115 protein-coding genes and 1 tRNA gene (1 of these 116 running past the window's edge) are annotated in these 113,450 nt (G+C 57.3%); 91 read left to right on the top strand and 25 right to left on the bottom strand.

Annotation, left to right across the window (positions count from 1 at the left end; genetic code table 11):
- The 11 genes from JUF21_RS01455 to JUF21_RS01405 all read left to right on the top strand — a co-directional run.
- On the top strand, positions 1-225 hold the 3' end of the coding sequence (locus JUF21_RS01455) for a glycosyltransferase family 2 protein (protein ID WP_203662652.1). Its footprint begins 747 nt before the window's first position; the window shows 225 of its 972 coding nt (coding positions 748-972); the start codon falls outside the window, past its left edge; the stop codon is at positions 223-225.
- Positions 226-248: 23 nt separating this feature from the next.
- Positions 249-1,364, top strand: a complete 1,116-nt coding sequence (locus JUF21_RS01450) for an EpsG family protein (protein WP_203662650.1) — start codon at positions 249-251, stop codon at positions 1,362-1,364.
- A gap of 18 nt (positions 1,365-1,382) precedes the next feature.
- Positions 1,383-2,276 carry a hypothetical protein gene (locus tag JUF21_RS01445; RefSeq protein ID WP_203662648.1) on the top strand — a complete coding sequence of 298 codons (894 nt, stop codon included), beginning with the start codon at positions 1,383-1,385 and terminating at the stop codon, positions 2,274-2,276.
- Positions 2,277-2,297: 21 nt separating this feature from the next.
- A complete protein-coding gene (locus JUF21_RS01440; RefSeq protein WP_203662646.1) occupies positions 2,298-3,833 on the top strand; it encodes a lipopolysaccharide biosynthesis protein in 1,536 nt (511 codons plus the stop codon).
- 131 nt (positions 3,834-3,964) lie between these two features.
- Entirely contained in the window at positions 3,965-4,843 is an 879-nt protein-coding gene (gene rfbA, locus JUF21_RS01435) for a glucose-1-phosphate thymidylyltransferase RfbA (RefSeq protein ID WP_203662644.1), read from the top strand.
- Positions 4,840-5,412, top strand: a complete 573-nt coding sequence (rfbC, locus tag JUF21_RS01430) for a dTDP-4-dehydrorhamnose 3,5-epimerase (RefSeq protein WP_203662642.1) — start codon at positions 4,840-4,842, stop codon at positions 5,410-5,412. The genes rfbA and rfbC overlap by 4 nt, the downstream gene beginning before the upstream one ends.
- A gap of 2 nt (positions 5,413-5,414) precedes the next feature.
- Positions 5,415-6,440, top strand: coding sequence for a dTDP-glucose 4,6-dehydratase (gene rfbB, locus JUF21_RS01425; RefSeq protein ID WP_203662641.1), 1,026 nt, complete (start codon positions 5,415-5,417; stop codon positions 6,438-6,440).
- Positions 6,441-6,505: 65 nt separating this feature from the next.
- Complete coding sequence (gene rfbD, locus JUF21_RS01420; RefSeq protein ID WP_203662639.1) at positions 6,506-7,354, top strand: dTDP-4-dehydrorhamnose reductase; 849 nt, start codon at positions 6,506-6,508, stop codon at positions 7,352-7,354.
- Between the two features lie 144 nt (positions 7,355-7,498).
- A complete protein-coding gene (locus tag JUF21_RS01415) occupies positions 7,499-8,479 on the top strand; it encodes a glycosyltransferase family 2 protein (RefSeq protein WP_203662637.1) in 981 nt (326 codons plus the stop codon).
- 3 nt (positions 8,480-8,482) lie between these two features.
- On the top strand, positions 8,483-9,742 hold the full coding sequence (locus JUF21_RS01410) for a hypothetical protein (protein ID WP_203662635.1): 1,260 nt from the start codon (positions 8,483-8,485) through the stop codon (positions 9,740-9,742).
- Between the two features lie 65 nt (positions 9,743-9,807).
- Positions 9,808-11,568, top strand: a complete 1,761-nt coding sequence (locus JUF21_RS01405; protein ID WP_203662634.1) for a hypothetical protein — start codon at positions 9,808-9,810, stop codon at positions 11,566-11,568.
- Between the two features lie 139 nt (positions 11,569-11,707).
- On the opposite strand, the gene JUF21_RS01400 is transcribed toward JUF21_RS01405, so the two are convergent.
- From JUF21_RS01400 to JUF21_RS01385, 4 genes are all read right to left on the bottom strand, one after another.
- Complete coding sequence (locus tag JUF21_RS01400) at positions 11,708-12,760, bottom strand: NAD-dependent epimerase/dehydratase family protein (RefSeq protein WP_203662632.1); 1,053 nt, start codon at positions 12,758-12,760, stop codon at positions 11,708-11,710.
- 9 nt (positions 12,761-12,769) lie between these two features.
- Positions 12,770-13,492, bottom strand: coding sequence for a 2-C-methyl-D-erythritol 4-phosphate cytidylyltransferase (locus JUF21_RS01395; protein ID WP_203662630.1), 723 nt, complete (start codon positions 13,490-13,492; stop codon positions 12,770-12,772).
- Between the two features lie 201 nt (positions 13,493-13,693).
- Positions 13,694-14,605 (bottom strand): hypothetical protein, encoded by a 912-nt coding sequence (locus tag JUF21_RS01390; RefSeq protein WP_203662629.1) that lies wholly within the window; start codon positions 14,603-14,605, stop codon positions 13,694-13,696.
- A gap of 782 nt (positions 14,606-15,387) precedes the next feature.
- Positions 15,388-16,206 carry an aldose epimerase gene (locus tag JUF21_RS01385; RefSeq protein ID WP_203624009.1) on the bottom strand — a complete coding sequence of 273 codons (819 nt, stop codon included), beginning with the start codon at positions 16,204-16,206 and terminating at the stop codon, positions 15,388-15,390.
- 129 nt (positions 16,207-16,335) lie between these two features.
- Between JUF21_RS01385 and JUF21_RS01380 the strand changes: the two genes are divergently transcribed.
- Positions 16,336-16,917, top strand: coding sequence for a restriction endonuclease (locus JUF21_RS01380; RefSeq protein ID WP_374706423.1), 582 nt, complete (start codon positions 16,336-16,338; stop codon positions 16,915-16,917).
- 3 nt (positions 16,918-16,920) lie between these two features.
- On the opposite strand, the gene JUF21_RS01375 is transcribed toward JUF21_RS01380, so the two are convergent.
- Positions 16,921-17,217, bottom strand: a complete 297-nt coding sequence (locus JUF21_RS01375) for a hypothetical protein (protein ID WP_203624010.1) — start codon at positions 17,215-17,217, stop codon at positions 16,921-16,923.
- Between the two features lie 128 nt (positions 17,218-17,345).
- Here JUF21_RS01375 and JUF21_RS01370 point away from each other — a divergent pair, with 128 nt between their 5' ends.
- From JUF21_RS01370 to glf, 5 genes are all read left to right on the top strand, one after another.
- On the top strand, positions 17,346-18,524 hold the full coding sequence (locus tag JUF21_RS01370; RefSeq protein ID WP_203662627.1) for an acetyl-CoA C-acetyltransferase: 1,179 nt from the start codon (positions 17,346-17,348) through the stop codon (positions 18,522-18,524).
- Positions 18,521-19,753, top strand: coding sequence for a hydroxymethylglutaryl-CoA reductase, degradative (locus JUF21_RS01365; RefSeq protein ID WP_203624012.1), 1,233 nt, complete (start codon positions 18,521-18,523; stop codon positions 19,751-19,753). The genes JUF21_RS01370 and JUF21_RS01365 overlap by 4 nt, the downstream gene beginning before the upstream one ends.
- Complete coding sequence (locus JUF21_RS01360) at positions 19,754-20,920, top strand: hydroxymethylglutaryl-CoA synthase (RefSeq protein ID WP_203624013.1); 1,167 nt, start codon at positions 19,754-19,756, stop codon at positions 20,918-20,920.
- A 217-nt stretch (positions 20,921-21,137) separates the two neighbouring features.
- On the top strand, positions 21,138-22,874 hold the full coding sequence (spxB, locus tag JUF21_RS01355) for a pyruvate oxidase (protein WP_203662626.1): 1,737 nt from the start codon (positions 21,138-21,140) through the stop codon (positions 22,872-22,874).
- A gap of 128 nt (positions 22,875-23,002) precedes the next feature.
- Positions 23,003-24,112 carry a UDP-galactopyranose mutase gene (gene glf, locus JUF21_RS01350; protein ID WP_203624015.1) on the top strand — a complete coding sequence of 370 codons (1,110 nt, stop codon included), beginning with the start codon at positions 23,003-23,005 and terminating at the stop codon, positions 24,110-24,112.
- A gap of 64 nt (positions 24,113-24,176) precedes the next feature.
- Here the strand turns inward: glf and JUF21_RS01345 are convergent, their stop codons facing one another.
- Positions 24,177-24,653 carry a nucleoside 2-deoxyribosyltransferase gene (locus JUF21_RS01345; RefSeq protein WP_203624016.1) on the bottom strand — a complete coding sequence of 159 codons (477 nt, stop codon included), beginning with the start codon at positions 24,651-24,653 and terminating at the stop codon, positions 24,177-24,179.
- 12 nt (positions 24,654-24,665) lie between these two features.
- Complete coding sequence (rlmD, locus tag JUF21_RS01340) at positions 24,666-26,033, bottom strand: 23S rRNA (uracil(1939)-C(5))-methyltransferase RlmD (RefSeq protein ID WP_203662624.1); 1,368 nt, start codon at positions 26,031-26,033, stop codon at positions 24,666-24,668.
- A gap of 82 nt (positions 26,034-26,115) precedes the next feature.
- On the opposite strand from rlmD, the gene JUF21_RS01335 reads away from it, so the two are divergent.
- Both JUF21_RS01335 and JUF21_RS01330 read left to right on the top strand, forming a co-directional pair.
- Positions 26,116-26,493, top strand: coding sequence for a hypothetical protein (locus tag JUF21_RS01335; protein WP_203624018.1), 378 nt, complete (start codon positions 26,116-26,118; stop codon positions 26,491-26,493).
- Positions 26,494-26,502: 9 nt separating this feature from the next.
- On the top strand, positions 26,503-26,676 hold the full coding sequence (locus JUF21_RS01330) for a hypothetical protein (protein ID WP_164506270.1): 174 nt from the start codon (positions 26,503-26,505) through the stop codon (positions 26,674-26,676).
- Between the two features lie 6 nt (positions 26,677-26,682).
- Here JUF21_RS01330 and JUF21_RS01325 read toward each other — a convergent pair whose 3' ends face one another.
- Positions 26,683-28,203: a helix-turn-helix domain-containing protein gene (locus JUF21_RS01325; protein ID WP_203624019.1), complete on the bottom strand. Its 1,521-nt coding sequence runs from the start codon at positions 28,201-28,203 to the stop codon at positions 26,683-26,685.
- 87 nt (positions 28,204-28,290) lie between these two features.
- On the opposite strand from JUF21_RS01325, the gene recX reads away from it, so the two are divergent.
- The 5 genes from recX (at position 28,291) to JUF21_RS01300 (ending at position 31,789) form a co-directional block, all read left to right on the top strand.
- Entirely contained in the window at positions 28,291-29,088 is a 798-nt protein-coding gene (gene recX / locus JUF21_RS01320; RefSeq protein ID WP_203662622.1) for a recombination regulator RecX, read from the top strand.
- A gap of 74 nt (positions 29,089-29,162) precedes the next feature.
- A complete protein-coding gene (locus tag JUF21_RS01315; protein ID WP_125755279.1) occupies positions 29,163-29,699 on the top strand; it encodes a DUF402 domain-containing protein in 537 nt (178 codons plus the stop codon).
- A 315-nt stretch (positions 29,700-30,014) separates the two neighbouring features.
- Positions 30,015-30,530, top strand: coding sequence for a hypothetical protein (locus JUF21_RS01310; protein ID WP_203624021.1), 516 nt, complete (start codon positions 30,015-30,017; stop codon positions 30,528-30,530).
- A complete protein-coding gene (locus tag JUF21_RS01305) occupies positions 30,517-31,152 on the top strand; it encodes a sugar O-acetyltransferase (RefSeq protein ID WP_203624022.1) in 636 nt (211 codons plus the stop codon). Before JUF21_RS01310 ends, JUF21_RS01305 begins: the two co-directional genes overlap by 14 nt.
- Positions 31,153-31,174: 22 nt before the next feature.
- Complete coding sequence (locus JUF21_RS01300) at positions 31,175-31,789, top strand: TMEM175 family protein (RefSeq protein ID WP_203624023.1); 615 nt, start codon at positions 31,175-31,177, stop codon at positions 31,787-31,789.
- Positions 31,790-31,813: 24 nt separating this feature from the next.
- On the opposite strand, the gene JUF21_RS01295 is transcribed toward JUF21_RS01300, so the two are convergent.
- The gene (locus JUF21_RS01295) at positions 31,814-32,248 is read right to left on the bottom strand and encodes a GNAT family N-acetyltransferase (protein ID WP_203624024.1); all 435 of its coding nucleotides are present in this window, start codon (positions 32,246-32,248) and stop codon (positions 31,814-31,816) included.
- Between the two features lie 76 nt (positions 32,249-32,324).
- Between JUF21_RS01295 and JUF21_RS01290 the strand changes: the two genes are divergently transcribed.
- From JUF21_RS01290 to JUF21_RS01275, 4 genes are all read left to right on the top strand, one after another.
- Entirely contained in the window at positions 32,325-33,464 is a 1,140-nt protein-coding gene (locus JUF21_RS01290) for an AI-2E family transporter (RefSeq protein ID WP_203624025.1), read from the top strand.
- Positions 33,465-33,536: 72 nt separating this feature from the next.
- Positions 33,537-34,874 carry a hemolysin family protein gene (locus tag JUF21_RS01285; protein WP_203624026.1) on the top strand — a complete coding sequence of 446 codons (1,338 nt, stop codon included), beginning with the start codon at positions 33,537-33,539 and terminating at the stop codon, positions 34,872-34,874.
- 144 nt (positions 34,875-35,018) lie between these two features.
- Positions 35,019-36,596, top strand: a complete 1,578-nt coding sequence (locus JUF21_RS01280; protein ID WP_203624027.1) for a peptide chain release factor 3 — start codon at positions 35,019-35,021, stop codon at positions 36,594-36,596.
- A 19-nt stretch (positions 36,597-36,615) separates the two neighbouring features.
- Positions 36,616-37,440 (top strand): SseB family protein, encoded by an 825-nt coding sequence (locus tag JUF21_RS01275; protein WP_203624028.1) that lies wholly within the window; start codon positions 36,616-36,618, stop codon positions 37,438-37,440.
- 61 nt (positions 37,441-37,501) lie between these two features.
- Here the strand turns inward: JUF21_RS01275 and JUF21_RS01270 are convergent, their stop codons facing one another.
- Positions 37,502-38,554, bottom strand: coding sequence for a MucBP domain-containing protein (locus JUF21_RS01270; protein WP_203624029.1), 1,053 nt, complete (start codon positions 38,552-38,554; stop codon positions 37,502-37,504).
- A 42-nt stretch (positions 38,555-38,596) separates the two neighbouring features.
- Entirely contained in the window at positions 38,597-38,881 is a 285-nt protein-coding gene (locus JUF21_RS01265; protein WP_125755299.1) for a DUF1827 family protein, read from the bottom strand.
- 136 nt (positions 38,882-39,017) lie between these two features.
- On the opposite strand from JUF21_RS01265, the gene JUF21_RS01260 reads away from it, so the two are divergent.
- Complete coding sequence (locus JUF21_RS01260) at positions 39,018-39,566, top strand: GNAT family N-acetyltransferase (protein WP_203624030.1); 549 nt, start codon at positions 39,018-39,020, stop codon at positions 39,564-39,566.
- A 51-nt stretch (positions 39,567-39,617) separates the two neighbouring features.
- Here JUF21_RS01260 and JUF21_RS01255 read toward each other — a convergent pair whose 3' ends face one another.
- Positions 39,618-41,843, bottom strand: coding sequence for an ATP-dependent Clp protease ATP-binding subunit (locus tag JUF21_RS01255; RefSeq protein WP_203624031.1), 2,226 nt, complete (start codon positions 41,841-41,843; stop codon positions 39,618-39,620).
- A gap of 232 nt (positions 41,844-42,075) precedes the next feature.
- On the opposite strand from JUF21_RS01255, the gene JUF21_RS01250 reads away from it, so the two are divergent.
- The 16 genes from JUF21_RS01250 (at position 42,076) to nrdG (ending at position 57,447) form a co-directional block, all read left to right on the top strand.
- Complete coding sequence (locus tag JUF21_RS01250; protein ID WP_203624032.1) at positions 42,076-42,267, top strand: hypothetical protein; 192 nt, start codon at positions 42,076-42,078, stop codon at positions 42,265-42,267.
- Positions 42,268-42,374: 107 nt separating this feature from the next.
- Positions 42,375-42,641 (top strand): phosphocarrier protein HPr, encoded by a 267-nt coding sequence (locus JUF21_RS01245; protein WP_054665507.1) that lies wholly within the window; start codon positions 42,375-42,377, stop codon positions 42,639-42,641.
- On the top strand, positions 42,641-44,368 hold the full coding sequence (gene ptsP, locus JUF21_RS01240; RefSeq protein WP_203662620.1) for a phosphoenolpyruvate--protein phosphotransferase: 1,728 nt from the start codon (positions 42,641-42,643) through the stop codon (positions 44,366-44,368). The genes JUF21_RS01245 and ptsP overlap by 1 nt, the downstream gene beginning before the upstream one ends.
- A 133-nt stretch (positions 44,369-44,501) precedes the next feature.
- The gene (locus JUF21_RS01235) at positions 44,502-45,368 is read left to right on the top strand and encodes an ROK family protein (protein ID WP_203662618.1); all 867 of its coding nucleotides are present in this window, start codon (positions 44,502-44,504) and stop codon (positions 45,366-45,368) included.
- 183 nt (positions 45,369-45,551) lie between these two features.
- Positions 45,552-46,019, top strand: coding sequence for a 5-(carboxyamino)imidazole ribonucleotide mutase (purE, locus tag JUF21_RS01230; protein ID WP_203662760.1), 468 nt, complete (start codon positions 45,552-45,554; stop codon positions 46,017-46,019).
- Complete coding sequence (gene purK, locus JUF21_RS01225) at positions 46,012-47,139, top strand: 5-(carboxyamino)imidazole ribonucleotide synthase (protein ID WP_203624036.1); 1,128 nt, start codon at positions 46,012-46,014, stop codon at positions 47,137-47,139. Before purE ends, purK begins: the two co-directional genes overlap by 8 nt.
- The gene (purC, locus tag JUF21_RS01220) at positions 47,126-47,845 is read left to right on the top strand and encodes a phosphoribosylaminoimidazolesuccinocarboxamide synthase (protein ID WP_203624037.1); all 720 of its coding nucleotides are present in this window, start codon (positions 47,126-47,128) and stop codon (positions 47,843-47,845) included. Before purK ends, purC begins: the two co-directional genes overlap by 14 nt.
- On the top strand, positions 47,838-48,098 hold the full coding sequence (gene purS / locus JUF21_RS01215) for a phosphoribosylformylglycinamidine synthase subunit PurS (protein WP_203662616.1): 261 nt from the start codon (positions 47,838-47,840) through the stop codon (positions 48,096-48,098). Before purC ends, purS begins: the two co-directional genes overlap by 8 nt.
- Positions 48,095-48,778, top strand: a complete 684-nt coding sequence (gene purQ / locus JUF21_RS01210) for a phosphoribosylformylglycinamidine synthase subunit PurQ (protein ID WP_203624039.1) — start codon at positions 48,095-48,097, stop codon at positions 48,776-48,778. The genes purS and purQ overlap by 4 nt, the downstream gene beginning before the upstream one ends.
- Positions 48,765-50,972 (top strand): phosphoribosylformylglycinamidine synthase subunit PurL, encoded by a 2,208-nt coding sequence (gene purL, locus JUF21_RS01205; RefSeq protein WP_203662614.1) that lies wholly within the window; start codon positions 48,765-48,767, stop codon positions 50,970-50,972. The genes purQ and purL overlap by 14 nt, the downstream gene beginning before the upstream one ends.
- Complete coding sequence (gene purF / locus JUF21_RS01200; protein ID WP_203662612.1) at positions 50,957-52,414, top strand: amidophosphoribosyltransferase; 1,458 nt, start codon at positions 50,957-50,959, stop codon at positions 52,412-52,414. Before purL ends, purF begins: the two co-directional genes overlap by 16 nt.
- Positions 52,411-53,418 (top strand): phosphoribosylformylglycinamidine cyclo-ligase, encoded by a 1,008-nt coding sequence (gene purM, locus JUF21_RS01195; RefSeq protein WP_203662610.1) that lies wholly within the window; start codon positions 52,411-52,413, stop codon positions 53,416-53,418. The genes purF and purM overlap by 4 nt, the downstream gene beginning before the upstream one ends.
- Positions 53,415-53,984: a phosphoribosylglycinamide formyltransferase gene (gene purN / locus JUF21_RS01190; protein ID WP_203624043.1), complete on the top strand. Its 570-nt coding sequence runs from the start codon at positions 53,415-53,417 to the stop codon at positions 53,982-53,984. Before purM ends, purN begins: the two co-directional genes overlap by 4 nt.
- Positions 53,984-55,507 carry a bifunctional phosphoribosylaminoimidazolecarboxamide formyltransferase/IMP cyclohydrolase gene (purH, locus tag JUF21_RS01185; RefSeq protein WP_203662608.1) on the top strand — a complete coding sequence of 508 codons (1,524 nt, stop codon included), beginning with the start codon at positions 53,984-53,986 and terminating at the stop codon, positions 55,505-55,507. Before purN ends, purH begins: the two co-directional genes overlap by 1 nt.
- Positions 55,508-55,517: 10 nt before the next feature.
- Positions 55,518-56,753, top strand: coding sequence for a phosphoribosylamine--glycine ligase (purD, locus tag JUF21_RS01180; RefSeq protein WP_203662606.1), 1,236 nt, complete (start codon positions 55,518-55,520; stop codon positions 56,751-56,753).
- Between the two features lie 115 nt (positions 56,754-56,868).
- Positions 56,869-57,447 carry an anaerobic ribonucleoside-triphosphate reductase activating protein gene (gene nrdG / locus JUF21_RS01175; protein WP_203624046.1) on the top strand — a complete coding sequence of 193 codons (579 nt, stop codon included), beginning with the start codon at positions 56,869-56,871 and terminating at the stop codon, positions 57,445-57,447.
- A gap of 41 nt (positions 57,448-57,488) precedes the next feature.
- On the opposite strand, the gene JUF21_RS01170 is transcribed toward nrdG, so the two are convergent.
- Positions 57,489-58,547 (bottom strand): HAMP domain-containing sensor histidine kinase, encoded by a 1,059-nt coding sequence (locus JUF21_RS01170; RefSeq protein WP_203662598.1) that lies wholly within the window; start codon positions 58,545-58,547, stop codon positions 57,489-57,491.
- Positions 58,548-59,222, bottom strand: a complete 675-nt coding sequence (locus tag JUF21_RS01165; protein WP_203624048.1) for a response regulator transcription factor — start codon at positions 59,220-59,222, stop codon at positions 58,548-58,550. It abuts the gene before it with no gap.
- Positions 59,223-59,357: 135 nt separating this feature from the next.
- Here JUF21_RS01165 and JUF21_RS01160 point away from each other — a divergent pair, with 135 nt between their 5' ends.
- Together JUF21_RS01160 and JUF21_RS01155 are read left to right on the top strand one after the other, a co-directional pair.
- Positions 59,358-60,131 (top strand): ABC transporter ATP-binding protein, encoded by a 774-nt coding sequence (locus tag JUF21_RS01160; RefSeq protein ID WP_203624049.1) that lies wholly within the window; start codon positions 59,358-59,360, stop codon positions 60,129-60,131.
- Positions 60,109-62,109: an FtsX-like permease family protein gene (locus JUF21_RS01155; RefSeq protein ID WP_203662596.1), complete on the top strand. Its 2,001-nt coding sequence runs from the start codon at positions 60,109-60,111 to the stop codon at positions 62,107-62,109. The genes JUF21_RS01160 and JUF21_RS01155 overlap by 23 nt, the downstream gene beginning before the upstream one ends.
- Here JUF21_RS01155 and JUF21_RS01150 read toward each other — a convergent pair.
- Positions 62,106-62,645: an antibiotic biosynthesis monooxygenase gene (locus JUF21_RS01150; RefSeq protein ID WP_203624051.1), complete on the bottom strand. Its 540-nt coding sequence runs from the start codon at positions 62,643-62,645 to the stop codon at positions 62,106-62,108. The genes JUF21_RS01155 and JUF21_RS01150 overlap by 4 nt on opposite strands.
- 56 nt (positions 62,646-62,701) lie before the next feature.
- On the opposite strand from JUF21_RS01150, the gene JUF21_RS01145 reads away from it, so the two are divergent.
- The 5 genes from JUF21_RS01145 (at position 62,702) to sdaAA (ending at position 66,727) form a co-directional block, all read left to right on the top strand.
- Positions 62,702-63,460 carry an MBL fold metallo-hydrolase gene (locus JUF21_RS01145; protein WP_203624052.1) on the top strand — a complete coding sequence of 253 codons (759 nt, stop codon included), beginning with the start codon at positions 62,702-62,704 and terminating at the stop codon, positions 63,458-63,460.
- A 237-nt stretch (positions 63,461-63,697) separates the two neighbouring features.
- On the top strand, positions 63,698-64,096 hold the full coding sequence (spx, locus tag JUF21_RS01140) for a transcriptional regulator Spx (RefSeq protein WP_203662594.1): 399 nt from the start codon (positions 63,698-63,700) through the stop codon (positions 64,094-64,096).
- Between the two features lie 151 nt (positions 64,097-64,247).
- Positions 64,248-64,919, top strand: coding sequence for an adaptor protein MecA (locus JUF21_RS01135; protein WP_203662592.1), 672 nt, complete (start codon positions 64,248-64,250; stop codon positions 64,917-64,919).
- A 263-nt stretch (positions 64,920-65,182) separates the two neighbouring features.
- On the top strand, positions 65,183-65,851 hold the full coding sequence (gene sdaAB / locus JUF21_RS01130; protein ID WP_304599159.1) for an L-serine ammonia-lyase, iron-sulfur-dependent subunit beta: 669 nt from the start codon (positions 65,183-65,185) through the stop codon (positions 65,849-65,851).
- Between the two features lie 9 nt (positions 65,852-65,860).
- Positions 65,861-66,727 (top strand): L-serine ammonia-lyase, iron-sulfur-dependent, subunit alpha, encoded by an 867-nt coding sequence (sdaAA, locus tag JUF21_RS01125; RefSeq protein ID WP_203662590.1) that lies wholly within the window; start codon positions 65,861-65,863, stop codon positions 66,725-66,727.
- Between the two features lie 56 nt (positions 66,728-66,783).
- On the opposite strand, the gene JUF21_RS01120 is transcribed toward sdaAA, so the two are convergent.
- From JUF21_RS01120 to JUF21_RS01110, 3 genes are all read right to left on the bottom strand, one after another.
- On the bottom strand, positions 66,784-67,722 hold the full coding sequence (locus tag JUF21_RS01120; protein WP_203624055.1) for a dihydroorotate oxidase: 939 nt from the start codon (positions 67,720-67,722) through the stop codon (positions 66,784-66,786).
- A gap of 200 nt (positions 67,723-67,922) precedes the next feature.
- Positions 67,923-68,123 (bottom strand): hypothetical protein, encoded by a 201-nt coding sequence (locus JUF21_RS01115; protein WP_203624056.1) that lies wholly within the window; start codon positions 68,121-68,123, stop codon positions 67,923-67,925.
- Positions 68,120-68,512, bottom strand: coding sequence for a hypothetical protein (locus JUF21_RS01110; protein ID WP_125755356.1), 393 nt, complete (start codon positions 68,510-68,512; stop codon positions 68,120-68,122). The genes JUF21_RS01115 and JUF21_RS01110 overlap by 4 nt, the downstream gene beginning before the upstream one ends.
- A gap of 168 nt (positions 68,513-68,680) precedes the next feature.
- Here JUF21_RS01110 and JUF21_RS01105 point away from each other — a divergent pair.
- The 3 genes from JUF21_RS01105 (at position 68,681) to JUF21_RS01095 (ending at position 71,142) form a co-directional block, all read left to right on the top strand.
- Positions 68,681-68,751, top strand: a tRNA-Gly gene (locus tag JUF21_RS01105).
- Between the two features lie 243 nt (positions 68,752-68,994).
- Positions 68,995-70,677, top strand: coding sequence for an arginine--tRNA ligase (gene argS, locus JUF21_RS01100; RefSeq protein WP_203624057.1), 1,683 nt, complete (start codon positions 68,995-68,997; stop codon positions 70,675-70,677).
- Between the two features lie 9 nt (positions 70,678-70,686).
- Positions 70,687-71,142: an arginine repressor gene (locus tag JUF21_RS01095; protein WP_125755360.1), complete on the top strand. Its 456-nt coding sequence runs from the start codon at positions 70,687-70,689 to the stop codon at positions 71,140-71,142.
- A gap of 47 nt (positions 71,143-71,189) precedes the next feature.
- Here the strand turns inward: JUF21_RS01095 and JUF21_RS01090 are convergent, their stop codons facing one another.
- Positions 71,190-72,020, bottom strand: a complete 831-nt coding sequence (locus JUF21_RS01090) for an RluA family pseudouridine synthase (protein ID WP_125755362.1) — start codon at positions 72,018-72,020, stop codon at positions 71,190-71,192.
- 80 nt (positions 72,021-72,100) lie between these two features.
- On the opposite strand from JUF21_RS01090, the gene JUF21_RS01085 reads away from it, so the two are divergent.
- The 4 genes from JUF21_RS01085 to JUF21_RS01070 all read left to right on the top strand — a co-directional run bounded on the left by JUF21_RS01085 (position 72,101) and on the right by JUF21_RS01070 (position 77,398).
- Positions 72,101-74,206, top strand: a complete 2,106-nt coding sequence (locus JUF21_RS01085; protein ID WP_203624058.1) for a PBP1A family penicillin-binding protein — start codon at positions 72,101-72,103, stop codon at positions 74,204-74,206.
- A 21-nt stretch (positions 74,207-74,227) separates the two neighbouring features.
- A complete protein-coding gene (locus JUF21_RS01080; RefSeq protein ID WP_203662583.1) occupies positions 74,228-74,605 on the top strand; it encodes a YlbF family regulator in 378 nt (125 codons plus the stop codon).
- Positions 74,606-74,697: 92 nt separating this feature from the next.
- Positions 74,698-75,666: a 3'-5' exoribonuclease YhaM family protein gene (locus JUF21_RS01075; protein ID WP_203624060.1), complete on the top strand. Its 969-nt coding sequence runs from the start codon at positions 74,698-74,700 to the stop codon at positions 75,664-75,666.
- Positions 75,667-75,760: 94 nt separating this feature from the next.
- Positions 75,761-77,398 carry an alpha-glucosidase gene (locus JUF21_RS01070; protein ID WP_203662576.1) on the top strand — a complete coding sequence of 546 codons (1,638 nt, stop codon included), beginning with the start codon at positions 75,761-75,763 and terminating at the stop codon, positions 77,396-77,398.
- A gap of 94 nt (positions 77,399-77,492) precedes the next feature.
- Here the strand turns inward: JUF21_RS01070 and JUF21_RS01065 are convergent, their stop codons facing one another.
- The 3 genes from JUF21_RS01065 to JUF21_RS01055 all read right to left on the bottom strand — a co-directional run bounded on the left by JUF21_RS01065 (position 77,493) and on the right by JUF21_RS01055 (position 79,376).
- Positions 77,493-78,404 carry a peptidylprolyl isomerase gene (locus JUF21_RS01065; protein WP_203624444.1) on the bottom strand — a complete coding sequence of 304 codons (912 nt, stop codon included), beginning with the start codon at positions 78,402-78,404 and terminating at the stop codon, positions 77,493-77,495.
- A 106-nt stretch (positions 78,405-78,510) separates the two neighbouring features.
- Positions 78,511-78,945, bottom strand: coding sequence for a YtxH domain-containing protein (locus tag JUF21_RS01060; protein WP_203662574.1), 435 nt, complete (start codon positions 78,943-78,945; stop codon positions 78,511-78,513).
- Complete coding sequence (locus tag JUF21_RS01055; RefSeq protein WP_125755376.1) at positions 78,945-79,376, bottom strand: HIT family protein; 432 nt, start codon at positions 79,374-79,376, stop codon at positions 78,945-78,947. Before JUF21_RS01055 ends, JUF21_RS01060 begins: the two co-directional genes overlap by 1 nt.
- Positions 79,377-79,462: 86 nt before the next feature.
- Between JUF21_RS01055 and JUF21_RS01050 the strand changes: the two genes are divergently transcribed.
- From JUF21_RS01050 to trmB, 4 genes are all read left to right on the top strand, one after another.
- Positions 79,463-80,194, top strand: coding sequence for an ABC transporter ATP-binding protein (locus tag JUF21_RS01050; protein ID WP_203662572.1), 732 nt, complete (start codon positions 79,463-79,465; stop codon positions 80,192-80,194).
- Complete coding sequence (locus tag JUF21_RS01045) at positions 80,194-81,414, top strand: ABC transporter permease (RefSeq protein WP_203662570.1); 1,221 nt, start codon at positions 80,194-80,196, stop codon at positions 81,412-81,414. The genes JUF21_RS01050 and JUF21_RS01045 overlap by 1 nt, the downstream gene beginning before the upstream one ends.
- A gap of 85 nt (positions 81,415-81,499) precedes the next feature.
- On the top strand, positions 81,500-82,267 hold the full coding sequence (locus tag JUF21_RS01040; protein ID WP_239061389.1) for a phosphotransferase family protein: 768 nt from the start codon (positions 81,500-81,502) through the stop codon (positions 82,265-82,267).
- 55 nt (positions 82,268-82,322) lie between these two features.
- Positions 82,323-82,982 carry a tRNA (guanosine(46)-N7)-methyltransferase TrmB gene (gene trmB, locus JUF21_RS01035; protein WP_125755382.1) on the top strand — a complete coding sequence of 220 codons (660 nt, stop codon included), beginning with the start codon at positions 82,323-82,325 and terminating at the stop codon, positions 82,980-82,982.
- 118 nt (positions 82,983-83,100) lie between these two features.
- Here the strand turns inward: trmB and JUF21_RS01030 are convergent, their stop codons facing one another.
- Positions 83,101-83,403 (bottom strand): hypothetical protein, encoded by a 303-nt coding sequence (locus JUF21_RS01030; protein ID WP_125755384.1) that lies wholly within the window; start codon positions 83,401-83,403, stop codon positions 83,101-83,103.
- 112 nt (positions 83,404-83,515) lie between these two features.
- On the opposite strand from JUF21_RS01030, the gene JUF21_RS01025 reads away from it, so the two are divergent.
- The 16 genes from JUF21_RS01025 (at position 83,516) to JUF21_RS00950 (ending at position 101,372) form a co-directional block, all read left to right on the top strand.
- A complete protein-coding gene (locus tag JUF21_RS01025) occupies positions 83,516-83,833 on the top strand; it encodes a thioredoxin family protein (RefSeq protein WP_125755385.1) in 318 nt (105 codons plus the stop codon).
- 3 nt (positions 83,834-83,836) lie between these two features.
- A complete protein-coding gene (ytpR, locus tag JUF21_RS01020; RefSeq protein ID WP_125755387.1) occupies positions 83,837-84,487 on the top strand; it encodes a YtpR family tRNA-binding protein in 651 nt (216 codons plus the stop codon).
- 162 nt (positions 84,488-84,649) lie between these two features.
- On the top strand, positions 84,650-86,839 hold the full coding sequence (locus JUF21_RS01015) for a DNA translocase FtsK (RefSeq protein ID WP_203624447.1): 2,190 nt from the start codon (positions 84,650-84,652) through the stop codon (positions 86,837-86,839).
- Positions 86,840-86,862: 23 nt separating this feature from the next.
- Positions 86,863-88,173, top strand: a complete 1,311-nt coding sequence (gene murC / locus JUF21_RS01010) for a UDP-N-acetylmuramate--L-alanine ligase (RefSeq protein ID WP_203624448.1) — start codon at positions 86,863-86,865, stop codon at positions 88,171-88,173.
- 135 nt (positions 88,174-88,308) lie between these two features.
- The gene (locus tag JUF21_RS01005) at positions 88,309-89,022 is read left to right on the top strand and encodes a Bax inhibitor-1/YccA family protein (RefSeq protein ID WP_125755393.1); all 714 of its coding nucleotides are present in this window, start codon (positions 88,309-88,311) and stop codon (positions 89,020-89,022) included.
- 389 nt (positions 89,023-89,411) lie between these two features.
- Positions 89,412-92,048 carry a DNA polymerase I gene (gene polA / locus JUF21_RS01000; RefSeq protein WP_203662568.1) on the top strand — a complete coding sequence of 879 codons (2,637 nt, stop codon included), beginning with the start codon at positions 89,412-89,414 and terminating at the stop codon, positions 92,046-92,048.
- A gap of 23 nt (positions 92,049-92,071) precedes the next feature.
- The gene (gene mutM, locus JUF21_RS00995) at positions 92,072-92,920 is read left to right on the top strand and encodes a bifunctional DNA-formamidopyrimidine glycosylase/DNA-(apurinic or apyrimidinic site) lyase (protein ID WP_203624450.1); all 849 of its coding nucleotides are present in this window, start codon (positions 92,072-92,074) and stop codon (positions 92,918-92,920) included.
- Positions 92,917-93,513, top strand: coding sequence for a dephospho-CoA kinase (gene coaE / locus JUF21_RS00990; protein WP_203624451.1), 597 nt, complete (start codon positions 92,917-92,919; stop codon positions 93,511-93,513). The genes mutM and coaE overlap by 4 nt, the downstream gene beginning before the upstream one ends.
- Before the next feature lie 53 nt (positions 93,514-93,566).
- Positions 93,567-94,037, top strand: coding sequence for a transcriptional regulator NrdR (gene nrdR / locus JUF21_RS00985; protein WP_125755401.1), 471 nt, complete (start codon positions 93,567-93,569; stop codon positions 94,035-94,037).
- Positions 94,038-94,091: 54 nt separating this feature from the next.
- On the top strand, positions 94,092-95,465 hold the full coding sequence (locus tag JUF21_RS00980; protein WP_203624452.1) for a replication initiation and membrane attachment family protein: 1,374 nt from the start codon (positions 94,092-94,094) through the stop codon (positions 95,463-95,465).
- Positions 95,446-96,369: a primosomal protein DnaI gene (gene dnaI, locus JUF21_RS00975; RefSeq protein WP_203624453.1), complete on the top strand. Its 924-nt coding sequence runs from the start codon at positions 95,446-95,448 to the stop codon at positions 96,367-96,369. Before JUF21_RS00980 ends, dnaI begins: the two co-directional genes overlap by 20 nt.
- A 325-nt stretch (positions 96,370-96,694) precedes the next feature.
- On the top strand, positions 96,695-98,671 hold the full coding sequence (thrS, locus tag JUF21_RS00970; protein WP_203624454.1) for a threonine--tRNA ligase: 1,977 nt from the start codon (positions 96,695-96,697) through the stop codon (positions 98,669-98,671).
- 257 nt (positions 98,672-98,928) lie between these two features.
- Positions 98,929-99,459, top strand: a complete 531-nt coding sequence (gene infC, locus JUF21_RS00965) for a translation initiation factor IF-3 (RefSeq protein WP_203624468.1) — start codon at positions 98,929-98,931, stop codon at positions 99,457-99,459.
- A gap of 37 nt (positions 99,460-99,496) precedes the next feature.
- Positions 99,497-99,697: a 50S ribosomal protein L35 gene (gene rpmI, locus JUF21_RS00960; protein WP_054665996.1), complete on the top strand. Its 201-nt coding sequence runs from the start codon at positions 99,497-99,499 to the stop codon at positions 99,695-99,697.
- Positions 99,698-99,764: 67 nt separating this feature from the next.
- A complete protein-coding gene (rplT, locus tag JUF21_RS00955; protein WP_125755409.1) occupies positions 99,765-100,121 on the top strand; it encodes a 50S ribosomal protein L20 in 357 nt (118 codons plus the stop codon).
- Positions 100,122-100,268: 147 nt separating this feature from the next.
- Positions 100,269-101,372 carry an alpha-hydroxy-acid oxidizing protein gene (locus tag JUF21_RS00950; RefSeq protein ID WP_203624455.1) on the top strand — a complete coding sequence of 368 codons (1,104 nt, stop codon included), beginning with the start codon at positions 100,269-100,271 and terminating at the stop codon, positions 101,370-101,372.
- A gap of 85 nt (positions 101,373-101,457) precedes the next feature.
- Here the strand turns inward: JUF21_RS00950 and JUF21_RS00945 are convergent, their stop codons facing one another.
- Together JUF21_RS00945 and JUF21_RS00940 are read right to left on the bottom strand one after the other, a co-directional pair.
- Complete coding sequence (locus JUF21_RS00945; RefSeq protein ID WP_203624456.1) at positions 101,458-102,399, bottom strand: NADP-dependent oxidoreductase; 942 nt, start codon at positions 102,397-102,399, stop codon at positions 101,458-101,460.
- Positions 102,396-103,025 (bottom strand): alpha/beta hydrolase, encoded by a 630-nt coding sequence (locus JUF21_RS00940; RefSeq protein WP_203624457.1) that lies wholly within the window; start codon positions 103,023-103,025, stop codon positions 102,396-102,398. The genes JUF21_RS00945 and JUF21_RS00940 overlap by 4 nt, the downstream gene beginning before the upstream one ends.
- A 211-nt stretch (positions 103,026-103,236) precedes the next feature.
- Here JUF21_RS00940 and JUF21_RS00935 point away from each other — a divergent pair, with 211 nt between their 5' ends.
- The 12 genes from JUF21_RS00935 (at position 103,237) to JUF21_RS00880 (ending at position 113,328) form a co-directional block, all read left to right on the top strand.
- A complete protein-coding gene (locus tag JUF21_RS00935) occupies positions 103,237-103,767 on the top strand; it encodes a YqeG family HAD IIIA-type phosphatase (RefSeq protein WP_191988012.1) in 531 nt (176 codons plus the stop codon).
- Positions 103,754-104,872, top strand: a complete 1,119-nt coding sequence (gene yqeH / locus JUF21_RS00930) for a ribosome biogenesis GTPase YqeH (RefSeq protein ID WP_203662566.1) — start codon at positions 103,754-103,756, stop codon at positions 104,870-104,872. Before JUF21_RS00935 ends, yqeH begins: the two co-directional genes overlap by 14 nt.
- Before the next feature lie 10 nt (positions 104,873-104,882).
- Positions 104,883-105,200: a ribosome assembly RNA-binding protein YhbY gene (yhbY, locus tag JUF21_RS00925; protein ID WP_203624459.1), complete on the top strand. Its 318-nt coding sequence runs from the start codon at positions 104,883-104,885 to the stop codon at positions 105,198-105,200.
- Between the two features lie 4 nt (positions 105,201-105,204).
- Complete coding sequence (locus JUF21_RS00920) at positions 105,205-105,855, top strand: nicotinate-nucleotide adenylyltransferase (protein WP_203624460.1); 651 nt, start codon at positions 105,205-105,207, stop codon at positions 105,853-105,855.
- On the top strand, positions 105,848-106,450 hold the full coding sequence (gene yqeK, locus JUF21_RS00915; RefSeq protein ID WP_203624461.1) for a bis(5'-nucleosyl)-tetraphosphatase (symmetrical) YqeK: 603 nt from the start codon (positions 105,848-105,850) through the stop codon (positions 106,448-106,450). Before JUF21_RS00920 ends, yqeK begins: the two co-directional genes overlap by 8 nt.
- The gene (rsfS, locus tag JUF21_RS00910) at positions 106,447-106,809 is read left to right on the top strand and encodes a ribosome silencing factor (RefSeq protein WP_225419351.1); all 363 of its coding nucleotides are present in this window, start codon (positions 106,447-106,449) and stop codon (positions 106,807-106,809) included. Before yqeK ends, rsfS begins: the two co-directional genes overlap by 4 nt.
- Positions 106,806-107,543, top strand: coding sequence for a class I SAM-dependent methyltransferase (locus JUF21_RS00905; RefSeq protein ID WP_203624462.1), 738 nt, complete (start codon positions 106,806-106,808; stop codon positions 107,541-107,543). Before rsfS ends, JUF21_RS00905 begins: the two co-directional genes overlap by 4 nt.
- 2 nt (positions 107,544-107,545) lie before the next feature.
- Positions 107,546-108,700, top strand: coding sequence for a nucleotidyltransferase (locus JUF21_RS00900; protein ID WP_203662564.1), 1,155 nt, complete (start codon positions 107,546-107,548; stop codon positions 108,698-108,700).
- Positions 108,694-109,245 (top strand): DUF177 domain-containing protein, encoded by a 552-nt coding sequence (locus JUF21_RS00895; protein ID WP_203624464.1) that lies wholly within the window; start codon positions 108,694-108,696, stop codon positions 109,243-109,245. The genes JUF21_RS00900 and JUF21_RS00895 overlap by 7 nt, the downstream gene beginning before the upstream one ends.
- Before the next feature lie 107 nt (positions 109,246-109,352).
- On the top strand, positions 109,353-110,777 hold the full coding sequence (gndA, locus tag JUF21_RS00890) for an NADP-dependent phosphogluconate dehydrogenase (protein ID WP_203662562.1): 1,425 nt from the start codon (positions 109,353-109,355) through the stop codon (positions 110,775-110,777).
- Positions 110,778-111,076: 299 nt separating this feature from the next.
- A complete protein-coding gene (locus JUF21_RS00885) occupies positions 111,077-111,763 on the top strand; it encodes a response regulator transcription factor (RefSeq protein ID WP_054664417.1) in 687 nt (228 codons plus the stop codon).
- Entirely contained in the window at positions 111,763-113,328 is a 1,566-nt protein-coding gene (locus JUF21_RS00880) for a HAMP domain-containing histidine kinase (protein ID WP_203624466.1), read from the top strand. The genes JUF21_RS00885 and JUF21_RS00880 overlap by 1 nt, the downstream gene beginning before the upstream one ends.
- Positions 113,329-113,450: the final 122 nt, after the last annotated feature.

The following is a 113,450-nucleotide window of genomic DNA, read 5'->3' as shown; positions in this document are numbered from 1 at the left end:
GGCGAATTTCTACGCTGCTATCAAGGCCAGTTGGCCGCGAAGGAGGCGGCCTTAGCAGAGGGGGTCGCAGCGATATTCGACGACTGGGCACCCATAAAAAAAATCAGCTTTTTGCGGCGAGAGCACTTATTTGTCAAGTCGAACTCATTAAATATTCAAATCAAAACACTCCTTTGGCTACCAACACCCTTGCGTCGATATATCCTAGGTAAGGCAACTAAATAAAACATAGAAAGAAGATGAGATGAATGCTCTTTTTAGCCTCAGAAGCGCTTCAGTTTGTTGATCAATTTGCCAAGCGTAAAAGTCAACTTATCGGCGGCTTCGGTCTGTTGGTATTGGGTTATTTGGCGGCCTTTACTAGCCCGATGCATAACTTGGATTACCAAACCTACCAGGCACAATACGTGATTACCGCTGGGCAGCCTGCAGGGGCTTGGAAGTTTGAGCGTGGATATTCATATCTAAGTGTTTTATTCTACAAACTAGGGCTGTCGTACCAAACCTTCCGAACCTTTTTATGTCTTATGGCCATTATCGTTTTATATATGGGAGTGCGGCGCTTCACCACGAACACCCCACTTTTTGTTGGTATTTATGGGGCGACGGTTTTTTTGCTCGACGCGACACAACTGCGAAACTTTATCATGCTCTCGTTCGTCATCTTAGCCATCTCGTTTCTCCAAGAAAAAAACGTTAAAAACTACTTGATTGCGACTTTTATAATTCTGTTGTCTGCCCAATTTCATTCTCTGGGCTACCTATTTCTGCTAGTAGTTGTTCTTAGGCTGATGTCCTTCAATTTTCTGTACAAATATGCGCTCTGGTTAGTTGGTGCGGTTGTTGGCGTGATTATGATGATCAATGTGGTTGGTGTTCAGCGAATCTCCAAGTTGGTAGGTCGGGTCTTAGCGCTTGTGTCTAGTCGGGCTAATATCGGTGCTAAGTTAGCGAGTCAGTATGGCAATGGCAGCATTTTGATCAGGTATGTGGCCGTCGGAGTTTCCTCGATTGCCGCCTTTCTGCTGATTTGGTTTCTTTACAAGGTGGTGGCGACCAGTCAGGACAAGAAACTGATTAACCAGTTCCAACTGATTTATACGGTTGTTCTTATGTCTATGCTCACATTGCCGACTCTTTCGCTCGCAGATGATTACTCACGTATCCCGCGTTCTATATTTTTGGTGGTTATCATTGGCATTGCAATTTACTATGAACATCAGCATGAATTCAAGGTGCCAAGGATGAGCTCCTTAATTAATCTCCTGATATTCTTGGTTTGTGCAATGAATGGTTTTTCTCACCTGTACATGTGGGGAACATACTTCCGTGGTAGTTTGTTGTATCTGATCAAGCTGGCATGACGAAAGGGGACTGCGTCAATGGTAGATAGTTCATGGGGCGTTGTGATTGTTTTGTATCACCCTGATGAGACGCATCTCAGTGAGACGGTCAAAGGACTCGTTGAGTTGACTGACCAAGTTGCACTTGTGAACAACGGCGAACGATTATCGGATGATTTTGAGTATCCGGAATTTGTTACTGATTTGGGGAGTAATCGCGGGATCGCGTTTGCCCAGAATCGAGGGGTAGAATCTTTGATTGCTCGGGATCCTACACTTGAACAAGTCTTTTTTCTGGATCAGGATTCTGATTTGCCTGAAGGTTATTTTCAAGGCATGCTCGATACCTGGTCGAGGGTCAAGCACACGACACCCAATCTAGGCATACTTAGCCCCAGAATTGAGCGAATGAACAAACCGGGCAGCTACTCTGTCCTGTACGTTGATCAGCATCGCTTGAATAAGATGAAATTTGAAGATGACCGGCGTACGACGGTAAAAGGAACTCTGCCAATCTCAAGCGGTATTCTTGTCTCAGTTTCCGCGTTTAATGCGGTGGGGGGGCTTAGTGAGAAATGGTTCATCGACTGGGTCGATTATGACTTCGATCTGGAGGTCTTAAGGGCCGGCTATATGAATGTCACCACGGCGGAAAATGCGATTATTCATAAGATTGGGGCCCCTCAGCGTCGTCACTTCTTTGGCCGGGAGTTTGAAGTCACAAATTACGTTCTTTTTCGGGAATATTACATGACGCGGAACGGTATTTATTTAATGCGTAAGTTCGGGAGAACAATTAAAGGGCTTAGAAGATATTGTTTTGGTGGCATCGCCAGACGATTTTTGATGGTTTTCTACGAGCCGCATAAGCTCAAGCGAACTGGGGTACTGATCAAAGGACTGGTTGCCGGATTGTTCACTTCGTATCGGTAATAGGCTCAGGAAGGACAAAGCATGGTCTCAAGAAAACGCGCATCACTCCAAAATGCCTCTGCGGCTTTCATCACGCAAATCATCATGATGATTTGCCAGTTTACTGTCCAGACAGTGTTCGTCCACACACTTGGGGCCCGTTATTTAGGGGCCAACGGATTATTTAACAACCTCATCACTTTTCTTTCTTTTGCCGAGTTAGGGATTGGATCGGCGTTCAGCTATGCCCTCTACAAACCCCTCGCGGAGAAGAACGAAGCCATGATTGCCGGAATCATGGCTCTGTTTCGCAAGGTTTATGATGCCATCGGGTTGATAATTTTAGCCGCTGGTTTGGTACTATCGTTGTTTGTTCCTTGGTTCATTCAAGGCGGCAATGATTTTCCGCATGTCCGCTTATACTTCGTCCTCTATCTGCTCAGCACAGTGGTCAGCTATTTTTTTACGTACAATCGCTCTCTGCTGATTGCTGACCAGAAAAGCTATGTTGATTCGGTAAATCAGTTTGCATTCTCGCTCGCCCGCTATATTCTGCAAGTCGTCTTTCTCTTATTCTTCAAGAGCTATATTGCCTACCTTGTGCTGATGATTTTGAGTAACCTGTTTTCTAACTTGGCAATTACCTATCGCTCGCACAAGCAATACCCCTATTTAAAAACCGCTAGGAAGGCAAAGGTTGATCCTAATGTATTAACCGAAATTAAGCGGAATGTCGTCGGGACGGTTTCCTCTAAGGTCGGGGCAATTGTAGTCTCAGGGACCGACAACATTCTAATCTCCAAGTTTTTGGGACTCACTCTAGTAGGTCTTTATTCTAACTATGCTTTGATCATGACCAGTATCACTCGGCTTTTAACCCAGGTCTTTGGTTCGGTTATCGCAAGTTTTGGCAATTTGGGTGTCGTTGAGAAAAACAATACCAAAAAGCAGCTAGACATGTTTGACCAGTTCACTTATTACAATGCCTTTGCGGTATTCTTTATCGGCCTGGTCGCTTATGCGTTCTTTCCGCCGTTTATTCGCTTATGGCTGGGAAACAAATATCAGTTGCCAGAATCAACCTTGTTTTTTATTATCATTAACTTCGTGTTCAGTCAATTTCGTCCGGCCTTTAACATGGTTAACGCGTACGGCTTGTTCTGGGGCTATCGGGTCAAATCAATCGTTGAGGCGGTCACTAACTTCGGTCTCAGCTTAATTCTGGTCCGTTTTACTTCAATGGGAATCGACGGGATTTTGCTGGGTACGATTGTTGGAAACGTTTTGGTGAACTCCTGGTGGGATCCGCTAATCCTGTTCCGCGGTGCCTATCATGTTAACATGATTAAGTTTTACCTGAAATACTGGGCGTACCTAGCGACATTCGGCGGTTTGCTATTTCTGGAACATTTTTTAATTCAACTGATTAATCTTAGCCCAGTGGGCCTGATTCACGTTGCCGGATACGGTGTCATGGTCGGCATAGCGGCGTTAGCGACTCTACTTCTGGTCTTCGCGAAAACCACGGGTGAACACGGGATGTTTGGCATAGTAAGACAATTTCTGCGGCGAAAGTGACGAATCAGGTTACTTCGAGACAATCTTTTACAGTCCCTAATGTTGTAACTGGGTCTCATGTGATAGTGTAGACATTGGACGAAGGCGGCATGCCTTTGCAGAAAAAGTTCGAAAGAGAGGATCATTTCATCATGAAAGGCATTATCTTGGCTGGAGGGTCTGGAACTCGTCTTTACCCGATTACCAGAGCCATCTCGAAACAGCTGATTCCAATCTACGATAAACCGATGATCTATTATCCAATGTCCACCCTCATGTTGGCAGGCATCAAGGACATCATGCTCATCTCGACCACGAAAGATCTGCCGCGGTTTGAGGAATTATTCGGCGACGGTCACGAGCTTGGCCTGAATCTGAGCTATAAGATTCAAGAGCATCCGAACGGCCTGGCCGAAGCATTCATCTTGGCTGCCGATTTTATTGGCGATGATTCTGTCTGCTTGATTCTCGGGGACAACGTCTTCTACGGCGGTGGCTTGTCCAAGATGCTGCAGCGTGCTGCGGCCAAGGAGAAGGGTGCCACAGTCTTCGGCTATCATGTTAATGATCCTGAGCGGTTTGGCGTGGTCGACTTTGACGACCACATGCACGCGAAGTCAATTATTGAAAAGCCTGAGCATCCGGCATCAAATTACGCTGTGACTGGCCTGTACTTCTACGATAATGACGTCGTTGAGATTGCAAAGCACATCAAGCCTTCTGCCCGCGGCGAGCTTGAGATCACTGACATCAATCAGGAATACCTGCGCCGCGGTGAACTCGACGTCGAGCTGATGGGTCGCGGCTTTGCCTGGCTTGATACTGGCACTCACGAGTCACTCCAGACCGCCTCGGCGTTTATCGCATCGATTCAGCACCGGCAGAATCTGCAAATCTCGAATCTGGAAGAAATTGCCTACCGGATGGGCTACATCTCGATCGAGCAGGTCGAAAAGCTGGCTCAACCGCTGAAGAAGACGGAGTACGGTCAGTATCTATTGCAATTGGTTAAGCAGGAGGAGCACAAATGAGTTTGAAAGTCATTCCCACGAAGCTGAAAGACGTCAAGATCGTTGAAACGGACGTTTTCGGTGATAACCGGGGCTTTTTTACTGAAACTTGGACGCGTGATAAGTTTGTTGCGGCAGGCATCACGACAGACTTCAATCAAGACAATCAGAGCTTGTCCGCTGAGCCCGGGGTGTTGCGGGGGATGCATTATCAAAAGGCCCCTTACGCACAGACCAAGTTAGTCCGCGTCGTCACTGGCGTGGTAGAGGATGTCTTGGTAGACATCCGTAAGGGCTCGCCAACTTATGGGCAGTGGGAAGGTTATATTCTTTCCGAGTTTAATCACCGTCAGCTGTTTGTGCCAAAAGGCTTTGCACATGGCTTCATCACGCTCACGCCGAACGTCAATTTCTGCTATAAAGTTGAGGGCGTGTATGCGCCGGAAGCCGACCGTGGGATCGCGTTTGATGATCCTGATATCGGCATTCAGTGGCCGATGCCGACGACGCATCTGATCATGTCGGAAAAAGATACCAAGCACCCACAGCTCAAGGATGCCGAAAACAACTTCGTATACGGGGAGATTTAATTATGAAACTTATGGTTACAGGTGGAGCCGGCTTCATCGGTTCAAATTTTGTCCGCTATGTGTACAACAATCATCCTGATGTTCAGATCACGGTGCTGGATAAGCTGACATACGCCGGCAACAAGGCCAACATTGAAGACCTTCTGGGTGACCGCGTGCAGCTGGTAGTTGGCGATATCTGTGATGCGCCACTGGTTGACAAGTTGATGAGTCAGGTTGATACCTGCGTTCACTTCGCTGCCGAAAGCCACAACGACAATTCGCTGATCGATCCAAGTCCGTTCCTTCACTCAAACGTGGTCGGCACGTACACGCTCCTGGAAGCTGCCCGCAAGTACGACATTCGCTTCCATCATGTCTCCACAGATGAAGTTTATGGCGATCTGCCGCTGCGGGAAGACCTGCCCGGCCACGGCGAGGGTAAAGGCGAAAAGTTCACGACTCAGAGTCGCTACAATCCTTCCAGTCCATATTCCTCGACCAAGGCTGCGTCCGACATGCTGGTTCACGGCTGGACCCGTTCCTTTAAGGTTCGCGCAACCATCTCGAATTGCTCGAACAACTATGGGCCATATCAGCACATTGAGAAGTTCATTCCGCGTCAGATCACGAATATCCTGAGTGGAATCACGCCGAAGCTTTACGGGACTGGGAAGAACGTTCGTGACTGGATCCACACGGAGGACCACTCACGGGCCATCTGGACCATTTTGACCAAGGGCAAAATTGGTGAAACCTATCTGATCGGCGCTAACGGTGAGCAGGACAACAAGACGGTCTTAGAGCTGATTCTTAAGCTGATGGGCAAGTCGCCTGACGACTATGAGCAAGTGAAGGATCGTCCCGGTCACGATTTGCGGTATGCGATCGATTCAACCAAGCTGCGCACTGAGCTTGGCTGGGAGCCTCAGTTTACCGACTTCGAGTCTGGTTTGAAGCACACCATCGACTGGTACACGGCACACGAGGACTGGTGGCAAGCTGAAAAGGCGGCAGTTGAAGCCAAGTATGCCAAGCAGGGTCAATAATCGGAAAAAATAAAGCGAAGCGCCAGTCGCTTCGTTTTTGTGTGATAACACGGAGATGAAATTTGATGAAGAAGATTTTAATTACCGGCGCTAACGGTCAATTGGGCACTGAGTTGCGTCACATGTTGGATGGCCGTGGCATTACTTACCGGGCGACTGACACCAAGGAATTAGATATTACCGATGCGCAGGCAGTCAATGCGTATTTCGCGGATTATAAACCAGATATCGTCTACCACTGCGCCGCTTACACGGCAGTTGACAAGGCGGAAGACGAGGGCAAGGAGATTGACGAGCTGGTCAATGCCAAGGGGACTGAGAACATGGCAAAGGCCGCCGGTGCCAATGGCGCAACCCTCATTTATATCAGCACTGATTACGTCTTTGATGGCGACAGCAATGAGCTGTACACCGTTGACCACAAGCCCGCGCCGCGCAATGAATACGGCCGGACCAAATATGAGGGCGAGCAGGCTGTTCAAAAGTACGCCAACAAGTATTACATTATTCGCACGTCTTGGGTGTTCGGCGAATATGGCCACAACTTTGTCTACACGATGCTGAACTTGGCCAAGACCCATGACAAACTGACCGTTGTGAATGATCAGTTTGGCCGGCCATCCTGGACTAAGACGTTGGCTGAGTTCATGCTGTTTGCGGTCGATCAGAACCTTGAGTATGGCATCTACCACCTGTCAAACGAGAACAGCTGCAATTGGTATGAATTTGCCAAGGAAATTCTTAAGGACACGAATACCGAAGTAGTGCCAGTCACAAGTGCTGAGTATCCGCAGAAGGCATGGCGGCCTCGGCACTCGATCTTGGACTTGAGCAAGACTGAAGCAACAGGGTTTAAGATGCAGACTTGGCAAGACGCGCTGGCAGAGTTTATGGCGCAGATATCAAAAAGGTAACTTTGTTTTTCGGCAAAATCTGCGGCAGGCATCTGCGCAGGTAAGAGAATAGGGAGTTCATGTTGTTGAGGTAGGGACTGCTCGCTGTTAACTATTGTTTCGGCGCCATCAGAGATGATTGGCCATCTACACGTGGGGATCGTAATGGAAAAAATTGCTGTATTAATACCATGCTTTAACGAAGCACTGACCATTGAGAAGGTGGTCCATGACTTTACCAAAGCTTTACCAACGGCACAAATCTATGTCTATGACAACAACTCGACAGACAACACTGCTGAGCTTGCTGCGGACGCGGAGGCCATTGTTCGCGTTGAGCCACGGCAAGGCAAGGGGTTTGCTGTCCGGCAGATGTTTTTTGATATTGATGCGGATCTTTACCTGATGGTTGATGGCGATGACACTTATCCCGCAGAGGCGGCGCCTAAGTTACTTGCCCCGCTGCGGGATGGGGTGGCAGATATGACCATTGGTGATCGTCTGACTAACGGCACCTATACCGAAGAGAATAAGCGGCCATTTCACAACCTAGGCAATAACTTGGTGAAAAACTCGATCAACCTTCTTTACCACAGTGGAATTCAAGACGTGATGACGGGGTACCGGGGGTTTAGCAGAGTATTTGTCGAGAGTCTGCCTGTGACTAGTGATGGCTTCCAGATTGAGACCGAGTTTACGATTCATGCAGTTGATAAGCGGTTCAGACTGGTCGAGATTCCAATCGACTACCGGGATCGGCCTGAGGGTAGCAACTCTAAGCTGAACACTTTTTCTGATGGCCTAAAAGTATTGGCCACAATTTTGCGGATGTTCCGTGACTCAAAGCCGATGTTGTTTTTCGGTATTCTGGCTGCAATTTTATTCGTGATTGGTTTGGCCATCGGCGTTCCGGTAATCTCCGAATTTGTTGAAACTGGCTACATTACAAAGATGCCATCCGCTGTCTTGGCAACTGGTGTGATGATGTTTTGCCTGATGATTTTAATCACTGGCATTATCTTGGACACTTTTGTCCGGTCCGAGCGGAAGAACTTCGAGCTGAACTTGCACCGAATTTATGACGAGGAGCGAAAGCGGCGGGCGCTGTCATCGCAGGTCCGGAACCAAGCCAACGAGGGAGAATGACCCATGAAACATCAGATATTTAAAAATGTTGGTATTTATGCGACGCTCATCGTCGGGCTGTTTGTCGCTTTAGTGATTGTTTATGTGCCTTCGAACGGGCGCATCAATGCTCACATGCCGAATACAGAGCAAGTGTGGCAAAACGAGGGTACGTATCCGGTCCTGAATACTAGGGATTCGGGCAGTCGACTGGACAGCTTTACAGATAGAATCATGATTTCAGAGACCGTAAAAAGTCATAACAATCCGGTCTATAGTGCCATGGATTCAAACGGCTACGCTCGCTATTGGCACGGCTATTTGCTGTGGCTGCGCCCGTTACTGATGTTTATGAGTTACGGTTCCGTCAGAGAACTTTATGCAGTAATCGTGCTCTTATTGGTCGTCTTGAACGGGTATATGATTGCCAAACGGTTGGATCTCTTTGCAGCCGTAGCCTTCGGGATTGCGCTTGCCTTTCAACGTTTCTTCGCGATTTCGATCAACATGCAGTTCGCTAACGTGTTCATCATCTGCTTAGTAGCGAATCTGATTGTTTTGAGTGTTGACGATGATCATTATCAGAAGTGGCATCCATTCCTCTTTTTCCTAATTGTCGGGACTGTGACTAATTTTGTCGATCTCCTCACTGCGCCGATGATTACCCTTGGGGTACCGCTCATGATCATGATTTACCGCGATTTCGTTAGTGATAAGGCACAAACTTTCCAAAAGCGTTTGGTTCAGTTTCTGGTCTCGTGCCTAGGGTGGGGCATTGGCTATGGTGTGACCTGGTTTCTCAAGTGGCTATTCGCGAGCTTTGTCACTGGCCGGAACGTGATTCAGGAGGCGTTGACCGAGGTGCTTTTCCGGTCAGGCGGGGTTGGCAGAGGCGGACAATTTCCAGTGCATCGGGTAGCCATGCTAAAGTCAAATCTTACTTTTGAATTTAGCTCGGGAAATAAACTCATTATGGCCTTGGTAATACTGGTTAGTTTGGCCTGCCTGGTGGTCGCGGTTTCGCACACCCGTCGCTTGCGGATCCCGTGGCAAGAAATCGGCTTATTTGTTGTTGGAGCGTCGCTTCCGATTATTTGGTTTATGGTACTCGCCAATCATTCCGAAATTCATGTCTGGTTTACGTATCGTGAGTTAATGATTTTAACATTTGCACTATTGCTAGCAGATGCGGCACTACTGAATTGTAATCTAGCCACTTCTGAAAATAGTCTTTCTGACAGCACTGACCCTGGTAAACGTAGGGCAGAGGACTTCCGCAGCTAGGAGCCTGAAGCAAACCTAGATGATTTCTCGGATTCCAGTCGTTACTGAAGTAGAGGAGCAAAGTTGTGACAAAGCGTACTATGCGTGCCATTTTTCAAGTCATCGTGATTGCTGTTGCTGCCATGCTGTTGGTACTTCCGCAGCTTTTTCGCCATGGAATCATCTTGGGTAGTGATATCTCCTTTCATTATCTCCGCTTTTATGATACCTATATGCAGATGAAAACTGGCCACTTTAACTTTATTCAATCCTTATTTGGTTTTAGCCAGTCTGGCAGAATCGTCAATGCCTTGTATGGCTCTGGATTTGCATACTTTGCTGGCTTGATTCTACTACTGGTCCAAAATTGGTTTAGATTCCAGGTCCTCATGGGATTTTTATGTGAGTTTTTTGCTGGCATGTCGATGCTCTTCCTGATGCATCAGCTAATGGTTCGCAACTGGATTCGGACAATCATGGCACTACTTTATATGAGCTCTTTTGTCGTTGACACTTGGGTACTGAATCAGTCCTTTACTGGCTGGGGAGCGGTATTTTTGCCGCTTGCACTTGCGTCAGGGGTAAGGGCGTTGAGGGATAAACAGGCGCACTTTAATCCGCTGATCTTGGGCCTTTCCATCAGTTTGCTATTCATGACCCACTTAGTTTCGACCATGCTTGCAGTCGTCGCCCTTTTCTTACTTTTTGGGGTTGCATTGTTCGTCACCAATGACAAACTCGCTTTGCTGAAGAACCTTGGCGTGGCCGTCGCGGCTTTTGCATTACTTTCCAGTTTCAATCTTTTTACCTTTTTGTCGGTTGAAACCGGCAACACGCTTTTCACACCTTGGAAAAATCTGGCAATGTTAGATGCGACGTCGTATCTCTCGCTAGGCGATAACGGGATGAGCGCCATTGGGTTAATCTATTCTGGACTATTTTTATTGCAAATTAGCGTCGTCTTCACTTCCTGGCGTAAGCGTACGGTGCAAGAAAGAACGTTGACATCGGTTGGCTTGCTTTTCTTAGTTTTGTCTTCGCGACTCGTGCCCTGGGACGATCTGGCAATGCACTTCAGCGGTATTGCAGCCTTCCAGTTTCCGCTAAGATTAGTCGTAGTTGCCTATGTGCTACTGCTTGCAGGGTTTGGACTAACTTTGGAGGGGTATTTGAATACCCAGCGTCCTGACGAAGAAACGATTCGTGCTCTTGTTTGGACAGTTTCATTGCTAGCTGTTTTCAGCGCAATGAATCAAGTTGATGCTAGCGCCAGATACTGGCGGACGAGCACGCCGGCCGCGGCTGGAGATAATGGCTCGATTCTTAAGACCAAAGATCCAGCCGCTTTGCGTGCCGCTTTTTCTAGCCCAGACTTGGTGGACGGACTGAACTTGGTAATGAAGGCGGCGCCAGATTATTTACCTGTGTCAAATCACCAAGCACCCGACTCTGTTCTTGGTTATCAGTTGTACGCTGCGCAGGTGCTAAATAATCGTTTGCCGCTTTCTAAGAAGGTGACCGGAGACTCCGAATTGGCTCTTAGCTGGAAGACCTCTAGTACCAAGGAAGCTCAACTGCCAGTTATTGTTTATCGTCACTCCACAGTCATGCTAAACGGACAGGCAATAGCTGTCTCTGACATTAGGACGAGCGACATTGGGGCGCTTAAAGTGAAACCACGAAAGGGGCAGAACAGGGTTGTTGTAGGATATGATCTGTCTGGTCTAGGAAAAGGATTAATTTGGGTTCAAGGAATCAGTTGGATAATGCTGATCTTGGGGATGTTCATTGCCATGGTTCGCAGAATGAAAACAAGGCGGGCAGACTCGGAACTGGCAGATGAGTGACACATGAATGTCCTAGTTTGAACGCTTTTATAAGATTTTTTTCAAGAAAAACACACTAAGCACTGGGGCAAAACACAAATTGTTCTGCTCAGTACTTGGCGTGTAATAATCAATGCTTTATCAGGCAGGTACCGGTAGGCTACGCTTCAGCCATGATTTGTAAGGTATGCCTGAGGCCGCATGCGATATTTGTTTGTGCGTGCCAGCCTAACTGTTCCAGCTTGCGCGGGTTTAGCAGGGCCTTAGTGGCCTTACTGAAGCCCGCTTTTTCGGTCTCACCAGGCAGGTCAAAAACGACTTTGGTTCCAGCAAAGGCGGCGATAGTTTCGGCCAGCTGCTTGAGAGTGACATTAGACGCCGGGTCAGCAATATTGTAAGCTTCACCGTTTTGACCCTTTATCAGTACTGTGAGCAGTCCAGAAACCGCATCAGCGACATAGGTGAACGAGTAGTCTTGAGTACCTGTACTTTTGAGGATAATGTCTTGTTTAGCTAGTCCATTTTCAATAAATTGCGCGATCACTTTAGAATCAGACGCGCGCATGGTCGGGCCGTAGCTTCGGGTCAACCGTGGCACCACGATGTCGAGGCCTTTTTGTTGTTTGTACGCCTGGCATAGGGCTTCACCAGCGCGTTTACTTTCCGGATATCCGGCTCGCAGGGTGTTGGAGTTAATGTACCCACAGTAATCTTCATCGAATAGTTCCACGTCGCCGCGGTTTTCCCCATAAATCTCGTTGGAAGAGGCGAAAGCAAAGCGCGCGGCCTGATGAGCAACCGCAAATTCCAGCATGTTCTGCGTTCCAATGATGTTGGCTGTGATTGTGCCGATGGGATCGGTCGCGTATGCCCGGGGATGGGTGTTGCTGGCCAAATGCAGAACATAGTTGATTTGGCCCAAGTTCAGGTCGGTCATAGGCTGATTGACGTCATGGCTAATGAATGTAAATAGTGGCTCCTCCCAGTAGGCTCCGAAACTCGACTTGGCGTGGGCTTCACTTCGACCTAGCGCATAGACGTGAAGGTTTAATGCAGCACTGCGATTTTTTTGCATCAGGACATCGACCAGAAAACTGCCAATCATACCGCTCGCGCCGGTGATCAAAATCGATTTATTTGCTAATTGATCCCAAGGTAACGATATGTCAGCAACCTGCTGGACGTCCTGACGGTAAAGTGGGTGGTCAATCATAAGAGCCTCCTATTTCAACCAGGTATCCTTGTCTAAGTTCAAATAGGCCTTGAACATCTCAAGGTTCTCCTTGGTGGTCAATTTGATGTTCATGTCGGAACCGGCTGCGAAGTGCAACTTTTCGCCCAGCTGAACCATCATCGTGTTGGTATAGTTAGAGCCATCTACCCCGATGTTCTTTTCAAAGGCCTCATGATAACGTTCGTCCAAAGTCTTGAACTTGTATGCTTGCGGCGTTGATACCCGCCGCAGAGTCTCGCGGGGGATGTACTGAGTCGTTGTACTCGGGTCATCCTTGGCGATTACGAAAATCTGTTCATTATAAGGCATCGAGCTCACAGCGTTGCCATATTGCTGGCATTTGACGATGACATCAGTCAGCACTTCATCATCAACGAGGGGCCGCACGCCGTCATGGATAATAATCGTATCTTCTGCGGAGGCTTTATCCTCGAGATTGAATACACCATTGCGAATCGACTCCTGGCCGCTATTGCCACCGGTGACAATCCATTTCAACTTGGTGATGTTGAACTGTTTAGCATAGGCTTGCACGACATTTTGCCAGCCGTCAATGCATACGACTTCGATAGCATCAATTTGTGGATGCTTCTGAAAGCTCTCTAAGGTATAGATAAGTACCGGTTTGTCGTAAACGTTAATGAATTGCTTTGGGATCTCTTGGCCCATGCGATGACCTGAGCCCCCGGCGATGATGACTGCGATATTCACGTGATGACCTCCTGAATTGTGGTGAGACAATCGTTTAACGCTTATCATTATACCCTACATTCTGGTCTGATTCTTGATGTTCAATGGCTTAGCGCGTGGCTTGATTGAACGTAATCGTGTTAGCTCATAAATCTAAATGATATTCTGGTACTCTCTTTTGCTTTATTGCGTGTTAACGATCAGTGATGAGCGGGTAATAGGTCATACGTTGGTTGTTTTACTTGCCTCATATTGCAGCCACTCCTGCTGCTTCTCCTCTAAACTGCGCGGTGCCTCCGGTAACAGTTCCACCGGCCGCCCCACTCTCAGCCAATATTCCCTGAAATTTTCCAGCGGCACCAGCAGCTCTGCCCGCTGGTATTGATTCTTGATCATTTTGCGCTCGACGCGCGGATCGAGCGCGGTCGCGACAAATATTTTTTGGACGCCGCCCCGAGGTGAGCGGCTGGGTCTGGTCCGCCATTCGGTATGACTTCTGCCACTCACGGTGTGCATGATGTGGGTTGGATCTTTGAGGATATAGGCAGTCTTGCTGTGAGCCAGTAAGTCCTTTGCGGCCCGCCGCCGCATCGCAAGCTGTTTGTCATGGACCACTGCCAGCTCCTCGAGCCAAACGTGCCGTTCGTGGGTAAAAATGCGGTTCTCCTCGTTTTGCAGCGTGTTAAGCCCAATTTTTCCCGCGAGATACTGGTTGCGAAGATCCTTCACCTTGGCTAACTTTTCATCGCGTTTCAGCATGCCAGTCCAAAATTTTTTAAGTTGGTTTCGGTCAAGCGTCGCGATGCGCTGCCGCACTTGTTGGACGATCCGTTGCTGCGAGGCACGCGTGACGTGAATCGCCGCGACTTGGCCCGATAACCGGACGCGTTGGCCTAGGCTCCAAACGGTTTTGGTCTTGGCGAGCGCCTCAGTGAATTCGACACTGATGGGCTGGCTTGGCAGCGTCAGCGGGGTACCGCCCTGCGTCCAAAACTGATCGACGTACAACACAAGCAAGGGCAGCCGCACAGTATCCCCAGCAGGGTCAATCATGTACCGATTAAACCCGTTCATGACCCAACCTTCGACTTGAAGATAGCCTCCTGCATCCGTCATCATGATCACTTCCTTCATTTTGATGGCGCCAGTGTACACCCGGTTCTATCAAAATGAAAAAAATATGCTTGAGATGATTTTAACAATCTGCATGGGTGATCTTGTCCAAAATATAAAACGCCTGTCTTGCCATAATAAAGTCATGAAACCGAATAGTCTTGTGAATTTTTCCTCAAAATAATTTACAAAACTTTGACAATAAAATTGTTGACAGCGGTTACAGTATCATGCTATCCTGATTTCGGATGATGGGAGGGCGAGGTAGGAACAACCTTGTCAGAGTTACCCGGAAACTCCCTGGCGATCCGACCTGCACTTTAGGGTTGACCAGGCATGCTGAGCCTTCAGATCTGTTAGGCTATGAAGACTGCGTTAGAAGCGCAGGGTCCTTCCAGGACGCATGACAGGATGCTGCTATCACTTTCCTAACTTAATAAAGCGACTCAAAGCGGCGACGCAGCGAGGATAGCAGGCAGGGGCAACCCTGCAACAAAGGCCACCAGGGTTAAACCTGGTGGCAGGGGACACCATTTCGCAAGAGGTGGTGTCCTTAGTGTGTTCTAAATTCGTTAGACGACAAAAAGGCTTTTGAGGCACAACGCGCTTCAAAAGCCTTTCGTATGGTTATATTAGACTTTTAATCAAAACGGCGACTAGTGCCAAGGCAAATAACACGGTGACTATGCCCAAGGCTCGCCGGATTGGACGGCTTTTGACTAGACAACCAGTGGCGACAGTCAATACAAGAAGCAAGAACAGCGCAAGAAGAGCAGAGGTCGTCAGACTCATCGACTCACCACCTAAGCCAGCGCGTGAAGCGTGAAGACGGTACGGCGCTCAAACGCGGCGCCAGGCATCAGCGTGAACAGCGGGGTGGTCGGGTAGATCGCGACCGCAGCGTGAGGGGCGCCGGTGATGCCGTTGAAGTAGTGCGCGGCGCTGAGGTCGGCATAGGAGTCGACAGTCAGGCCTTTGGCTTCAGTGGACACGGTCAGCGCCCAGTCCTTCGCTGTCAGGGAGGCTTGCGTCGCTTCGGCGGTCAGGGTGCGCTCGGGCAGCGGCACGGGTTCCGCGTCGAGGCGCAGGTGCTGGTCCATCACACTCTGGGCGGGGTCGCCGGTCAGCGCAAAGGCAACGTTCAGCCGCGGGCGGATCTTGATCTGCGTGTCAGTTTCGATGTGCCAGTCGACGGTCCAGCGGTTGCGGTTGTCCAGCGTGTGGACAATGCTGACGCGGCGGCTGCCAGGCAGGCCATCCTGATGGTCACCCAACTCGAGGGTGAACTTGACTGACACATGGTCATCTTCCTGCTCGGTCTCGGCGTCCCAGTTGTAGTTCTGCCAGCCGGTGCGACCAGAGTCGGGCGGCAGCTCAGGACTTTCGCCTTGCACCGGACCGATCACAGCGCCGAAGTGGCCAGGGTCTTCCGCGTAGTCTTGGAAGGTGATGAAGCCGATGGTCAGGTTGGGGTCGAACTGGTCGCGGTTGGGCAGGCGGACCTGCTGAACCCGCGCGCCGAAGGTCAAAAAATTCAGGGTCATGTGGTGATCATTTTGCAGTGAGTACTGCATGACATTTTCCGAGCCTAGCCGGTAGAATACTTTGGAGGAGATTTTCACAAGAGAGCGCTTCCTTTCGTCTATCCCTCAATGGTAACGGACTGCAGAGGCAGTTTCAATGAAAATTGCGCCGCGCCGGGCAAGGTCTTCTGGTAATATTGAGGGAGTGCATCAGGAAAGGTGATTTCATTGAAACGACTTGTTCAAGGCCTCCGCGCATTTTTCCACCGCTTATACTGGCTGCTGACCCTCGGCTTCGCGCTTGCTTTGGTCTACGCATTTTTCGGGCGCAAGTATCTGACGCAGTGGCGCGGCTACTTCGACTTGGCCAGCTTCATTTTTATTGTAGCGTGGGTCGCGGTCAACGCGATGATGCTCTACCATCACCACTTCCAGTTCCGCGACCTGCAGATGGAGGAGGTGGACCAGATGGACGGCGAGGAGTTCGAACGCTTCTGCGTCTACCTGCTGCGGCGCAACGGTTTTAAGCGCCTGAAAACCACCAAGGCCTCGGGCGATCAGGGCATCGACATTATTGGCACGAAGAAAAAGAAAACCGTGGGCTTTCAGTGCAAGCGGTACGAGGGTCAGGTCGGCAACAAAGCCGTGCAGGAGGCCTACTCCGGGCACAGCTTTTACGAGTGTGATGAGGCTGCGGTCATCACAAACTCTGACTTCACCGACGCCGCCAAGGAGCTGGCCGACCAGCTTGACGTGATGCTGATCGACCGGCCGCACCTCAAGCGCCTGATGCGTCGCCTGCCAAGCTGAAGTTCAGTTGATGACGAGCACGCCGGCGACCTGTTGGGTGCCAAACAGCGGCCGCTTGCCGGCTTTTTCCTGGACATAAAGGTAGCGGGTGCGCAGGCCCGGCTGGTCCAGCAGCACGGCCAGCTCCCACAGGTGGCGCGGGTGGCCTGAGGACTTGGGCACGAGGATCGCTTGGCGCTCCTCGTTGGCGTCCGCCGTCAAGATTTTATCAAAATTGCTTTGAACGCCGTCGGCCCGCAACTGGACCGGCGTTTTTTTATCTTGGTCGGCCATCAAGGCCAGCAGATCGATCACACGCATAACGCCGCCTCCGTTTCCTCTCCATTCTACCTGAAGGCGGCCATTTTGTAAGATTTCTTAAGGCCAAAGCTGTCGGTCCGGCCGGCCGTGTATAATTGTTATCAAGCGAAAATCGAAGGAGCGATTTCATGACAGAAGTGGTTATCGTCAGTGCAGCCCGCACGCCGATCGGTAAGTTGAATGGCGCGCTGGCGCAGGAATCCGCCGTGGCGCTGGGCGCGGCTGCGGCCAAGGCGGCCATTGCGCGCGCAGGCATTGACCCGCACCGTATCGATCAGGCGGTGTTCGGCAACGTGCTGCAGGCCAACAGTGGCCAGAACGTGGCCCGTCAGATCGCGCTTCAGGCGGGGATGACGACAGAGAGCTCGGCGATGACGGTCAATGAAGTCTGCGGGTCGGGGCTGAAGGCGGTGCGGCTTGGCCAAAGCGCGATTCTGCTCGGCGATGCGGACGTTGTGCTGGTTGGCGGCACGGAGAGTATGAGCCAGACGCCGTACTACACGACGAAAATGCGAGCCGGCCACGCGCTGGGCAACGTCGAATTGGTTGACGGCGTCATGCGCGACGGCCTGACCGATGCCTTCACCGGGCTGCCGATGGGCATCACGGCGGAGAATGTCGCCGATCAGTTCAACGTGACCCGCGAGGCCCAGGATCAGTTTGCCCTTGCCTCACACCAAAAGGCCGTCGCCGCTCAGCAAACGGGGGCGTTTGTCGACGAAATCGTGCCGGTGACGGTGAAAATCAAGCGCGGCGCCGTGGTCGTTAGCCAGGACGAAGGACCGCGCCCAGATACCAGCCTGGAGAAGCTTGCCAAGTTGCGGCCGGCCTTCAAGCAGGGAGGCACAGTCACCGCCGGCAACGCCAGCGGCATCAACGACGGTGCCGCGGCGCTGATTTTGATGCGCAAGGACTTGGCGGACCAGGAGGGGATTCCATACCTCGCGACCATCAGCAGCTACAGCGAAGGCGGCATCGACCCGAATTTCATGGGTTATGCGCCCAAGCGCGTGATTGAAAAACTGCTGAAGCGAACTGGTTCCCAATTGGATGCAATCGACCTGTTTGAGGTCAACGAGGCGTTTGCCGCGCAAAGTATCGCTGTGGCTAATGAGCTGGCGCTTAATCCCGCCAAGCTTAACGTGAACGGCGGTGCGCTGGCGCTCGGCCATCCGCTCGGCGCTTCCGGCGCGCGGGTGCTGGTCACACTGCTTTACGCGCTGAAAAATCGAAATCAGCATTCCGGTGTCGCGGCGCTTTGCGTCGGCGGTGGCATCGGTGTGGCCATGCAGGTGGCGCGGCCATGACGAAATTTTACGAGCAAACGCCAGAGGAGCGGCGGGCGCAGCTGATCGCGGAAGGCGCGCTGACGGCGCAAGACGCCGAGTGCCTGGCCGCGCCGGGCTTGCACGCCGATGTGGCGGCCAATCTCAGTGAGAACCAGATTGGCCAGTACGCGCTGCCGATCGGCGTTGCACGGAATCTGACCGTCAATGGGGTGGTGCGCCAGGTCGCGCTGGCGACAGAAGAGCCGTCCGTCGTCGCGGCCGCCAGTAACGGCGCTCGTCTGGCCAATCTGAACGGCGGGGTGAAGGCCAGCGCTGAGCCGCACCGGGTGATTGCTGAAGTCGTGTTTGACGGCTTGGCCGACAATGGTGACGCTGAACGCGTGATGGCGCAGCACCGCGCGCTGCTGTTTGCGGCGGCTACGGCGGCTCACCCTTCTGCGGTGAAGCGCGGCGGCGGATTCAAGGAATTGACGTGTGTTCGCCGCGGCCGTTTTTTCGTGATCCAGCTGACCATCGATCCCAGTCTGGCAATGGGCGCAAATTTGGCCAACACGATTGCCGAGGCGGTGGCGACTGCGGCTTCTGGGCTGCTCGATCACCCTGCGCTGGTGGCGATTTTGACTAACGGCAGCAGCGAGTTGGTGCGTGCCGAGGTGACGCTCTCGCCGGCGACGATCGCGACCGAAGCAGGGAACGGCATTGCCATTGCCGCAAAAATCGCGGCGCTGAGTGATTTGGCGCAAAGCGATCCGATGCGCGCGGCGACGCATAACAAAGGCATCATGAACGGGATTGACGCCTCAGTGCTTGCCACTGGCAACGACACGCGCGCGGTGGCCGCCGCGATCAGTGCTTACAGCAAAGGGCAACCGCTCAGCACTTGGCAGCTCGAAGGGGATCAGTTGGTCGGACGAATCAAACTGCCCTTGCCGGTCGGGGTGGTGGGTGGTGCCATCAGCGCGTTGCCCAAGGCGCAAGCGGCCTTGCGCCTTGGCGGCTTTGACACTGTCGCCGACTTGCAGATGAGTCTCGCCGCGCTGGGGCTGGTGCAGAATCTGGCCGCATTGCGCGCCTTGGCCGGACCGGGGATTCAGGCCGGTCACATGGCGCTGCAGGCCCGGGCGCTGGCAATGGCGGCCGGGGCGACTGGCACTGAGATCGAAGCCGTCGCGGCGAAGCTCACACCAGAGGCGCGCGACCTGACTTCTGCCAGACAACTGTTGAACGAGCTTAGGGGGAAACAGTAAATGGACATTGGAATCGATCAACTGGGGCTATACAGCCCGGATTTTTACATTGATTTACGGCAGCTGGCTGAGGTGCGCGGCGTCGACCCGGATAAATACACGATCGGGATCGGCCAGGATGAGCAGGCCGTCCCGCCGTCCAGCCAGGACGTCGTCACCATGGGCGCTGCGGCAGTCCAGCAGATTCAGGCCAGTATTGATGCGGAGCGCCTGGGCCTCATCGTCCTGGGCACCGAAAGCGGCGTCGACGCCAGCAAGGCCGGCGCGCTCTTCATTCAAAAGCTGACCGGACTGCCCCAGACGGCGCGGGTGCTAGAAATCAAGGAGGCGTGTTACGGCGGCACCGCTGGGCTGATGATGGCGCGCGATTACGTGGCCGTGCATCCGACCAAGCAGGCACTGGTGATCGCCGCCGACATTGCGCGCTACGGCCTGAATACGGCCGGCGAGGTCACCCAAGGCGCCGGCGCTGTCGCAATGCTGGTCAGTGCGGCACCACGGCTGCTGGTCATCAATGACGATTCCGCCGTGCATGCTGAGGACATTGGTGATTTCTGGCGGCCGGTGTACACGGACCAGGCGCTGGCCCGCGGCAAGTATTCTACCGAGCAGTACCTGCGCTTCTTCCAGCTGGCTTGGGCCGCTTATAAAAAGACCACCGGTTTAGGGCTGGCTGACTTCAAGGCGCTGACCTTCCATCTGCCTTACACCAAAATGGGGCTCAAGGCGCTGCGGCAGGTGCTGCCGGAAGCAGATGCAGCCAAGCAGCAGGACCTGCTCATGCATTTTGATCACAGCATTCAGTACAGTCGGCGCATTGGCAACCTTTACACCGGCTCGCTGTACCTGGGGCTGCTGTCGCTCTTGGAAAATGACAGCAGCTTGGCCGCTGGCGACCGGCTGGGCTTGTTCTCTTACGGTTCCGGGGCGGTCGGGGAGTTCTTCTCGGCGGTGCTTGTCGAAGGGTTCGAAAAACAGTTGCACGGCGCCGCGCATGTTGGCGCACTGAACGCCCGGCGCGCTTTGAGCATTGCCGAGTACGAGCGCGTTTTTCAGGACGCCGTCCCGTATGCAAAGGCGGATTACCAAACCAATCCCGACTATTACGCCGGCCCGTTTATTTTGACCGGCGTGACCGGCCAAGAGCGCCAGTACCGGGCCCGATAGCAAGTGAAGCCGATCAGCGTTGCTGCTGGTCGGTTTTTTTCGGCTTAGTTAGGTCAAAAAGTGGCGAGGCGATTTGGTGTAAGCGTGGCCACAGCGTGTGTTAAAGTATGGCTAACGGTGTTCATTTAAATTTGCTTGTATTTGGTAAGCTGTTTGCGTATACTAAAAGACGTCAATACTTATTAAACGTAAGTAGAATAATTCTGGAGGCGAGACCATGACAAAAATCAATGCAGCAGACGCTGGACTGAAGGTTATCGAAAGTTGGGGCGTCAAAAATATTTACGGGTTGCCTGGTGGGTCTTTTGACTCGACCATGAACGCGATTTATAACCGCAAGGACACGCTGAACTACATTCAGGTACGCCATGAAGAAGTTGGCGCGTTGGCCGCGGTCGGTGAGGCCAAGGTGACTGGCAAGATCGGTGTGACCTTTGGCTCAGCCGGCCCTGGCGCCGTCCACCTGCTGAACGGGTTGTATGACGCGCAGTGGGATCATGTGCCAGTGCTCGCGCTGGTTGGCCAGGTGCCGACGAGTGCGATGAACACCAATTTCTTCCAGGAAATGAACGAGAATCCGATGTTTGCGGATGTTTCTGTCTACAACCGCACCGTGATGACCGCCGAGCAGCTGCCCGCCGTGATCGATGACGCGATCGCGCAGGCCTACGCCAAGAGCGGCGTGGCAGTCGTCACGATTCCAAAGGACCTGGGCTGGCAGGAAATTGAGGACAATTATGTTTCTCGCGCAGCGGACTACCAGAAGCCGCTCCTGCCAGAGCCGCCAGCAGAAAAAATCGCGGCGGCGGCCAAGCTTTTGACCGAGGCGAAGCACCCGTTGCTGTACGTCGGCAACGGCGCCCGCGGTGCGCGCGAGGAGATTATTGCCTTGTCCGAAAAGCTGAATGCGCCGATTCTGACGTCTGCGCTTGGCAAGGGAATTATCCCGGATTCCTACAAGGCTAACATGGGCTCCGCCGGGCGCGTGGCCTCCAAGCCAGGGATCGAAATTGCATCAAACACAGATGCAGTGCTGTTCCTGGGCTCGGACATGCCGTTCCAGAGCTTCTTCATCGGCCCTCAGGCCAAGTACATCCAAGTCGACATTGATAGCGCCAAGTTTGGCCGCCGTCACCATGTTGACGTGGCCATCCTAGCTGATGCCAAGAAGACGGCAGTCGCTTTGACCAACGCCATCGCCCAGCAGCCTGAAACTGGCTGGTACCGGGCCGCGCTGAAGAACAAACAGAACTGGGCTGACTGGATGAAGTCGTTTGAGGACGACGATGAGACGCCGCTGCGCGTTGAGCCAGTCTTCAAGCAGATCAATGACATGGCGACTGACGACGCGATTTTCCAAGTCGATGTCGGCAATGTCACTATCAACGGCATGCGCTATTTGAACACCGACAAGCACCAGCGCTTCACCACCAGCGGCTGGTACGCGACGATGGGTTACGCCCTGCCGGCGGCCATCGGCGCCAAGGCGGAATACCCGGATCGCCAGGTATGGTCGATTTCTGGTGACGGCGGCTTTGCGATGGTCATGCAGGACATTCTGACGCAGGTCAAGTACCACATGCCAATCATCAACGTGGTCCTGACCAACGAGTCCCTGGGCTTCATTGAGGCCGAGCAGGACGACACCAAGCAGCCGCACTCCGGGGTCGATTTGATCGATGCCGATTACGGCACTGCGGCCGCAGCGCTGGGTGCCACTGGCTTTGAGGTGCACACGCTGGCCGAGCTGAAGGAGGCCTTTGCCAAGGCTAAGGACGCCAAGGGGCCGGTCGTGATCGATGTCAAGATCTCCGACCTGCGGCCAATTCCTGTTGAGCAGCTAGTTCTGGACAAGCAGACGCAAGACCCTGCGGCCGTCGATGCCTTCGTCAAGAAGTATCACGCCGAGAGCCTGATTCCGTTCCGCCAGATCCTGGCCGACGAGGAAAAGTAATTTATTGGCTTCTTTGAGAGCTGGCAGTTTGTTGCCAGCTCTTTTTCATGACCATTCCTGACCGGCCGGTGGTCCGGGCACTGTGGTATATTGGTAGTTATAGTAACCGTGAAGGTGGTTGAGAAAAAATGAAGATTCTGATCGTAGGGGCGGGGCTGTTCGGTGCCGTCAGCGCCAACGAGTTGGCCAAGCGCGGCGATGACATCACGGTCATCGACAAGCGCGACCACATTGCCGGCAACATTTACACCAAAGAAGTCGAAGGCATTCAGGTGCACCAGTACGGCGCACATATTTTCCACACGGTCAGCAAGCAGGTCTGGGATTACGTGCACCAGTTCGCGGCCTTCAACCGGTACACGAACGAGGTCGTCGCCAACTACAAGGGCGAGCTTTACAACCTGCCATTTAACATGAACACATTCAACAAAATGTGGGGCGTGATCACTCCGGCGGAGGCGCAAGCCAAAATTGCTGAGCAGCGCGCGGTGCTGAACGGCAAAAAGCCTGAGAACCTCGAGGAGCAGGCCATTTCGCTGGTCGGCACAGACATTTATACCAAGCTGATCAAGGATTACACCGCCAAGCAGTGGGGTCGCGCCCCCAAGGAGCTGCCAAGCTTCATCATCCGCCGGCTGCCGGTGCGCTTCACGTTTGACAACAACTACTTCAACGACCCGTACCAGGGCATTCCCATCGGCGGCTACACCCAGATCGTCGAGAAAATGCTCGATCACCCGAACGTTAAAGTCCAGCTCAACACCGATTTTCTGGCGAACAAGGACGCCTACCTGAAAGACTACGACCGGATCATTTACACCGGGATGATCGACGAGTTCTTCGATTACCGCTTCGGCGAGCTTGAATACCGCAGCCTGCGCTTTGACACGCAGGTCCTCGATCAGGACAACTATCAAGGCAACGCGGTCATCAACTACACCGACGGCGACACTAAGTTCACGCGGATCATTGAGCACAAGTGGTTCGAGTTCGGCGCCGGCAACAAGGGTAAGACCGTGGTCACGCACGAGTACCCGCAGAACTGGTCGCGCGGCGTGGAACCGTACTACCCGGTCAACAATCAGGACAACGACCACCTGTTCACGAAGTACCGCAACTACGCCACTGAAAACTTCCCGCAGATCACCTTTGGCGGGCGGCTTGGCATGTACCGTTACTACAACATGGATCAAGTCATCGCGGCGGCCTTGCAGTTCTTGGCGCACTTTGACAAGTAAGAGAAAAGTAAAAAGAGGCTGCCCAGTCAATTGCGACTGGGCAGCCTCATTTTGGTCTGCTTGGTTACTGGGCGCGCTTCAGCACCGCCTGGATGAGGGCCTCAGTCGAGGTGAACACCTCTCCATTCAGCTTGATCAGGCCGACCGTGTAGAGATTGAGATAATGGAACTGATTCTCTGCGACGTCTTGGAGCGCGGCCAGCTTTTGCTGGTTGGTGGCGCCCAGCCGCCGCGAGTCGGTGTAAAGGCCGAGAATGGGGATGTGCTTGGCGTAGGCGACCCCAATTTCGGTGGCCACGCCGACGTCGATGGTGGGGCCGTCCAAGATTGCAATCATCAGGTCGGCTGCCAGGACTTTGTCAGTGTCCGCCTGGGCGATCATCTTGGAATCCGCATAGGCGTTCTTGTCATTGATGCTGGCATTTTCCTGCGGCAGGTAGATGTCCAAGCTGGGGTCGGCCTGGCGGAGTTTGGCCACCAGCTGCGCGTTAAAGGCAAAATCGGCCTCGCTGAACAAGGCGTTGGCAAAATAAATTTTCATGAAGGGTCCTCCTTACTTTCGCGTGAACTTGACAACGGCTTCGCAGCGCGCCGTTTGCGGGAACATGTCGACGGATTGAATGTAGTCGACCTGGTAGGCACGGGTCAGCGGCACCAGGTCGCGGGCCAAGGTCGACGGGTTGCAGGAAATGTAGACGAACTGCTGCGGCCTTGCCTTGAGCAAAGCGTCGATGAATGGCCGCTCGAGGCCAGACCGAGGCGGATCGACAATCACGGCGTCGGGTTTAAAGCCTTGCGCGAGCCACTGCGGGAACAGGTCCTCGGCGGTGCCCAGTTCGTAGTGGACATTCGTGACGCCGTTCAGTTTGGCGTTGCGGTTGGCGTCGTCAACGGCGGCGGAGATGATCTCCATGCCGCGCACCTCACCGGCCGCCTTGGCCAAGCTGATGCCGATGGTGCCGATGCCGGCGTAGGCGTCAACCAGCTTGGCGCCAGGCCGCAGATCCAAGGCCTTGAGCGCCTCAGTGTACAGGACCTCGGTTTGCGCCGGATTCAGCTGCAGGAAGGCCTGCGGGGAGACCTCAAAATTGCGGCCCAGCAGCTGTTCGGTGATGTAGGGTTGACCGGCCAGCAGCTGCGTCTCCGGACCCCAGATCAGCGAGGTCTCGCCGGGGTTGATGTTTTGCGACACTGAAACCACATCAGGCAGCTGGGCAGAGATGCCCGCCAAAAGCTGCGCCTTGTGCGGCAGCTTAGGGGAGTTAGTGACGAACGTGACCTGGACCTCGCCGGTGGCGGCGGATTCACGCACCACCAGCGTTTTGATAATGCCGGCGTGTTTTTGCTCGTCGTAAATCGGCACGGCCAGCTCCTCAAGCAGCTGGCACAGGGCAGTCACCACCTGCATGGTCTTTGGCCGCTGGGTCAAAAACGTGGTCAGCGGCACCAGGTGATGCGAGTGGGGCGCGTACAGGCCGGCGCGCACGTGGCCGTCGATCACCCGGACAGGAAATTGCGCCTTGTTGCGGTAATGCGTCGGGTCGGCCGCGCCAATCGTGGGGCGCAGCTCGTAATGCTGCCAGCCGGCCGGCTTGAACTTAGCCAGGCTTTGCGCGACGACATCCCGTTTGAATTGCAGCTGGGCGGGGTAGGCGAGGTGGTTGAGCTCGACGCCGCCGATCTGGCCGTACAGCGGCTCAGCGGGCTTCACGCGATTGGGCGAGGCTTTTTTCACCCGGTGGGTGACGGCCTCCAGGTAGCGGTCGTGGACGGCGCTCACTTGCGCCACAACGACCTCGCCAGGCAGCGCGCCTTCAACAAAGGTGATTTTGCGTTTGTAGTAACCGATTCCACGACCGTTAATGTCCAGTCGCTTGATCGTCAGCGGGAAGCGAGTCCCGACTTGCACTGTGTTTTCCATGTGGCACTTCCTTTGCCCGTATTATAGCGGACATGGCACGGGTGCACCAACTCGGGTATAATTCTTGCAGGAGGAAACAACCGTGAAAATCAGACTAGCATCAAATTCTTCAAGAAAAATGGTCGCTTACATCACACACAACGGCGAGGTTCAGGAACTGATGACCGGCACCGAGATGACGCTGCCCGTGCGCCGCGGCGATACGGTGACGTTCAAGGTGGGGCACTATTCGCGCACGCATCAGCTGAATTTTCAGTCGCCGGACGCGAGCTTCGTGCTCGAACCCAATCGCAACCTGGTTTACGCATACATGATTGCCCTGGTCGTGTTGATTGCGGCGGTGTGGTACTTCAAAGCGATTTCGAACACCGTGTTAACGGTGCTGGTGGTGATCGCACTGATCATTTTTGAGGCGGTCAACTATTTCAACGGGTACCGGGCAGTGCCGGTCCACCGGTAGGGGCGCGAGATGAATTTACTAAATGGGAACGGCTTTTTAATCGTGCTGCTGATACTGTTGGCGTTTGGCATTATCGGGTACTTGCTGAACAACGTGGTCGTGCTGATCGCGCTGCTCGTCGCCGTGGTGGTCCTGGTTATCGCCAAAATCGCCCTGCGCCCGCGGCCAAATAAAAAGGACTGATTGAAATCAGTCCCTTGCGGCCAACATTTGCGGCCTCACCTTGTACAACGTGTTCATGAGGTTGTAGAAATCATCTTGTTCCGGCGCCAGCTGCCAATTGATGACCCGCACGCGGGCCAGCCGCTCAGCGGAATAGTAACGGTCCAGCACGCCGTTGGTGTTGAGGGTCGTGATGATGACATCCGGCAGCTTTTGGGCATCCGGAGGTATGAGCTTGACATAGTGCAGTCCCTTGAGAAAAGTGAACAGGTCGCGGCTCATAAAGGTGCCCTCATCCACGATCACGGTCACCTTGAGCTGGTGGTCAACATTCAGCTCAGGAAAGTCAGGCGCGATGACGGTGTAGAGTTGCAGGTACATGGTGCTGTAGTACTCGGCCAGCGCACCGACTGCCTCGGGCTGGAGCTGGTCGAAGTACTCGCGGATCAGTGCCGGCAGGCGGCCTTTTTTGGCCTCGTTGGCATCACGGTTGAGAAAGTCCAGCCGCGTGGCAAAACGGCCGTCCAAGTTCAGGTAGGAAAAAGCGATGCGGTGCAGGTTGGCCAGCAGCACAGCGTGATTTTCAGGCCTGGCCTCGGGCGTGCTCGGATCGCAGGCCGCCAGCAGGAAGTCCAGCAACCCCTGGGCAAAGCGGTGCACCGGCGTGTCTGGCACGGCTAGCCGCTCCATAATAATTTGATCTTGTGCAGTCAGCGTCTCACGCATCGACACGTAATGCATTCGGCAAAGGTCATAGTGATTCCGCTCACATTCCAGGGCTGCCGGACTGAGGTCAGGGAAGTGTGCAGTGCTGTACACTTGGCGGCTGGTGTCATCGGGGGCAAACAGCGCTGGCAGCTGCTCACTTGGCGAAACCACGTGTCCGCTTCGGATCCGCATGGCCTGGATTGCTAGGATCATCAAGTCTTGCTTGTTCGGCACGGCCGTTGGCGTATAAAGACCGCCGCGCCGTTTTTGATTCAGCAAATCAAAGGCGGCCTTGGCCTTCTTGAAGGCGGCCTCGGAAAACGGCCAGCCCACGCCTCGGTAAGCGAGCAGGTAAAAGGTTAAAATCAAGAGCCGAATTTGGGTTTCGGAACCATCCGGCGCCCACGTGCTGGCGTCAAGGCGAATCTCTTTGCCTTGCATGTAGCGCCGAAATGGGGCAATCCGCCGGCGCAGGGTGGAGATGCTGGTCGCCGTGGTCGCACAAAACTGGTGCACGTTGGCGGCGCCGGTGCGAAAGGCGTAATCGAAAAAGCGAAAGGCCATTGACTGGTTCAACAGGTGGAAGCGGTACTCGTCGACCGTGAGCGGTCCGGCGACCTGCGTGAAGCCCTCGCTGGTGTTGGTCACCGGCTTGCCGGGATACATTTCCTGAACGTCGGCCATGATTTCCTGATAGGCGTTATAAGTTTGCGAGTAGCTGAGGCCGGATTCCTGAGTCAGCCGGTTAATGGTGAAGTTAGTCGTTGCGTGGGCTTTCATTAGTCGAAAGACCTGATAAGTGGTCGTTGTCCGCTTATCAAAGAAATAATCTTCGAACAAACCATCCACCCCTTTATCGACACACTTTAATTAAGTTATATTGTACCATAACAAGTCATGGAATAATTCTTTTGAGGAGGTCGCCAGATGCAAACAATTACTAAAATTTCTGCCCAGAAACGCCGTGGCAGGTACAATATTTTCCTCGACGGCAAGTATGCGTTTGCCGTCAGCGAAGGCACTCTGGTCAAGTATCGGCTGATCAAGGGGCTTGAGTTGGCACCGGAGGACGTCAAGGCGGTGCAGGCGGCTGAGGTGGCAGCGGTGGCCAATGCCACGGCGCTGAACTTCATCAGCCACCAGCCGCGTACGGTGCATGAAGTGCGCGACCGGCTGCGGCAAGACGAGGTGCCCGAGGAAGTCATCAAACAAGTCACGGATCACCTCAAGGCCATTCGCCTGCTGGACGATGCGCAGTACGCCGATATTTTGGTGCGCGACAACCTCTCAATGGGCGAGCGCGGACCGCGCCAGGTCGAAGCCCGTCTGCGGGAAAAAGGCGTGCACCCGGACATCGCCGCCCAGGCGGTGGAACACGTTACGGCTGACCAGTGGCGCACGGTGGCCAATCGCGTCGCCAAAAAAGCGGCCCGCCGCACCCAGCACAAGCCCTTCAAGGATCAGCAAGCCAAGATTCGCCTCGCCCTGATGCAAAAAGGGTTCGAGGGTGCTGTGGCCAGCGCCGCGCTGGCCGATTTACATCTCGAACCTGATCCGGAGCAGGAGGCCGACCTTTTGACCCGTGAGGTCGAAAAACAGTGGCGCCTCAAACGGAAGTACACCGGCTTTGATCGGCGCAATCGGGTCAAGCAGGCCCTGGTGCGCAAGGGGTTTGACTACGATGCGATCGATGCGGCGCTCGCGCGGCTGGAGGAGGACGAGTAGGACCCTAGCTGGCGCCTGGCCTTTCTGTTATACTTGAAAGGACAAAAAGATAATGCTGAAAGCTGGATAACCCAATGCGAATCCCTAAGGAAGGCGATTATGTCGCCATTCAGAGCTACAAGCACGATGGGAGCTTGCACCGGACATGGCGGGATACCATGGTCCTCAAGACCAGCGAAGACGCAATTATCGGTTGTAACGATCACACTTTGGTGACCGAATCCGATGGCAGACGATGGCTGACGCGTGAGCCGGCAATCGTGTATTTTCATAAACATTACTGGTTCAATGTGATCGCAATGATCAGAGAAGGCGGCGTGTCTTACTATTGCAACCTCGCCAGTCCTTCCGTGTTGGATCAGGAAGCGCTGAAATATATCGACTATGACTTGGACGTGAAGGTCTTCCCGGATGGGGAGAAGCGCCTGCTCGACGTCGATGAATACGAGGCACACAGCCGTAAATGGCAATACCCGCAAACCACTGACCGCATCTTGAAGGCCAACGTGCGTGTGCTTGTCGATTGGATCAACCATGGCAAAGGGCCGTTTTCAGCGGCTTATGTGGATTTATGGTACAACCGGTACTTGCAACTGTCTCACCGGGTGTAAGCTTCGGCGCGAGGAACACTCGCGCTGTTTTTGTAAGAAGGTGTGAGGACTGACGGTCTTAGCACGATGGCTAGTCTGGACTGTCCCAGCGACCGCAGAGCGGGCGTTGGGGCGGGCCTGACTGGACATTCGTGCGTTGTCAGTCCGAGCCCGATTATGGCGTTAAGACTCTGGCCTTTAGCACGATGGCTAGCTTGGACTGCCCTGGCGGCCGCGGAGCGGGCGTTAGGGCAGTCCTTGCTAGACATTCGCGCGTTGTCAGTCGGAACCCGATTAAGCGCGGCCCAGCCCGCGCCTTGTGATGGAGGATAAATCATGACAGAATTGATCGATCAACCCGCCAGCCAGTTTGTTGGCCGGGTGTACACCGCCGAAAGCAGCGACCAGATGGGCACGTTTTACCCGGCCTGGCAGGATTTTGAAGGCGCCGGCTACTTTGATCAGCTGGACGCTTTGTGCGAGCAGCCCAACCGGACCTACCTAGTCGTGTTTTCCCCGTACGGCAATTTTCAGTACTGGATCGGCAGCCTGACCCCGGTGGGCGTAGACGCGCCGGCAGGGCTGGAAGCTGTGCCGCTGCCGGCCGGGACGGTGGGCAAGGCGGAGGACCCGGTCAACGGGGTGCTCAACCAGCTGCCGGTGCAAACCACAGTTGGGAAGGGCTTTGAGATGCTGGAAAAAGCCGGCTTCACAATTCCTGCTCACATTGGCCAAACCGATAATCCGTATTACCTGGAGTCGTATCCGGTGGTGGATGGCCAAGTCAGTGAGGTGCACTACCTGCTGTACATCAACAAGGACCAAATGGAGGGCTACGATGAGTTCGATTGATCATGACAGAATGCTCGCCGGTCGGCTGTACGATGCCGGCGCCGAGGACTTGCACCAGGCGCGCATGCGCAGCCGGCTGCTCACCGAATCATACAATCGCACCAGCGTTGCCGACCAGGCGGGCCGCCGCACGATCCTCACGCAACTTTTCAAGGCCTTTGGCGAAGGGGGCTACATCGAGCCGCGCCTGCAGGTCGACTACGGCAGCCACATCAGTATCGGCAAAAACTTTTACGCGAACTACGATCCCATCTTGCTGGACGTGGCGCCAATCACCATCGGCGACAACGTGCTGATGGGACCGCGCGTGAGTCTGCTGACGCCGGCGCACCCGATCGATACTGATGTGCGCAATGCAGGGCTCGAGTACGCCAAGCCGATCACGATCGGCGATAATGTCTGGTTTGGCGGCGAATGCACTGTGCTGCCTGGGGTGACCATTGGCAGCAATGTCGTCATCGGCGCCGGTGCCGTGGTGACCAAGGACGTGCCCGACTCGGTGGTCGTGGTCGGCAATCCGGCCCGGGTCATGCGGCCGATTACGGATGCTGACGCTCAGTTCTGGCAGGCCAAGCAGCAGGCTTACCTCGCGGACATGACGACGCAGGCTCCAACAGAATAACCTGGCATGAGGAGGGGCGCGGATGCCCAAAAATCGGCTTGAAGCCTTTACCGATGGTGTGATCGCCATCATCATCACAATCATGGTTTTGGAACTGCACGCCCCAAGCACTGGCAGCTGGGCCGCACTGTGGCAGATGCGCGGGATTTTTGCCATTTATTTCGTGTCGTTCTTCACGCTGGCGGTGTATTGGAACAATCACCATCACCTGTTCCTGCTGGTCAAGCGGATCAACGGGCGTGTGTTGTGGGCCAACATCCTGTTTCTCTTTGCGGCCTCGTTTTTCCCGTTTGCCACAGACTGGGTGGGTGCCACTCACGTGCTGGCGCGCGCACCAGAGATGACTTACGGGTTCGTGGTGCTGGCCACCGACGTCACGTACTGGCTGCTGATTCAGACGCTGATCCGGGCCGACCGCCACAATGCGGCACTCAAAGACTTGCTCGGGCAGGGCTACTACAAACCGATCGTCACGATTGGCGGCAATGTGATCGCGATTTTGGCCGCGTTTATCTGGCCAGGTTTGACCATCATCATCGATGTGCTGCTGCTATTGTTGTGGGTGCGCCCCGAGCGCCGCATTGAGCACCATGTGCATCAAAGCCGCGCTTTGCCCGATGAAAAAGGCCGCCAGTAAAAAATGGCGACCTTTTTCGTGTGTTTAGGCAAAAATGCGGTGCATCTCGCGATGGCGAATGCCGGCGTCCAAAAATTCTGGCTTTTCGGTGAGCGTGTAACCCAGCGCCTTGTAAAACCCGACCGCCTGGACCTGGGCGCCTAAGCGCAGTTCGTGAGCACCATGGGCCTCAGCGTAGTCTGCGAGGTGTTCAAGCAGCACCTTGCCGACGCCGTGATGACGGTACGGGGCCAGAACGGCGACGCGCTGCACGTGAAAGCCGTAATCGGCCGGCAGCAAACGCGCGGTGGCCACGGCTAGCCCGTCATCATAGGCGACAAAGTACGTGGCCTTGGCTTCGTCTTGGTCGACCTCGCGTTCAGGTGACACGTGCTGCTCCTTGACAAAGACGGTGGTGCGAATGGCGAGCGCGTCTTGGTAAACTGAGCTGTTGGTATCGGTGCTAACTTTGAATTCCATCTTCAGTATCGACTTCCTGTTTTGGTTTATAGGGTAATGCGTGTATTATAGACCATACCGAAAGAAGGTGTGAATAGTGTTTCAGAAAATCCGTGAATCTAAACTCATGTTCTGGTCGCTTGAAGCCTTAATCATCGTGGCGTTAATCATCGGGCTGACGAACTTGAGCTTTTTGTTCAAACCGATCGCGACGTTTTTCTCGACATTATTGATTCCGTTCATCGCGGCCGGCTTTTTGTTCTACCTGTTTAATCCGCTGGTCAACTGGCTGGGCAAGCTGAAGCTGCCGCGGCCGGCCGCCATTGCGCTGATTTTTGTGGTAGTGCTGGCGCTGCTGGGGTTTCTGGTGGCGACCATCATTCCCAACCTGATCGACCAGGTCACGCAACTGATCTCCGGGTTGCCCGGCTTTGTCCGCGAACTGCGCGACGACTTGACTCAGCTGTCGCATTACCGCTGGTACCAGAAGTTTGGGGTGGCTAAGCTGGTCAGCAAGATGCAGGTCGAACCGGCGAAAATCTTGCAGAACGTGCTGGGCGACTTTTCGGCGGGCGTGCCCGGCCTGATTGGCTCCGTCGCGTCGGTCGTGATCGGCGCAATCACCATCCCTGTGCTGCTGTTTTACATGCTGAAGGATGGGAACCGCTTCGTGCCGGCAGTGCAGCGGCTTTTGCCGGACCGCTACGGCGAGGAGATTCAAACCGTTTTCACCCGAATGAACCAGACGCTGTCGCATTACATTGCGGGGCAGGCCATTGAGTGTCTGTTCGTCGGCACGTTCACCTTCATCGGTTATTTGATTATCGGCATGCCTTACGCGTTTCTGCTCGGGTTCGTAGCCGGCGTTGTCACCATCATTCCGTACCTCGGCCCGTACATCGGGATCGCCCCGGCGCTGTTGATTGCCCTGACCGTCGGCTGGGGCAAGGTCGCCTTGGTGATCGTGGTGGTGCTGATCGTACAGCAAACCGACGGGAACCTGATTTACCCGAACGTGATTGGCCGCAGTCTCAATATTCATCCGCTGACCATCATTGTGCTTCTGCTGGTGGCGGGCAACATCTGGGGCATTTTAGGCACCATTTTGGCGGTACCAGTTTACGCGGTGATCAAAACGCTGCTGACCTATGCGCTGGAGCTTTACCGATTCCACCGCAACCAGGCGGCCCAAGAGCCGCTTTTGGCCAAGCCGACTGACCAGCAGCCCAAACCTTAATTGCTTGCCGGGTCAGCGGTCAAGCCGGTAAAATTATAGTTATCAACAGCGCGGCGAAAGGATGAACAGTTTATGAGTGGTGATTCAGGCGGGGCCTTATGGGGCCAGTTGCTTTTGATCGTAATTTTAACCGTGGTCAACGCGTGCTTTGCGGCCGCAGAAATCGCGGTGGTGTCTTTGAGCCGCAGCAAAATTCAGGGCCAGGCCAAGGCCGGCGACAAAAAGGCGGCAAAGCTCCTGAAGATCATGAACAACTCCACCAATTTTTTGGCGACGATTCAAGTCGGCATCACCTTCGCCGGCTTCTTTGCGTCGGCTTCGGCGGCCACCACGCTGGCCGGGCGCATCGAGCCGTGGTTTGGCAACGTGAGTTTTGCGCATGAGCTGGCAGTCTTGCTGGTTACCGTGATGCTGTCGTACTTCTCGCTGGTGTTCGGCGAGCTCTACCCCAAGCAGGTGGCACTGCAAATGACGGAAAAGGTGGCCAAGGCCGCCGTCACCCCGATTTCCGTGATTGGGGTGGCACTGCGCCCGTTTGTCTGGCTGCTGTCAGCGTCGACCAACCTGCTGCTGAAACTCACCCCAATTAAGTTCAACACCGATCAAAATCAGGTGACCCGTGAGGAAATGACCGCGATGATCGAAAGCGGCAAGCAGTCAGGGGCCATCGACCCGGATGAGTACGCGATGCTGGAAGGCATCATCAGCCTGTCCAACAAGCTGGCCCGCGAGGTCATGGTCCCGCGGATCGACGCCTTCATGGTCGACGCTGACCAGCCGGACCAAGCCGCCATTGACGCAATTTTGGGCAATGTGTACTCGCGCATCCCGATTTATCAAAAAGACAAGGACAACGTGGTCGGGATCGTGCACATCAAAAATCTGCTGAGTCAGGCGCGCAAGGTCGGCTTCGCCCAGGTCCGCCTGGAAGACATCATGACCGACCCGCTGTTTGTGCCGGAAACCATCAGTATTGACGACCTGCTGACTGAGATGCGCATTCGCCACCAGCAAATGGGCATCCTGCTTGACGAGTATGGCGGGGTCGTCGGCCTGGTGACGATTGAGGACCTGCTGGAGGAAATCGTCGGCGACATCGACGACGAGTCTGATGCCACCACGGTCAATTACACCAAGCTGGACCAGGACGATTACCTGGTGAACGGCCGCATGACGCTCAGCGATTTCAACGAGGCCTTTGGCACGGACCTGCAGGCGCCGGATGTTGACACGATTGCCGGCTACGTGATCAACGCACTCGGCGTTATTCCCAGCACCCACAAGCAGGAAACCGTCCCGATTCCCGGCGGCACGCTGACGTCCGGCAAAATTGAAAATTCCCGGCTGGTCAACGTGCATCTGCACCTGCCCGTCAAAGCAGCTTCGGCCAGTGAAGCCAGCGAGCCGTAATGTTTGATTGAAGAAGCGCGCGTTCTTCTTTATAATGGTGAGAAGACTAGGTCCCATTGACTGGGACTTTTTTCGTGAAAGGACGGTTTTCCCAATGTAGCAAGCGGCCATTGTCTGTCACTACCGCAATTGAAAGGACCACTTATGAAACCACAAGAATTAAAAGCCGCGGTAGACAAGCGCCGCACTTTTGCCATCATTTCTCACCCTGATGCCGGGAAAACCACCATCACCGAGCAGCTGCTGTTGTTCGGCGGCGTGATCCGCGAGGCTGGGACGGTCAAGGGCAGAAAGTCGAGCCACTTCGCTAAGTCGGACTGGATGGCCATTGAAAAGCAGCGCGGGATCTCGGTCACCAGCTCTGTGCTGCAATTCCAGTACGCCGGCAAGCAGATCAACATTTTGGACACGCCGGGGCATGAGGACTTTTCCGAAGACACGTACCGCACCCTGATGGCCGTCGACGCGGCGGTCATGGTCATCGACTCCGCCAAGGGGATCGAGGCCCAGACCAAGAAACTGTTCAAGGTCGTCAAACAGCGCGGCATTCCGATTTTTACCTTCATGAACAAGCTGGACCGCGACGGCCGGGAGCCGTTGGACCTGATCGCTGAGCTGGAAGACCTGCTGGGCATTGAAGGTTACGCGATGAACTGGCCGATGGGCATGGGCAAGGGCCTGGCCGGGTTGTACGACCGCGTCGACCACCGTATCGAGCTGTATCGCGAAAACGAGGCAGGCGAAAAGTACCTGCCGCTGGACGAGAACGGCAAGCTGGATCCCAGCGAGCCGCTGGCCAATGACTCGGTTTACACCGACACCTTGGACAGCATTGAGCTGCTCAACGACGCCGGCAACCAATTCGACCTGAAAAAGGTGATGAAAGGCGACCAGACGCCGGTGTTCTTCGGCTCCGCGCTGACCAACTTTGGCGTTGAGACCTTCCTTAAGCACTTCGTTGACATGGCGCCGGCACCCGGGCCGCACAAGCTGCGAGACGGGCGTGAGATCAGTCCGACCGACCCGAATTTCTCCGGGTTTGTCTTCAAGATCCAGGCCAACATGAACCCGAACCACCGCGACCGCATTGCCTTTGTCCGCATCGGCGCCGGCGAGTTCGAGCGGGGCATGGATGTCACGCTGGCAAGAACTGGCAAGGTGCTCCGGCTGAACAACTCGACCGAGTTCATGGCCGACACCCGCGAGCAGGTGCAAACCGCCGTGGCCGGTGACATCGTCGGCCTGTACGACACCGGTAATTTTCAAATCGGCGACTCGATTTACGCCGGCAAGGACCCGGTGGAATACGAGAAGCTGCCGCAGTTCACCCCGGAGCTGTTCATGCGCGTGACGCCAAAAAACGTCATGAAGCAAAAGAGCTTCCACAAGGGGATGCAACAGCTGGTCCAGGAAGGTGCGGTGCAGCTTTATCGCACCTACACCACCAACGACTACATCCTCGGTGCGGTCGGCCAGCTGCAGTTTGAGGTGTTCAAGTTCCGCATGCAAAATGAGTACAACTCAGAAGTTGTGATGACGCCGATCGGCAGCCGGGTCGCACGCTGGATCGATCCCGACCAGCTGGATGAGAAAATGTCGTCCAGCCGCAATTTGCTGGTCAAGGATTCGCAGGGCCTGCCGCTGTTCCTGTTTGAAAATCAGTACGCCGAGCGGTGGTTTGCCGATAAGTACCCGGACGTCAAGCTGACAGCCAAGCTGTAAGCAGAAAGGAAGCTGAACAATGGCAGAATCAGAAAACAAACATAATGAGGCCGCGCGCAGTATCACCAATGATGACCTGCTGGGCAAGTGGCGGACTTTTTCCCTGGACAATAACGATGAGAACATGAGTGACTTTCTGTCCGAACTGGTGGACCACGCGACGCTGCTGATGGTCGTGCTGGCCGATCAGGAGATCAAGACGGACGAAAACGGCCGCGCGCAGGTCGATCAGGACGTGCAGATGCAGTTTCCGCTGATGTCCAGTGAAGACAGGCAAAACATTCAGCCGGTGTTCACCGACTGGCAGGAAGTTAACTCGCTGTTCGACAACTGGAGTCAGCACGACCTGCAGCAAAACGTCGATCAGGCGTCCATCCTGCCGATCGCGTTCTCCGATTTGGCCGAGCTGATCGACCAAAACCAGGAAGTCGACGGCATTGCGATCAACCCGTTCTCCGACAATATCTACTTCTCCCGGGAGACCCTAGCTGACCTGGCCAACCAGCAGAAGCAGCACCACGCCGACAACAATGAGGTCAAAGTTGCTGTGTCCGAGCCTGACCACTTGCCAGACGGCTTTGAGGATATGCTGCAAGGCGAGCTGAAGGGCAGCGGCGTTAAGCAGGGCTGGCTGCGCGTGCTGAGCTACGATGGCACCGAACACCTAGTCTTGATCTTGGATGCGGCAGGCATGGCAGACGAGCAGCTGCGGCCGTTGACCCAGCAGCTGGGCGAACGCGGCGACAAGGCGCTGGCGTCGATCGATCTGCAGCTGTCGGTTGTCCCGCTGGACGATGACAGCCAGCCGATGGTCGAAGGTATTGAGCCGTTTTTCAAAGCGTAGCACGTTAAAAGGCCACGGTCGTCCCAATTATCGGATGACCGTGGCCTTTTGCATGTCTGAGTTAGAGCAGATCAACGAGGCTGGCAAGCACGTACGAGTCGTCGCTCAGGCGGTACCAGCGGCTGCCGTCGGTGCCATACACAGTGGCCAGCAGGGCAACCGTCGCGCCCGCGGCCAGGGGCTTCAGGCGCTGGCCATACGGCTTGGCCCAGCGCGTCAGCGACCCACTGGTGTTGACCTGACCGACGGCTTGAAGCGGCTGGGCGTTAAAGCTGACACGGTCGGTGGTGAGTTTGAGCTGAGTCGGCCCAGGCAGGAACGGATTGCTGTTTTGCGGCTGCGTGTTCGCAGTGGTGATCCACTGGCTGCCGCCAAGATCCAGGAAGACTTCACCCGCTTGATTCTTGGCGAGGCCAAACACGCGCCAAAACGAGCCAGCTGGCAGCATGGTGGCATAGACCTGCGCCTTCACCGGGGTCGGGTAGGCCGGCTTGGCCTGACGCAACTCAACGTACGCGCTTTGCGGGTCGGCGTAGGTGAGACTTGGCCCCAGCTGGTAGGTGAAGTGCAACACTTGGGCGGTGTGCGTGAAGCGGCCGCGCTGCGGCGCACTTGGAACGGCGTGGTCCTTGAAGGCGGGCAAAGGTTCTGCCGTGAATGCCGCGTTGAGCCGGCCGACCAGCATCGTTGGCGCAGCCAGCAGGCGGCCGGTTTCATCGCGGTGATACACCGCGACTGGGGCGGCGACGTGTGGATCGTAAAGCAGGTAGACGACCGCCTGGCTCGCCGGAAAGCGCGTCAGATAGTTCGTGACGGAAAACAGCTCGTAGCCTTCAATTTGCGGGATCGCAATGTTCAGCCGCGCACCGATCGGCCCGCGCACAATGCTGGGCCGTCGCAGTTCGGCAGCACTGCCGCGCTCGCGGTAATAAATGGCGACACTAACATAGCGGCTGGTCGCACCGGTCGCCGGCGGCAAGGCATTTGCCTGTTGCGGCTGGCTGGCCGCAGCGCGCACCGGTCGGGCTGAAGTTGATGTGGGGTTTGGCGTCTTGCTCGCAGTTTTGCGCGGGCGGCGCTTAAACCAGTTCGCAAGTGATTGAAACAGGCCCATGGTGTCCTCCATGCAAAAAAAGCCGGCAACTGCCGGCTTTTTTTAGAATTCCTCGGTTGCCAGCGATACTTCGGCGAGCTTATCGCCGTGAATGACGTTGACATCCGCAAAGGCGACGTGGGCCAACTTATCCAGCGCAAAGGCGATCTCAGCATCTTTGATGTTGCGCTTATCATTGGTGAACAGCAGCTCATCATGAGAGGCCGCCCGCGTGTAAATCACCGTGGTGCTGCCAAGTGAATAGACTTTAATGTAGTTCGTGTCGGTATGGGCGAGCTGTTGCGCCACCAGGTGCGGGTAGCTATTGGTGATATCGATCAACCGCATAATTAATGCCCCCAGTCTCTAGTTTCCTGTCTTCATTATAAGTGAACCGGCCGGAAAAACCAAAAGTTTCTGCGCCGCCGGTGAATTTCGCCGCTCGCCGCCAAGTTTGCTAAACTGGAGGCAGGAGGCGACAGTCATGACCCTGCAAAGTGAACCGGTCCGGCCGGCGAGTCGGTATTATTTTCCCGTTCTCAAGTTGTACCAGCGCGCGTTTCCTAAAGAGGAAAAAGTCCCCCTGGTGTGGCTGCTCGCCAACAGCAGGCGGGCAGGCATTGATTTTCTAGCGTGGCACGACGGCGCCCGGTTTGTTGGCCTGACATTTACCGTGACGACCAAAGCCCTGACGTACCTGATTTTTCTGGCGACCGCGGAGACCGTGCGCGGGCAGGGCGTTGGCTCGGCCATCTTGGACCGGCTGGCGGCGCGCTTTGATGGGCGGCCCTTGGTGCTGGCCCTGGAGCCGCAAGATGACGCCGCCTCAAATGTTCGGCAGCGGCGCTCCCGGCTGGCGTTTTACCAACGCAACGGGTTTGTGCTGCAGCCTTACCAGGTGGTCGACCTCGGGGTGGCCTATGACACCATGGCCCGCAACGGCCGTTTTGCGCCAGCGCAGTTCGATGCGCTGATGCGCGGGTACACTGGCTGGTTTTATCCGTGGTATGGCTCCAAAATCTTGCGCAAGTAGTCAAAAGGGGCTAAGCGAGGCATTCGCTTAGTCCCTTCAACTTATTTGGCGTTATTTTTTGGCGACTGTCGGGGTTTCCGGTTTGCTTTCGACAATGGCAATCGCGCCCTTGTCGATGCGTGCCTCGAGGTGCTTGGCCTGCGGGTGATCAAGGTAGAAGTCCGCCACGCGGTCTTCAATTTGCTCCTGAATCACGCGGCGCAGCGGCCGGGCGCCCATCGCGGGATCGTAGCCGAGTTCGACTAACTTCTCCTTGACCGGTTCGGTGACCTTGATGGTCAGGCCCTGGTCCTTGATGTTGGCGTTGGTGTCGTTGATCATCAGGCCCACAATGGACAACAGGGTGTCCTTGCTCAGCGGCTTGAACTCGACAATGTCGTCGAAACGGTTGAGAAATTCCGGCTTGAAGTAGTTGCCCAGCTGGTTCAGGACGGACTTGGTCGTGCCGTTGATCGACGCGCCGAAGCCGACGTTCGCCTCGGCGTCGGTCGAGCCGGCGTTTGACGTCATGATGATGATCGTGTCCTTGAAGGAAACGGTGCGGCCCTGGCTGTCGGTCAGGCGGCCGTCATCGAGGATCTGCAGGAACATGTTCATCACATCTGGGTGCGCCTTTTCAATTTCGTCCAGCAAAATCAGGCTGTACGGATTGCGGCGGACTTGCTCGGTCAGCTGGCCGGCTTCTTCATAGCCGACGTAGCCCGGAGGCGAACCGATGAGCTTGGACACGCTGAATTTTTCCATATACTCAGACATGTCAAACCGGATCATGTTCTGCTCGGAACCAAACAGTTCCTTGGCCAGCTGCTTGGCCAGCTCGGTCTTGCCGACCCCGGTCGGACCAACAAAGAGGAAGCTGCCGATTGGGCGGCCGGTCTTGTTGAAGCCGATGCGGTTGCGGCGAATGGCGCGGCCGACTTTTTCGACCGCCTCGTTTTGGCCGATGACATGGGCCTCAAGGTCAGGCACCAGGTTCTTGAGCTGCTCTTGCTCTTGCTGCTTGAGCTCGCCAACGGGGATGTTGGTCATCTTTTCGACAATCTGCTCCATGTCCTTTTCGGTGACCGTTGGCGTGTCTTCCTTTTCCTGCTTTTCGTCTTGCTGCTGCATCTTCTGCAGCTTGGTGACCTGATCGCGGTAGAAGGCGGCCTTTTCGTAGTCTTCCTGCTTCAAGGCGCCTTGCTTCTGCTTTTCGGCTTCGGCAATCTTGTCCTTGATGGTTTGCGGATCGGCTACGGTAATGGTCAAGTTCTTGCGCGAGCCGGCCTCATCCAGCAGGTCGATGGCCTTGTCAGGCAGGAACCGGTCCTGAATGTAGCGGTCGGACAGGTTGACGGCGGCCTCGATGGCGTCGTCGGTGTACTTGACGTGGTGGTAGGCCTCGTAGCGCGGCTGAATGCCCTTTAAGATCTTGATGGTCTCTTCAGGCGACGGCTCTTCGACGGTCACCGGCTGCAGCCGGCGGGCGAGAGCGGAATCCTTTTCGATCTGGCGGTACTCGTTAGAGGTCGTGGCCCCGACGAGTTGCAGTTCGCCGCGGGCCAGCGCCGGCTTGAGGACGTTGCCGGCGTCCATGCCGCCTTCGGCATTGCCGGCACCGACGATTTCGTGGATCTCGTCGATGAAGAGAATGATGTTCGGATTCTTCTTCAGCTCGTCGATGAGCTGCTGCATGCGCTGTTCAAACTGGCCGCGAATTCCGGTGCCTTGCACCAGAGACACGACGTCCAGCTGGATGACGTGGCGGTCTTGCAGCTTGGTTGGGACATCACCGTTTGCGATCTTAAGCGCGAGCCCCTCGACCACGGCGGTCTTGCCGACCCCGGCTTCCCCAATCAAAACGGGGTTATTCTTGGTCCGGCGGTTCAAAATTTCGATAACGCGGGCGATTTCCTCGTCCCGGCCGATGACTGGGTCGATTTCGCCGTTCTTGGCCTTGGCGGTCAAGTCAACGCCGAACTGACCTAAGACGGAATTGCCGCCTTGGCCAGGCCGGTTGCCGCCGCCATTGTCGCCGCGCCCGCTTTGAGTGGGTGGGGTTTGGTCCTGCGGCTGCTGCTGGCCGTTTTGGCCGGAAGCCATCGCCCGGAAGATGTCATCGAGACTGCTGAAGCCGAACGGATCATTGTTTGCATTCGTTGGTTGCATAGTGCCTCCTGCTTGTTGTTTCAACTGCTGGTAGCAGTTTTGGCATAGGTTGATCTCTTGGCGTTGGCCATTCACGTTGGTGTACAAATGAATGGTAGCCGGATTTTGATGGCAATTTTCACATAGCACCGTTGTTCACAACCTTTCTTATCTAAGTCCTTCCGCGCAAAGGACGCGGAAAAGTCAAACCAGGCTTTGACCTTCTTTGACCTTGACTCCAGTGTACACCGCGAAAAATTAAATGCAAGCACTCTTACCGTGAGAGTGCTAATTTTTTCGCGAAATTCAGTGCGACTGCGGTTTCAGCGCTGGTCAACGGCCTGTCTCTAGTCTAAAATAGTGACGGAAAGGGGGCAAGCATGTGGCATCAGACTATGTCCAAATGATGAATGATCTCCGCGCAGGTAAAATTACGGAGATCAAGATCGAACCCGAGACGTTTGCCGCTTTTCGTGAGGCCTGGACCAATTATCCGGCTCGCAAGGAAATCGTCGGCCAGGCGGAGCGCGGGGGCACGATTTTGTACCATTATCAGTCCGCCAAGGGGCAATAAAACCAGCCATGATACTTGTTCTGAAAGCGGAATAATGGTAAGGTTTACAAGAAATAGAATGCAAATTCTATTCGGCAAAAGTTTATACACAAAGGAGCAGATTACTCATGGAAAAACGCGAATTTAATGTTGTTGCAGAAACAGGTATCCACGCTCGCCCAGCCACTCTCTTGGTTCAGGCAGCCAGCAAGTTTAACTCTGACATCAACCTGGAATACAAGGGGAAGAGCGTTAACTTGAAGTCCATCATGGGCGTCATGAGCTTGGGCGTTGGCCAAGGCGCCGACGTCACCATCTCCGCTGAAGGCGCAGACGAAAAGGAAGCTATTGCTGCCATCGAAGAGACCATGAAAAAGGAAGGCTTGTCTAACTAATGACTAAGAACCTGAAAGGGATCGCGGCAAGTGACGGCGTCGCTACGGCGAAGGCCTACCTGCTCGTGCAACCCAATCTGTCATTTTCGAAGTCAACTATTGAAGATACAGACAAAGAGGTCGCACGTCTGCACACCGCGCTCGACCAGAGCATTGCAGAACTGAAGATCATCCGGCAAAAAGCAGCAGAGTCGCTGGGCGAGGAAGAGGCAGAAGTCTTCGACGCGCACATGACCATGCTGGCCGATCCGGAATACATCGGGGCCATTGAAAAGCAGATCACAGACGATAAGGTCAACGCCGAAACCGCCTTGAAGTCTGTTTCCGACGGCTTCATTGAAACCTTTGAAGCGATGACCGATAACACCTACATGCAAGAGCGCGCCGCGGATATCCGCGACGTCTCGACCCGGGTGCTGTCACACCTCTTGAACCGGCCGCTGCCGAACCCGGCATTGATCGATTCTGAAGTGGTCATCGTGGCGCATGATTTGACGCCTTCAGATACTGCTCAGCTGAACAAGAAGTACGTTAAGGCGTTTGTCACCGACATCGGCGGCCGGACCGCGCACAGCGCGATCATGGCGCGCTCGCTTGAGATCCCGGCTGTGGTCGGGACGGACACGGTCACGACGGACGTTAAAAACGGCCAGACCATCACCGTCAACGGCTTGACCGGTGCTGTGACGATCGACCCGAGTGCTGACCAGATCCAGGCTTCCGAACAGGCAGCCAAGGATTTTGCCGCACAAAAGGCCGAATGGGCGCAGCTGAAGACGGCTAAGACGGTGACGGAAGACGGTCAGCACTTCGAAGTCGGCGCCAACATTGGGACCCCGAAGGACATGGACGCGGTGCTTGCCAATGGTGCTGAAGCCGTTGGCCTGTATCGTACCGAGTTCTTGTACATGGACTCGTCGGAGCTGCCAACCGAAGACGATCAGTTCGAGGCGTACAAGACCGTGCTCGAGCAGATGGACGGCAAGCCTGTCGTGGTTCGCACGATGGACATCGGCGGTGATAAGAAGCTGCCATACCTGCCACTGCCACACGAAGATAACCCGTTTTTGGGCTACCGGGCGATTCGGATCAGCCTGGACCGGCAGGACATCTTCCGCACCCAGTTGCGGTCCTTGCTGCGGGCTTCGGCTTACGGCAATCTGCGCATCATGTTCCCGATGATCGGTACAGTCAACGAATTCAAGGCGGCCAAAAAGGTCTTCTTGGAGGAAAAGGACAAGCTGGTCAAGGAAGGCGTGAAGGTTGCTGACAACATCCAAACCGGGATGATGATGGAAGTACCTGCCGCGGCCGTGTTGGCGGATCAGTTCGCCAAGGTCGCAGACTTCTTCTCCATCGGCACCAACGATTTGATTCAGTACACCATGGCGGCGGACCGCGGCAACGACCGCGTGTCTTACCTCTACCAGCCTTACAACCCATCGATCTTGCGCTTAGTGAAGCACATCATCGATTCGGCACATAAGGAAGGCAAGTGGGCCGGCATGTGTGGGGAAGCCGCTGGCGACCCGATCATGGTGCCACTCTTGGTCGGCATGGGGCTCGACGAGTTCTCCATGTCCGCGACCTCTGTCCTGCGCGTGCGTAGCCAGATGAAGGGCCTTTCGGCAAGTTACCTGAAGACCCTCGCAGAGCGGGCCACCACCGAATCCGTGACCAACGAAGACAACATCAAGCTGGTCAAGGAATTTACCGAGAAACACTAATTGAACGCAAAATGAACACGTCCCTGCTTTGGCAGAGGCGCTTTTATTGTGCCCTGCTGAATCAAGTTTGACAGCGGATACATCAACCTCTAGACTAATTTGTGTAGACAAATATGGTTATGGAGATGGCAAAATGGAATTAGCTGTGATTGATATTGGCGGCACTTCGATTAAATTTGCGCGGTGGGACGGGACAGCCCTGCAGGACCGGACGGCGGCGCCAACGCCCAAAACGCTGGCTGAGTTTTACGGACTCTTGGCCAACACGGTAACGAAAATGAAGGCGGATCACCCCATTACAGGGGTGGCCATCTCCAGTCCCGGAGCGGTCAATCAGGCGACCGGCGTGATCGAAGGTGCCAGCGCCTTGCCGTACATTCACAACTTCCCGATCCAGCCTGAGCTGGAGAAGCGCTTCGGCCTGCCAATGGCATTCGAAAATGACGCGAATTGCGCCGCCTTGGCCGAAGTCGCAAGCGGTGCGGCTAAGGGCAAGCAGCGCGTGGCGATGCTGGTGCTTGGCACCGGCGTCGGCGGGGCGCTGATCGCAAACGGCCGGGTCGAACACGGGTCCCACCTGCTGGGCGGCGAGTTCGGGTTCATGCTGCAAAACGGCAAGTCCGTGTCCGCCCAAGCGACGGTCGTTAAGCGCTGCGAGAACTACGAGAAGCGCACGGGTAAAAAGATCACCGGTGAGGCGCTGTTTGCGGCTGCCGATGCCGGCGACCGCGTGGCGCACGAGGAGGTCGAAGGCTTCTTTGAGGCCCTGGCCGAAGTCATTTTCAATCTGCAATACAGCTACGACCCCGAGCTGTTCCTGCTGGGCGGCGGGGTGTCGCGCAACCCGGCGCTGATCCCGGGCATCGAGCGCCACATGGACGGCGTGTTCAAGACAATCGAGATTGCCACCCAGCGGCCGGTCATCAAGATCTGTCAGTACACCGATGCGGCCAACCTGATTGGGGCCGTGGTCAACTACCAGCAGCACGCAGCCAAATAACTAAACTAGGATGCAGTGAACCGCAAGCCAGACTTGCGGTTTTTTTATGTTTTGAATAAACACGAACAATAATTTATTAAAGTGCTTACTTTGTTCCTGAAAACTGTTGAGCGATTTGCCGCGCCGTGCTAAACTCAAAGCAAATACGAAAGCAGGTGACGATTCGTGACAGTTGCAGTAGTGATGGGCTCCACCTCGGATTGGCCAACGATGAAGCAGGCGGCGGCTTTGCTCGACCAACTTGCGATTCCGTACGTCAAGCACGTGATCTCGGCACATCGGATGCCGACGCAGTTGCAGCAGTTCGCCGCAGCGGCGCGAGCCAACGGCATCGACGTGATCATCGCTGGGGCCGGTGGGGCGGCCCATTTACCCGGCATGCTGGCGGCCAACACGACGGTGCCGGTCATCGGGGTCCCCATTAAAACCCGAACATTAAGCGGGATGGACTCACTGCTTTCCATTGTGCAGATGCCGGCCGGGGTGCCGGTGGCCACGATGGCGATCGGCGAGGCTGGGGCCAAGAATGCGGCGCTGATGGCCGCGGCGATGCTGGCCATCCGCGACGCGAAGGTTGAAGCTCGCCTGACCGCGTTTCGCACTGCCCAGACGCAGCAATCGATCGAAAGTGAGGCAGATTTAGATGATTAAGCCAATCTTGCCGCCAGCGACGATTGGCATCGTCGGCGGTGGCCAGCTGGGGCGGATGCTTGCCCAGGCGGCCAAGACGATGGGGTACACCGTTGGCGTGCTCGATCCGACGCCGAACGCGCCGGCCGGCCAGGTCGCCGATTTTCAGCTTCAGGCCGACTATGACGATCACCAGGCCCTTGATGAGCTCGCGCGCCGCAGTGACGTGTTGACTTATGAATTTGAAAACGTCGACCTTGCCGCGCTTCAAGAGGCCAGTAAGCAGGCGGCGCTGCCGCAGGGCACGCAGCTGTTAGCCATCACGCGCGACCGCGTGAAGGAAAAAACGTTCCTGCGCGACCACGGGGTGCCCACGGCAGATTTTGCCGCCGTGCCGGAGCGGGCCGCGCTGATCCCGGCGATCCATGCGGTCGGGGTCCCGGCCATTTTGAAAACCACGACCGGCGGCTACGACGGCCACGGCCAGCTGGACATCAACTCGGATCAGGACCTGCCCGCAGCGGAAGCACTGGTCGCCAAGACGCCGTGCATCCTGGAGGCGCGCGTGGCTTTCGACCGTGAACTGTCACTCATGGTGACGCGCGATGGCCAAGACGTCGTGCGCTGTTTCCCGGTCGTGGAAAATCATCACCAGGATCACATCCTGCACGTGACCATCGCCCCGGCCCCTGACCTGGGTAAGCCTGAGCAGTACCAGATCGATTCGCTGGCCACCAAAATTGCGACAGCACTGAACCTGCGCGGGGTCCTTGGGATCGAGCTGTTCGCCGGCAAAACCGGCGTGCTGGTTAACGAGCTGGCGCCGCGGCCGCATAACTCCGGGCACTACTCGATCGAGGCCTGCAATTTTTCCCAGTTTCAAGCGCACATTCTCAGCATTTGCGGGCTGCCGATCCCCAAGGTGCGCATGAAAGAGTGTGCGGTCATGCGCAATCTCCTGGGCGATGACCTGGCTGCGGCCAAGGCAGCCTGGCCCAAGCATCCGGAGTGGCACCTGCACGACTACGGCAAGGCTGAAGCGCGGCCCGGCCGCAAGATGGGGCACCTGACCGTGCTGGCTGGCGATACCAAAGATTTGATGGGGTCAATTCAATTGGAGGACGAAGATGGAAAAGACTGAGCTGCTGTATTCCGGAAAAGCCAAGGACATGTTTTTGACAGACACCCCTGGGGTCCTGTGGGTGACCTACAAGGGCCAGGCGACGGCACTGAATGGCAAGCGCAAGGTCGAGATCGCCGGCAAGGGCGCTCTGAACCGGCAGATCTCGGGGCTCCTGTTTGAGGAGCTGACCGCAGCGGGCATTCCGACGCACTTCATCAAGGACCTGGACGATCACACGATGCTGGTACGCCAGTGCGCGATGATCCCGCTGGAGGCGGTGGTGCGCAACCTGGCGTCCGGCAGTTTTGAGCGCAAGTTCCACACCGCGCACCTGATGAAGCTGAGTCCGGCGGTCCACGAGTTTTACTACAAGTCGGATGCGCTGGATGATCCGTTCATCAATGACGAGCAGATCAAGGCGCTCCGGTACGCCGATGCGGCCACGCTGGCAACCATCCACGACCTGGCCGATCGCGTCAATGACCTGCTGCAAAAGCGGTTTGCTGACATCGGCATCGCGCTGGTCGACTTCAAGCTCGAGTTTGGCCGCTTGCCCAACGGCACGCTGGTGCTAGCGGACGAGCTGTCGCCGGACAACATGCGCCTGGTGGATGAAGCCTCTGGCAAGTCGCTGGACAAGGATGTTTTCCGCCACGATGAGGGGCCACTGACCCCGGTGTATCAAGTCGTCCTCGACCGTCTGAAAGGAGTCGCTCATGTATAAAGCCAGAATTTTCGTCAACTACAAGCCCAGCGTCCTGGATCCCAAGGCGCAGGTGATTCAAAACACGCTGACCCGCCTGGGCGACGACAATGTCAGCCACGTGCTGGTCGGCAAGTACTTCGAACTGACGCTGACGGCGGCCAGCCAGGCAGCCGCCGAGACGCAAGTGGCCCGGATCTGCGACGAGATGCTCGCCAATGTGAACACGGAGACCTTCAAATTCACCGTTGAGGAAATGGCGGTGGCGCAATGAAGGCGGCGGTGATCAGTTTTCCCGGTTCCAACTGCGACGACGATCTGATTCACGCCATTAGCGATGTGGTGGGTGAGTGCGCGGTGAAAGTACCGGCGACCGCGACGACGCTGGCCGGGTTTGACTTGGTGCTGGTGCCAGGCGGGTTTTCTTACGGCGACTACCTGCGCTCCGGGGCCATCGCCAAGTTTGCCCCGGTGATGGCGGCGCTCAAGCAGTTTGCGCAGGCCGGCGGCTATGTCTTGGGCATTTGCAACGGCTTTCAGATCCTGACTGAGGCGGGGCTGCTTCCAGGCGCGCTGCAGTGGAACACCAGCCTGCAGTTCATCTGCGAGCCCGAGCCGCTGGTGGTGGCTAATGCCGACACCGCTTTTTCTTCGCGATATGAAGCCGGGCAAACGATCACGCTGCCGATTGCCCACGGGGAAGGCAACTACTACGCCGATCCGGCAACGCTGGCTGAAATTGAGGCCAATCATCAGGTCGTGTTTCGCTACGCTAACAATCCTAACGGCAGCCTGAACGATATCGCCGGCTTGACCAACGCGGCCGGCAACGTCCTGGGCATGATGCCGCACCCGGAGCGCGCGGTTGAGCAGCTGATTTTCGGCACCGACGGCTTGGGCGTGTTTGAATCACTGGTCGAAGCAACTAAGGAGGGCGTCTATGCTGCAAACTGAGCTGAGTCCCGCGCAGATCAAAACGGGAAAACCCTACCGGCAGTGGGGACTGACAGATGCGGAGTACGACCGTTTTGCCGAAAAATTGGGCCGGCTGCCGAACCTGACCGAAATCGGGCTGGCTTCCGGCATGTGGAGCGAGCACTGCGCCTATAAGTACAGCAAGCCGGTGCTGAAAACTTTTTGGACCAAAAATGACCGGGTGCTGATGGGGCCGGGCGAAGGCGCCGGCGTCATCGCTATCGGTGAAGGCAAGGCGGTTGTGTTTAAGGCCGAAAGCCACAACCACCCCAGCGCAGTCGAACCTTACCAAGGCGCGGAGACCGGCGTGGGCGGTATCATCCGCGACATTTTCTCCATCGGCGCTAAGCCGGTTGCCATTCTCGATTCGCTGGCCTTTGGCTATCCGGACAACGCCCACACCAAGCAGCTGATTGATCAGGTCGTGGCCGGCATCGGCGACTACGGCAACGCGATCGGCATTCCGACCGTCGGCGGCGAGACCAAGTTTGCCCCAACATACGCGCAAAACCCACTGGTCAACGCGATGTGTGTCGGGGTGATGGACGAAAGCGCCATTCAGCGCGGTAAGGCGGCCGGTACCGGCAACAGTCTGCTATACGTCGGCGCCAAAACCGGGCGCGACGGCATCAACGGCGCCAGCTTTGCCTCGGCCGAATTTTCCACCGAGGAAGAAGCGAACCGCTCCGCCGTGCAAGTCGGCGACCCGTTCATGGAAAAGCTGCTGGTTGACGCCTGCCTCGAAGTGACCCGCGACCATCAAGAAGCATTGGTGGGCATGCAGGACATGGGCGCCGCTGGCCTGGTCTCCTCGACCGTCGAAATGGCCGACAAGGCGGGCTACGGCATGGTGCTCGACTTGGACCTGGTGCCGCAGCGCGAGCCGAACATGACGCCATTTGAGATCATGCTGTCCGAATCGCAGGAGCGCATGATGCTTTGCGTCAAGGCCGGCCGGGAGGATGAAGTCAGCGCCGTGTTCAAGAAGTACGATCTGGACGCCGTGGTCATCGGTCACGTAACAGACGACGGGCGCTACCGGCTTCTGCAGCACGGCGAAACCGTGTGCGACGTGCCCGTGAGCCTGTTGACCGACGACGCGCCGGTTTACCACCAACAAGGGTTGAAACCGCAGCGTCTTGCGCACCCAGCCCCTGATTTTGTGCCGGTGGTCACCGATCCCGGCGCCACCTTGAAGACGCTGCTGGCAGATCCCAACGTCGCCGATAAAACCAGTCTGTATCGCCGCTACGACGCGCAGGTACAAACCAACACCATCGCCGGCCCAGGCGGGGATGCCGCAGTCATTCGCGTACGCGGCACGCACCGCGCGCTGGCTTTGACCACGGACTCCAATGGGCGTTACCTGGCGCTTGACCCTGAGATTGGTGGGGCCATCACAGTTGCCGAGGCGGCACGCAATCTGGTGGTGACTGGCGCCGAGCCAATCGGCATCACCGACTGCCTGAACTATGGGGATCCGACCAAGCCGGAGCAGTTCTACAGCCTGCAGGAATCGGCCAAAGGCATTGTCGCCGCGACCAAGGCGCTCAACACGCCGGTGATTTCCGGCAACGTTTCGCTGTACAACGAAACCAACGGTGAGGCCATCGACCCGACCCCGATGATCGGCATGGTTGGGTTGATCGAGGATCTGACGACCATCACCACGCCGCGCTTCAAGGCGGCGGGTGACTTGATTTACATGCTGGGGGAGACAGGGGCCGACTTTAACGGCAGCCTGCTGCAGCAGATTGAAACCGGCACCGTGGCCGGGCGGCTGCGGCCGCTGGACCTGAAGCGGGAACAACAGCTGCAGCAGACGGTCCTGTCGGCGATTCGCCAGCACCTGGTCTCTGCCGCCCATGACATTAGCGATGGCGGCCTGGCTGTGGCGCTGACCGAAATGACGTTTCACACCGGGATCGGGGCGCAGGTCAAGGTCGCCATGCCCGCCGCGCAACTGTTCAGCGAAACGCAAAGCCGGTTCCTGGTGACGATTCCCCAGGACCAGCAGGCCGCGTTTGAGACGCTGGACGGGGCTGCGGCGACCCTGATTGGCAAGACTGGCGGCCCGCAGCTGGTCCTCGAAGCCGAGAATGGCCGCATTGAAGAGCCCATCAGCACGCTTCAGACCGTTTGGGAGGAGAGCTTACCATGCCTGCTGAAGTAAAAAGTTTGAACGAGGAGTGCGGGGTGTTCGGCGTGTGGGGTGACCCCAATGCCGTGGACATCACGCACCTGGGCCTGCACACGCTGCAGCACCGCGGCCAAGAAGGCGCGGGGATTGTCGGCCGCACGCCGGCCGGCCTGCGCCGGCACTACGGCTTTGGCCTGGTGTCTCAGGTGTTTGCCCAGCCGGCAGACCTCATTGCCCTGCGCGGCCCGGCCGCCTTAGGCCATGTGCGTTACGCCACAGCCGGCGGCGCGATTTTGGAAAACATTCAACCGCTGCTGTTTCGCTTTTCCGATGGGGCGGTCGCCTTGGCGCACAACGGCAACTTGACCAATGCGGTCAGCTTGCGCGCGGCGCTGGAGCAAAACGGCGCGATTTTCCAGTCGACCAGTGACACCGAGGTGTTGATGCACCTGCTGCGCCGCAGTCCGGAAAATACGTTTAAGGACCAGCTGATTGACGCGTTGAACCAAGTTCATGGCGGGTTCGCGTTTGCACTGCTGACCGAGCATGGGCTGTACGCGGCGTGCGACCCCAACGGGTTTCGCCCGCTGGTGGTCGGCCAGCTGCCCAGCGGCGGCTACGTCATCTGCAGTGAAACCGCGGCGCTGAATGTGGTCGGGGCCGAGTTCATCAAGGATGTGCAGCCCGGTGAGCTGATCACCGTCACGAATGCCGGCATGACCGCCGAGCAGTACACGGCCCACACGCAGCTGGCGGTGTGCTCGATGGAGTACATCTACTTTGCCCGGCCGGATTCAGAGATCCACGGCGTCAACGTACACCAGGCGCGGGTGGCCATGGGCAAGCGCCTGGCCCGCGAGCAGCCGGCCGCGGGCGATGTCGTGGTTGGGGTGCCCAACTCGGGACTTTCCGCCGCCATTGGCTACGCCCAGGAAAGCGGCATCCCGTACGAAATGGGCTTGATCAAAAGCCAGTACGTGGCGCGGACTTTTATTCAGCCGACGCAGGCGCTGCGTGAACGCAGCGTGCGCCTGAAGCTTTCGGCACTCAAGGCGGTGGTCAACGGCAAGCGGGTCGTCCTCATCGACGATTCTGTCGTGCGCGGCACCACCGCCAAGCAGATCGTCCAGCTGCTCAAGGACGCCGGGGCCAAAAGCGTGCACCTGCGGATTGCCAGCCCGCCGCTGCGTTTTCCGTGCTTTTACGGCATCGACATTCAGTCCACCAAGGAGCTCTTGGCCGCCAATTACAGTGTGGCGGCCATGCGTCAGCTCTTAGGCGTTGAAAGCCTAGGCTTTTTGTCGGTGGCAGGCTTGGAGGAAAGTGTGAATCTGCAGACCACGGCCCCCAACCGCGGCCTGTGTGTGGCGTATTTCACCGGTCAGTACCCGACGCCGCTGGATGATCACGCGGCGAATCTGAAAGATGAGCTGGCGAAGTTGACGATGAACGTCGAGGAGGTGGCCGCACGATGAGCCTGAATTACGAGCAAGCCGGCGTGAATGTTGCGGCGGGCAACGAGGCAGTGGCGCGAATCGCGCCGCTGGCCAAAGCCACTCAGGATCAAAACGTGCTGGGCGATTTAGGCGGCTTTGCGGCGGCCTACGCGCTGCCCAAGGTCAAGCACCCGGTGCTGCTGTCTGCGACCGACGGGGTGGGGACCAAGCTGCTGCTGGCGCTGGAATGCGATCAGCACGAAACCATTGGCATCGACCTGGTCGCGATGGTGGCCAATGACCCGGTGGCCACCGGCGCGACGCCGCTGTTTTTCCTGGATTACATGGCGACTGATCAGCTGATTCCCAGCCGCGTCGAGGACGTGGTGCGCGGAATCGCGTACGGCTGCCGGGAGGCCCAAATGAGCCTGATCGGCGGCGAAACGGCGGAGATGCCGGGGATGTACCCGCAAAAACACTACGACCTGGCTGGCTTTGCCGTGGGGCTGGCCGCGCGCGAGCAGCTGCTGCCGCAAGGCGTGGCGGCCGGCGATGTGCTGATTGGCCTGCCAAGCAGCGGGGTGCACTCGAACGGCTTCTCCCTGGTGCGGGCGCTGCTGGCCGAAACGAATTTCGGCATGCTGCCGCTGTCTGACGGCACGGAGATCCGCACCGCGCTCTTGACACCGACGCGGCTGTACGTGAAGCCGATGCTGACACTGTTAAAGTCGGGTCTGTTGCACGGCGCCGCGCACATCACCGGCGGCGGCTTCACCGATAATGTGCCCCGGATGCTGCCCCAAGACTTGGCCGCGCGGTTTGACCCGCAGGCCTGGCAGTGGCCAGAGATTTTCCAGCGGATTCAAACCGCTGGTGAGCTCAGCGAGGAAGAGATGCGCAAAACGTTCAATTTGGGCATCGGCATGGTGCTCGCAGTGGCGCCTGAGGACGTGGCGGCGGTGTTAGCCGCCGATCCGCACGCCAAGCGCATCGGTCAAGTGGTGCCGCGCACCCAGGCCGTCGTGGAATGGAGGCGGTCATGACGAAACAGTTGATTGTCTTTGCTTCCGGCACCGGATCGAACTTTGAGGCGCTGGCCGATCATTTCGACCGGACCAAAACGGCGACCATCGTGGCGCTGGTGTGCGATCAACCCGGCGCGCCGGTGCTGGCAAAAGCTGCCGCACGCAAGATTCCGGTGATCGCGCTGAACTACCGCGACTACCCCAGCAAGGCCGCGGCCGAGGCGACGCTGATCGCCCGCTTGCCAGCCTGCGATTTGATTGTGCTCGCCGGCTTCATGCGCATCATCGGCCCCACGCTGCTTAACGCGTACCCGAACCGCATCATCAACCTACACCCGGCCCTTTTGCCGAGTTTTCCCGGCCGCACCGGCATCGAAGACGCCTTTAATTACGGCGTCAAGGTGACCGGAGTGACCGTTCATTACGTCGACGCCGGCATCGACTCGGGCAAAATCATCGCCCAGGCGCCGGTGTTGATCAGCGAAGGCACCACGCTGCCCGCGCTGGAAACCGCAATCCATGACGTTGAGCACCAGCTGCTGCCCCAGACGATTGAGGCACTGATCAAGGAGGAGAAAATCTAGTGAAACGCGCATTGTTAAGTGTGTCCGACAAAACTGGCCTGACCGAATTTGCTGAAGGATTGATTGCCCGCGGGTTTGAACTGGTGTCCACCGGCGGCACCAAAGCCGCCTTGGAACAAGCTGGCCTGGCCGTGACCGGGGTGGAGGCCGTGACCGGGTTTCCCGAAATGCTGGACGGCCGGGTGAAGACCCTGCACCCGAAGATCCATGCCGGTATTTTGGCCAAGCGCGACGACCCGGCGCACATGGCGGCGCTGGCCGAACATGACATTCAGCCGATCGATCTGGTGTGCGTGAACCTGTACCCGTTTGCCGAAACGATTGCCAAGCCAGAAACGACCCGCGCCCAGGCCATCGAGCAAATCGACATCGGCGGCCCCAGCGCCTTGCGCGCCGCCGCCAAAAATGCGGCCAGTGTCTGGGCAGTGGCCGATCCCGCAGATTACCAGCGGGTTCTGACCGGGCTGGACGAAAACGACGCAGGACTGCGAACGCAGCTGGCGGCCAAGGTCTTCCAAATGACGGCGGCCTATGATGCGCAGATCGCCGCGTACCTGGATCCCGAGCCGTTCCCGCAGCAGTTCACCCCGACCTTTAGCAAGGTGCAGAGCCTGCGTTACGGTGAAAACAGCCATCAGCAAGCGGCCTTTTACGGCGCGCCGGACGCGCCGGCCGAATCGCTGGTCAACGCCAAGCAGCTGCATGGCAAGGAACTGTCCTTCAACAATATCCGCGATGCCGACGCCGCCTTAGCCATGGTCAATGAGTATCAGGAACCGACCGTGGTCGCCCTCAAACACATGAACCCGTGCGGCATTGGGCAGGGGGCAACGATTGAAGAAGCCTGGGACAAGGCCTATGAAGCCGACCCCATGTCCATTTTCGGGGGCATCATCGCGCTGAACCGCCCGGTCGACTTGGCCACTGCGGAGAAGATGCATGCGCTGTTTTTGGAGATCATCATGGCGCCAAGCTTTGACGACGATGCCTACGCCGTTTTGGCTAAGAAGAAAAATGTGCGGCTTTTGACCATCACCCTGGCCGGTGGCGCCTTGCCGGAGCGCGTCGAAACCGTCGCGGTCAACGGTGGGGTGCTGCGGCAAACCACCGATACGAAGATCGAAACGGCGGCCGACCTGACCGTGGTGACCAAGGTCCAGCCGACCGAAGAGCAGATCGCCTCGCTGCTTTTTGCCCAGCAGGTGGTCAAGCACGTGAAAAGTAATGCTATCGTCGTCGCCAAAAAAGGCCAGACCCTGGGCATTGGCGCCGGCCAGATGAACCGGATCGGGTCGGTGGAAATCGCACTCACGCAGGCCCAGCAGAACAAAAATTTTGCGGGGGCCGTGATGGCCTCAGACGCCTTTTTCCCGATGGACGACTGCGTGGAATACGCGGCGCAGCATGACATCAAAGCCATTATCCAACCCGGCGGCTCGATTAAGGACAAGGATTCGATCGCCATGGCCGACAAGTACGGCATTGCGATGGTGACGACCGGCGTGCGGCACTTCCGCCACTAAGGAGGCTTGTATGGTCAATGTGTTGGTGATCGGCCAAGGGGGCCGGGAAAGTGCGCTCGGGCGGGCGTTTTTGCGCTCGCCGCAGGTGGGGCAAGTGTTCGTGGCACCGGGCAATGCCGGGATGCCAATGATCGGGCTGACGCCGGTGCCCATCAACGAATCTGAAACCGCCGCGCTCATCGCCTTTGCCAAGACTCATGTGGCGCTGACCTTTGTCGGCCCGGAACAGCCGCTGGCCGGTGGGCTTGTGGACGCGTTTGAAGCGGCCGGCCTGCCGGTGTTTGGCCCGACCAAGGTACTAGCCCAGCTGGAAAGCAGCAAAACGTTTGCCAAGGCCTTCATGGCGCGGCATCACTTGCCCACGGCGCAGGCGCTGACGGTTCATTCACTGCCAGAAGCGCAAACCGCGCTGGCCAAGTTTGGTGCCCCCATTGTGATCAAGGCAGACGGGCTGGCGGCCGGCAAGGGCGTGACCGTGGCGCAAACGCTGGCCGCGGCGCAGGCGGCGGTGACCAAGCTTTACGCCGCTGACGCTCAAACTCCGGTGCTGCTGGAGGAGTACCTGCAAGGCGAAGAGGCGTCGGTTTTGGCGATGTTCAACGGGCCAAAGCGGGTGCTGTTCCCGCTGGCCCAAGACCACAAGCGGCGCTTTGACGGCGACGCTGGGCCTAACACCGGCGGCATGGGGGCGTACAGCCCAACGCCGCAGTTCAGCGCGGCGCAGCAAAAAGCCGCCGGTGACTTGGTGGGTCAAACCTTGGCCGGCATGGCGTCAGACGGGCTCAGCGGCTGTGGGGTGCTGTACGTCGGTCTGATGTTTACCGCCGCTGGGCCAAAGATTCTCGAGTACAACCTGCGCTTCGGGGATCCCGAAACCCAGGTGCTTCTGCCCCAGGTAGAAAACGATTTTTATCAGCTGACTCTGGACCTTTTGGCCGGGAAGGCCGAACCGCTCAAGTTGGACGGGCACACGTACTGCGGGGTGGTGGCGGTGGATCCGGCGTACCCGGGGGCTGGGCATCCATATCCGCTGGTGGTGCCCGATGCTGAGCAACTGAAGTACTGGGTGCCCGCCGGCGTCGCCGAAACGGCAGGTGGGCTGGTGAGCAGCGGCGGCCGTATTTTCGCGGTGATCGGCGAAGGCTCAGACTTAGCCGAGGCTCAGCGTCAGGCGTACGCGCGCATGCAGCCGCTGCAAGGCGCTTTGGCCACACGCAGTGATATTGGGGCCAAGGGCCTAGCCTAATTAAAAAGTGTGCGACCACCATATCCATGGCGATCGCACACTTTTTTTGACTTTCGCCACTATATCTTGGGGGTCGGCTGTGGTAGCATTAAAACTATGAAATGGAGTGAGCAAGATGGCCCAAACAAGATTACCCAACAATCCGAAACCCAAGGAGTGGCTCGCGTCCGACCTGTCGCTGCAGTACGTGGCCAGCTATAAGCCGTTCGTGTTTGTCGATGGTGAAGGCGTGCGGTGCAGCATTTACGTGTCCGGGTGCCGCTTTAACTGCCCGGGCTGCTACAACAAGGTCGCCCAGAATTTTCACTACGGCACGCCGTACACGCAGGAGCTGGAGGATCGCATCATCACTGACCTCAGCCAGAGTTACGTGCAGGGCCTGACGCTGCTGGGCGGCGAGCCGTTTTTGAACACGCAGGTCTGCCTGCGCCTGTGCCGGCGGGTGCGCAAGGAGTTCGGCCACACCAAGGACATCTGGAGCTGGACCGGGTACACCTGGGACGAGCTGATGCAGGAGTCCGACGACAAGCTTGAGCTGCTGAACATGCTTGACATTCTGGTCGACGGCCGCTTCCTCGAGGCCAAGAAGGACCTGACGCTGCAGTTTCGCGGCAGTTCCAACCAGCGCATCATCGATGTGCCTGCCTCGCTTGAAGCAGGTTCAGTCAAAATTTGGAAAAACTTAGTGAGGTAGCGCAAAAAGCCCGCGGGAAAAATTTTCCGCGGGCTTTTTGCTTACTTCAAATCCGGTTTGGTCAAGGTTGCGCCGCTTTCCCCATAAAAGCTGAGGTGGGGAAAATGAATCGTCACGGCTGTGCCTTTGCCAACAGTGGCGCTGATGGTCAGGTGATGGCCGAGCTTTTGGCTCAGCTGGTTGGCCAGGTACAGGCCGAGGCCGGTGGAGCGCTGGTTGGCGTTGCGGCCATTGGTGCCGGTGAAGCCTTTTTCAAAGACGCGGTGCAGCTCGTCTGACGGGATGCCGATGCCGGTGTCTTCAATGGTCAGCGTCGCCTCGGTGGGGGCGTCCGCAATGGTGGCGGTGACTTGGCCGCCTGGCGCGGTGTACTTTAAGGCGTTGGACACCAGCTGGCCCAGGATGAACCGCAGCCACTTTTCGTCGGTGACGACGGTCAAGGAGTCGCCGTTCAGGGCAAAGCTGATGCGCCGGTCGATGAAGCTGTTGCGCTGGTCGACGATCACGCCGTCGACCAGGGGCTTGAGGTCATACTCGCGGAGCAGGTAATCCTTGGAGAAGCTGTCCAGCCGCGAGTAGTACAGCACTTGCTCGACGGAAAAGTTGATCTTGTCCAGCTGCAGCGCCAGCTCGTCCAGCGGCTTTTCCGGCGCTTGACCGTCCAGGCTGTCCTGAAGCAGGCCGGCGGCGGCCAGCGGCACCTTGATCTCGTGCACCCAGGAGTCGATGAAGGCCTTTTGGTCCTGCTGGCGAGCAATCAACTCGGATTGAGCCTGGCGGTGTTCGCGCAGCACATGGTTGTACGCCTCGACGATTGCGGCGCGCTCGTGGCTGCTGCTGGCCGCCAGCGGCCAGTCCAGCGCCTCAACGCCGGCTTCAGTCCGGTCGGTGAAGGCCTTGACCCACTTTTTCGTGCGAGTGTAGTGCCACACCAGCAGGACCGCGGCGAAACCGGTGATTAGTACGGCCATGTACAAAAGCGTGTCCCACCGCACGCGCTGGCGCGGATCCAGCCACAGGCCAAAGCACAGGAGCGCCAGGCCGATAACATACCACGCGATGCCCGCCAGGTGGTCGTGCAAGTATTGTTTAAACGTCATTTATTTCACCATGTACCCTTGGCCGACCTTGGTTTGGATGTAATCCGGCAGCCCGGCGGCCTCAATTTTCTTGCGCAGCCGGTTGATGTTGACGGTCAGCGTGTTATCGTCGACAAAGCGCTCATCGGTCCACAGGTCCTTGAGTAGGCGCGAGCGGCTGATCACGCTGCCGTGCGCGCGCATCAGCAGCTGCAGCAGCTTGTACTCGTTTTTGGACAGGTTGATCTCCTCGTTGTTGACATAGGCCATGCCGGTTTTAAAATCGAGCGTCAACCCGTTCACGGTCAGAGATGACCCGCCGGCGTCCTGGTAGTTGTAGGTGCGCCGCAAAAGCGCGTTGATTTTGGCAATCAGGACCTCCATGGCGAAGGGCTTTTCCACAAAGTCGTCGGCGCCGAGGTTCATCGCCATCACCATGTCCATGTTGGTGTTGCGGCTGGAGATGAAAATCACCGGGACCTGCGAGGCGTCGCGGATCTTTTGGACCCAGTAGTAGCCGTCGCGGACGGGCAAATTGATGTCCAACAGGACCAGGTCGGGTTGCGTCGCCTGAAACTGGTCGAACACGCGGTTGAAATCAGTCACCGTGCTCGCTTGATACTCCCACTTGTTGAGCGCGGCCGCGATCAGGTCGGCAATGGTGCGGTCATCTTCCACAATCATGATTTTGAACATGTCTAGGCCTCCGTTCTTAATTGTATGGTAGCGGTTTGCGTGCGGCTGCACAAGCGCCTAACAGTATCGCAAGGTAACCAGCCGCAGTCCCCAGTTTCTGGTATCATGGACAAAAAGAGGCAGGGAGGCGAGCCCATGCGCGTGGTGGATGTCGCACATTTAACCAAAGTTTACGGCCACCGGCTGAACCGGGTGACCGCGCTGAACGACCTCAGCTTTCACATTGAAGCCGGGGAGTTTGTCGGTATCATGGGGCCAAGCGGCGCCGGTAAATCGACGCTGCTGAATATGATTGCCACCATTGACCAGCCCACCTCCGGCACGCTGACCGTCGCCGGCAAAGAGCTCACGGCCCTGCGCGACAGTGAGGCGGCGGCGTACCGGCGCAAGGACCTCGGGTTTATTTTTCAGGCGTTCAACCTGGTGCCGGATCTGACCGTGGCCGACAACATTACGCTGCCGCAGACTTTCGTGCCGCCTCTGCCGAAGGACTTAGACCAGCGCCTGATGCACTTTGCCAAACTGCTGGGGCTGGTGCCGCTGCTGAAGCGATATCCGGAGCAGCTCAGTTTGGGTCAGCGGCAGCGGGTGGCCGCGGCGCGGGCGATGATCGGCCATCCGGACTTGATCTTGGCCGATGAGCCGACCGGGAGCCTGGACTCGATGGCGGCCACCGAACTGCTTCAGTACCTGGCCAAGCTCAACTTGGAAGAGGACGTGACGATCATGATGGTGACGCATGACGCGTTCACGGCCAGTTTTTGCAATCGCATTATTTTCATTCGCGACGGGGCGTACTTCGCGGAAGTGACTCGGCGCTCCAGCCGCCAGGCCTTTTTCAACAGCATCATCGACATGGAAGCCACCATCAACGGGGGTGATCGGCGTGGGCCAATTGATCCGCACTAGTTTGCGGCGCCACCGGACGGTCAACCGGTTGTATGTGCTGATGGCCGCGGCGATGATCGCGGTCCTGTACGCGGTGCTGGCGCTGATTGAAGATGACCAGCTGCTGGCCCACGCCATTGACATGAACGATTTGACTGCCGTGGTGCCGGCGCTTTTAGTGATTGTGCTGGTCGTGATCCTGCTGTTTGCAATCGTCTTTTTGCTGTACATGAATTCGATCCTGATCGAGCGGCGCACTGCCAGTATTCGCGTGTATCGCCGGCTGGGAATGCCGGTCAGCCGCATCGGGTTTGGCCTGCTGTTGGAATCGCTGCTGCTGGGGGCGGCGGCCACCGTGCTGGGGATTGGGCTAGGCTGGGTCTTTTCCAAGTTTCTGGCCATGATGCTGCTGCGTCTGATGGGGGTGCACAAGGCAGTCGGCCTGCTGTGGGCCCCGCGCGCCGCCGTTGAGCTTGCCGTCTTGTTCCTGGTGGTTTACGCGGTGCTGGGCACCATTAACGCGATCTATGCCGGCAATGTGGAAATGACGGCTGAAAGTGCGGCCAACCGGACCAGCCGCATCCCGGCCAGCGGCTGGCGGACGTTGGTCGTCTGGGCCGGGGCCGTGGTGTTGGTGCTCAGTTACGCTGCCGCGTACAACCTGGTTCACCTGACCTACCTGATGGCCCAGCGCTACCACGGCGGCGGGGTGTGGACACTACTTGCGGTGCCGGCGCTGGGCGTGGTCAGCTTGTACGTCGTGTTCAAAGTGTCGCTGCCGGCGCTTTTTGTCTGGCTGATGAAGCGGCCGAAACTGCGGCGCAACGCCGCGGCGCTTATGACCGTCACCAACGTGCACAAGCGGCTGCTGCGCAATGTGCACTCGCTCTTTCTGACGACCCTGCTGGCCACCATCACCATCACGGTGCTGGGCAGCGGCGCGATTTTGTACCAGTTTGGCCAGCGCTCGGTGACGCGCAGTGTGGCCTTGGACATGGTGGCTTCAAGCACTGGGGTCAAGCAGGCGTTCTCCAAAGACACGGCGGCGGTGATCAAGCGCGCGGTCGTCTTGCCCACCAAGCTTGCGGCGGGGCGGCTGAGCGAGCCCAATCACGCCACCGGCGACGGGGATGAAACTATTTATAACGTGATGGCGCTCAGCGATTATACTCGGATTCGCCGCGTGCAAAAGGGCCTGCCAGCTTTGACGCTGGGCCCGCACCAGGCGGCGATGATCCTGTTTGGCCGGACCTTGTACCAGCACACTTGGCTGGGCAAGCGGCAGCACTGGGGCTTGACGCTGACCCGAACGCACCAACGCTTTGCCGTTAAAACCGTGACGGGCACTTTTCCGCTGGGCGACAGCGCCTACTTTGACCGGGCGCTGGTGATTCCGGACCGGGACTTTCGGCAGCTGCTGGCGCCGGCGGACCCGTTGACTGGGTACCTGCTGAAGCAGGGGCAATCCGGTCAGGCCGCCAAGCAGCTTAACGACGGCGTTGGTGAGGATTACGTGGGCGGCAGCGCGGCTATTTTAACCGGCAAAAAAGCACCGCGAGTCAAGGCCACTGCTGGTGCCGCGGACTTTGGTCGCCGTGCTGTTCAGTTTAAGGCGCCTTTGATGGGAGAGATGAATGTGCTGTTTGGCATGGGTCTGTTCATTGTGATCTTGCTGGGCGCCGTCTTCATCGTGGCCACTGCCAGCATCCTGATGATCAAGCAGCTGATGCTGGCCGCCGAGGACCACCAGGCGCGCACCATCCTGCGCCAACTCGGTATGCCGCAGCCGCTGGAGCAGCGCGTGGCCGCCGCCCAAACCGCTGTGATCTTCGCGCTGCCGCTGGCCTTTGGTACGCTGAACTCGGCTCTGATGATTCGCTATTTGAGCATGTTCTTGAACGACCCCGGCGTGTTTCTAGTCATCGTGATCGTCGCGGTCTACATCCTGGTGTACCTGGCCTTTGGCATCCTGACCGTCCGGCTGACGGCGCGGACTTAGGCGTCCAATGTGGCTTCTGCCTTCATCGCGTGATCGGGGTGGTAAGGATCGGCAATGGTGTAAAATGCCTGGTGGTAGCCGTAGCTTTCCTGTGCCCGTTTGGTGAAGACCATCACCGGCGCAAACAGCGGCGTATTTTTGGCGGTGAAAACCGCCAGCTTGGTTGCCCAGGCCGATAGCAGCAGGTACTCGCGCTGCGGATTATCTGTGCGCATCAACACCATGGCCTCGCAGCCGTCCAGGCGGTCCGCTTCGAGGGTCAGCGTCTGGGCCTTTTGCTCGAAGACCTTGGCCTCCTCATCGGTGAGCTTAAAGTACATCATGTAGACGTAGCCCACCTCTGGCACCGCGCCGTAGTGGGCCAAGATGGTGCCTTTAAGCGGTGCGACGAACGGGACTGCCCCGGTCAGATCCAGGGTGGCAAAGTCGCGGTCCTTTTCGGCGTCTTTGAGCAGTCGGACCGGGGTGGTGGCGCGTTTCACAATCGTTTGCATATACGTTTTGCTGCCGAGCACTAACTGCATTGTTTTTGTCATTTGATTACCCCCAATAGGTTTAGTATAGCGCTTACTTATTTGAAAGGAATGATTTCATGAAATTGACGATCCTGGGTTATTACGGCGGCTATCCCGACCACGGCGTTGGCACATCCAGTTACCTGATCGAAAGCGGCGACTACAAGCTGCTACTGGATTGCGGCTCCGGTGCGCTGCTGGCACTGGAAAAAGCCAGTGACCCCTTTGCGCTGGATGCGGTCTTACTGACCCATTATCACCATGATCATGCCGCAGATGTCGGTGTGCTGCAGTATTACTACCAGCTCCACAGCGGAGCCAAAAAAGCCGATCCGCTCCCAATCTACGGTCACACCAAAGATCCGCTGAATTTTGCGGCGCTGACCTTCGGCGACTTCACGAAGGGCATGGGGTACAGCGGGGATTCCGTGCTCGATCTGGGGCCACTGCATCTAACGTTCCTGGAGACCCAGCACCCGGTGCCGGCCTTTGCCGTGCGCATCGAGGAAAAAACCACCGGGCAGGTCTTTGTCGACACCAGTGACACCCGGGCCTTTCCGGCGCTCGCGCCATTCGCCGAGAAGGCGGATCTGCTGATGGCGGACACCAATTTTCTGGCGGGCCACCAGGCGCCGCTTTGGCACCTCACTGCTCCACAGGCCGGTGCGCTGGCCGCCCAAGCGCACGTTAAGGAACTCCTCTTGACTCACCTGCCGCAAGAAGTCTCGCTAGCGACCCTGAAGGCCCAAGCCCAGGCGGAAGGGGGGGAGATTCCGGTAGTTTTGGCCAGTGAAACGTTATTTATTGATGGGAACAAATTATTTGAGCAAAAATAACGTTTAAAATTTAATCCAGCTGATGTTCACCATGTCAACTAACATGGTTGGGAAGTAAAACGCCGACTGGCAGGCCTTTGCTTTGGGGAATGACTATTTGTTACTTATATCACAATTAGTGTGCGCGCAAATTCAGAAATTTATTTTTGAAGCTTGATTGTATTTGCACATTTGAGTTCGTTATACTTAGAGTGTCGAGAAAACGCAGTCACGCAACAAAAGAAGGAGCGAGCACTGATGGTATACTTGTACGTTTCGCCTAGCTGCACTTCATGTCGCAAAGCCCGCGCCTGGTTAATGGAAAATAACATTCCCTTCGTGGAACGAAACATATTTGCCGATCCACTGAGCATCGATGAGATCAAGCACGTGCTCAGCATGACCGAGAAAGGGACCGAGGAGATCATTTCGATGCGGTCGAATATTTTCCGGGAACTGGGCATTGACCTTGAGGCCATCTCAATCAATGAATTGGTCGCCTTGATTGCTAAGTATCCAGCCTTGATCCGCCGGCCAATCATCATGGATGATAAACGGCTGCAGGTCGGCTACAATGAAGATGATATTAGACGGTTTCTCCCGCGTTCGGTGCGGGCACTGGAGCTGCAACAAGCTCAGCTGCTGGCCGGGTTTTAACCAAAAGGCATGATTCGGGTGAATCGTGCCTTTTTGGTTTCAGCGCGCTGGGGGATCCATGTGTTGCATTCCTTACTTTTTTAGCGTAGAATGCCGTGTCAGTGAGAATCTGATATACTAAGATTCAAAGGCAAAGTGAGGTGCAGCCATCATGGAAATGGAACGACTTAACGCAAATACCATTCGCGTCCTGCTCGGCAATGACGATTTGGCCGAACGCGGGATCACAGTGCTGGACCTGCTCGGCAACCACAAGCAGATCGAAACCTTCTTCTATAGTATTCTCGATGAGGTCGACAAGGATCACAGTTTCGCCAGCGAAGGCGGTGTGACGTTTCAGGTGATGCCGAGTCAAAGCGGATTGGAGCTTTTGATCTCCCGCAATCAAGATGACGAGGACGCCGATGAAGACACCGACGACGCGCAAACCGACGATAATGGCGTGCCGGACTTCATCCGCCAACAGCTCAATGCATTAGATGATCCGGCAGCCAGCGACGAAGGCAGCTTCATCGACGGCGGCCAAGCGGACAAGACCGAGGTCGTGCTCAAGCTCCAAAGCTTTGAGGACTTTATTGCTTTGGCCCAGGAGTTGCGCTTGGAAGGGGCCACCTCAGATCTCTATTCTTACAACGATGACTACTACCTTGTGTTGACCTTCTACGCCAACAAGGCTTCGAGCAGTGAAATCGCCGATCAAACGGCGCTGGCCTTGGAGTACGGCACGAAAGTCAACTTGTCAGCCGACGTGCTGGCGGAATACGGCAAGCTTCTGATGCCGACCAGCGCGCTGGAAACCGGCCGCTACTATTTCAAAAAGTAATCTGAGGGGCGGCGCTGCGGTGCCGCTTTTTTTGTAAGGTGCGGAGGGTTCGCGTACTTAGGGGGACAGGCAGCCTAGCCAGAGGCTTTGCCGCTGGGCTTTGGCGGCGAGGCCTCTGGCGTAGCTGGCTGCTCCCCGTTGCGAACCCGGAGCCCGATTATGTCAGGTGCGGAGGCTCGACGCTTTTAGCCCGAAGCCCGATTTTGTCTCTGGCTTGACCGCAGGGGGCACGCGTGGTTCTATAAGGAAAAAGGAGCATGATCATGGCAAAAGAGTTGCGCTTTACCAGTGTTTTCGACATTATTGGCCCGGTGATGGTCGGGCCAAGCTCCTCGCACACCGCCGGCGCCGCGCGCATCGGCAAGGTGGTGCGGGAGATTTTTGGCGAGGAGCCGACGCGGGTGGACATTTACCTGTACGAGTCCTTCGCTAAGACTTATCGCGGCCACGGCACCGATGTTGCGCTGGTCGGGGGACTTTTGGGCATGGCGCCAGACGACGCGCGCCTTGCGGATTCGCTGAAGATCGCGCACGAGCGGGGAATCAAGGTCACCTTCGTGCCGAAAAGCGACAAGGTCGATCACCCGAACACGGCGAAGATCGCACTGCAAAAAGGCGCTCGGTCAATGACTGTGACTGGGGTGTCAATTGGCGGCGGCAACATTCAGATTTCTGAGATCAACGGCTTCAAGCTGTCGCTGAGCATGGGCACGCCAACGTTCATCACCGTGCACCAAGATGTGCCAGGGATGATTGCGCGCGCGACTGACTTGCTGAGTGAAAATAACGTCAATATCGGCACCATGACCGTCACGCGCGAGGCCAAAGGCGAAAAGGCCATCATGATCATGGAAGTGGACGAGCGGCGGCCCGACTTGGTCGAGAAGCTCAAGGCCATGCCGAACGTCGATAACGCTGCGTATTTCGAGTAGGAGGACGCCATGTTTTACTCAATTAGAGAACTTGTTGAACAGGCCCAAGACTACCAGAGTGTCGCGGCCCTGATGGTGGCCACCGAGGCCGAAAACACCGGTCGCAGCGAGTCAGCGATCCGCTCGCTGATGGCGCGTAACCTTGACGTCATGGCGGAATCGATCACCAAGGGGATCGCCGGCGTCAAATCGGTGACCGGTCTGACCGGTGGGGATGCCAAGCGGCTGGACCAGTACCTCGGCGGTGGCACCAGCTACCTCGGGCCGATTGCCCTGGCCGCAGTGCGCAATGCCGTTGCCGTCAACGAGGTCAACGCCCAAATGGGGTTGATCTGCGCCACTCCGACCGCCGGCAGTGCCGGTGTGGTGGCCGGCACGCTGATGGCCGTCCGCGAGCCGTTTCACCTGACCCGCGAGCAGCAGGTCGACTACCTGTTCACGGCCGGCGCTTTCGGCCTGGTGATCGCCAATAATGCGGAGATCGCTGGCGCGGAAGGCGGCTGTCAGGCGGAAGTTGGCAGCGCCTCTGCCATGGCGGCCGCCGCGCTGGTCCAGGCCCGCGGCGGCGACGCCGAGATGGCGGCTCAGGCCGCGGCCATTTCGATTGCCAACTTGATGGGGCTGGTGTGCGATCCGGTCGCCGGGCTGGTTGAGGTCCCGTGCGTTAAGCGCAACGCAATGGGGGCGGCCCAGGCGTTAACCTCGGCTGACATGGCGCTCGCGGGGATGAAGTCCGTGATCCCGCCGGACGAGGTGATCGCGGCAATGGACGCCGTGGGCAAGCAAATGCCCAGTGCCTTCCGCGAAACGGCAGAAGGCGGATTGGCGGCCACGCCAACAGGCCGGCGAATCCAGCGCCGAATTTTTGGCGATTGATCGACAGCAAAATGGGTAAGACCGCTGCTTAAGGTCTTACCCATTTTTGCGCGCACCTATAGTGTTTTCAGCTGCCCACGGAACTCGGGGAGGCTGGTGTAGCCCTTTTTGGCCATCTCAGCTTCAAGCTCACTGGCCAGCCGCGTAAAGGCGCCCAGGCCCTCGGTGGCCAAAATGCTGCCTAGAGAGACCAAGTTTGCGCCGCAGAGGATCAGCTCGTAGGCGTCGCGGCCCGTGGTCACGCCGCCGGTGCCAATGATGCTAATGTCGCCGCGCAGGCGCTGGCGGAAGGCGCGCACGTTGGCCAACGCGATGGGCTTGGCGTACTGACCGCCGATGCCGCCAAACCCGCCCTTGGGCTTGATTGCCGCAGTGTCTGTGGCCGGGTCGATCCAAAGCCCGTTGCCCAGGCTGTTGATCGAGTTGATGAAGGTCAAGGGGTACCGGTTGAGGATGGCCGCGACCTGGTCGAATTGGGCCAGGTCAAAATACGGCGGCAACTTGACCCCGGCGGGTTTTTTGAAGACTTTGAAAATGGCGGCGAGGATGGTCTCAGTGGCGGCAAAATCATACGCGATCTGGGGCTTGCCGGGGACATTCGGGCAGCTGAGGTTGAACTCGGTCAGACCGGTGAAGCCCGAATCCTGGATCTTTTGCGCGAGGAGGGGAAAGTCATCCGGCTTCATGCCGGCGACCGAGAGAAAAATTGGCCGGCCCGGGTGCTTTTCCTGAAACCGCTCGGCGTAAGCAATATAGTAGTCAATCCCAAGGTTCGGCAGGCCCATCGAGTTGATCGTCCCCAGTGCCAGCTGGGCAAAGCGGGGCTCCGGGTTGCCTTTGCGCGCTTCCAGCGTCCCGGTCTTGGTCACCAGGGTGCCAGCCGGACTTGCCGCGAGTTGGTCGAGCTCGGCTTCGGTTTGACAGTGCACGCCGCTTGCGTTCATGAACACATTTTGAAACGTGTAGTCGCCTAAGGTGGTGGTTAAACTAGCCAACGTGATCACTCCTTTGAATCCAGTGTCGTGTCATCCTGCCTATTTAACCATATTTGCGGCTGCTTGCCTATGCACCAAAAAGGAAGCCAAAATTGGCTAGTCGCGTGTCATAAAGCAACGCCCCTGCACCGCGATTTTAAAACCAATCGTGGTCCAGGGGCGTTTTAAACTTCGGGCTAAAACCGCTTGATGTCTCAGCCTCATAGAACTGAATTTAACGCTACACTGGCCACTGCCAGCCCGGCTGCAACCAGGCACACCCGCCGCGGCAGGCGCGGGTCGCGGCCGCGCATCATGACGATCAGCCATGCGAGCAGGCTGACCACAAACACCGCGGTGCTGAGCAGAAAAACCCAGGCCAGCGCAATCCCGACTGGGTTTGCGGACGGTGCAGCGCTCATGTGGTTGGGTCCTTTTGGTGGTAAGTTGTCAGGTGTGCAAGCTGGCCGCCCATGCGCCGAATCTCGTCCGGCGGGGCCTGCGGCAGGGTGAAGTGCATTTCCATTTTGTGGGGATCAAAGTCCTCCGTGGCCGATACGAGCGAATAGAATACGTTAGGGTCGGGCTCGTCGTCTGGCAGCGAGGTCAGTGTGTAAGCCGACAAAGGCGCAGACTTTTTTGGCAGCCCGAGCAAAAAATTGGCCAGTACGCGGTAGGCATAGTAGACGGTTTCCTGATAGGTGGTGCCCTTAGCCGTCAGTTCGGGCATGTTCACAAACTGAATCAAATAACCGTCAGGCGTTTTCTCGTTGCGGGCCGCAAAGAAGTAGCGGCGGGTCGCCTTGGCCATAACATCGCATCCTCTCAAATTCTTCGCTATTATTATAACACGGTTAAAAATTGTCGCAATAATATATGGATTTTCTCATCTTATTATTCTCCCGTCAGCCGCCGGCAGAAAAATCGCTTGGGCCGCTTGCAAACCGCCCCCCTGCCCGTTATAATAATGCTTGTTGTTGCGGTTGTAGTTTAGTGGTAAAACTTCAGCTTCCCAAGCTGACGTCGCGAGTTCGATTCTCGTCAACCGCTTGATTCTGGTGCCAGTGGTGCCAGTTTTTTATTGGGTGAAGAAGCCGAAAAAGGCAACCGGTCGTGTTCAGTGAAGCTGCGGGAGGTGCGAGCAGCTCACGGCCTTGCCGGCGCGCGGCGGAGCCTGAAGTGAATAATGAGTGGACATGACGTCAACTAGAGTGGTACCGCGGGGAAACTCGTCTCTTTCAAGTAAACATTTGAAGGAGACGAGTTTTTTCTCGCAGAAAGGAACGTGCACAGATGGAGTTCAAACAAGAAGTGATCAAGGCACTGGCTGCCGCAATCGGCAGCACGCTGGACGAGGCGACCATCGCGAAGCTGGTCGAAACGCCGAAGGATGATAAGATGGGCGATTATGCCTTTCCCACGTTCGCTTTGGCCAAGGTGTTCCACCAGGCGCCGCCGCTGATTGCCAAGGACCTGGCCGAAAAAATTGACGCGACCCCGTTTGAAAAGGTCGAAGTCAAGGGCGCTTACATCAACTTTTTCCTGGACAAGGTCAGCTTTGCCAACACGGTGCTGACGACGATCGCCCAGGACCCGGCGCATTACGGCGACCAGCAAATCGGCACCGGCAACGTGCCGATCGACATGTCCAGCCCGAACATCGCCAAGCCGATGAGCATGGGCCATCTGCGCTCGACCGTGATCGGCAACGCCCTGGCCAATATTTTGACCAAAACCGGGTACACGCCGATCAAGATTAATCACTTAGGCGACTGGGGCACCCAGTTCGGCAAGCTGATCGTGGCTTACCGCAAGTGGGGCTCTGAGGCAGACGTCAAGCGTGACCCGATCCACTACCTGGTGAAGTATTACGTCCAGTTCCATGAAGAGGCGGAAACGCAGCCCGAGCTGGACGAAGAGGCCCGCGCGGTCTTCAAGCAGCTGGAGGACGGCGATCCCGAGGTACACCAGCTCTGGTCCTGGTTCCGTGAGGAGTCGCTGAAGGAATTCCAGCGCATCTACAAGGAGCTCGGCATCGAGTTCGATTCTTACAAGGGCGAGGCCTTTTACAATGACAAGATGGACGCTGTGACCGACGCGCTCGAGCAAAAAGGGCTGCTCAAGGAAAGCCAAGGCGCGGAAATCGTCGACCTCAGCAAGTACGACCTGAACCCGGCTTTGATCCGCAAGTCCGACGGCGCGACGCTTTACATGACCCGTGACCTCGCCGCGGCCATCTACCGCCACGACCAGTACCTTTTTGTTCAAAGCCTGTACGTGGTCGGCAACGAGCAGCGGGAGCACTTCCAGCAGCTCAAGGCCGTCCTCAAGGAAATGGGCAACGACTGGGCGGATAACATTCACCACATTCCGTTCGGTCTGATCACCGCCAACGGCAAGAAGCTTTCGACGCGCAAGGGCAACATCATCTTGCTGGAAAAGGTGCTCAAGGACGCGGTGGCTCTGGCCAAGCAGCAGATCGCCGAAAAGCACCCGGACCTGGCAAATGCCGACCAAGTGGCGCACGAAGTCGGCGTCGGCGCCGTGGTCTTCCATGACCTGAAAAACGAGCGCCTCGACAATTTCGATTTCAACTTGGAAGAAGTCGTGCGCTTTGAAGGCGAGACCGGGCCGTACGTTCAGTACACCAACGCCCGCGCCAACAGCATTTTGAAGAAAACCGACCAACAGCCGGTCGCGGAAGTTGCGTTGACTGACGCCGCGGCCTGGCCGGTGCTCAAGGCCTTGGCGGACTACCCAGACGTGATCGCCCGCGCGCTGCGTGAGTACGAGCCGTCGGTCATCGCCAAGTACGCGCTGCGCCTGGCCAAGGCGTTTAACCAGTACTATGCCAACGTCAAGGTCCTGGTCGACGACGCCGAGCTGCCGGCCCGCCTGGCGATGGTCAAGGCCGTATCGACGGTGCTGACCGACGCGCTCCACACGCTCGGGGTCGGTGCGCCGGCCGAAATGTAGGAGGCCGCTATGAACAAATCTGAACGTCAGGCCGCTTTGGCCAAAATCATCAATTCGCAAGTGATCACCACGCAAGACGAGCTGCTGGAAGCCCTTAAGGCCGCCGGCATCGAGGCCACGCAGGCCACCATTTCCCGCGATATTCGCGAGATGCAGGTGGTCAAGGCGCAGGACGCCAGCGGCCAGCTGCGCTACACGATTTTCCGCGGTGATTCTCAGTCTCAGCTCGAGCGCCTCAGCAATTCGGTGCGCGAAGTGGGCCTATCCATCACCCGCGTGCAGTTTTTGAACGTGATCAAGACGCTGCCGAGCAACGGCAACCTGATGGCCGCCATTATCGACGATATCGGCTTTGCCCAGGTCGTCGGCACCTTGGCCGGCCACGACACCATCGTCGTGATCAGTCCCGACGAAGCCAGCGCCAAGTGGTTCAACGCCCAGTACCAAAAGGCGTTCATCGCCTAGACCAAAAGCGGTCTGCCAAGTCAATCGGCAGACCGTTTTTGCGTTGGTTAAAATGGTGCCGGCGAAGTTGTGGTCAGATTCTCGCTAGTCAGCGGTTTGATCAAGGTCAAGCTGCTGGCGTGCAGCATGAGGCGCGGGGCCGCGCGCCCGCCATACAAGGGGTCGCCGATGATCGGGTAGCCGAGGTGGGCCAGGTGAACGCGCAGCTGGTGGGTGCGGCCGGTTTCAAGCGTCAGCGCCAGGCGGGCGACGTCGCCATGTTTCGCGACGACCCGGAAATGCGTGACCGCCCGCAGGCCATCACAGCGCACGCGGCGTTTGCGCTTGTCTTCAGGGTCTGCGCCAATCGGCGCGTCAATGGTGCCAGACTGTGGCAGCCCGGGCGGCACCAGCGCCGTGTAAGTGCGCGCCGCGGTTTTGGCCGCGAGCTGCCGGTTGATGATGCCCTGGCTGATGGGGTCCTTGGCGATGATGGTCAGCCCTGAGGTCAGCATGTCGAGGCGGTGGGTGATGTACACCGGCCGTGGCGCCAGGTAGCCGGCCGCGGCGTTCATTAGCGTGCCCTCTTCGTCCGGCCGGTTGGGGTGCGGCTTTTGACCGGCGGGCTTGTTGACAATCAGCAGCTGGTTGTCCTCGTAGACGACGGCCAGCGGCAGCTGCTGCGGCCGGTAGTAGTCGGTGCCAGGCGCCGAAAAATTCAGCGTGACGCTGGCACCGGCCTCGACCGGCTGATTGAAGGTGCGGTACTGGCCGTTGATGAGGACCCCTTGCGTGCGCCTGAGCACGGCGATCCAGGCCTTGGGCACCTGCCAGGCGTGAAGCAAGGCGCGCACGCTGGCCGCTTCAGGGGCTTTGGCGTGAAGTTGAAACTGCGGCATGACAGGCTCCTTTCTGTAATTTGCGTAAAATCCGGCGCAAGGCCGAATCCGCGCTTTTTTCCGTATGCTAAACTAGTCACATGTTAGGAAAGGGGGACCACCAGTTGAAAGCATTCTGGGCTGCCGTGCAGCCGTACCTGGCCAAAGCCGGGCATGGCATCGCATGGTTCTTCCGCCGGTTTCAAGTGATCCGGTGGCTGATTCTCATTTTCCTGACGCTGACCCTAGCGCTGTCCACCTGGTTCACCTACAAGGCGAAAACCGCGGACGTGCAGGACATCAAGAGCAGTCTGCAGACGAAAACCACGCTGTACGACGAGGATGACCGCGAGGCCGGCAAGCTTTACGGCCAAAAAGGGACGTATGTGGACCTGGCCCAGATTTCGCCGAACATTCAAAATGCGGTGATTTCCACCGAGGACCGCAGCTTTTACACCAACCCGGGCTTTGACATCAAAGGCATCGCCCGCGCGCTGATCGGGCTGGTCATTCACCACGGCCAGATCACCGGCGGCGGCAGTACCATCACGCAGCAGCTGGCCAAAAACACGCTGCTGTCCCAGAAGCAGACGTTCCTGCGCAAGGGCCAGGAGATCTTCCTGGCCGTGCAGCTGACTCGAGTTTACTCTAAAAATGACATTCTGACGATGTACCTGAACAACGCGTACTTTGGCAACGGGGTGTGGGGCGTCGAGGACGCATCGCAGCGCTACTTTGGCAAGCACGCCAGCCAGCTGACTGCCGGCGAAGGCGCGACGCTGGCCGCGATGCTGCGCAGCCCCAGCTTTTATAACCCAATCGATCACATGGACAACGCGATCGCCCGGCGCAACTTGGTGCTGAGCCTTGAGCAGGACAACGGCAAACTGACTGCCGCACAGGTCCAAGCGGCCAAGGCCACCACGCTCACGTTGAAGGACACCTACACCGCCGACAATCAGCAGAAGTATCCCTACTTCTTCGATTCGGTGATCGAAGAGGCGTACAAGCAGGACGGCATCTCGCAAGACGACATCGTCAACAAGGGCTACCGCATTTACACGACACTGAACCCAACTTATCAAAATCGGATGCAAGAAGCCTTTGACAACCAGTACGTCTTTCCGCAAGCCGCCGCGGATGGCACCAAGCCCCAGGCGGCCTCGGTGGCCGTCGACCCGAAAACCGGCGGCGTGCTCGCCGTGGTGGGCTCACGCGGCCCGCATGTGTACTTGGGGTTCAACTACGCCACGCAGCTTCAGCGCCAACCAGGGTCTTTGCTCAAGCCGCTGATGGCGTACACGCCGGCGCTTGAAAACGGCTATTCCTATGACAGCGACCTGACTGACAAGCAGATCAGCTATGGCAAGGACCATTACACGCCGACCAATGACACCGGCACTTACGCCGGGACCCTGCCCATGTACAAGGCGCTGGCCGATTCGACCAACGCGCCGGCCGTGTGGCTGCTGAACCAGATCGGCATGAGTAAGGGCGTCGCGAGCCTGAGCCGCTTTGGCATTACGCTGCCGAAAAAGGATCAAGACCAGCTGGCATCTGTGTTGGGCGGCGTCTCCACCGGCTTTTCGCCGCTGACCTTCGCCCGCGCTTACTCGGCCTTTGCCAGCGGCGGCAGCCTGCCGCAGACCCACTTTATCCGTAAAATTGTCGACGCCACCGGCAAAACCGTGGTCAACAACGAGCCGTCCAGCAAGCGCATCATGAAGCAATCCGTGGCCACGGAAATGACGAGCATGATGATCGGCGTTTACAACGAAGGCACCGGCCGCGCTGCCAAGCCTTACGGCTACACGATCGCCGGCAAAACCGGCACCGTGGAAACGCCGAAAGACTGGGGCAACGGCCTGGGTGCCAAGGACTCCTGGGTGGTCGGCTACACGCCGGACATTGTGGTCGCGACCTGGTCCGGGTTTGCCAACACCGACGCGACGCATTACTTGCAGCCTGGTCAGGGGGCACTGAACTTGTACCGTCAGGAAATGACGAATATCCTGCCGGCCACGCCGCAAACCAAGTTCAACACCACCGACGCCAGTGCCCGCGCGACTCTGCAGACGCCGAACGCCGAAAACGGCGGCGCGGATATGTGGTCCAACATTCAAAGCGGCATTCAAAATGGGGTCGACTCGGCCAAGAATACCGTGTCGGAGTGGTACAATACCATCAAAGGACTTTTGGGTAACTAATCTAAATAAATGAGGTGCCTCATGGCAAACGTATACGATAGTGCAAATCAGCTCGCCGAAGATCTTAAGCTCAGTCAGCAGTTCCAGGACCTGAAAAAGAGCTACGACATGCTTAAGCTCGACCCGATGGGTTACGCCCTGTTCCAGCAGTTCCAGACCCTGCAGATGTCGCTGCAGCAAAAGCAGATGGCTGGCCAAGAAGTCACTGAGCATGACGTTCAGCCGCTTCAGGATCTGTCGTCGAAGATGCAAAACATCGACGCGATCAAGGACCTGATGGCCAAGGAGCAGGCGATGTCGACGGTCATGGATGACCTGAACCGGATCATCTCCGCGCCGATCGCCGAACTTTACCAAGACAGCACCAGCCAGTCGGGCGATCAGCCGGCCGCTAAGTAAGGCTTAAAGCACGCCGCGCGTTCGGCGTGCTTTTCGTTTGCCGCGCTGAGCGGTAAAATGAGGCGACGGGGTTGCATAGAAAAGGTGAAAATATGGCAAAGCAAATTTTTGATTACGAAAACGGTCAGGACATGAAACTGCCCGTGCTGGTGAAGGGCGCTGAGGTCCGGATCGCGAAGAACGGCAAAAAGTTCATCGCGTTCACGTTCCAGGATCCATCTGGCCACATCACGGCCAAGTTCTGGGATGCTTCCGAAGACGACATTGCCCAGTACCAGCCCGGTGTGGTCGTGCTGCTGTCAGGTAAGCGGGAGCTTTACCAGGGCAAGCCGCAGATCAAACTGTACTCGCTGCGCCTGGCGACGCAGGAAGAGGGCAATGACCCGGAAAACTACGTCGAGCACGCCCCGGAGTCCAAAGATGACATGGGGCAGGAACTCAACGACTTTATTTTCCAGATCACCAACGCCAACTGGAACCGCATCGTGCGTCGACTGTTGGCCGACCACAAGCAGGAATTTCTGACGTATCCCGCAGCCAAGTCCAACCACCACGCCTTTGCCGGCGGCCTGGCGTTTCACACGCTGAGTATCCTGCGCCTGGCCAAAAGCGTGGCCAACCAGTACCCGGCGGTCAACAAGTCACTGCTTTATGCCGGCGCGATTCTGCACGACCTAGGCAAAACCATGGAGCTGTCCTCGGCGGTTTCGACTGACTACACCATGGAAGGCAACATGATTGGCCACATCGTCTTGGTCGATGAGGAAATCGTGCGGGTGGCTAATGAGCTCAAAATCGACATTCACCAGGAAGACATGATCATGTTGCGGCACACGGTGCTGGCGCATCATGGCTTGCTGGAGTATGGCTCACCGGTGCGTCCGGAGCTGCTTGAGGCGCAGATCTTGCACGACCTGGACGAGCTGGACGCCGAGATCAACATGCTGACCACGGCTTACCAGCACGTCGATCCCGGAACCTTCACCGAGCGGCTTTTTGGCATGGATAACCGCCGCTTCTACCGCCCGACCAATGGGCAGACCTATCCGGATCCGAAATAGCAATGTGTGCCGCCTGTAAAAAGGCGGTTTTTTAGTGCGGCCGATCGCCAAGAAAACGCTATACTGAAGTTGCACTGAAGTAAGGAGGGTCTTTATGGCAAAGGCATGGTGGAAAGAAGCAGTTGTGTACCAGGTTTATCCGCGCTCGTTTCAGGATAGTAACGGTGATGGGATCGGCGATCTGCGGGGCATTCGCGACCGGTTGGACTACATCAAGCAGCTCGGGGCGACCGTCATTTGGCTCAATCCGATCTACGCCAGCCCCAACGATGACAACGGCTATGACATCAGCGATTATCAGGCGATCCAGCCCGACTTTGGGACCATGGCCGAATTTGACCAGCTGCTTGAAGCCGCGCACGCCCGCGGGCTGAAGATCGTGATGGATCTGGTGGTCAACCACACCAGCGACGAGCACCACTGGTTTATCGAAAGCCGCAAGAGCAAAGATAACCCATACAGTGATTATTACCTGTGGGCCGACCCCGTCGACGGCCACGCGCCGAACGACTGGGAGTCCAGCTTTTCGGGCTCGGCTTGGCAGTATGCGCCTGAACGGCAGCAGTACTATCTCCACCTGTTTTCCAAAAAGCAGCCCGACCTGAACTGGCGCGAGCCCGCGGTGCGCCATTCCGTGTACGACTTGATGCGCTTTTGGCTGGACAAGGGGATCGACGGGTTCCGGATGGATGTGATCAATTTTATCGGCAAACCCAAGACCTTTGACAATGACGCACCTTCGCCAATCAACCTGCCGCAGGTGCAGGACTACCTCAAGGAAATGAACCGCGAAGTCCTCATCCACTACGACGTCATGACCGTGGGCGAAATGCCCGGCACCACGCCGGCGCTGGCTCGCGAGTACACCGGGTTTGACACGCACGAGCTGAACATGATCTTCCAGTTCCAGCACACCGGGGTCGACCTGGATCAAAAGTTCGGCAAGTGGGTGCACCATCCGTTTAAGCTGACGACCCTCAAAAAAATCATGGACCGCTGGCAGGTCGGACTGGACGGTAAGGCTTGGAATTCTCTGTACTGGAACAACCACGATCAGCCGCGCGTGGTCTCACGCTTTGGCAACGACAGTCCGGAGTTTCGTGAGCGCTCGGCGAAAATGCTCGGGGCGGTGCTCCATTACCAGCAGGGCACGCCGTACATTTATCAAGGCGAGGAGCTGGGGATGACCAACAACGCCGGCTTCACCAAGCTCAGCGACTACCGCGACATCGAAAGCCTGAACGGCTACCGCGAATGGGTCGATGAGAAAGGTGAGCTGACGCCTGAGCAAATGTTGGCCGGGCTGCAGGTTGCCTCGCGCGACAACGCCCGCACGCCGATGCAGTGGGGGACCAAGCCCAACGCGGGCTTTTGTCCGGCTGGGGTGACGCCGTGGATCATGGTCAATCCCAACTACGTGACCATCAATGCCGATCAGGAAGTCCGCGACCAAAACTCGGTGTTCAACTTCTACCGGCAGATGAACCTGCTGCGCGCTGCCAATCCGATCATCACGTATGGCGACTTCACGCCACTGGCAGAGGATGACGAGGAGGTCTGGGCCTACCAGCGCCACTATGAGGGCCAGACGCTGACCCTGGTGGCCAACTGGACGGCCCGCGACCTGAAGCGGGCTTGCGCGACCACAGCCGGCGAGCTGCTGCAAAGCAACTACCCGGATGACCTCGGCGAGACGCTGCGGCCGTACGAAGTGAAAGTTTACCTGCAGTGATCCGTGTCGAAAAGCCGCGTCATCAACCTTTAGTTGATGGCGCGGCTTTTTTGGCAAAAAAAAACCTCTCCAGAAGAGAGGTAGTGGTGCGAGATTACTTGGCTGAGCTGCTGGAGCCTAGGTAGACGGAAAGCACGTCCTTCAGGTCGTTATCCTTGATGGACACATCCGCCTTGGTCAGCACTTTTTTGATGATGCCGCTCATGATGGTGTTGTTGCTTTCCCAGCTGGTGTAAAGCTGGTCGCTCAATTCTTTCTTGTGATCGCTCATCTTGCCCTTAGCCGGGATCTTGATGGCGCGAATGATGTGGTAGCCGTAGCTGGTCTTGACCGGCGTCGTCGTAAAGTCGCCGGCTTTCTTCAGCTTAAACGCGGCCGCTTTGAAGGTCGAGTCCAGGCTCGTGTCGGTGTTGTCAAACGCTGGCAGTTTGCCGGCGTCTGAAGCCGTCGCGGTATCAGTCGAGTACTTCTTGGCCAGCGTCTTGAAGTTGGCCGCGGAGTTGTCCTTTTGGAGTGCGGCAACGACTTCTTTGGCCGTGTCTTCCTTGGCGACCAGAATGTGCTGAACCGTGATCTTTGGTTCGTACTTCTTCCACTGGTTATTCAGCTGCTTTTGCGTTGGCTTCTTCAGGTCTTTCAGTGCGGCCTCGGAAAGCAAGGAGGTCTTGATTTGTTGCTTGAAGGACTTGGTGGTCAGATTGCTTTGCGCCAAGGCGCTAGTGAAGTCCTGACCGGCATCGGTGTAGGACTTCTTCACCTTGTTGTATTGCTTGGTGACCTGCTTGTCGGTCGCGGCCTTCGGGTACTGCTGCTCCAAGGCCTTGGTGACGATCATGTTCCGCAGGGTGTCTTCGCCGCCGCTGCTGGAGGTCTTCATCTCGTTGTAGTATTCCTCTTTGGTGATCTTTGCGCCCTTCATGTTCGCGACGGTGGCGTTGTCGCTAGAGCAACCCGCCAAAGTCAGGGCAAGCAAGACGCCGGCAAATCCGGCGATCCATTTCTTCATAGATAAACAGCCCACTTTCAATGTGATTTGATTTACAGCACGGGGTCTAATATACCACAGACCAGGCGGCGATGGGGGACCTTCACAGAAGCTTCAAACTCTTCGGCTATTCTGCCGCGTTGTCTGAGTCCTTGGCTGAAGGCTCGTTTGCGCCGTCAGCGGTCGGGGTCCCAGCGTCTGCAGCCTTCGCGTCGCCGTTTTTGGCGTCGCGGTTGATGTCATCGATCGTGCTGGCAATCTGGTCGAGCTGGGTCTGCAGCGCGTTGCTGTGGGCCTCGGTTTGGAACTGAAAATCGTTGACCTCATCGGTGATGTCCTTGACGGTCGGCTGCAGGGTTTCCTTAATTTCCTTTTGCAAGTCGGTCAGGGCACTGCCGAGCCGCTTGACGGCGTGCTGCATATCCTGCGTGGCGCCGGTAACGTCCTTGGAGTAATTGGCGAAGCCTTCGATGCGCTCAGGGCCGCTTTTTTTCGTGGTCAGCAGGACGTAGCAGGTGCCAACCAGGGCACCGAGCAGAAAACCAGTTTTAAATTTAGGCATTAGTCTTGGACCTCCTGGCGAATTTTTTGGGCGATGGCTTGAAGCTGGTCGTTATTGTAGGCGTCAGTGTGATCGCCGAAGTGAATCGAAAAGTCGTCTTCCTTTGAGTAGCGCGGCACCAGGTGAATGTGCGAGTGGAAAACGCTTTGGTAGGCCACTTCACCGTTGTTATTCAAGATGTTGATGCCCGCGATGCGCGGGTCGGAGGCTTTGATGGCGCGCGCCAGCTTTGGCACCCGTGAAAAAACCGCCTCGGCCAGCGCCTCGTCGTAGGCAAAAATGTCCTTGACGTGTTTTTTCGGCACCAGCAAGGTGTGGCCCGCAGTGGCCTGTGAAATGTCCAGGAACGCCAGGACCTGGTCGTCCTCGTAGACTTTCACACTGGGGATCTGACCGGCGACGATTTTACAAAAAATGCAGTTTTCATCCATGTTCTTTTCCCTCTTTCATCAACGTTTAATCTGCTTCCATGCTATCATATAACTATTAGTCTGAGTACAAAGAAAGAAGGCTGGGCATGACGCTGACGCTAGAACACGTCACCGGCGGGTATGGCAACCTGCAGGTGCTCAAGGATTTGAATTTAACGGTGGAAGACGGGACCATTGTCGGGCTGATCGGCTTGAACGGGGCCGGCAAGTCGACCACGATTAAGCACATCATCGGGCTGCTCACCCCGCAAAAGGGCCAGATCACCATTGACGGCAAGACCCTGGCCGAAGACCCGGACGGCTACCGCCAGGCGATCGCCTATGTGCCGGAGACGCCGGTGCTGTACTCGGAGCTGACGCTGCGCGAGCACCTGGAGCTGACCATGATGGCGTACTCGCTGGATAAGGACGAGGCGTGGGCGCGGGCCAAGGACATGCTCAAGAAGTTCCGGCTGGACAACAAGCTGGACTGGTTCCCCGCGAAGTTTTCCAAGGGGATGAAGCAGAAGGTGATGATCGTCGCCGCCTTCATGACGAACGCCAAGCTGTACATCATCGACGAACCATTCACCGGCCTGGACCCCTTGGCGGTGCATGACCTGCTCGATTTGGTGCAGGCCAAAAAGGCCGCCGGGGCGTCGGTTTTGATGTCCACCCACATTCTGGCCACGGCCCAGCAGTACGCGGATCAGTTCGTGCTGCTGCGAAGCGGGCAGGTCCGCGCAACCGGCGACATGGCGCACCTGCGCGAGGACTTCCAGCTCGCAGCCGACGCCAGTCTGGATGCCATTTACATGGCCATGACGGAGGAGCACTGATGCGAAAGCTTTGGCAAACCCGCTTAAGGCGGCATCAAAAAACGCAATTCAAGTATTTGCGGCTCGTCTTCAACGATCATTTTGTCCTGATCCTGTTGATCCTGTTCGGCGCGCTGCTTTACGGCTACAGCCAGTGGGTACGGCAGCTGATGCCAAGCTGTTGGCTGCGGCCGGCCCTGGCGCTGGTCCTGACCGCGCTGCTCAGCTTTGGTCGCTTGGCCAGCTTGAGCGAGCCCGCGGACGCCACGTTCCTGCTGCCGCAAACCAGCGCGTTTGCGCAGTACTTGTTCAAAGCGCGGCGGTATTCCTTGATGCTGCCAAGCGCCGTGCTGGCGCTGGGGGCGGCGGCCAGTGTGCCGCTACTGCTGGTGTTGAACATCGATCCGCTCAGCGGCGGCATCACCTTAGGGGCGCTGCTGCTGATCTTCAAAGACCTGGACCTGTGGCTGCAGCTGATCGAGCATTACGGGGTGCAGCGGCCGGCGTGGGTCAGCCGCTTTCCGCTGTTCGTCGCCGCGTTTGCCGCGCTGACTTTGGGGCTGTTCCTGCACCCGGCCTATGGGATGATTATTGCCCTGGCTTTGGACTTGATCTTTCGCTGGGTCGTTTTGGCTGGGCACTTTCAGCCGGCGACGCTGGACTGGCTGAGCCTGAACGCCAGCGAGGCCAAACGGATGGATCGCCTGTACCGCTTTTACAACCTGTTCACTGATGTGCCGGGGCTGAATTCCGGCGTGCACCGCCGCAAGTGGCTGGACATTTTTCTGCCGCTGGTGCGCAAGACGCCGGCGCACACCTGGGCTTACCTTTACCTGCGCGGCTTTTTGCGCCAGACGACGTACCTGGGCCTGTGGGTGCGGCTGGTGATCGTCGGCGCGGTGGTGCTGGCGCTGATCCAGGTCTGGTGGCTGGCGGCGCTGGTAGCTGGCCTGCTGGTGTACCTGGTGGGGTTCCAGCTGCTGCCGCTCGCGTTTGCGTACTCGGAAATGGTGATGGCGCGGCTTTACCCCGTGCCCGCCAGCCAGCAGCGCGCGGCGTTTCAGCACTTGACCGCTGTGCTGCTGGTGGTGTTCGCACTGGTCCTGACGGCCGGCCCGCTTGCGCTCGGCCACTGGGTGGTCGCGTTATGGGCCGGCGCCGGCGCCTTGCTGGTCGCGGTTTTATTCGCCTTTTGGTACTTGCCGTACCGCCTGCGGAAAAAACCGTTGATGCCGGCTTGACCGCGGGCGCATCGGTTCTGTAAGATGACTTTATGATTCGAAAAATTTTGTAGCCTGATTGGGGCTGTCGGAGGAGGCAGCGGCATTGTTCGATTTGGAACCCGGCTGGTCGCTGGAGCCGATTGGCGGCACGACCGGTGGTGCGTTCATGGGCGTGTACGCACACGAGAAATTCTTTTTAAAACGCAATGCGTCCCCATTTTTGGCGGCCTTATCGGTTGAGGGCGTCACCCCCAAGTTGATTTGGACCAAACGCATTGCCACCGGCGACGTCCTGACCGCTCAGGACTGGGTCAACGGCCGCACGCTGACCCGCGAGCAGATGAACAGTCCGATGGTCGCCCAGCTGCTCGCGAAAGTGCATAACTCGGTGCTTTTGCGGCGCATGCTGAAAAAAGTCGGCGGTGCGCCGCAAACCCCGCGCCAGTTATTCGACCAGTACGTGGCTAAGGTGCCTCAGCCGCTGCGTACGCACCCGTTGATGCAGGCGACCATTGCGGCCTTGCAGACCTTACCGTCCGCTGCGCCTTTGCGGGTGTGCCACGGCGACTTGAACCACAAGAATTGGCTGCTGTCCGATTCTCAACAGCTTTACTTGGTTGACTGGGACCAGGCCAGTTTAGGCGACATTGCGTTTGACCTCAGCGTGGTGCTGATCAACTACGTGCCCCGCAGCCAGTGGGCCAAGTGGCTGGCGGCGTATGGCACGCCGCTGTCTGATGACCTCCTGGCCCGCATCGTTTGGTACGGGCGGTTGCACTTGCTGCACGAGGTCGCTGCCCAGTACACCGCGCAGCGCTACACTGAGATGAACAACGCGCTGACGCAGTTGCAGCAGCTCAGCCAACTATAGCCAAAAAAGGACCGCGCACGCGTTGCGCGGTCCTTGCCTTGAAAAGGAGTATTTTATGCGATTAAGAAATAAGCCATGGGCGGCGCCGCTCATTGAACAGCACCCGGAGTACATCAGTGTGCGGCCAGAGGGGATGCCTGGCAAGTGGCAGGCACGCTTTGCTCAAGAACAGCCGCTGTTTTTGGAGGTGGGCTCAGGTAAAGGCCAGTTCATCACCGAAATGGCGAAGCTGCACCCGGATCGCAACTTCATCGCGCTGGAGATTCAGGAGGTTGCCATCGCCTATATCCTGCGCAAACAAGTTGAACTGAAGCTGCCGAATCTGCAGCTGATTCTTGGCGATGGCGCGGCTCTGACGACGTACTTTGCGCCAGGGGAGATCACCGGGCTGTACCTCAACTTTTCCGATCCCTGGCCCAAGAGTCGCCACGAAAAGCGGCGTCTGACTTACAAGACGTTTCTGGCGCAGTACCAGGCGATTCTGCCAGCCGGCGGGCAGCTGCAGTTCAAAACGGATAACCAGGGCTTTTTTGAATATTCCCTGGTCAGCATGAACAACTACGGTCTGACGTTTGAGCTGGTTGCGCTGGATCTGCATCACGACCGCCGGGTCCAGGACAACGTGGAAACCGAGTACGAGCACAAATTTGCCAGCCGCGGCGGCCGCATCTACGAGCTCTTGGCCCGCTTTCCTGAGGCCAAAGCAAAAGGCTGAGCCATCAAGCGGTTTTTAGCGTAAAGCACAAAACGCGCCTGCGCTGCGATTTGATTTTCTAAATCGCAGTGCAGGCGCGTTGCTTATGGAACCCGACAAGTCAACTTTGGCTTGCGCACTAGATCCGGTCGAGGTGGACGAGCTTGCCGGTTTCGGCGACGGTGAAGTGAAACGTGCCAGAGGTGGTCGTGACTCCGCCGCGGTAGCTCGCCAGCAGCTTGCCGTCAACTAGGCTGGCGTCAGGGTTCATGTCGATCCAGCCACCGGTGATGCTGCTGGGTTCGGCCAGCTCTGTTTGCACACGGCGGAATAACTTGTTCGGCAGCGTTTTGTGCCAGTAAACATGGTTGAGATAGGTGTAAGCGGCGGCCAGCGCGCTGAGACTCAGCAGGCCGGCACACCATGCGGTCGATTTTTTCATGGCGGCGCTCCTTTTGGGTCTCAGTATAGCGGAAAATTGTCGCGCGTGCATTGCTATCTGAGCGAGAACTTTGTATAATATCCTTATTAAAAGTTAGCGAGGAGCGCTCACATTGAAAGAATTTAAAAATGATGCTGAAATTCTGGAAGCCGCAAAGGGCCAAGGCAAGCAGATGCTGTTCTTTACCGCCGGCTGGTGCCCAGACTGCGCCTTCATCAAGCCGGCCATGCCAGAAATTGAGAAGGACTTTTCCGACTACCGCTTTATCAAGGTCGACCGTGATGATAACATTAAGGTCGCACAAGAAATGGGCGTGATGGGGATCCCAAGTTTCATCGCGTTTGAAGACGGCAAGGAAATCGGCCGCTTTGTGAATAAAGACCGCAAGACTAAGCAGCAGGTGGAGGACTTCATCTCTGGCTTGGCCTAGGTCATCAGGGAGGAACTTCTTTTGATCACTAGTTATAACCAAACCGCCTGGGGCGACACGCTGATCGCGGTGCTGGCCCCAGATCAGGCTGATGAAGTCGTCAAGTCGGCAGAGCACATCACCGGTATCTACGACCAGCAGGGCCAGCCGCTCGGGTTCAACTTTTTCCAGGTGAGCGACATTGTGAGCGTCTCGGGCCAAGGTCAGGTCACGCTGGATGCGGACGCGCGCCGTCAGTTGAACGCCGCCATTACCGCGGCCGGCCTGCCAGGCGCTCTGCCGCTTGAAGACACCCCGAAGTTTGTGATCGGCAAGATCATCGACTTCAAGGCCCACCCAAAGTCCGACCACTTACACATCACCAAGGTCGACTTTGGCACCCACCAGGAGCAGATCGTCTGCGGCGCGCCGAACGCGGCACTGGGCGAAACCGTCGTGGCGGCGCTGCCTGGGGCAATGATGCCGGACGGCAAAATCATTTGGCCAGGCGAGCTGATGGGCGTCGAAAGTGATGGCATGCTGAGCTCAGCCAAGGAGCTCGGGATTCCCGGCGCCTCCAACAAGCGCGGGATCTTGCTGATGCCGGATAGCATTCCGGCCGGCACCCCGTTCGATTTCAAAAAGGCCGAAGCCGTGGTTGCGGCCCAAGCCTAAAGTCAACGACTCTCCTCGGAGGGCCGTTTTTGATTTGGCTCGGCAATGAAAAATTGTCGCGTTGGCGTGAAAATAAAGCCGCTCATTTTCATGAGGGCAGGCTGATTCACGGTGCACGTATGCTAAAATAAGCACAGAAACGATTTGGAAAGGGGCGAAGGCATGGCACATTATGACGGACCAGTGTTTCATCGGCCAGAATCGCCCAAACCGGCGGCGTATCCGTTGCCGCCCCGCGGCCTGCGGCACCATGAAGCCAAACCCGCCACGCCGCAGTCTGATTTGACTGTGGCGCCAATGGACGCGCTGGTCACGCCCGACAGTGTGGCCAAACGCAAGCGCGAGGACCAGGTGGATTACCTGAAAATTGTGCAGGCGCTGACGGTGGCGCCTGACCGGCTGTACGTGCTCGATGACGGCAGCGCAGACGCGCCATGGGCGCAGCCGGCGCCAGAAGCGGAAGACGCCGATGACTTGAGCTCGGCAAATGACGATTCTGCTGGGTCCCGTGAAGCCCTTGCGTCGACCACCACAACGGACACGCAGCCGCAACGCGACGAGACGCGGGCAGCACGGGTGACTGAATCCGCCGCACCAGCCGATGATCATCCAGAAGACGAGCCAGAAACGCCGCTGGCCGCTGATATCGATCCGCAGACGGTTGACCGCGAACTTGCTCAAACCACACCGTTGACGCAGGTCAAAACCGCGGACGGCCACGTCCCGGCAACGGTGTCGGAACTGCTGAGGACCCCCGCGGCCAGTCAGACGGCCCCGCCGTCAAGGCCGCACAGGGCCTCGACGCGGCCGGATCCGCGTGCGGTGGCCGGCAGTGTGCGCAGCTTTTTGGCGGGGCAAAAGCCTCGTTCAGACGAGCGGCGCAGTGAGGAGCCACCAGTGGCTGCTTCAGCCCAGACGCAGGGACAGCTTGCAGCTTATCAGCTGCCGCCGCTGTCCCTGCTCAAGCCGCCGGTGCAGGCGGACGCTGCGGCCCAGCGCGCGTGGGTCGACAAGCAAACCGCGCAGCTGGATGCGGCGCTGGCCAATTTTCACGTGGATGCGCATGTTGTCACCAGCACCGTGGGGCCGACCGTGACGCAGTACCAGCTGCGCCTGGCGCCAGGGGTGAAGGTCAGCAAGATCACTAACTTGCAGGACGACCTGAAGCTGGCGCTGGCGGCACGCGATATTCGCATTGAAGCGCCCATCCCTGGCCACAGCACGGTCGGCATTGAGGTGCCCAACCAAAAGGCGCGGCCGGTGATGCTCAAAGAAATTTTGGCGGCGCCGGCGTTTCGTGATGCGAAGTCGCCGCTGACCATTGCCCTTGGGGTGAACTTGTTTGGCCAGCCGGTGGTCGCCAATTTGGCTAACATGCCGCACGGGCTGATCGCCGGCGCAACCGGGGCGGGCAAGTCCGTTTTCATCAACAGTCTGATCACGTCGCTGCTGTATAAGGCGACGCCGCAGCAGGTGCGCCTGCTGTTGATCGACCCCAAAGCGGTGGAGCTGGCCGTGTACGATGGCTTGCCGCACCTGGTCGCGCCAGTGGTATCCGATCCGAAAAGTGCCAGTGCGGCGCTGAAGTGGGTCGTGGACGAAATGGAACGCCGCTACGAAAAAATGGCGGCAGCGCATGCCCGCAGCCTGGCGCAGTTCAACGCGCTGGCGCGGCAGCACGGTAAGGACAGTCAGGTCATGCCGAGCATTGTCGTGATTATCGACGAGCTGGCCGACCTGATGCTGGTCGCCGCCAGCGAGATTCAAGATTACATCGCAAGAATCACGGCCAAGGCGCGGGCGGCAGGCATTCACCTGATTGTCGCCACCCAGCGGCCGAGCGTGGATGTCATCACCGGGACCATCAAGAACAACATTCCGACGCGCATCGCGTTCATGGTGGCCAGCCAGGTCGATTCTCGCACCATCATCGACCACGCCGGCGCGGAAAATTTGCTGGGGCGCGGCGACATGCTGTACCTGGGCAATGGGGCAAGCCAGCCGATTCGGCTGCAAGGCGCATTTATCGACTCGGAGCTCGAGCAGGTGACCGCTTTTGTGCGGCAGCAGCAACCGCCGCAATACCTGTTTGACCCGCACCAGTTAGTGAAAAAGGCGCAGGCCATCGAAGCGCAGGACGACTTGTTCCCACAAGTGCTAAAATATGTGGCGGCGGCTGATACCGTCTCGACTTCGGCGCTGCAACGCCAGTTTAGCATTGGCTACAACCGGGCAGCCAAGCTCATCGACGAGCTGACTGACCGTCATTACATATCCGCGCAAAATGGCGCTAAGCCGCGCGACGTGTACATTAACAAACAAGATCTGCCGACGCCTCATGACGCCGGCTGAAGCTGAAAGGGTAGACACAGACAATGACAGAGGAAATCGATTATTTCATCGGGATCAAAGGTTCAGGGATGAGTGCGCTGGCACTGATCCTTCACGATTTGGGCCACACAGTGCTGGGCTCTGACATCACGCAGTTCACCTTCACCCAGCGCGGGCTTGAGTCTGCCGGGATCAAGATGCTGCCGTTTGACGCGGACAACATTAAGCCGGGTTACACCATTATTTGCGGCAACAGCTTCACTGACGAGCATCCCGAAGTGCGCCGCGCCAAGGAGCTGGGCCTGCCATTTTTCCGGTATCACGAGTACCTGGGCAAGCTGCTGGAAAATTACACCAGCATCGGCGTTGCCGGCGCCCACGGCAAGACCTCAACCACCGGGCTGTTGGCTCACACGCTGAGCGGCATCGACAAGACCTCGTACTTGATCGGTGACGGCACCGGCAAGGGCACCAAGGACTCGAAGTTCTTCGTGTTCGAGGCGGACGAGTATCGCCGGCACTTTTTGGCCTATCACCCGGACTACCTCATCGCAACGAACATCGATTTCGATCACCCGGATTACTACACCGGGATCGAAGACGTGTACGATGCGTTTGAAACGGAAGCCAGCCAGGTTAAAAAGGCCATTTTTGCCTGGGGCGACGACAAGTGGCTGCGTAAGCTGACGGCCAAAGTGCCGATTTACTACTACGGCCTGTCCGATGAAGATGATTATCAGGCGAAAAACGTCGAGCGGACCACCGAGGGCTCAGGATTTGACGCCTACCACGACGGCCAAAAAATCGGGCACTTCTTCGTGCCGCTGTTTGGCGAGCACAGTGTCCTGAACGCGCTGGCCGTGGTGGCGGTCAGCGATGCCGAAGGGCTAAACCCTGACTACATCGCACGCGAGCTGGCCGGCTTCAAGGGCGTCAAGCGGCGTTTTTCCGAAACGGATGTCAAAGGCACGGTCATCATCGATGACTACGCGCACCATCCCAACGAAATCAAAGCGACACTGGATGCGGCGCGGCAGAAGTTCCCGAACAAGGAAATCGTGGCGGTGTTCCAGCCGCACACCTTCTCGCGGACCATCGCCTACCTTGACGAATTTGCCGCGGTCCTGAACACAGCCGATTCGGTTTTCGTCACGCCAATCTTTAGTTCCGCGCGGGAAACCTCCGGCTCGGTTTCGGCTGAGGATGTGGTCGCCAAGATTCAAAAGGGCGGCCAGGTGTTGCACCTGGACGACGTGTCGCCGCTGCTGGACCATAAGGACGGTGTGCTGGTCTTCATGGGCGCCGGCGACGTCCAAAAGTACGAAACGGCCTTCAAAGACCTGCTGAACAAGTAGCATGGACACCATCTCGACTGAGATGGTGTTTTTTGCCCAATGTGACACGGCGCGAACTCAGACTAAAGTCCAACTTGATTGCCCTTTGATTCTGTTATAATAGAGCCAAGTTAGGTAACTGAAAGGAATGATTACATGCAAGAAGAACGGCGAGTGGTCAACGATTCTGGGATGACCAGATTCTTCAACAAGGTGTATTCCACCATGGGGCTGGGGCTGCTGGTGACGGCGGTGATCTCGTATCTGCTCGGGACAGTCTTTCTCCCGCAGTACGTCGGCTTCATCAGTGCCCACCCGATCATGTTCTACGTGCTGATCTTTCTCCCATTCATTTTGTCGTTCGGGGTAAGCAGCCGGCGTGCACAGGCCAATTCGGCATACGCTAGCCTGATGTTCTACCTGATCTCGGCGAGCTACGGCGTCACCTTCACGGTTATTTTGATGTCGTATCGGCAGTCGATCGTGGCGATCTCGTTTCTGACGACCGCCGTGATCTTCCTGACCATGTCCATTGTCGGGCGGACGACCCAGAAAGATCTGAGCCGCGCGGGGTCGATGGCGTTCACTGCGCTGATCGGCGTGATCGTGCTGAGCTTGATCAACATGTTCTTGGGGTCGACCGGCCTGATGTACCTGATCAGTTACGCGATTTTGATCATCTTCATCGTGATGACGGCGTTTGATACGCAAAAGCTCAAGCAGATTTATCTGACCGCGGACAGCCGCGGCGGCTACACAATCAACACCAACAGCCTGGCGGTTCAGGGTGCGTTGGCACTGTACCTGGATTTCCTGAACATTTTCCTGGTCCTGCTGCAGTTGTTCGGTGGGAGTTCAAACAGAAACTAAGGTGCGCAGGCTTGGCGGTTTTAGCCCGACAGCTAGCCTAGCCTAACGCATTGCCGCTGCTTTTGGCGGCGAGGCGTTAGGCGTAGCTAGCTGCTCGGGCGTTGATCAGCCTGTACGAGCAAAGCGAGTTACAGGGTGACATGCGTTAGCTGCCAAGCCGGAGCCCGATTTAAACCAAGGTGCGCAGTTCAACGGTTTTGGGTCGACAGCTAGCCTAGCTTGGGCTTTTGCCTGCAGAGCGGGTGAAGGGCTAAGCGTAGCTAGATACTCGACCGTTGTTGACCGGAGCCCGATTGAGAACAAAGCCTTGCCTTCATGGTAAGGCTTTTTGTCTGCCAAAAAATCCCAGAGCGGGTCTGCTATAATAAAGACCAGAACAGGAGGCAGCTATGGCACAAGAAAAATTACTGCTGATCGACGGCAGCTCGCTCGCGTTTCGGGCGTTTTACGCGATGTACACGCAGATGGACCGGTTTACTAACAAGGACGGACTTCACACCAATGCGGTGATGACCTTTAACAACATGCTCGACAACGTCATGGATGAGTTCAAGCCGCAGCACGTGCTGGTCGCGTTCGACAAAAGCGGTGGAACTTTCCGTACCAAGATGTTCGATGACTACAAGGGCCAGCGGCAAAAGGCGCCATCAGAGTTCATCGAGCAGCTGCCATACATCAATGAGCTGCTGGAGGACCACGGCATTCGTCACTACGCCCTGCAGGACTACGAGGCCGATGACATCATCGGGACGCTGGCCCGCGAGGCCGAGGCCCGCGGCTGGCACACCGACATCATCACCGGCGACCGCGATCTGACGCAGCTGGCGACCGACAATGTTACGGTTCAGGTGACGCGCAAGGGGGTCGGTGAACTGGAGCCGTTCACGCCGGCGCACATTGAAGACACCATGGGCCTGAAGCCCAAGCAGATCATCGACCTCAAGGGCCTGATGGGCGACACGTCTGACAACTATCCAGGCGTCACCAAGGTCGGCGAGAAAACCGCGCTCAAGCTGCTCCACCAGTTCGGCTCAATCGATAACCTGTACAAGAACATCGATGACCTGAAGCCAAGCAAAATGAAGGAGAACCTGATCAATGACCACGACCAGGCCATCATGAGCCAAACTTTGGCGACCATCGATCAAGATGCCCCCATCGAAATTGGCCTGGATGACCTTGCCTACAAGGGGCCGGACATTGAAAAGCTCCGCGACCTGTACACGCGCCTCGATATGCGCCAGGCGCTGAAAAAGCTGCCCGGGGATGCCGCTGAGGAGCCAAAGAAAAACCTGCATTACGTCGTGCTGACCGACGCGAATTTGGATCAGCTGCCCAAAACTAATCTGCCGGTGGCGTTTGAAATTGAAATGCTTGACGACAACTATCATGTGTCGCCGCAGATTGGCTTTTTCATCGGCACAAAAGACGAAACTTTTGTCTCGGCTGATGTGACGCTGCTGACGCTCAAGCCGCTGTCAAGCTGGCTGGCGAGCCACGAGCTGGCGGTGTTCGACGCCAAGCGCAACCTGGTGGCGGCCAACCGGCTGGACCTCAAGCTGCCTAAAATCGGGTTCGACGTCCTGCTGGCGTCTTATTTGCTGAACCCGGATCAAAACAGCAACGACTTCGGCCAAATCGCCGAGGACCACGATTACACGCTGCCGCTGGACGCAGATGTATATGGCAAAGGGGCCAAACGCCAGGTGCCCGAAGACGCCAAGCTGTTCACGCACTTTGCGGAAAAGGCCCAGGCCATTTTGACGCTGCGGCCGCACCTGCTGAAGGACCTCGACGACCAGGATCAGACTAAGCTGTTTGCTGATATGGAAATGCCGCTGGCCAAGGTGCTGGCGCGCATGGAAATCGCCGGCATCGTGCTGGATCAGCCCAAGCTCACCGAAATGGGCGACCAGTGGACGAGCACCATGCATGTTCTCGAGGAAAGGATTTACGGTGAGGCCGGGCTCAAGTTCAACCTGAATTCGCCCAAGCAGCTGGGCGAGGTGCTGTTTGAAAAACTCAACCTGCCAGTGATCAAAAAAACCAAGACCGGGTATTCGACCTCGGTCGATGTGCTGGAACAACTGAAATCCGCCAGCCCAATCGTTCAGGACATTCTGGACTACCGCACCGTGGCCAAGCTGCAGTCGACTTATGTGGCCGGCTTGCTCAAGGCCGTGCTGCCTGATGGGAAGATCCACACTCGCTATCTGCAGACGCTGACAGCGACGGGCCGCCTGTCTTCTGTTGACCCGAACATGCAAAATATTCCGGCCCGCGATGAAGGCAAGCAGGTGCGCCAGGCCTTTGTGCCGAGCCAGCCAGGCTGGCAGATTTTCTCGTCCGATTATTCGCAAATCGAATTGCGCGTGTTGGCGCACATTTCCGGTGACAAGAATATGCAAGAGGCCTTCAAAGAGGACCGCGACATTCACGCCAACACGGCGATGAAGATTTTTGACCTGGATTCGCCGGATCAGGTCACCCCGGACATGCGCCGGCAGGCCAAGGCCACCAACTTCGGGATCGTTTACGGCATCTCCGATTTTGGGCTGGCCAAGAACATCGGCATCACGCGCCCGCAAGCCAAGGCCTTCATCGACGGCTACTTCGCCCAGTACCCGCAGGTCCACGATTACATGGACAAGATGGTTGCCACTGCACGCGAAAAAGGCTACGTCGAAACGCTGTTTCACCGCCGCCGCTATCTGAACGACATCCACTCACGCAACTTCAACCTGCGCCAGTTTGCCGAGCGCACCGCGATGAACACGCCGATTCAAGGCAGTGCGGCCGACATCATCAAGGTCGCGATGATCCGTATGCAGCAAATGCTTGATGAGCATCACCTGCAGTCGCGCATGCTGCTGCAGGTCCACGATGAACTGATTTTTGAGGGGCCCGCTGAGGAAATGGCCCAACTCGCCGCCCTGGTGCCTAAGGTGATGGATTCGGCAGTGGCGCTGGACGTGCCGCTGAAGGTGGAAAGCCACTACGGCAACACCTGGTTTGATGCCAAATAAACAGATGAGGAAGGCCCGGTCTAATGCCAGAACTACCAGAAGTTGAAAATGTGCGCCTCGGCCTGACGGGGTTGATCGTCGGCAAAACGGTCCAAAAGGTGACGACCGACTGGGAGAAAATCCTGATCGGCGGCGTTTTTCACTTTAATCAAGTGCTGAAAGGCGCGACCATTGACCAGATTGACCGGCGGGGCAAATACCTGCTGATCCGCTTTGACAACGCCGTGACCTTGGTGTCGCACCTGCGTATGGAAGGCAAGTACCAGCTGGCGCTCAGGCAGGATGATCCGGCCCCACGGTTTTGGCACGTTGCCTTGACCTTCACGGATGGATCGCAGCTCCGGTACTTGGACATGCGCAAGTTTGGCCGCATGCAGCTGGTGAAGACCGGCAGCGAAGGAACCGTGGTGCCAGGCCTGGCCAAAATGGGCCCGGAGCCGACACTGGAAACGTTTGACGCCGCTGCATTTTACCAGACGATTCACAAGCGCAAGGCGCCGATCAAGTCGGTGATTTTGGACCAAACTGTGGTGGCCGGGGTCGGCAATATCTACGCCGACGAAAGCCTGTGGCTCAGCCAGCTGCACCCGGCCCAGCCGGCTTCGACTATCACCAAAAAAGAAGCCCGGCTGCTGCATGATAACATTATCGCCGAGCTGCAAAAGGCGATCCGGCTTGGCGGCACCAGCGTTCACTCGTTTGTGGACGCGACTGGAAAGCGCGGGGCGATGCAGGATGAGTTGCACGTTTACGACCGTGAAGGGACGCCTTGCGATCGGTGCGGCACGACGATCGTCAAAATCAAAGTGGGCCAGCGGGGCACACACTTTTGTTCCCACTGTCAGAAACTGAGGAAGCGCAAGGTAAGATGACGTATGTTTTAGGATTGACCGGCGGGATTGCCACCGGTAAAAGTACCGTGGCAGGCGAGTTTCGCCGGCACGGGTGTCCGGTCGTGGATGCCGACGAGGTCGCGCGCGAAATTGTCGAGCCTGGCCGCCCGGCGCTGCGCAAAATCGAAGCGGCGTTTGGCCCCGGTGTGATCCGGTCTGACGGGTCGCTCGACCGCAAGGCACTGGGCGACATTGTATTCAACGACGCCGCAAAGCTTGCCCAGCTGAATGCCATCGACCATCCGTACCTGCGGGCCGCCATTGAAGACGCGCTGGCCGCGGCCAAGGCGACTGCGGCCAAGGTGGTGGTGGGGGAGATCCCGCTGCTGTACGAAACGCATTACGAAGACAGTTTTGACGGGGTGGCCGTGGTGACGCTGCCGCCGAACATGCAGCTTGAGCGGCTGATGGCCCGCGACGGGCTGACTCAGGCGCAAGCCCAGGCGCGCATCCAGGCGCAGCTGCCGCTTAGCGAGAAGATTCAGCGTGCGGACTTTTTGATCGATAACTCGCAAGGGCCGGCAGTGCGCAAGCAGCAGGTCGAGGAGCTGTTGGCCCACTTGAGCCGGTGATTGTTAAATTGCCCCGTGGTATAATGTAGTATCAAAATGAAGAAGGTGTGCCTGTGCTCTGCCCACATTGTCATCATAATAGTTCGCGGGTCGTCGATTCTCGGCCCACAGACGGCGGCCGTGCGATTCGCCGGCGCCGGGAATGCGAGAACTGCGGCTTTCGCTTCACCACCTTTGAGCGGGTCGAGCAGACGCCGCTTTTGGTGATCAAGAAGAACGGCACGCGCGAGGAATTCAGCCGCGAGAAGATTCTCAAGGGCCTGATCCGCGCGGCTGAAAAGCGGCCGGTCACCATGGAACAGATGCAGAAAATCGTCGAAAATGTCGAAAACAAGCTGCGCGCGATTGGCGAAAACGAGGTTTCGAGCCAGCAGATTGGCGAGTTTGTGATGAAGCAGCTGGCCGAAGTTGACGACGTGGCATACATTCGCTTTGCCTCAGTCTACCGGCAGTTCAAAGACATGTCCGTGTTCATGCAGGAACTGCAGGACATGATGAAGCGCGAAAAGGATCAAGGAAAGTAAACCAACCGGCGTGGGGCGACCGACGCCACTTTTTTGAGTAAAGGAGGGATCAGCGTGACCAAACCCAGCAGCTACATGGCACAGGACGATTTCATCGTGGTTCAGGCAACTTACTTTAGCGACCTCGATCAAGACGTCGCCGTGCACCTTTACCAGCCGCTGATTGGCCCCGTCGCGCTCGCCCTTTACCTCAGCCTCTGGAACGATTCCCGGCGCCAGCCTGGCGCGGCCGACCGCCGCAAGCAAACAGCTTTGATGGACCTGCTCGGCGTGGATCTAGATACGCTGTACGCGGCGCGCGTGCGACTGGAAGCGCTGGGCCTGATGAAGACCTACACCTCGACCGACGCCGGCGGCCGCTATTGGGCCTATGAGCTGTACCGGCCGGTTGCGGCGGATCGCTTTTTCCAGGACGACACGCTGAGCTTGCTGCTGTTCGACCGGGTCGGGGAAGTGCGGTTCACTCAGCTGGCCAACCGGTATACGATTCACACCGTTAGGGCCCAGACCTGGCGCGACGTGTCGGCGAACTTGCTGGACGTGTTCCAGCTGACGTCGGTGGCGCCAAATGCGGCGACCAAGGAGGCCAAGCGGCAGGTGGCGGAAAAGCCACTGCCGGCGGTCTCCTTGAGCGACGGAGCCAGCTACGACTGGGAGCTGCTTGAAGCGCTCACCACCAAAAGTGGGCTGCGAGGCGGCCAAATTGGGCAACATCGCGCCGCTTTGGCCCAGCTGGCCACCTTTTACGGGCTGACGCCGCCGGTGTTTGCGCGCTTCATACAGCAGGCGACCAACCGGGCGACCGGCGAGCTAAGCCTGCGCGCGTTGCGCCAAATCGTGGAGCAAGCCTACCAGAAGCAGGCGCCTCACCTGGCGCCAAAGGGCAGTGCCCAGCCGGCTCAAGCGGCACCGGCGGCCGCAGCAAGCCCGGCGCTTTCCACCAGCGAGCAGGCGCTGATCCAGCAAGCCAAAAGCACGCCGCCGCGCGAGTTTTTGGAGGCCGCTAAGCACCGCAAGAACGCGCAGCTGTTCGTCGCCTCTAATGAGCTGCAGGCGGTGCGCAAACTGGCTTCGCGGAATGTCTTCGACAACGCGACCATTAATATCTTGATCGACTACATTCTGCAGAATTACGACAGCGTCAATCAGGCACTGCTGGACGCGATTGCCAACCGCTGGCTGGCGGCCGGCGTCGACAGCCCCGAGCGGGCGCTGCAGGAAATCAAGGACTATCAGCAAAAGCAAAGTCAACCGCGCAAGCGCAAGACGCAGCCGGCGCGCCAAGAGGCCAAGCCAGACTGGTTAGATAAGCCGTATCAGGCCAGCAGCGCTGCGGCAGATCCGGCGGAGACGGCCGCAATCGAAGCCAAACTGGCCAAACTGCGCGCCATGAGAAAGGATGACAGCGATGAAACCCATGAAGGATGAACTAGCCAAGATCATGGACCAGCGGCAAATGACCGCGGAATACCGCAAGATGATGCAAGACGCTGTCGCCGACCCTGACGTGCAAGCCTTTTTGAAGGCCAATCAGCGCCAGTTGGCCCCTGATGCAGTCAGCCGCAGCGCGGCCAAGATTTACGAGTTCGTCACGGCCCGTGATCGGCTGGCGGCCGGGGACCCGTTGATCGCGCCGGGCTACCAGCCGCAGTTAGTCGCCTCCAATGGGTTGATCGATATCACTTACACGGCCACGCCGGAGAAGGTGGCGCAGGACGCCCAAGCGGCCCAGGCGCGCCTGATCACCGCTTTGAACATGCCCAAAGCGATTAAGTCGGCAAGCCTTGAGACTTACGATCCCAGCGACCGCAGCGCGGCGCTGTCGTCCGCGCTCGACTTCACCATGGGAATGGCCGAGGCGCCGGACCAATTTCACAAGGGTCTGTACCTGACTGGGCCGTTCGGCGTCGGTAAAACTTACCTGCTGGGCGCCATCGCGAACGACTTGGCCAAACAGGGCATCGCCTCGACCATGCTGCATTACCCGACCTTTGCGGTGGAAATGAAAGGCGCCATTGCGGACAACTCCGTGCTGGCCAAAACCGACCGCATCAAGAAGGCCAAGGTGCTGATGATCGACGATATCGGGGCCGAAGCCTGGAGCGCCTGGGTCCGCGATGAGGTGCTCGGCGTGATTTTGCAGTACCGGATGCAGGAAGAACTCCCAACCTTGTTTACATCGAACAAAAATATGCAGGAGCTGACGGCGTTTCTGTCTGGCAGCGAAACCGGCAAGGCCGACGAGCCGGTCAAGGCGCAGCGCATCATGGAGCGCGTGCGCTTCTTGGCCAAGGAAATCACGGTCGGCGGGCCAGACCGCCGCAACGCCTGACAAACAGGGCGCACACTAGTGCACCATTCGTGAACTTTTTACCGAGTAAGCCTTGCACCGCGCCAGGGGCTGTGGTTTAATCTAAGTATCAAAGACGGAAGCAAAAAGGAAGTCCCATCCAGAGAGTTCTGGCAGAGCTGAAAGCCAGGCATCGACGTCCGCACCACTTTCCGAGACTGGCCTTCGGGCCCCCGCAGCGCAGGTTACGCGCAACGAGTGGAAAGCAGTGCTTTCAAATCGGGTGGAACCGCGAGCAAAATCGTCCCGAGTGTCAATTGACACTCGAGGCGATTTTTTTGTTTTTCGTCACAAAAGGAGAATGGCTATGTCAATCAAGATCACGTTACCAGATAACAGCATCAAAGAATTTGACGCCGGCGTTTCGACGCTGGACGTTGCTAAAAGCATTGCCAACAGCCTAGCCAAAAAGGCCGTAGCCGGCAAGTACAACGATCAGCTGATTGGGCTGAACGATGCGCTGAAGGCTGATGGCAGCCTGGAAATCATCACCAAGGACTCCGCTGAAGGGCTTAACGTGCTGCGCCAGACTGGTGCGTTTGTGCTGGCTGCGGCCATCAAGGCACTGCACCCAGAAGTGCGCTTGGGCGAAGGCGAGGCCGCAGATGACGGCTTCTACTACGATACCGACCGTGAAGACGGCCAGCTGACCGTCGACCAGCTGCCGGCGATCGACGCGAAGATGAAGGAAATCATCAAGGCCAATGCGCCAATTGAAAAAATCAGCATGAGCAAGGCCGACGCGAAAAAGGCCTTTGCCGACGAACCGTACAAGGTGCAGCTGATCGATGCCATCAAGGGCGATGAAGTCAACGGCTTCAAGCTCGGCGACTTCTGCGACTTTGAGGAAAGCGTGCTGCTGCCCAACCTGAAGGACCTCAAGCACTTCAAGCTGCTGTCGGTTGCTGGGGCGTACTGGCAGGGCAAGTCGTCCAACCCGATGCTGCAGCGGATCTACGCGACGGCCTACTACAAGGAAGCCGACCTGGAAGCAGACGGCAAGCGCCGTCAGGAAGCCAAGGAGCGCGACCACCGCGTGATTGGCCGCGACCTGGATCTGTTCTTCGTGGATCCTAAGGTCGGTGCCGGCCTGCCGTACTGGATGCCAAAAGGCGCCACTATTCGCCGCATCATCGAGCGCTACATCATCGACAAGGAAATCGCCGATGGTTACGAACACGTCTACACCCCAGTTTTGATGAACGTGGATGCGTATAAGACCTCCGGCCACTGGGATCACTACCGCGATGACATGTTCCCACCGATGGACATGGGCGACGGCGAAATGCTGGAGCTGCGGCCAATGAACTGCCCGAGCCACATCCAGATTTTCAAGCACCACATTCGCTCATACCGTGAGCTGCCGTTGCGCATCGCCGAACTGGGCATGATGCACCGCTACGAAAAGTCCGGGGCATTGTCTGGCCTTCAGCGGGTCCGGGAAATGACCCTGAACGATGGCCACACCTTTGTCGCTTTGGATCAGGTCCAAGACGAGTTCAAGAAGATCCTGAAGCTGATCATGGCCGTTTACGAAGACTTCAACATCTCCGATTACACCTTCCGGCTGTCGTACCGCGATCCTAAGAACACCGAGAAGTACTTCGATGATAACGAAATGTGGACCCGCAGCCAGAGCATGCTGAAGGGCGCCATGGACGACCTGGGCCTTGACTACTACGAGGCTGAAGGCGAAGCCGCCTTCTACGGCCCGAAGCTCGACATCCAGACCAAGACGGCCCTGGGCAACGAGGAAACCATGTCGACCATTCAGCTGGACTTCATGCTCCCAGAGCGCTTTGACCTGAGCTACGTCGGCGCCGATGGTGAAAACCACCGCCCAGTCATGATCCACCGCGGCATTGTCGGCACGATGGAGCGATTCATTGCCTACCTGACGGAAATCTACAAAGGGGCGTTCCCAACCTGGTTGGCCCCAACCCAGGTCGAACTGATCCCAGTTTCGCTGGATCAGCACCTCGAGTACGCCAAGCTGCTGAAGGATAAGATGGTCAAGGCCGGCCTGCGCGTCGACCTGGACAGCCGCAACGAGCAGATGGGCTACAAGATTCGTGAAGCTCAGACCCAGAAGATTCCTTACACGGTCGTGGTCGGGGACAAGGAAGTTAACGCTGCCGCCGTGTCGGTTCGCCGCTATGGTGAGTCCGACGGCGAGGAGATGCCGGCCAACTTGTTCATTGAATCGGTCGAAGCCGAGATCAAGAACTACAGTCGCGACGGGAAGCACAAGCGCGGCGAAGGCCAGGCTAACCTTGACAAGTAACTGAAGCGTTTGGGGAAAAAGGGGCGTGCCCTTTTCTTTTGGACCCGGCCCCCTGTTGAAAATTTGGACCCGGCCCCCTGTTGAAAAGCTTGACGCGCCGGGTGCGGGCGTGTATGATTAGAAAGTTGAGAAAAAGCAGAAGTTCCCGCTTCTCACCCACGCCACTGGCCTCTAGGTAAATGATCGGTAGATAATCGACGGCGGGCGCACACTGCGCTCGCCGTTTTTTGCTTTTCTCGAAATTAATTCGGAGGTGAATTGCCATAGCACGAGATATGATGGTCAACGATGGGATCCGCGCCCGCGAAGTCCGCTTGATCGACCAACATGGTGAACAACTTGGCGTCAAGAGCACGAGCGAGGCGATGGAACTTGCATCGACGGCAAACCTGGACCTAGTTCTGGTTTCGCCGACTGCCAAGCCGCCAGTTGCCCGCATCATGGATTTCGGCAAGTTCCGGTTCGAGCTGCAGAAGAAGCAGCGCGAAGCACGCAAGAAGCAAAAAACCATCAGCATCAAAGAAATTCGGTTGAGCCCGACGATCGGCGAAGCTGATTTCAACACTCGTCTGAAGAACGCGCAGAAGTTCCTGGAAAAAGGGGACAAGGTCAAGGTTTCTGTGCGGTTCCGAGGGCGGGCAATCACCCATAAGGACTTGGGTCGAAAAGTCCTGGAACAAATGGCCGAAGCGTTGAAAGACGTCGCGAACGTGGAGGTTCGTCCCAAGATGGACGGCCGCTTCATGTTCCTGATGCTCACCCCAAAGCCAGATCAGAAGAATCAGTAATTGATTCTTCAACATACGTATTAGGAGGAAAATCGTCATGCCAAAATTCAAGACACACCGCGCTTCTGCTAAGCGCTTCAAGAAAACTGCTAGTGGCGCTTTGAAGCGGGGCCACGCGTACACCAGTCACCGGTTCCACGGTAAGACTAAGAAGCAGCGTCGTCAGCTGCGCAAGTCAGGTTTGGTATCCCACTCAGATATGAAGCGGATCCGCCAGATGATGAGTCAGATGAAGTAATTGTGCTTGCGGCCGCATGCGGTCCTTGCACTTATCGTTTTCGCTTGATTTTTGAGGAGGAATTAACATGGCACGTGTAAAAGGTGGAACAGTTACTCGTAAGCGTCGTAAAAAGATCCTGAAGCTCGCCAAGGGCTACCGTGGGTCAAAGCACCTGCTGTTCAAGGCAGCAAGTGCGCAGGTCATGGTTTCGTACCGGTACGCTTTCCGCGACCGCCGCGCAACCAAGCGCAACTATCGCTCCCTGTGGATTGCCCGGATCAACGCTGCGGCGCGGATCAACGACATTTCCTACAGCAAGCTGATGCACGGCTTGAAGGTTGCAAAGGTCGACATGAACCGCAAGATGCTTGCGGACATCGCCGTTTCCGATCCTGACGGCTTCGCTGCCTTGGCAGCAACCGCCAAGAAGGCTTTGGCATAACATCCATAATCAATCGGTCCGCACCCGGACCGATTTTTTTGTGCCAGTGATTGAAAGCGTTTACTAATGGTGCTAGACTAAATAACGAATGAACGATTGTGACAAATCAAATCGTGCAATTCATAATCTAATCCAGAGGTGAGCAACATGGCAGAGCCATTTGTGACAAGCAGTGCAGAACAACCCCTCGACGTGATCAACGTGTTTGACCTGGAGGAGGCGGCAAAAGAAGTGATCCCCCAGGGCGCGTATGGCTACATCTCAAGCGGGGCCCAGGACCTTTACACCATCCGGGAGAATATTAAGGCGTTCAACCACAAACTGGTGGCGCCGCGCGTGCTGCAGGACATTTCGTTTCCCGCCGACATGCACGTCGACTTCATGGGCCATCGCCTGACCAGCCCGCTGATCATGGCGCCGGTGGCCGCCCACAAACTGGCCAACACCCAAGGGGAGGTCGCCACTGCCCGGGGCGTGGCCAAGCACGGGACTATTTTTACGATTTCGTCGTTTGCCAGTGAGACGTACGAGGCGCAGGCCGCAGTGCGTAACGGTCAGCCGCAGTGGTTCCAGCTGTACCAAAGCAAAGACGACAAGGCGACGAAGCAGATGCTCGATGTGGCCAAGCAAAATGGGGCCGAGGTGATCGTGCTGACCGCGGATGCGACCGTTGGCGGCTACCGCGAGGCGGACAAGCGCAACCACTTCACGTTCCCAGTCGGCCTGCCAATCGTGCCTTACGAAGACGGCCAGGACCGGACAATGGACGCCGTTTACAAATCGGCCAAGCAGGCCCTTTCGCCGCAAGACATTGCGTTCATTAAGGATTACTCCGGGCTACCCGTCTACGTTAAAGGGGTGCAAACCGCAGCCGATGCCGAAGTCGCGATCCGCGCCGGCGCCGACGGTATTTGGGTCTCTAACCACGGCGGCCGGCAGCTGGACGGCGGCGTGGCGTCGTTCGATGCGCTGCAAGTGGTGGCCAAACAGGTGGCTCACCGCGTCCCAATCGTCTTTGACTCTGGAGTGCGCCGCGGGATGCATGTGTTCAAGGCGCTGGCGTCCGGCGCCGACTTGGTCGCCATCGGCCGGCCGGTGATTTACGGCCTGGCGCTTGGCGGCAGCCAAGGCGTTGAGGCGGTGTTCGAGGAGCTTGAAAACGAGCTGCTGATTGCGATGCAGCTGACTGGCACGCACGACATCGGCGAAATCAAACGCACGCAGTTGATTGACAACCGCTACGCCGATTGAGTCAAGTCATTTTTGCCATCAAAATAGGCCAGCGGATGTGCTGGCCATAAGGGACCCTTGCGACTGCGACGCCGTGAGGGTTTTGTTATTCTGCAGGATTCTTCATGACGACGAGTTTGCCCGCCGGGTGGTGGCTTTCAAGCAGTCGGTGGCCTTCCTGCACGCCGGCCAGGGAAAACGGCAGCTGCTTAGCAATGCGCACCGAAAGACCGCCGGCTTCCGCCAGGGCCGCAAGTTGTGGGAAGACTGTTTCAGGCTTTTCTTGCGGCCCATCGCCGAGCTGCACCAGGTCGAGGCACTTGCCGCCGGTTGCCGGCTTGGCGTAGGCAGTGGTCAGCAGGGTGCCGCCCGGGCGGGTGATCAATGCGCCTGCGCCGTGGTCAAAGCCGCCGCTGATTGCATTGACGGTTGCGTCGGCCTGGTTCGCAAACTTTTCGGCCACGTCTTCGATGTCGTACGCCCCAATGGCGTCAGCCCCCAGCTGCTTGAGGTACTCGGCATTGCGCGCGCTGGCGGTGGCAATCACGTGCAGGTGCTGCGCCTTGGCCAGCTGCACCACCATGGCGCCCACCCCGCCGCTGGCGCCTTCGACCGCCAGCATTTGGCCGGGAGCCAAGGCGAGCGTCTGCAGAACGGTCGCCGCGGCGATGCTGACCTGTGGCAGGCCCGCTGCCTCGGCGAGACTGAGCCCCGCAGGCTTTTTCATGACCTTGCCGACGCTTGCGACCACAAATTCGCTGTAGCCGCCGATGGGCCGGTAATTGATCACGATATCGTTGACGGTAAAGTCAGCCACGCCGGCGCCGACCGCGCTCACGCGGCCTACCACGTCGGTGCCGGGAACGATTGGCCACTTCAGCTTGCGATAGGCCGCCTGCTCGCCGCGGCGCAGGGAAACGTCGTAGGGATTGAGGCCAAAGCCCAGGACCTGGATCTGCACCTGGCCAGGTTTCGGCTCCGGCACAGGCGCCTGGATAGCGGTAAAAACCGCCGGCTCGCCGTAATGATCAAAACCAAACCGAATCAAAGCGATTCCTCCTTGAGTCGCCCGGACTGTGCCAGCCAGCGCTTGGCGGCTTGCAGTTCGGACAGGTTGAGATTGTGCTGCTCGTCATGGGAAAAAGTGGTCAGCTCACCGCCTGCAGTTTGAATCTGCGCCTGAAGCGTCGCAAATTCTGCTTGGGAGACAATGGGGTCATGAGTGCCATACGATGCCCAGACCAAGGTCCGGGGCGAGAGCTTCGGATGGTCCAGCGGCCCGAGCGGTTTGGCATGAAACAGCAAGACGGTACGGTACGGCAACGGCCGGCTCATCATGGCCCGGATGGCGAGGTTGCCGCCATTGGAGTAACCGGCGACGATCATCCGCGAAGCAAAGAGCTGATACTTGCGGGTTAAAGCGGCGGCCGTGTTCAGTAGCCAGGTTGTTTCAGTGTCCAGGTTGGCGAAGTCGATCGTGCCATCCGGCAAGTGCCGGAAGTAGCGGGTTTCGCCTTGCTCAATCTCACGGCCGCGAATGGCCAGCCGTGGGGCGTCTGGCGCGATGAATTGGCCAATCGGCAGCAGGTCGCGCTCCGTGCCGCCGTTGCCGTGCAGCAAGAGCAGCGGCGACAAGGTGCGGTCCCCATCGATAAATTGATAATGCAGTGTCATGTTCTCCTCCAGATCTAGGTGCCAGCAGGCAAATTGCGGCTGCTTCAAAGCTAGCCTACGACTTTGCCGGGGCAAAAGCGACGAATTAGCCTTGACTTTGCGCGTCAAAGCGTGAATAATTCTTGGGGCTTCGGTCAAGTTTGCGCGCTTGCGGTACCGGCTCTTTCTGCGTGTTATAATGAAAAGAACTAGATTACAGAGGAGGCCGCTTGTGGCAGTGTTCGAACCGACTTGGCTGGTGAAGGCCATCTACAATTTAACGCCGGCGCAACTGAAACGGCAAGGCATCTCGGCGGTGCTGACTGATCTTGACAATACGCTGATCGCCTGGAATAACCCGGACGGTACCAAGCAGCTGCACGATTGGCTGCAGGAAATGAAGCAGGCTGGGATCACCGTGATGGTGGTGTCCAACAATAACCGGGCGCGAATCGGCCGCGCGCTGGCCAAGCTGGATCTACCTTTTGTGGCCAGAGCCATGAAGCCGCTGCCGCTGGGCATCAACCGCGCGGTGCGCCAGTTGGGGCTCGAAAAGCGCGCCGTAGTCATGGTGGGCGACCAGCTCATGACCGACATGGCAGCGGGTAACGCCGCCAAAGTGAGGACGGTGCTAGTGCAGCCGCTGGTGGAAACCGACGCCTGGAACACGCGGATCAACCGCTTTTTCGAAGGCTTCGTCCTGCATCGCATGAAGAAAAATAATCAGCTTAATTTTACGGAGGAATTGAATGACAAACACTGATGAGCCGCTGTATTGTATCGGCTGCGGGGCCCGCTTGCAAAGCACGGACCCCAAAGCGGCAGGCTTTCTGCCGGCAAGCTCACTTGACAAGGCCCGCGCAGGCGAAGAAGTTTACTGCCAGCGTTGTTTTCGGCTGCGTCACTACAATGAAGTCGCGCCGGTTGAACTGACCGACGACGATTTTTTGCGCCTGCTGAACGCCCTGGGTGAAAGCGACGCGCTGATTGTTAACGTGGTGGATATTTTTGACTTTAACGGCAGCGTGATCTCGGGGCTGCACCGCTTCGTCGGCGACAATCCGGTGATTCTGGTCGGCAACAAGGCGGACGTGCTGCCCAAGTCGATCAACCCGCGGAAGGTGACGAACTGGCTGACCCAGGCGGCCCACGCCCAGGGACTGCGGCCGGTGGCGACAGTGCTGACCTCGGCCAAAAAGGGCCACAACTTGGACGCACTGCTGGATTTGATCGAGCAGTACCGCGCGCACCGCGACGTGTACGTGGTCGGGGTGACCAACACCGGGAAGTCCACGCTGATCAATCGCATCATTAAAGATGAAAACGGCATGGCCGACCTGATCACCACCTCGCGCTTTCCCGGGACCACGCTGGACCGGATTCAGATTCCGCTGGACGACGGCCACTTTTTGATCGACACGCCAGGGATTATTCACCGCCGGCAGATGGCGCACTTCCTGAACCCCAAAGACCTGAAGCTGGTGTCACCAAGCAAGCCGATCCGGCCAACCGTCTATCAGCTGAACCCTGGCCAAACCGTCTTTTTCGCCGGGCTGGCTAGGTTTGATTACCTGCGCGGCCCGAAAGCCGGCTTCACGATTTACGCCGACAACCAGCTGCTGCTGCACCGCACTAAACTGGAAAACGCGGATGCTTTTTACGACAAGCATCGCGGGGACTTGCTGAGTCCGCCGCGCGCGGAAGATTTGGCTGATTTTCCCAAGCTGGTGCGCTTTGAGTTCACCCCCAAGGAGGAGTCGGACCTGGTGATTGCCGGGCTCGGCTGGGTCGTCGTGCCGGCAGGCGTCACGGTCGCCGGCTGGGCGCCAGACGGGGTCGATGTGTTGTTGCGGAAGGCTTTAATTTAGGAGAATACACATGCTTACTGGAAAACAGAAACGCTTTTTGCGCGGCCGGGCCAACCGGCTGCGGCCCATCGCCACGCTGGGCAAAAACGGGCTGTCCGACCAATTCGTCGACAGCGTCGCCAAGGCCTTGGAGGCGCGCGAGCTGGTCAAGGTCTCGCTGCTGCCCACCGCCGAGGAGACGCCCGATGAAGTCGGGGCTTTTCTGAGTCGGACGATCAGCGGCGCCCAGGTCGCTCAGACCATGGGCCGCACCGTCCTGCTTTACCGGCGGTCGACGCAAGAGGCGCACCGCAAGCTGTCGGTCGAAGTGGCCAAACTGGGGAAGTAAGCGCATGGGGATCACAAGCAAGACAACGACTTTGACGCAGCCAGTGATCACCGAGGAAGTGTCCGAGCAGATTCTCGGCCCGCGGCGCAAGCAGATCGGGATCCTTGGCGGCACGTTCAACCCGGTTCACATCGGCCATTTGATCATGGCCGAGGCAGTCGGCACGACGCTCGGTCTGCAAAAAGTCCTTTTCATGCCGGATAACCAGCCGCCACATGTCGACCACAAGGACGCCATTGACGTCGGCCAGCGGGTGACCATGTTGCAGGCCGCGATCCACGACAACCCGCTGTTTGACCTGGAGCTTTCGGAGGTCAAGCGCGGCGGCGTCAGCTACACCATCGACACCATGCGCGCGCTGAAAAAAGCCCACCCCGACACCGATTACTATTTCATCATTGGGGCAGACATGGTGGCGTACCTGCCGAAGTGGCGAGAGGTCGACCAGCTGGTCAAGCTGGTGCATTTTGTCGGCGTCAAGCGGCGCGGCTTCACCCCGGCATCGCCGTATCCCATCACCTGGGTCGACGCGCCGCTGATCGACGTGTCGTCCAGCGAGATCCGCACGCGGGTGCAAACCGGTCAGAGTATTCGCTACCTGGTCCCGGATTGCGTCCGCGCTTACATTGAGAAAGAGGGCTTGTACCGTGAGTGACTATGAATACCCGGCCAGCTTAACGCATGACCTGAACCGCGCCGAGCTGCTGAACCATCTGCAGAATCGGCTCGACGACGCCCGCTTTCAGCACTGCCTGCGCGTCGAGGAAACGGCGCGGACGCTGGCCGAGCGCTTTGGCGCCGACGTGGACCGGGCTGGTTTGGCCGGGTTGTTTCACGACTACGCCAAGCAAATCCCTGTAGCCGACTACAAGCGCGTGATTATGGAAGACGGGTTTGACCCGGACCTCTTGAATTACGGCCGCGGCGTGTGGCACGGGCTGGTTGGCACCTGGTTTATTCAAACCGAGGTCGGGCTGACCGACAAGCTGGTGCTTCAGGCCATTGAGCGGCACACCACCGGCGACCCTGAGATGACGCTGCTCGACCAGATCATCTTTGTCGCCGACTTCATTGAGCCGGCCCGGACGCTGGATGCTGAAGTGGCCGCGCGCAAGGCGGCGCAAACCGACATGCGTCAGGCCAGCTACATTGAGCTGAAAAACACCCTGCAGTACCTGATTGCAGAAGACAAGATCGTTTATCCGAAAACATTACTGACTTACAACGCATTTATTCCTAAGGAGGGATAGTTCTGGACTCGAAAGCATTGCTAGAAACCGCCGTTCGTGCGGCTGATGATAAGCGCGCCGAGGATATCGTGGCGCTGGACATGACCGAAGTTTCACTCTTGGCCGACTATTTTCTGATTGCTAGCGGCGGCACCACGCGCCAGGTGCAGGCAATCGTCGACGCCGTTGAGGAAAAGGTCAAGGCCGCTGGCGGCCCGGAGCCGCGCATCGAAGGCAACAAGGATTCCAAGTGGATCCTGATGGACTTCGGCGACGTGGTCGTGGACATCTTCACTCCGGAAGAGCGCGCCTTTTACAACCTGGAAAAGTTGTGGAACGAGGCGCCGATTGTTGATTTGAAGGACTGGGTCAAGGCATGATTTATTCGACCTTTGCCGAAGTCTACGACACCCTGATGGATGATTCGCTGTATTTGCAGTGGCGCGATTACGTGCTGAAGCGCGTGCAGCCGCAGGGCCAGCTGCTCCTGGAGCTGGCTGGCGGGTCAGGGAGCTTGGCGCTGCTGCTCAAGCAGGCCGGCTTTGACGTGGCCGTGTTTGATTTGTCCAGTGAAATGCTGGCTTTGGCAGAGGCCAAGGCCGAGGCGGCCAAGGTCGCGCTGCCGCTGATTCAAGGCGACATGCAGGACCTGTCGGCGCTGCCGCAGTGCGACATTGTGACCTGCTTTGATGATTCGATCTGCTACATGAAGGACCTGGCCAGTGTGCAGACGGTTTTCACCCAGGTGGCCGAAAGGCTTTCGGTCGGCGGAGACTTTTTCTTCGACGCGCACTCGCTTTACCAAATGGATGAGGTGTTCCCGGGGTACATGTACAATTATCAAACCGAGGATTACGCGTTCATGTGGCACAGCTACGAAGGCGACGAGCCGCATTCGGTCGAGCACGACCTGACCTTTTTTGTCTACGATGAAAAACTCGACGCCTACCACCCGATGATTGAAACGCACAAGGAGCGGACCTATCCGCTGGCGGACTTCAAGCAGGCGCTGACTAATGCCGGCTTCGACCACATTGAGGTCACAGCCGACTTTGGCAAGCAGGCGGTGGGGCTGCAGAGTACGCGCTGGTTCTTTCACGCAAAGAAGGGATAGTTATGAAGGCCGTTGGCATGATCGCCGAATTTAATCCGCTGCACAATGGCCATGTGTTTGCGCTACAGCAAGCGCGCCGGCTGAGCGGGGCAGAGGTGGTGGTGGCGCTTTTGGCCGGTAACTTTGTTCAGCGCGGCGAGCCGGCCGTCGTTGACAAGTGGGCCCGCGCCAAGGCGGCGTTGGCCTGCGGCGCCGACTTGGTCGTGGAGCTGCCCACCACCGATGCCGTGCAGGCGGCTGACGGGTTTGCGCAAGGTGCTTTGGCACTGCTATCGGCGCTGCAGGTGCGATCCCTTGCCTTTGGCACCGAGTCACCGGCGCTGGATTACGCAGCCCTGGTGGCACGCGTCGCCGAGACCCCGCCGCAGGCCAGCCTGTTTCAAGATCACACGCAGACCTACGCCACACAGCTGAATCAGTATTACCAGCAAACTGCCGGCGTGTCGCTTGACGCTCCGAATTTGCTGCTGGGGCTCAGCTACGCGCAGGCCAATCGGCAGCTTGACACGCCGCTGCGCCTGCTGCCGTTTGCGCGGCAGGGCGCTGCACACGATGAGGCCGGCCTCAAAGCCGGTGCCAGCGCCAGTGCGCTCAGGGCGGCTCTGGTTCAAGGTGAATCGGTCGCTGACCTGGTGCCGGCGGCGATGCAATCAGGATTGATGGCCTCCCGTCACCAAAGCTGGGATGACCTGTTTCCGCTGCTGCGCTACCGGCTGCAAACCGCCGACCTAACCGCCCTGCGCGACATCTACACGATGTCTGAAGGGCTGGAGTTTCGGCTGACCGAGCAGCTGGCAGGCGCCCAGGATTTTGCCGGGTTCCTGCACCAAATCAAGTCCAAGCGTTACACTTACGCGCGGATGCGGCGGTTGTGCCTGTACGTGGTGCTGAACTTGACGAAAGCAGTGATGGCCGACGCGCAGCAGCACCGTTTTCTGCACGTGCTTGGCTTCACCGAGGCCGGCCGGCAGTATCTACATCAGATCAAAAAAACCGTTGAACTGCCGCTGATCACCAAGGTGTCTGCGGCCATGCTGGCCCCGGGCGGGCTCATGCAGTGGCAGCACCGCTGCGATCAGCTGATCGAGACCTTGAACGGCACCGCCCAGAATTACGGCTGCGTGCCGGTGATGCGAAAGGAGAATGACGCATGCTAAAATGGACACTCAGTGAGCTGGCCAAATATCGTAAAACGCCGCTGCATTTTCAGGAGACATTGGACCTGAAGCAGCACTTGGTCACCCGCGATCCCGAGATCCAAGATGTAACGCCAATCATGGTTGATGGGTACATCAGCTTCGACGATGGGGACTTGCTGGCGTCGGTGACGCTGCAGGGGTCAATGGTGATCCCGTCCACGCGCAGCCTGAAGCCGGTCGACTGGCCGCTGAATTTTACGTTTAGCGAGATCTACGTCACCGACCCGGCGCACGAGGAGAAGTACGAGGAAGACCAGCTGGTGCTGGATTTGGACGGTGACACGCTCGACATTCAGGCGGCAATCGAGGATCACATTTTGCTGTCGATTCCGATGCAGGTGCTGACCCCAGAAGAGGCCCAGGCCGGGGAAATGCCTGAGGGCGAAGACTGGACCGTGATGGGCGAGGACGATTACGCCCAAACCAAGGAAGCGGACGAGCAGCCCAATCCCGCTTTTGAAAAATTGAAAGGCTTGTTCCCGGATGACGAGGACAAGCATTAACCGTGGGTCCGGCTTTAATTGCCGGGCCATTTTTGCTAGTATTAACCTGTATTGATTTGCGATATAAATAAGCGGCGGGGCGACTCGTTCGTTTGGGAGGTAAAAACATGGAAACACCAACAATTGGCGTCATCGGCATGGCCGTGATGGGCAAGAACCTGGCCCTGAACATCGAAAGTCGCGGCTACACGGTCGCCATTTACAACCGGACTGGGTCGAAAACGAAGAAAGTCGTTGAGGACCACCCGGAAAAGAAACTGGTGCCCAGCTACACCGTGGAAGACTTTGTGAATTCCCTGGAAATGCCGCGCCGGATCATCATGATGGTCAAGGCCGGTGCCGGGACTGACGCCGTGATCGCCGAGCTGCTGCCGCTGCTTGATAAGGGCGACGTGCTGATCGATGGGGGCAACACCTTCTTCGAAGATACCATGCGCCGCAGTGCTGAACTCGACAAGTCCGGGATCAACTTCATCGGCATGGGGGTTTCCGGCGGTGAGCTGGGCGCCTTGCGCGGCCCATCCCTGATGCCAGGTGGCCAAAAAGAGGCTTACGACCTGGTTGCACCAATTCTCGAGCAAATCGCAGCCAAGGCGGACGAAGACGGCAAGCCTTGCGTGACCTACATTGGGCCAAACGGTGCCGGCCACTACGTCAAGATGGTTCACAACGGTATCGAGTATGGCGACATGGAACTGATCGCCGAATCCTACAACGTCATGCGCAACATGCTTGGGATGTCCGTTGATGAAATCGCCGGCGTCTTCAAAAAGTGGAGCGAAGGCGAGCTGTCTTCCTACCTGATCGACATCACCGCGGACATTTTGACCCGCAAGGATGATCTGGGCTCCGGCAAGCCGATCGTTGACGTGATTCTCGACGCTGCCGGCAACAAGGGGACGGGTAAGTGGTCCTCTCAAAGCGCCGCAGAGCTGGGCGTGCCGCAAAGTGTCATCACCGAGTCCCTTTACGCGCGTTACATCAGTGCGATGAAGGACGAGCGGGTCGCGGCCAGCAAGGTCCTGCCAAAGCCGGTCGGCAACGTGAAGTTTGAAAACCGCGAGGAGACCATCGAGTTGATCCGCAAGGCGCTGTACTTCTCCAAGCTGATGAGCTATGCGCAGGGCTTCGAGCAGATGCGCGTAGCCTCCGAGCACTACAACTGGAATCTGCAGTACGGCGAACTGGCACAGATCTGGCGCGCCGGCTGCATCATTCGTGCGAAGTTCCTGCAAAATATCACCGATGCCTTCACCAAGCAGCCTGATCTGAAGAACCTGCTTTTGGACGACTACTTCAAGGACATCGCCAAGAACTATCAGGAATCTGTCCGCGACTTGGTTGGCTTTGCCACTAAGGCCGGCGTGCCGGTACCTGGGTTCATGGCCGCGATCTCTTACTACGATTCCTATCGCAGTGAGGTCCTGCCAGCCAACATCATTCAGGCGCAGCGCGATTACTTTGGCGCGCACACCTACCAGCGGACCGACCGCGAGGGCATCTTCCATTACTCATGGTATACAGAACAATAAGTTTCGCCTAACCCTGTTGATCGTCAACAGGGTTTTCTTGTGGCTTGCTTTTTGGAATAGACCAAAGCTGGTTTAGATATTTATAATTTAATATTGTCAGACGTGGTATAGCCCAATGAGAACGCTCACGCCATTCACCGGTTTCCGGCTTATCTTAATGTTAAAACCTTATGTGATAGTTTTTCATGTGCCGATATGCTACAATCACAGCATAGAAAATGAAATGAGAAAATTGGCGATGTTGGTCGAGCCAGATGAGAATCTGCTTGGTCAGCGCGGATCGATTAAGGAGCAGAATAATGAGCCGGATTTTAATTATTGAAGATGAGAAAAACCTCGCGCGCTTTGTTGAGTTGGAACTGAAGCACGAAGGGTACGAGACCGCCGTGCACTTCAACGGGCGCACCGGCCTGGAAGCGGCGCTCAACGAAGACTGGGACGCGATCCTGCTGGACTTGATGCTGCCTGAGCTGAATGGCCTGGAAGTCTGCCGGCGCGTGCGCCAGGTCAAGAATACCCCGATCATCATGATGACCGCCCGCGACTCCGTGATTGACCGCGTTTCCGGCCTTGACCACGGCGCCGATGATTACATTGTCAAGCCGTTTGCCATCGAGGAACTGCTGGCTCGGTTGCGCGCGCTGCTGCGCCGGATCTCCATTGAAGGCGAGCACAACGCGGCCAAGCAGACGACCATCACGTACCGCGATTTGACGATTGAAAAAGAAAATCGAGTCGTGCGCCGCGGCGATGATATCATCGAGCTGACCAAGCGCGAATACGAGCTGTTGCTGACGTTGATGGAGAACATTAACGTGGTGCTGGCGCGCGACGTCCTGCTTTCCAAGGTCTGGGGCTACAACTCAGACGTTGAGACCAACGTGGTCGACGTGTATGTCCGTTACATTCGCAACAAGATTGATCGGCCAGGCGAGCCGAGCTACATTCAGACGGTTCGGGGCACCGGCTACGTGATGCGGTCGTAATGTCTGAACCTGAGTCAACAAAAACAAAACGGCGGCTGCCCCTTGGGTTCAAGTGGACAGCCGTTGTTGCAGCCGGCATTTTCTCCACCTTCATTGTGCTGTCCCTGATCCTGGTCGCCTTGATGCGTCAGGTGCTGATCAGCCAGGAACAAGGTGAGGTGAAAGAGACCCTGAGTGCCGTCGAACAGCGACTGGCCCCAGCCGCAAAGAATTTGACGACCACCACGGTCCTGCCGCGCATTGAAGCTGATAACCAGATCACCCCGCCGGCCGGCGGTGGCAGCGGCGATCCGCAGACCAGTGTCTACAACGACTCGGTTGTGCAGAAAATCGCGCGTGACGACATGTCGCTGGCAGTTTACGATCGCGACGGCCACAAGCTGTACACCTCACGGGACAGCGATGAGCCGCTTTCTCGTGTGTCGAGCAGCGTGGTTAAAATGGCCAGCAATGGTCGCTTTAAGGGGATGATCGCGCGCGCACCGATCACCTCCAGCCAAAACGGCAGGCGGATTGGCTACGTTCAGATCACCGACCACATGACGGCGTTTTATGCGACGATGCAGCGTATTTGGGAGCTGGTGGCAGCTCTGGCTGCGGCCGCGCTTCTGGTGTCCATGGCGCTGGGCTTTTTCCTCGCGTCACGCTTTCTCAAGCCGATTCGCTCGATTACCAAAACTATCGACCAAATCAACGAGGAGCCTCAAAGCAGCGCCCGTATCCCGTCGCTGCACCGCAATGACGAGTTGTCTGATCTGGTGGACGAATTCAATGACATGCTGGATCGCATTCAGCGCTTCATTGACCAGCAAGGCGAGTTCACCCAGGACGTCTCACACGAGCTGCGCACGCCAGTTGCCGTGCTTGAGGGTCACTTGCAGCTGCTGAACCGCTGGGGCAAGGATGATCCCGAAGTCCTCAACGAATCACTGGCGGCGAGCCTGCAGGAAGTGCAGCGCATGAAGAGCCTGATTCAGGAAATGCTGGAGCTGACCCGCGCGGATTCGGTCGATGTGCAGTTCCCGAACGCGACGGCGGACATCAGTGAGGTGATTGCGCAGGTGGTCAACGACATGCGCATGATCCATCCCGATTTTGCCATCACGCTGGACAACGACCTGGAAGGGCCAGTTTACGTGCGGATGTACCGCAACCACTTGGAGCAGATTCTGATCATCTTGCTGGACAATGGGGTCAAGTACTCCACCAAGCGCAAGGAACTTCATGTCTCCGCGGCGCTGGACTCGGATGGGGTCGCCTTGGCGGTCCAGGACTTCGGCGAAGGCATTGCCCCGAAAGACCGCGAGCGTGTTTTCAACCGCTTCTACCGGGTCGACAAGGCCCGCAGCCGCGAAAAAGGCGGCAACGGCTTAGGACTTTCCATTGCCCAGCAGCTGATTGAAAACTACCATGGGACCATTTCCGTGGATTCGGCGCTGGGTTCTGGCTCGGTGTTCCGCATTCAGCTTCCGACCATCACGGCGGAAGAGGCGAAGCGGCTGCAGGCGCAAGAGGCCGCGCGGACCCCTGACGCAGCCAGCACAGATATGCATAGTCAACTTTAAGCGCGATCACGGTTTCATTCTGTCGTCATGACTCGGTCATGGCGGCTTTTTATATGAAACAGAACTTGATTTTGAGTACACCAAATACACCTACTCGAAATCTCAAAAAAATACAGGTATAC

Source organism: Lacticaseibacillus sp. 53-4, assembly GCF_016861805.1.
In the GTDB taxonomy this organism is placed as follows: Bacteria; Bacillota; Bacilli; order Lactobacillales; family Lactobacillaceae; genus Lacticaseibacillus.
Note: the sequence above shows the minus strand (reverse complement) of the source record. Positions and strands in the feature narration are given on the sequence as shown.

Excerpts from the sequence above, each read along its gene's own strand:
- purC (WP_203624037.1), top strand. The coding sequence starts at position 47,126 with ATGGAAAAGACTGAGCTGCTGTATTCCGGAAAAGCCAAGGACATGTTT.
- purF (WP_203662612.1), top strand. The coding sequence starts at position 50,957 with ATGCCTGCTGAAGTAAAAAGTTTGAACGAGGAGTGCGGGGTGTTCGGC.
- JUF21_RS01150 (WP_203624051.1), bottom strand. The coding sequence starts at position 62,645 with ATGACAAAAACAATGCAGTTAGTGCTCGGCAGCAAAACGTATATGCAA.
- JUF21_RS00920 (WP_203624460.1), top strand. The coding sequence starts at position 105,205 with ATGGGGATCACAAGCAAGACAACGACTTTGACGCAGCCAGTGATCACC.
- JUF21_RS01410 (WP_203662635.1), top strand. The coding sequence starts at position 8,483 with ATGAAACATCAGATATTTAAAAATGTTGGTATTTATGCGACGCTCATC.
- JUF21_RS00880 (WP_203624466.1), top strand. The coding sequence starts at position 111,763 with ATGTCTGAACCTGAGTCAACAAAAACAAAACGGCGGCTGCCCCTTGGG.
- purL (WP_203662614.1), top strand. The coding sequence starts at position 48,765 with ATGCTGCAAACTGAGCTGAGTCCCGCGCAGATCAAAACGGGAAAACCC.
- JUF21_RS00900 (WP_203662564.1), top strand. The coding sequence starts at position 107,546 with ATGAAGGCCGTTGGCATGATCGCCGAATTTAATCCGCTGCACAATGGC.
- ptsP (WP_203662620.1), top strand. The coding sequence starts at position 42,641 with ATGACTAAGAACCTGAAAGGGATCGCGGCAAGTGACGGCGTCGCTACG.
- JUF21_RS01260 (WP_203624030.1), top strand. The coding sequence starts at position 39,018 with ATGACCCTGCAAAGTGAACCGGTCCGGCCGGCGAGTCGGTATTATTTT.
- JUF21_RS01440 (WP_203662646.1), top strand. The coding sequence starts at position 2,298 with ATGGTCTCAAGAAAACGCGCATCACTCCAAAATGCCTCTGCGGCTTTC.
- JUF21_RS01080 (WP_203662583.1), top strand. The coding sequence starts at position 74,228 with ATGGCAAACGTATACGATAGTGCAAATCAGCTCGCCGAAGATCTTAAG.
- JUF21_RS01300 (WP_203624023.1), top strand. The coding sequence starts at position 31,175 with ATGCCCAAAAATCGGCTTGAAGCCTTTACCGATGGTGTGATCGCCATC.
- nrdG (WP_203624046.1), top strand. The coding sequence starts at position 56,869 with ATGGCCCAAACAAGATTACCCAACAATCCGAAACCCAAGGAGTGGCTC.
- JUF21_RS00905 (WP_203624462.1), top strand. The coding sequence starts at position 106,806 with ATGATTTATTCGACCTTTGCCGAAGTCTACGACACCCTGATGGATGAT.
- sdaAB (WP_304599159.1), top strand. The coding sequence starts at position 65,183 with ATGGCAAAAGAGTTGCGCTTTACCAGTGTTTTCGACATTATTGGCCCG.
- JUF21_RS01115 (WP_203624056.1), bottom strand. The coding sequence starts at position 68,123 with ATGAGCGCTGCACCGTCCGCAAACCCAGTCGGGATTGCGCTGGCCTGG.
- JUF21_RS01160 (WP_203624049.1), top strand. The coding sequence starts at position 59,358 with ATGCGCGTGGTGGATGTCGCACATTTAACCAAAGTTTACGGCCACCGG.
- spx (WP_203662594.1), top strand. The coding sequence starts at position 63,698 with ATGGTATACTTGTACGTTTCGCCTAGCTGCACTTCATGTCGCAAAGCC.
- trmB (WP_125755382.1), top strand. The coding sequence starts at position 82,323 with ATGCGATTAAGAAATAAGCCATGGGCGGCGCCGCTCATTGAACAGCAC.
- polA (WP_203662568.1), top strand. The coding sequence starts at position 89,412 with ATGGCACAAGAAAAATTACTGCTGATCGACGGCAGCTCGCTCGCGTTT.
- rplT (WP_125755409.1), top strand. The coding sequence starts at position 99,765 with ATGGCACGTGTAAAAGGTGGAACAGTTACTCGTAAGCGTCGTAAAAAG.
- gndA (WP_203662562.1), top strand. The coding sequence starts at position 109,353 with ATGGAAACACCAACAATTGGCGTCATCGGCATGGCCGTGATGGGCAAG.
- rfbB (WP_203662641.1), top strand. The coding sequence starts at position 5,415 with ATGAAACTTATGGTTACAGGTGGAGCCGGCTTCATCGGTTCAAATTTT.
- JUF21_RS01280 (WP_203624027.1), top strand. The coding sequence starts at position 35,019 with ATGAAACCACAAGAATTAAAAGCCGCGGTAGACAAGCGCCGCACTTTT.
- JUF21_RS01085 (WP_203624058.1), top strand. The coding sequence starts at position 72,101 with ATGTTAGGAAAGGGGGACCACCAGTTGAAAGCATTCTGGGCTGCCGTG.
- JUF21_RS01365 (WP_203624012.1), top strand. The coding sequence starts at position 18,521 with ATGACGAAATTTTACGAGCAAACGCCAGAGGAGCGGCGGGCGCAGCTG.
- rfbD (WP_203662639.1), top strand. The coding sequence starts at position 6,506 with ATGAAGAAGATTTTAATTACCGGCGCTAACGGTCAATTGGGCACTGAG.
- JUF21_RS01295 (WP_203624024.1), bottom strand. The coding sequence starts at position 32,248 with ATGGAATTCAAAGTTAGCACCGATACCAACAGCTCAGTTTACCAAGAC.
- yqeH (WP_203662566.1), top strand. The coding sequence starts at position 103,754 with ATGACAAACACTGATGAGCCGCTGTATTGTATCGGCTGCGGGGCCCGC.
- JUF21_RS01165 (WP_203624048.1), bottom strand. The coding sequence starts at position 59,222 with ATGTTCAAAATCATGATTGTGGAAGATGACCGCACCATTGCCGACCTG.
- JUF21_RS01055 (WP_125755376.1), bottom strand. The coding sequence starts at position 79,376 with ATGGATGAAAACTGCATTTTTTGTAAAATCGTCGCCGGTCAGATCCCC.
- JUF21_RS01315 (WP_125755279.1), top strand. The coding sequence starts at position 29,163 with ATGCGAATCCCTAAGGAAGGCGATTATGTCGCCATTCAGAGCTACAAG.
- JUF21_RS01095 (WP_125755360.1), top strand. The coding sequence starts at position 70,687 with ATGAACAAATCTGAACGTCAGGCCGCTTTGGCCAAAATCATCAATTCG.
- JUF21_RS00895 (WP_203624464.1), top strand. The coding sequence starts at position 108,694 with ATGCTAAAATGGACACTCAGTGAGCTGGCCAAATATCGTAAAACGCCG.
- dnaI (WP_203624453.1), top strand. The coding sequence starts at position 95,446 with ATGAAACCCATGAAGGATGAACTAGCCAAGATCATGGACCAGCGGCAA.
- rfbA (WP_203662644.1), top strand. The coding sequence starts at position 3,965 with ATGAAAGGCATTATCTTGGCTGGAGGGTCTGGAACTCGTCTTTACCCG.
- JUF21_RS01145 (WP_203624052.1), top strand. The coding sequence starts at position 62,702 with ATGAAATTGACGATCCTGGGTTATTACGGCGGCTATCCCGACCACGGC.
- coaE (WP_203624451.1), top strand. The coding sequence starts at position 92,917 with ATGACGTATGTTTTAGGATTGACCGGCGGGATTGCCACCGGTAAAAGT.
- JUF21_RS01110 (WP_125755356.1), bottom strand. The coding sequence starts at position 68,512 with ATGGCCAAGGCGACCCGCCGCTACTTCTTTGCGGCCCGCAACGAGAAA.
- JUF21_RS01400 (WP_203662632.1), bottom strand. The coding sequence starts at position 12,760 with ATGATTGACCACCCACTTTACCGTCAGGACGTCCAGCAGGTTGCTGAC.
- JUF21_RS01060 (WP_203662574.1), bottom strand. The coding sequence starts at position 78,945 with ATGCCTAAATTTAAAACTGGTTTTCTGCTCGGTGCCCTGGTTGGCACC.
- rfbC (WP_203662642.1), top strand. The coding sequence starts at position 4,840 with ATGAGTTTGAAAGTCATTCCCACGAAGCTGAAAGACGTCAAGATCGTT.
- argS (WP_203624057.1), top strand. The coding sequence starts at position 68,995 with ATGGAGTTCAAACAAGAAGTGATCAAGGCACTGGCTGCCGCAATCGGC.
- thrS (WP_203624454.1), top strand. The coding sequence starts at position 96,695 with ATGTCAATCAAGATCACGTTACCAGATAACAGCATCAAAGAATTTGAC.
- mutM (WP_203624450.1), top strand. The coding sequence starts at position 92,072 with ATGCCAGAACTACCAGAAGTTGAAAATGTGCGCCTCGGCCTGACGGGG.
- JUF21_RS01330 (WP_164506270.1), top strand. The coding sequence starts at position 26,503 with ATGAATTTACTAAATGGGAACGGCTTTTTAATCGTGCTGCTGATACTG.
- JUF21_RS01005 (WP_125755393.1), top strand. The coding sequence starts at position 88,309 with ATGCAAGAAGAACGGCGAGTGGTCAACGATTCTGGGATGACCAGATTC.
- JUF21_RS01305 (WP_203624022.1), top strand. The coding sequence starts at position 30,517 with ATGAGTTCGATTGATCATGACAGAATGCTCGCCGGTCGGCTGTACGAT.
- JUF21_RS01170 (WP_203662598.1), bottom strand. The coding sequence starts at position 58,547 with ATGACGTTTAAACAATACTTGCACGACCACCTGGCGGGCATCGCGTGG.
- JUF21_RS01310 (WP_203624021.1), top strand. The coding sequence starts at position 30,015 with ATGACAGAATTGATCGATCAACCCGCCAGCCAGTTTGTTGGCCGGGTG.
- rpmI (WP_054665996.1), top strand. The coding sequence starts at position 99,497 with ATGCCAAAATTCAAGACACACCGCGCTTCTGCTAAGCGCTTCAAGAAA.
- glf (WP_203624015.1), top strand. The coding sequence starts at position 23,003 with ATGAAGATTCTGATCGTAGGGGCGGGGCTGTTCGGTGCCGTCAGCGCC.
- JUF21_RS01065 (WP_203624444.1), bottom strand. The coding sequence starts at position 78,404 with ATGAAGAAATGGATCGCCGGATTTGCCGGCGTCTTGCTTGCCCTGACT.
- purE (WP_203662760.1), top strand. The coding sequence starts at position 45,552 with ATGGGCTCCACCTCGGATTGGCCAACGATGAAGCAGGCGGCGGCTTTG.
- rlmD (WP_203662624.1), bottom strand. The coding sequence starts at position 26,033 with ATGGAAAACACAGTGCAAGTCGGGACTCGCTTCCCGCTGACGATCAAG.
- JUF21_RS01030 (WP_125755384.1), bottom strand. The coding sequence starts at position 83,403 with ATGAAAAAATCGACCGCATGGTGTGCCGGCCTGCTGAGTCTCAGCGCG.
- JUF21_RS01235 (WP_203662618.1), top strand. The coding sequence starts at position 44,502 with ATGGAATTAGCTGTGATTGATATTGGCGGCACTTCGATTAAATTTGCG.
- JUF21_RS01390 (WP_203662629.1), bottom strand. The coding sequence starts at position 14,605 with ATGAAGGAAGTGATCATGATGACGGATGCAGGAGGCTATCTTCAAGTC.
- JUF21_RS01050 (WP_203662572.1), top strand. The coding sequence starts at position 79,463 with ATGACGCTGACGCTAGAACACGTCACCGGCGGGTATGGCAACCTGCAG.
- murC (WP_203624448.1), top strand. The coding sequence starts at position 86,863 with ATGACAGAGGAAATCGATTATTTCATCGGGATCAAAGGTTCAGGGATG.
- purS (WP_203662616.1), top strand. The coding sequence starts at position 47,838 with ATGTATAAAGCCAGAATTTTCGTCAACTACAAGCCCAGCGTCCTGGAT.
- JUF21_RS01090 (WP_125755362.1), bottom strand. The coding sequence starts at position 72,020 with ATGCCGCAGTTTCAACTTCACGCCAAAGCCCCTGAAGCGGCCAGCGTG.
- JUF21_RS01015 (WP_203624447.1), top strand. The coding sequence starts at position 84,650 with ATGGCACATTATGACGGACCAGTGTTTCATCGGCCAGAATCGCCCAAA.
- JUF21_RS01265 (WP_125755299.1), bottom strand. The coding sequence starts at position 38,881 with ATGCGGTTGATCGATATCACCAATAGCTACCCGCACCTGGTGGCGCAA.
- JUF21_RS01370 (WP_203662627.1), top strand. The coding sequence starts at position 17,346 with ATGACAGAAGTGGTTATCGTCAGTGCAGCCCGCACGCCGATCGGTAAG.
- JUF21_RS01445 (WP_203662648.1), top strand. The coding sequence starts at position 1,383 with ATGGTAGATAGTTCATGGGGCGTTGTGATTGTTTTGTATCACCCTGAT.
- JUF21_RS01045 (WP_203662570.1), top strand. The coding sequence starts at position 80,194 with ATGCGAAAGCTTTGGCAAACCCGCTTAAGGCGGCATCAAAAAACGCAA.
- JUF21_RS01415 (WP_203662637.1), top strand. The coding sequence starts at position 7,499 with ATGGAAAAAATTGCTGTATTAATACCATGCTTTAACGAAGCACTGACC.
- purN (WP_203624043.1), top strand. The coding sequence starts at position 53,415 with ATGACGAAACAGTTGATTGTCTTTGCTTCCGGCACCGGATCGAACTTT.
- purQ (WP_203624039.1), top strand. The coding sequence starts at position 48,095 with ATGAAGGCGGCGGTGATCAGTTTTCCCGGTTCCAACTGCGACGACGAT.
- JUF21_RS01075 (WP_203624060.1), top strand. The coding sequence starts at position 74,698 with ATGGCAAAGCAAATTTTTGATTACGAAAACGGTCAGGACATGAAACTG.
- JUF21_RS00885 (WP_054664417.1), top strand. The coding sequence starts at position 111,077 with ATGAGCCGGATTTTAATTATTGAAGATGAGAAAAACCTCGCGCGCTTT.
- JUF21_RS01275 (WP_203624028.1), top strand. The coding sequence starts at position 36,616 with ATGGCAGAATCAGAAAACAAACATAATGAGGCCGCGCGCAGTATCACC.
- JUF21_RS01135 (WP_203662592.1), top strand. The coding sequence starts at position 64,248 with ATGGAAATGGAACGACTTAACGCAAATACCATTCGCGTCCTGCTCGGC.
- spxB (WP_203662626.1), top strand. The coding sequence starts at position 21,138 with ATGACAAAAATCAATGCAGCAGACGCTGGACTGAAGGTTATCGAAAGT.
- purD (WP_203662606.1), top strand. The coding sequence starts at position 55,518 with ATGGTCAATGTGTTGGTGATCGGCCAAGGGGGCCGGGAAAGTGCGCTC.
- sdaAA (WP_203662590.1), top strand. The coding sequence starts at position 65,861 with ATGTTTTACTCAATTAGAGAACTTGTTGAACAGGCCCAAGACTACCAG.
- JUF21_RS01375 (WP_203624010.1), bottom strand. The coding sequence starts at position 17,217 with ATGCGTGTGATCGATCTGCTGGCCTTGATGGCCGACCAAGATAAAAAA.
- recX (WP_203662622.1), top strand. The coding sequence starts at position 28,291 with ATGCAAACAATTACTAAAATTTCTGCCCAGAAACGCCGTGGCAGGTAC.
- JUF21_RS01285 (WP_203624026.1), top strand. The coding sequence starts at position 33,537 with ATGAGTGGTGATTCAGGCGGGGCCTTATGGGGCCAGTTGCTTTTGATC.
- JUF21_RS01270 (WP_203624029.1), bottom strand. The coding sequence starts at position 38,554 with ATGGGCCTGTTTCAATCACTTGCGAACTGGTTTAAGCGCCGCCCGCGC.
- JUF21_RS01070 (WP_203662576.1), top strand. The coding sequence starts at position 75,761 with ATGGCAAAGGCATGGTGGAAAGAAGCAGTTGTGTACCAGGTTTATCCG.
- JUF21_RS01345 (WP_203624016.1), bottom strand. The coding sequence starts at position 24,653 with ATGAAAATTTATTTTGCCAACGCCTTGTTCAGCGAGGCCGATTTTGCC.
- purM (WP_203662610.1), top strand. The coding sequence starts at position 52,411 with ATGAGCCTGAATTACGAGCAAGCCGGCGTGAATGTTGCGGCGGGCAAC.
- JUF21_RS00940 (WP_203624457.1), bottom strand. The coding sequence starts at position 103,025 with ATGACACTGCATTATCAATTTATCGATGGGGACCGCACCTTGTCGCCG.
- JUF21_RS00950 (WP_203624455.1), top strand. The coding sequence starts at position 100,269 with ATGGCAGAGCCATTTGTGACAAGCAGTGCAGAACAACCCCTCGACGTG.
- JUF21_RS01450 (WP_203662650.1), top strand. The coding sequence starts at position 249 with ATGCTCTTTTTAGCCTCAGAAGCGCTTCAGTTTGTTGATCAATTTGCC.
- yhbY (WP_203624459.1), top strand. The coding sequence starts at position 104,883 with ATGCTTACTGGAAAACAGAAACGCTTTTTGCGCGGCCGGGCCAACCGG.
- JUF21_RS01360 (WP_203624013.1), top strand. The coding sequence starts at position 19,754 with ATGGACATTGGAATCGATCAACTGGGGCTATACAGCCCGGATTTTTAC.
- purK (WP_203624036.1), top strand. The coding sequence starts at position 46,012 with ATGATTAAGCCAATCTTGCCGCCAGCGACGATTGGCATCGTCGGCGGT.
- JUF21_RS01245 (WP_054665507.1), top strand. The coding sequence starts at position 42,375 with ATGGAAAAACGCGAATTTAATGTTGTTGCAGAAACAGGTATCCACGCT.